Raw genomic sequence first — 115343 nt, forward strand, 5'->3', positions numbered from 1 at the left:
GCCGGCTCTCGGCATCCCCAGCCTTATCATCGAAACTTTCCTGTGGCAGGGTCGCAGGCTGAGTTGAGCCGGGATGTAACCCGTCAGCTGCGCCTGTCCGGCGTCTTTGAAGATGTTGAAAGCCTGTGGCTGACAGGCATTGCATTAACTGAGGATGAACGGGGGTGCTGGCAGCAACTTTGCGGGCTGCCGGTACAATTGCTGACACCACAGCAGGTATTCCCGTATCAGTCAGACACAGCACTGATCACTGCGTCACAAAGCCGCGGCTGGGTGAAGCCGGTTGCACTGGCCATCCGGGGGGCAATGTCATGCTGAGGGCTGTGAATCTGCTGCCTTGGCGGGCTGAGCGACAGGCGGCACACCGACGCCGTTTTGTCCGGTTGTCGGGCAGTTTCGTTACCTTGGCCATGCTGGTGGTGGGAGGGATGTACGTTTACGAAAACCAGCAGCTCCGGGAACTGCAAAGCCGGTATGCGCAGCTCCGGCAGCAGACAGCGGTGCTGGCACCCAGTCTGGCGGCTGTGGCAGAGCAGCAAGCGTTGTCGGAGTTGTACCACAAAAGGCTGCGTCAGTTTTCTGACTGGCATCATGCCCGGTTTCGGCTGATCCATCTGCTGAATGCGCTGCCGGATGTCTTTCCCGAAGCGGTTCAGTTGGAAGCGCTGAGTCTTCGTCAGGCGCAAGTCAGTCTGCGCGGGCTGACACAGGATGCATCCGCTTTGTCACTGTTGCTGGCACGGACAGGCAGCGCGGACTGGCTTCGTCACGGTCAGCTGCATTCCGTCGACAGGGTTGCGCAGCCTTTACCACGACATGTGCCGTCAGGAAGTCAGCGATTCACATTCACCCTGACACTGGCCCCGGTACATTCGGAGGCGGCCTATGACTGACTGGCGTGATCTGACGCTGGAAACTCTGCCGGACTGGCCCTTGCGGTATCAGCTGGTTGTCTGCCTGCTGGTCATGGTGGCAGTTGTGATCGCGGGGAAATGGTGGTTGCTGTCTCCGTTACAGGCTCAACAGTTGCAGCTGAGTGCTCAGGAAAGCGTGCTCAGGAGCCAGATACGCCATCAGCAAACCATCGCCGGGAGCCTGCCACAGTTGCAGGTTCAGACACAGCAGCTGCAGACCGATTACCGGCACCAGGCGATGCGCCTGCCCGGACAGGCAGCATGGACGACAGTGCTGGGGGATATTGAGCTTGAAAGCAGACGGTCTGGTGTCCGGTTGCACGGGCTGAACTGGCAACAAAATCAGCAGTATGATTGGTATGCTATGCAGCCGGTGCAGTTCGAGCTGAGCGGCAGTTATGCCGCTGTCGGACAGTTTTTCGCGCAGATGGCAGCCAAATCCTGGCTGCTGATCATGGATGAGTTAGAGATACAGCCGGATGAACAAGTGCCGGGCGAGCTCAGGGTACAGGGCACCGCTCAGTTGTACCGGGCGGCGGAAGAGGTTCAGCCGGAAAATAGCGTTCCGGACAGTGAAGGTGCAGCAGGAGATAGGCGATGACCGCACGAAAATGCATCTTGTTTATCGTGGCGTTCACGGCTGTGATTTTGCTGACCCTCAGTGCCCTGTCGTCTGCGATTCCTTTTCAGGAAGCTCCGGTGTTTTCGGCCCGTCCTGTGCGACAGCTGTTTGTGACGCCCAGTCCGGAAAGCCTGACAACTGAAGCTGTTGCTTGCTCGGAGCAATTTTCCGGCACTGCGGAGATGAAGGGGTTTCGGATGATCGGCAGTTTACGAGGTCGTACGGGGCAGTGGGCGGTGCTCAGCGATCCCTCCGGCCGTCTGTACCGGGTGGCGGAGGGGCAGACTTTTGGCCTCACGGGCAGGATCGCGGAGGTGACACCGGCTCACACCGTGATCGAATGGCCGGGCGATGCACATTGTGCCGGAAACATCATTCTTCAGTTAACGGACGGACAGTCTTAACGGCAGCTTCATCCTTTCTCCTATCAGCTCTATCAATCAGGAAGATTTACACATTATGCATCACCTCTGCATTCTATTGGCTCTGTTTTGGTGTCTGTCGGCCGGGGCGCTGGCGACTCCGCTTCAATCGGCGGATTTAGACGACCAAGAAAATACGATCTCACTCAACTTCCAGGATGTGCCTGTGCGCCAGCTGCTGCAGATGATGGCAGATCACCGGCAGGATAATCTGGTCATTTCCGATGCGGTGCAGGGCAATATCACCCTGCACCTGACCGATGTTCCCTGGTCACAGGCGATGGACAGTATTCTGACCCTGAAAGGGTTGGCCTACAGGCGGCAGGGGAACGTGATGATGGTTGCGCCCAGAGCTGAGCTGGCTGGCGGAACTGCTGGTCAGGCAGAGTCTCAGACATCACTGAAGACCCGGGTGATCCCGATTCGCTATGCCAAGGCGACGGAGCTGGCAGCGTTGCTGTCCGGTTCGGAGGGGCAGTCCAGTTTACTCACTGCACAAGGTGCTTTGCATGTGGACGACAGAACCAATGCGCTGATTGTGAAAGATGTCGCGGAGAGCCTGGAAAGTCTGCTGCTGATTATTGATCGATTGGATCAACCGGTCCGGCAGGTGCAGATTGAAGCCCGGATTGTCAGCATGAATGAGAAAGATACGGCCGATCTCGGCGTACGCTGGGGGATGCTTGAAAACAACGGCAGCGTGACTGTCGGCGGCTCAATTGACAGTAATCTGGCAGCACTGAACAGCGACGGGACACCGGATCTGAACGACTTTCTGAACGTTAATCTTGGTGCGCAGCACGGCGCCGCTCGAATTGCGTTTCAGGTTGCCCGGCTGGGGGATCAATTGTTGGATTTGGAGCTGTCTGCACTGCAGGCCGAAGAGAAAGCTGAAATTATTTCCAGCCCGCGTTTGGTCACTACCAATAAGAAAATGGCCTATATTGAGCAGGGGACTGAGATCCCCTACCTGGAGGCAGCTTCCAGCGGTGCCGTCTCGGTCTCATTCAAGAAAGCAGTGCTGAGCCTGATGGTGACCCCGCAGATTACACCGGACGATAAGCTGATTCTGGATTTGGAAGTCACCCAGAACAAACCGGGAGAAACCGTGAACACGGGGACGGGTCAGGTGGTGGCCATTGATACACAGCGGATTGGGACGCAGGTGCTGGTGGACCATGGTGAAACTATTGTTCTGGGTGGCATTTTTCAGCATCAGTCCAGTCAGTCGGTCCGCAAAGTCCCTTTGCTGGGGGATATGCCGTTGCTGGGCCGTCTGTTCCGGCAGACTCTGGAGCGGGAGGGCAGGCGCGAGTTACTCATTTTTGTGACGCCGAAAATCCTGCGTTAGTCAGGCAGGATGCCGTTGCCGGGGCGATCCCGGAACAGAGATAACGGCCTTGGGGACGACTGGCTATTGCCAAACAGCTGTCAGTCCTGAGATAATTTTCGGTCTTATCACGATTGAAATGTGAGGAAGTTGGCGCCTCGGGCTTGTAAATCAAAAGCCTGTGGGCGGTTTTGTCTATTTTTTAACCGCGCGTATATTTGCTAAACATGGCTGAAAAACGAAATATTTTCTTGGTAGGCCCAATGGGAGCCGGTAAAAGCACCATTGGTAGACACCTTGCACAGCAGTTACATATGGAGTTTCTGGACTCAGATTCTGTGATCGAAGAACGGACTGGTGCTGATATCAGCTGGGTCTTCGATGTAGAAGGCGAGGCGGGATTCCGTGCCCGTGAAGAAGCGGTCATCGATGATCTCACCCAGGAGCAGGGTATTGTGCTGGCGACCGGGGGTGGCTCGGTGAAAAGCAAAGAGAGCCGTAACCGTCTTTCTGCTCGCGGTATCGTGGTGTATCTGGAAACCACCATTGAGAAACAGCTGGCACGTACTCAGCGCGACAAGAAGCGCCCGCTGCTGCAGACGGACAACCCCCGCGAAGTACTGGAAGCGCTTGCAGAAGAGCGTAATCCATTGTATGAAGAGGTGGCAGACTACGTCGTGCGTACCGACGACCAGAGTGCAAAGGTCGTTGCCAATCAAATTATCAAAATGCTGGAAGAGCGTTAACTACGGGGACACAGAGAGCCATGGAGCGGATTACAGTTAATCTGGGTGAGAGAAGTTACGAGATTTCAATTGGCACCGGATTACTGTCCAGTCCGGATTACTTTTCCTCTGTGGCCGGTCGCCGGGTTGTGATCATCAGCAACGATACGGTTGCCCCGCTTTATGCCAGTACATTGCAGGCCACGCTTCGCCCGTTAGCGAAAGATGTGGCCCTGCTCAACCTGCCGGATGGCGAGCAGTACAAAACCCTCGATACTTTCAACCAGATTATGACCTTCCTGCTGGAAGGCAGTTATGGCCGTGACGTGGTGCTGGTGGCACTGGGTGGCGGTGTCATTGGCGATGTGGTCGGTTTTGCTGCGGCCAGCTTCCAGCGTGGTGTGGACTTTATTCAGGTGCCGACCACGCTGCTGGCACAGGTTGACTCTTCCGTCGGCGGCAAAACAGCCGTGAATCACCCGCTGGGCAAGAATATGATTGGTGCCTTTTACCAGCCGCAGGCGGTCGTGATTGATACTGATTGTCTGAAAAGTCTGCCGGCACGTGAGTTCGCTGCAGGCATGGCTGAGGTAATCAAATACGGGATTATCGTCGATCAGGAATTCTTCACTTGGCTGGAGCAGAATATTGCTCAGCTGCGTGCGCTGGACTCTGTGGCGCTGGGTCAGGCGATTGCCCGATGCTGTCAAATTAAGGCCGATGTGGTTGCCGCGGACGAGAAAGAGTCAGGTGTACGCGCGCTGCTGAATCTGGGTCACACTTTTGGTCATGCGATTGAAGCTGAGATGGGGTATGGTAATTGGCTTCACGGTGAAGCTGTGGCTGCCGGTACAGTTCAGGCAGCCCGGACAGCATGTCTGTTAGGCTTGCTGACTTCAGCACAAGCGGAAAAAATCCGTGCGCTGCTGGAACAGGCCGACTTGCCTGTACTGGCACCGGAAACCATGAACTTTGACCACTATATCAAACACATGATGCGGGATAAGAAAGTGTTGTCAGGCAAGCTCAGACTGGTACTGCCCACCGGTATAGGTCAGGCAGAAGTTGTCTCTGATGTGCCTCATGACATCCTGCGTCAGGTGATTGAACCCTGATGTTGTAATGATTGCATGACGATAGCCGCTTCTCTGACATCCCTGGATCTGGACAGCCAGATCCATCTTCTTTCCCGGGTGCAGTTCCTGACCCGATTCGGTTCTCATTTAATTCAAATCAGCGGCGACGCGGGAGCCGGCAAAACCTGGCTGGCTCAGCGCTATCTGGAGCAGTGGGCCGACGCTGACGGCAGTCAGGCCCGGCAGGCATTGCTGATGTGTCACCCGGCACAGCATGATAACCAGCGCAGAAGTATTCTGCTGAACCAGTTGATCCCGAAGGCGGTGTTCAACGACAGCGATCCTTTGCATCAATCACTGGAACGCCTGCTTGAGGGCAAGCCGGCTGAGTTGTTGCTGGTCATTGATGATGCCCATTTGCTCAGCCCGGCCCTGATCGGCGAATTGTGGGCATTGGTGATGAAAGCCCAGCAGGCTTCAGGCTGGCAGGTCAATGTACTACTCTTTAGTCAGACGGGTCAGCTAACCAAAGCATTACGTCAGGTTTCCCATGGCCAGGGGCAGTCGCCGCTGGAGCTTGAAATCCCGTCGTTGTCTGAACCTGAAGTCCAGACGTTTATGGAACTGGTGCTGGCCAGTCATTCCCTGGATGCGAACCAGCGGCGTGCGCTGAAAGCACAGGCGGCCGAGGTTGCGCCAACGCCTGGAGCACTGATGACACTGGATCACTCGGAGGTCGCAAAAATGGCATCATCATCGTCACGCACTTTTTCCCCCATGTCGTTGTTGCTGCTCCTGGTCGTGCTGATCGGGGCGGGGACTGTGTTCTGGTTCCTGCCTTCTGACGATGCGAAGGCACCTCCGCGATCAGAGGCTGAACGCAGTGAGGCTTCCCCCGCGCTGGATGAAACGCTGGCACAGTCTGACAATGAACAGCTTGTTGCGGAGACATTGCCTGAAACTGTGCCGGAAACCACGGTGACCCTTGAGGAGCCGAAGATGACGACGGAGCCGGAAACGACAACTGACCCGGCGGTGGCTGAGGTGAGTGCACCAGTAACGGAAAATACGGATGCTTTACCGGCACCGGTTCAACTGGAAGGCCTGACCGTCGGTCGTTCGAATGAGACGACCAAGCGGGTCGTTGTGCCGTCAGATGTCGTGGATGCCATGATCACGGAGCAGGAAACAGGGGGCTCCGGTGAACTGGCGATTGCATCTCAGAGCGATTTGAAAGCTGCCATCAATGAAGTACTGGCGACGGATCAGCAAAGTCGCACGGCAGAGAATTCAGAAGGAAACACCGGGGCAGCGGCCTCAGACGTTTCAGCGGCACCTGAAGGACAGTCTTCAGAGCCGTCAGCCAGCCAGGCCCCGTTGGCTGGTTTGCAGGCAGTGATGGCTGAAGATATGGACAAGCTGAAAGCTGTCAACAGCCGCCACTATGCCTTGCAGCTGGCGGCGATGCATTCGCTGGAGGCGACGCGCAGTTTCCTCAATGAGTACGGCGTGAAAGAAATGGCCCGGGTCTACCAGACCCAACGTCAGGGCGTGCGCTGGTATATTGTGGTGACGGGGAATTACGCCAGCGTTGCTGCAGCCCGCCGAGCACAGGCTCAATTGCCGGATAAAGTTCAGTCGGTTCAGCCGTGGGTGAAATCCTATACTCAAATCCATCGTGAGATAGAACGGGCACAGTAGTTGATATTGCTGGCAATGTTGGTGATTCCGCGCGCCGGGGGAGAATTGCCCCTAGGGGTAAACTGAGAAATAGGTTACAATCCGCCACCTTTGTAAACACAGTCGCTATGGGTGGTAGGTTAACCGAATGAAAAAGCAGCGTGCCTTTCTGAAATGGGCCGGAGGGAAGTTTTCTCTGGTCGAGGATATCAGACGACATCTGCCACCTGCGCGTAAACTGGTTGAGCCTTTTGTCGGGGCGGGTTCTGTGTTTCTTAACACGGATTACGACGATTATCTGCTGGCAGATATCAACCCGGATCTGATCAATCTGTACAATGTGGTGAAAACTGAACCTGAGCGTTATATCAATGATGCGCAAGGTTTTTTCACCCCGGAATACAATCAGAAAGGCGCTTATCTGGCTATCCGGGAAGCTTTTAACAAGACTCAGGATCCTTACCAGCGCTCACTGTATTTTCTCTACCTGAACCGTCATGGCTTCAACGGCCTTTGCCGCTATAACAAAAAAGGCGGGTTCAATGTGCCGTTCGGCTCTTACAAGAAGCCATATTTCCCTGAAGCAGAGATGTACTTTTTTGCGGAAAAAGCCAAAAAAGCGACCTTCATCTGCGAAGGGTACCACCATACTTTTTCCCGGGCTCGTAAAGGCAGCGTGATTTATTGCGATCCTCCTTATGCGCCTTTGTCGACCACGGCTAATTTTACCTCTTATGCCGGGAACGGATTCAGTCTGGATGATCAGGCAGCCCTGGCCGATGTGGCTGAAAGTACGGCAACCCAGCGCGGTATTCCGGTGCTGATTTCCAATCACGACACCACACTGACCCGCCGCCTGTACCACGGCGCGGATTTGTCTGTGGTGAAAGTGAAACGGACGATCAGCCGCAACGGCAGCGGCCGGAATAAAGTCGACGAGCTGCTGGCGCTATTTACCCCGCCACAAACTGACTGATACCAACCAGAACGGCCACAAAAATCACGATGACCACCAGTCCTGCCAGGATAAAAGGCAGGGCACTGGGCTGGTTGAAATCCTGACGCCGGTTGTGATCGGATTGCACACCGAGCAAGGCGGCAGCCACACTGCGAAAGACATTGTTTTTTTTTGCCGGAGGTGTCTGAGTCATGATTCTGTCCCTGTCAGTGAAACCTGCGCCTCAAGTACTCTCCTAATAGCATAGCCGGGCTGGCCAATTCCACGAGCCGACTTGGCTGAAATCGGTAAGACATCACGGTTCAGATCGGGTAGAATTTTGCCCAGTATCCGCCCCGGTGATATCCGGGGAATCAATTTGAGTACAGAGGCTGAACATGACGGATTTTCTGATCGCTCCCTCCATTTTGTCTGCCGATTTTGCCCGTTTGGGTGAAGACGTTGAAAAGGTGCTGGCTGCAGGTGCAGACGTTATCCACTTTGATGTGATGGATAACCATTACGTACCGAATCTCACCTTTGGTGCGCCCATTTGTAAAGCGCTGCGTGACTATGGCATTACCGCACCCATTGATGTGCATCTGATGGTGAAGCCGGTGGATCGCATCATTCCTGACTTTGCCAAAGCCGGCGCGACCATGATTACGATTCATGCCGAGGCGACAGAGCATCTGGATCGCAGCCTGCAGCTGATTAAAGAACATGGCTGTCAGGCGGGTGTGGTCTTTAACCCGGCAACGCCGCTGCATTACCTGGATCATGTGATGGACAAACTGGACATGATTCTGCTGATGTCGGTGAACCCGGGTTTTGGCGGACAGTCATTTATTCCGCATACCCTGGAAAAACTGCGTCAGGTGCGCGAGCGTATTCAGGCGTCGGGGCGTGAGATCCGGCTGGAAATTGATGGCGGCGTGAAAGTCGACAATATCCGTGAAATTGCCGAAGCCGGGGCAGACATGTTCGTGGCCGGTTCTGCGATTTTTGGTCAGCCTGACTACAAAGCCGTGATTGATGAGATGCGTGCTGAACTGGCGAAGGTGCAGCGCGGATGAAGATTGACGGTATTCAGTTTATTGCGTTCGATCTGGACGGCACGTTGCTCGACAGTGTGCCGGATCTGGCCGATGCTGCGGATAAAACCATGCAGGCCTTGGGCCTGCCGGGTGTGACGGAAGCACAAACCCAGACCTGGATTGGTAACGGTGCAGAAATTCTGATTGGCCGTGCGCTGAGCCAGAGCATCGATCTCGATCCGACGCTGGACCCGGCGCTGCATCAGCAGGCGCTGGTCCTGTTTAATCGTTTTTATGCCGAAGGCGGCCATAAAAAGACGGTGCTGTATGATGGCGTGAAGCACACGCTGGAGACGCTGTATCAGGCCGGGATCCCAATGGCCATTGTCACCAACAAACCGTCTCAGTTTGTCCCGCATATCCTTGAAGAATATGGCATTGCCCAATATTTTGTCGATGTGATCGGCGGCGATACTTTCCCGAAGAAAAAGCCGGATCCGTACGCACTGCACTGGCTGATGGAAAAACATTGCCTGAGTTGCAGTGAGATGTTGATGGTCGGCGACTCCCGCAACGATATTCTGGCAGCCCAGGCGGCCTCGTGCTATGTTGTCGGCCTGACTTACGGCTACAACTATGGTCTGCCAATCAGCGACAGCAACCCGGACCGGGTACTGAATCAGTTCAGTCAGCTGCTGGATGTTGTGAGCATCGCCTGACAGCCGTTCCGCATATAATTTTGGTCTCTTAGTGTTTTCAGGCAGCGGCATGGCGTCGCTGCCGGATATGTTTAGGAAAAACAGGAATATCCCATCATGAGTAAACCCATTGTATTTAGTGGCGTACAGCCTTCCGGTGAGTTAAGTATTGGTAACTACATGGGTGCGCTGCGTCAGTGGGAGCAAATGCAGGATGATTATAACTGCCACTACTGTGTGGTAGACCTGCATGCAATTACCGTTCGACAGGATCCGACAGAGCTGCGCGAAGCAACCCTGGATGCGCTGGCACTGTGTCTGGCTGTTGGCGTCAGCCCTGAAAAGAGCACGCTCTTCGTTCAGTCTCATGCACCGGAGCATGCTCAGCTGGCCTGGGTTCTGAACTGCTATACCCAGATGGGTGAACTGAACCGGATGACTCAGTTTAAGGATAAGTCTCAGCGTCATTCTGAAAACATCAACGCCGGTCTGTTTTCTTATCCGGTCCTGATGGCGGCGGATATTTTGCTGTACGGTGCGCATCAGGTGCCGGTCGGCAACGATCAGAAGCAGCACCTGGAACTGGCCCGCGACATCGCGATCCGTTTCAACAACCTGTACGGCGATACGTTTGTGGTGCCTGAACCTTATATCCCGCCGGTGGGTGCCCGGGTGATGAGCCTGCAGGATCCGCTGAAGAAAATGTCCAAGTCGGACGATAACCGCAATAACGTGATTGGTTTGCTGGAAGATCCGAAAATCATTACCAAGAAGATCAAACGTGCGGTGACTGACTCGGAAGAGCCGCCGCGTGTGCTGTTTGATGTGGACAATAAGCCGGGTGTTTCGAACCTGATGGGGATCCTGTCTGGTGTAACCGGGAAGAGCTTTGCCGACATTGAAGCCGAATACACCGGTAAGATGTACGGTCACCTGAAGAAAGATACGGCGGAAGCCGTTGTTGCGATGCTGGAACCTCTGCAGGCGCGTTACAAAGCATACCGCGAAGACCGCGCTTTCCTGGATCAGGTGATGAAGACCGGTGCAGAGAAAGCGTCGGCTCATGCCGCTCAGGTTCTGAAGAAGGTGTTCGAAGCCGTCGGCTTTGTCGGCCGTCCTTAATCGTCCATTTTATTTCAGCGAACAGATGTAAGCAGAAGGCAGTGCCTTCTGCTTTTTTTATGTCCATTCCCCGTCAACTTCATGCATTTCTTGTGAGAGAGCGATCACTAAAACAGAGATTCTGAGTGCATATCAGGCTTATTTGTAATCATTGTCACATTCATGAGATGTATCTCTGTTAAATAATGCATTCCTTTTTAGATATATCTCTCAATAAATGTAAAGGATTGCAGACATGTTGCGAACCCAACTTTTGCCTCTGGTCGCTGCGATGGGCCTGATCCCGGCGCACGCCATGGCAGACACTTTTAGCTGTGATACGCAAACCCTGACCCCGATCTATGACATTCAGGGCGACGGCCTGAAAAGTCCGATGGTTCCGGACGGCCAGTACACCAGTAATGAAGCGTACTATGTCCGGGGTGTGGTCACTGCCACGACCAAGAGCCTCTATAAGGGCTTTTTCCTGCAGGATGCCGAGGGTGATGGCAACCCGGACACCTCTGACGGTATCTTTGTTTACACCGGCAACAAGGTCGCAGCCGACGTTGAGCCGGGTATGACGGTTTGTCTGAAAGCTAAGGTTAAAGAACATTATGACCTGACCCAACTTCTGGCGGAGCAGGGAAATATCGTCGTGGAAGGGCAGGCGGCACAGCCTGCACCGGTTGCGATCAGTTTGAAAGCCGGTGAAGACCTGGCGGATGCGATGGAGCGCTACGAAGGCATGCAGGTTCGCCTGAATGCAGACAGCGCCCTGAAAGTCACCCGTAACTTTGGCTTTGACTACGACTCCTACCGCAACAACATGGTGCTGTCGCACGGCGCACCGCTGGTGAAACCGACCCAGCTCCATCCTGCCGGCAGTGAGGCTGCCACGGCACTGGCCGCGCAGAACAGCCGGAACCAGCTGTTCATTGATACCGACGCCAAGGCACCTAACGGTGTGATTCCTTACTTTCCGGGTCTGGATGCCGAGCAGGGCTACATCCGCGTCGGAGATACAGTTGTGAATCTTGAAGGTGTGATTGGTTACAGCTATGGTGAATACCGCCTGCTGCCAACTAACACGGTTTCAGCGGCAGATTTTATTCATGCGGATGACCGTACCGCGGCACCACAGGACGTTCCTGAGTCGCAGCTGAAAGTTGCCAGTTTCAACGTACTGAACTTCTTTACCAGTGACAGCGATATCGGCGGCGCGCTGAATGCGATGTGTAAAGACCAGGCCGATGCAGACTCAGAGAAAGGCTGTAACCGTGGTGCGAAAACCCTGGATGATTTCCAGCTGCAGCGCACCAAGATCGTGAATGCGCTGACGGCCATGAATGCGGATATCGTCGGCATCATGGAAATGGAAAACAACGGTTTCGGCAGCGACAGCGCTCTGGCGAATCTGGTGTCGACTCTGAACGAGCAGTTCACGGATCCGGCGGATCACTACAGCTACATCACCATTCAGGAAGCCGATCTGAACAAAGGTCAGTTCTTTGGCTCTGATGCCATTATGGTGGCGATGATTTACCGTCCGGCGAAGGTAGAACCAGCCAAAGCCGCTGAGGTGATCCGCATGCCGGAACAGCATCTGGCCGGTACCAGTCCGAAGGGTGAGGAAAAGCAACTGGACAAGTACCAGCGTGACAGCCTGATGCAGGCGTTCGTGCTGAAAGGGATTCCGGGCGCCAAACCGCTGACGGTGGTTGTGAACCACCTGAAATCCAAAGGCTCAGGCTGCTATGAAGATTGGGTGAGCGGTGAGTTTGACAGCGATCCGGCGGATATGCAGGGCCACTGTAATGCCTTCCGTGTGTCTGCGGCGATGGTGCTGTCTGACGCGCTGAAAGATGTTGAGGGCGACCTGCTGGTTCTGGGTGACATGAACGCCTACGCCAAAGAAGATCCAATCCGTGTGCTGACGGACTACGATCCGGCTGCGGCGGAGCGTAAGATCATGTCGGCGTCCGGCACCTCTGTTGCCGGGAAAGTCCTGCATGAGCAAGGTGTTGAAGCCGGAAAAGGTGCCGGTCTGGTGAATCTGGCCACCAAAGGTCATGACCAACTGGCTTATTCCTACAGCTACGACGGCGAGCTGGGCAGCCTGGACCATGCGCTGGCGAGTGCATCTCTGGCTGACAAAGTCGCGGGTATTGAAGAGTGGCACATCAACTCCGTTGAAAGCACCCTGTTTGAGTACTCAGGCAAGTACTCCGGCAATCTGGCTAAATCAGAAGGACCGTACTCCGCGTCTGACCATGATCCTGTGGTGGTGAGCTTGCGTTATCCGCAGCCGGGGAACCGTGGTTTCCAGCTGACCTTCAAGAACAAGAGTTTCCACCCGGTGTATCCGGTGTTCAACCACTGGTACTGGGACAGCACGCAGTTCTGGCTGATGCCGGGTCAGCAGCGCCGCTACCGTGAAGATAATCTGTTCCTGAACCATGTGGGCATTCGTGCCGGTGATGCGGTCAGCCTGAGTGTGCTGGCTTACGGGGTATTTGAAATTCCTTGTACTTATGCGCCACTGCGTCTGACCGGCCGTCTGAAGGCGGTTTATAACGGCGAATCTTGCCGAATGAAACATTAATCCCATCCATCTCTGCAGTAAATAAGGCAGGCAGGAGGGAATCCTGCTTGCCTTTCTCTCTCCCTGTTGCAAAATAGGGCGCCGATTTTCTCAGGGCAGGGATACTTATGCTGTTGATCATTGATAATTACGACTCTTTTACCTACAACCTTTACCAGTACTTCTGCGAACTGGGGGCCGAGGTTCAGGTGGTCCGTCATGATGAAATTGATCTGGCCGGTATTGAAGCCCTGTCTCCAACCCATCTGGTGATTTCTCCCGGCCCGTGTACACCGGATGATGCCGGTATCTCTCTGGCTGCCATTGAATACTTTGCCGGAAAACTGCCGATTCTGGGCGTTTGTCTGGGCCATCAGGCCATGGCGCAGGTTTTTGGTGCCAAAGTCGTGCGCGCCCGTCAGGTCATGCACGGAAAAACCTCACCCGTAGCGCACAACAATCACAGTGTCTTTGCCGGGCTGAACAACCCGCTGACGGTCACCCGTTATCACTCGCTGGTGGTGAAGGCCGAGACCCTGCCGGACTGCTTTGAAGTGACGGCCTGGACCGAACGCGACGGCGAGCCGGATGAGATCATGGGAATTGCTCACAAAACCCTGCCGCTGGAAGGGGTGCAGTTCCACCCGGAAAGTATTCTCACAGAGCAGGGTCACCAGTTGCTGGCTAACTTCCTGCGTCGCTGAAATTCATCTCTGATTTTCGGGTCAATTAAGGGCTCAGGCCTTGTCAAACGGGGCCTGGCTAATGACCCATTAGCCATTCTTATGCCTGTTTTTGGCCGTTTTTCGCGGTCTCACAAGCGCGATCTGTATCACTTTTCTTAACATTGACCTAAATTTTTTCATCATTGCCAGGCCGCAATCTTATGCAGTTGGCCAAATCCTGTACAGGGGCATTGATTCCTGCGGGGAAAAACACCTTCCCTCAAAATCGGCTTAATAAGTTTTCCGACTTCACGCATAAATATGTATCCGTAGCGGGGATCTTTGGCCATTGTGCCTCAGGAAAAAACATTTTCTGCTATTGGAATCGGTTAAAATTATGTAAATACTATGCGCAAAGCGATATACACAGAAGGAAAGTATGATGGCGACGGAACAAAAAGTAGGACGTCAAACCTTTGATGAGGTCATGGTACCTTGTTATGCCCCAATGCAAATCATCCCGGTGAAAGGGAAAGGTGCCCGTGTGTGGGACCAGGATGATCGTGAGTACATCGATTTCGCCGGTGGTATCGCGGTGAGCTGCTTGGGCCATTGCCATCCGGCTATGGTATCAGCGCTGAAAGAGCAGTCTGAGAAGATTTGGCACCTGAGTAACGTCATGACCAATGAGCCGGCACTGCGTCTGGCGAAAAAACTGACTGAAGTCAGCTTTGCTGAAAAAGTATTCTTTGCGAACTCCGGTGCAGAAGCGAACGAAGCTGCACTGAAACTGGCGCGTCGTTACGCGGCAGACAAATTCGGTCCTGAAAAAGACGAAATCATTGCCTTCAAACAAGGCTTCCACGGCCGTACGTTCTTCACCGTGACTGTCGGTGGTCAGGCGGCATACTCTGACGGCTTTGGTCCTAAGCCTCAGTCTGTCACTCACCTGCCTTACAACGATCTGGAATCGCTGGCTGCGCACATCTCTGACCGCACTTGTGCTGTCATGATGGAGCCGCTGCAGGGCGAAGGCGGTATCGTTTCTCCAACGAATGAATTCATTCAGGGCGTTCGCGAGCTGTGTGACAAACACAACGCGCTGCTGATCTTTGATGAAGTTCAGACGGGTAACGGTCGTACCGGTGAGTTCTACGCGTATCAGGGTCTGGGCGTTACGCCAGATATCCTGAGTACGGCGAAGTCTCTGGGCGGTGGTTTCCCGATTGGTGCCATGCTGACGACCACTGAACTGGCACAGCACCTGAAAATTGGTACACACGGTTCAACTTACGGCGGTAACCCGCTGGCATGTGCAGTAGCAGAAGCTGTGGTTGAAGAAGTGACCAAACCAGAAGTTCTGGCTGGCGTGAAAGAGCGTGAGCAGTGGTTCCGTGACGGCATTGAGAAAATCAATGCGCAATACCCAATCTTCTCTGAAGTGCGTGGTAAAGGTCTGCTGCTGGGTGCAGCGCTGAACGAAGACTGGCAGGGCCGTGCACGTGACGTGCTGCTGGCTGCCGGTGAAGAAGGCCTGATGGTTCTGGTTGCAGGCACCAACGTTGTGCGTTTCACACCATCATTGGTGATTGAGAAAGCCGATGTTGAAGAAGGGATGGCGCGTCTGGAACGTGCAATCGCGAAGCTTTACAACAAATAAGATGTATCAGGGCCGGTTGGATTGCCGGCCCTGCTTAACTGCCCCGGAAATACCGGGGCTGTTTTTAGAAGAGAAAGACAGATTTACAGTTAGCAACCTGTGTTGCTACCTGCATCAGGAGGGAGTTCGATGCTGGTTATACGTCCCATTACAAAAGCTGATTTACCTGCACTGATGACGTGCGCCGAAGAATCAGGCCACGGTTTCACATCACTGCCGGTCAATGAGGAGATCCTCAGTAAGCGGATCGCTCATTCAGTCGAAAGCTTTCATAAAGACGTGACTGAACCTGGCCCGGAAGGCTACCTCATGGTGGCGGAAGACACTGAGACAGGTGAAATCGCCGGTACCACAGCCCTGGAAGCGGCCGTCGGTCTGGACAACCCGTTCTATACTTATCACCTCAGCACACTGGTCCATAACTCACCACATCTGGACGTGCACAAAGTGCTGAAGGTTCTGACATTTGGTAATGATTACACCGGTGTGAGTGAGCTGTGCACCCTGTTCCTGCGTCCGCAGTGGCGTCAGGGGCTGAATGGCAGACTGCTGTCCAAGTGCCGTTTCCTCATGCTGGCTGAGCACCGCCAGCGCTTTGCAGACACTGTGATTGCAGAAATGCGTGGCGTGTCCGATGAAAATGGCAACTCTCCGTTCTGGGAGTGGCTCAAAGAGCACTTTTTCTCCATTGAGTTTACGGAAGCAGACTACCTGACAGGGATTGGCCGGAAGGAGTTCATTGCAGATCTGATGCCGAAACTGCCGATTTACGTCAACCTGCTGAGCAAAGAAGCGCAGGCGGTGATCGGTCAGGTGCACGACAACACTCGTCCGGCACTGAAGCTGCTGGAAGCGGAAGGCTTCGTCAACCGTGGCTATGTGGATCTCTTTGATGCCGGCCCAACGGTTGAGTGCGATCTGCGCCATATCGAATCTGTCCGTGCATCTCAGCGTTGTACGGTCGAAATTGGTGAGCACCACAGCTCTCATAACTACATCATCAGTAATACCAGTTTTGCCGGATTCCGTGCCACGGTCGGTAAAGTTGCACTGGATGGTGAACGTAATCTGGCCATCATTTCTCCGGAAATGGCCAAGGTGTTAGAAGTGAAAAACGGGGATCAGGTTCGCCTGATCGCCCAATAACTAGGGTGGAATACAAGATGACACAATGGATTGCAGGTAACTGGCAAGCCGGTCAGGGTGACGCGATGCAGTCGCTGAACCCATTCAGTGGTGAAGTGATCTGGGAAGGCAAGAGCGCAACCGCCGAGCAGGTTGAGCAGGCTGTTGCCAGCGCCCGTGAGGCTCTGACCAGCTGGCGCAAAACCAGCCTGGCTGAGCGTCAGGCCATTGTTGAGCGCTTTGCTGCCCTGGTCAAAGACAACAGCGAGCTCATTGCCCGCACGATCTCGGAAGAGACCGGTAAACCTCTGTGGGAAACCCGCACTGAAGCCGGTGCCATGGTTGGCAAGATTGCGATTTCTGTCCGTGCATATAACGAGCGGACCGGCGAGCGTGAAAAAGACGTGGCTGGTACCAAAGCGGTGCTGCGTCACCGTCCGCTGGGCGTGATGGCTGTTTTCGGTCCATACAACTTCCCGGGACACCTGCCGAACGGTCACATCGTTCCTGCACTGCTGGCCGGAAACACTGTGGTTTTCAAACCGTCTGATCTGACGCCGAAAGTAGCGGAAGAAACCATCAAACTGTGGGAACAGGCGGGTCTGCCTGCTGGTGTGATCAACCTGGTTCAGGGCGCACGCGCCACCGGTGAAGCACTGGCACAATCTGCCGGTATCGATGGCCTGCTGTTTACCGGCAGTGCGAATACCGGTCACATCCTGCATCGTCAGTTTGCCGGTCAGCCTGGCAAGATGCTGGCACTGGAAATGGGCGGGAACAACCCGATGGTGATCTCCAAAGCTTACGGCGATCTGAAATCGACGGTTTACACCATCATCCAGTCGGCGTTTATCAGTGCCGGTCAGCGTTGTACCTGTGCCCGTCGCCTGTATGTACCTGAAGGTGCTGAAGGGGATGCGCTGATTGCTGAACTGATTGCGGCAACCAAGGCCATCAAAGTTGACGGTCCGTTTGCTGAGCCACAGCCGTTTATGGGGCCGCAAATCTCTGTGGTCGCAGCCGATAACATCATTGCTGCGCAGGAACGTCTGCTGAGCATGGGTGGTGAAGCGCTGCTGAAAGCTGAGCGTGGTCAGGGTGCCATCGTGACTCCGGGTATTGTTGAAGTGAGCAAGATCGCCGAGCTGCCGGACGAAGAATATTTTGGTCCGTTGCTGCAGGTGGCACGTTATCAGGAGCTGCCTCAGGCTGTTGAGATGGCAAATGACACCCGCTATGGCCTGTCTGCCGGTCTGGTTTCGACTGACGACAGCGAGTGGCAGTACTTTATCGATCATATTCGCGCCGGTGTTGTGAACCGCAACCGTCAGCTGACGGGTGCCAGCGGTGATGCACCGTTCGGTGGTCCGGGTGCGTCCGGTAACCTGCGCCCAAGCGCTTACTACGCCGCGGACTACTGTGCGTATCCAATGGCATCCATGGAAGGAGAGGCAACCGAACTGCCTGCTCAGCTGTCTCCGGGGATCCAACTGTAACTATTGCTTAACCCGTATTGACGAGGGAACCGCAACATGGAAAGAGTGGAAAAACTGTTTGATGCCCTGTGGCAGGACTACACAACCCGTCTTTGCCCTTCGGCCGCTCAGGTGCACGATCTGCTGACAGAGGAAGAGCCTCTGCTGAACGATCACATTGCCCTGCGTACGTTCAATCTGCCGGGTGTGAGCCTGGATGTGCTGGCTGCACCATTCATTGCGATTGGTTACAAGCCGTGCGGAACGTATCACTTCGAGCAGAAGAAACTGTATGCGGAGCACTTTGAGCATCCGAACCCGGCTGCACCGAAAGTCTTTATCAGTGAACTGCTGGTCGGACAGTGCTCGGCGGATCTGCAAAATACCGTGCGTGAGCTGGTGAAGCAGATTCCTGATGGCGCAATGAAGGATGGTGCTTTCCTGTACGGTGGCCGTTTATGGGATCTCGATTACGCGACCTATGAGAAGCTGGCCGAGGAAAGTGAGTACGCGGGTTGGGTTGCTGCCCACGGTTATGGTGCGAACCATTTTACTGTCAGCGTAAATCAGCTGGAGCAGTTTGCGGAAGTTGCAGAGGTGAACAGCCTGCTGCGCCACAACGGCTTCACCATCAATGAATCGGGTGGTGAAGTGAAAGGTAGTCCGGAAGTGCTGCTGGAGCAGTCATCAACGATGGCTGATCGGGTGGAAGTCCGCTTTACCGATGGTATCCGTTCAATTCCAGGCGGTTTCTATGAGTTTGCCAAGCGGTATCTGCAGGAGAACGGGGAACTCTACCCGGGCTTTGTGGCTGCGTCGGCGGACAAGATCTTCGAAAGTACGAATATGTAAGACAGGTATCTTTGCTCTGTCATTAAACAGCGGCCTCTGGGCCGCTGTTTTTTTATCTGGGGGGGCTGAATGCCATATCTCGTGCTGTGAGAGGGCTTGTCAGTGCTGTTGATCCAGCGGTTGCATCCAGTCATCCGATTCACTTGGGGGGCTGGTCAGACACAGGTAGGCTTCCTGCTCCAGGAGCTGCCGGGGAGACTGAAAACCTGTCATTTCAACCGAGGCAGAGAGGAAACGTCCTCTGGTTACGACAGGGCGCGGGGGAAGCTGATTGTGCTGGGCATTTGGGGCAAAACGTTCGATATCCATATCTGCACATCCACATAGTACTGATACGCCAAATGTAGCAACAGAGGGATGGAAGGCAACTGAAAAAATGTGAAGTGTCCTGAGAAAACAGCTGTAATCACAGGGTATGCCCGGCAGAAATAAAAAAAGCCGCGTTTGCGGCTTTTTATTGTACTCACATTGGCTGCATCACCGGAGAGTGATCAGCGTGTTCCGTACACAACGATGGTTTTACCGTGGGCAGAAATCAGGTTCTGCTCTTCCAGCATCTTCAGAATGCGGCCAACGGTTTCACGGGAACAGCCAACAATCTGGCCGATTTCCTGACGGGTAATTTTGATCTGCATGCCGTCCGGGTGAGTCATGGCATCCGGTTGTTTTGCCAGATTCAGCAGGGTCTGGGCAATACGGCCAGTCACGTCCAGGAATGCCAGATCACCGACTTTCTGGCTGGTGACTTGCAGACGGCGTGCCATCTGTGCGGACAGACGCATCAGGATATCCGGATTAACCTGGATCAGCTGACGGAATTTCTTAAAGGAAATCTCAGCCACTTCACATGGTGTTTTCGCACGAACCCAGGCAGTACGCTCCTGGCCTTCTTCAAACAGGCCCAGTTCACCAATGAAGTCGCCCTGGTTGAGGTAAGACAGGATCATTTCCTTACCTTCTTCATCCTTGATCAGAACGGCGACGGAACCTTTGACAATGTAGTAGAGGGTCTCTGCTTTCTCGCCAGCATGGATCAGTGTACTCTTCGACGGGTACTTATGAATGTGGCAGTGAGAAAGGAACCACTCCAAAGTTGGATCTGTTTGCGGTTTACCTGGAACCATATTACTAACTTCCTCTGCAGTGTGTTGCCCAACAACGTCATTCCTTGCATTGGGGTTGGGTAGAACAATACTATTGTTTGCCAACTAGCATATTCAGTCAACGGCTGGGCTGCAAGCGCATGTGAACATTCAGACCAAGAGTTTAACTTTTTTCGTCATGCATTGCTTGATATTGCGCGGGGATAAATGAACATTTTGGACACTTTACTGTGCACATGATCACACCGTTGTGACTTAGTGATAAAATCCGGGTTTTTGTAGTAAGGAGTAACGCATGCAATCACGTGTGAAATGGGTCGAAGATTTGACTTTTATCGGCCAGTCTAACTCGGGCCACAGTGTGGTCATGGACGGGAACGGCGGCAGTAAAGCGCCCAGCCCGATGGAACTGGTCCTGATGGCTGCCGGAGGCTGCAGCTCGGTGGATGTGGTCGATGCGCTGAAAAGTGCCGGTCAGGCGATTACCGCCTGTGAGGCACAGATTGATTCCGTGCGCCGCGAACAGGCACCGCGTTATTTCACCTCGGCCAATCTGCATTTTGTCGTCACCGGTCATCATCTCGATGACGCTCAGGTTGCCAAAGCTGTCAGCGATTCACTGGAAAAGTACTGCTCCGTGTGCCTGATGCTGGGCAAAGGCGTGACCCTGACTCATTCTTACCAGATTGTCGCGGCATAAGCCGTTGTCATCTGGGTTAATCAGGTAAGTTGTATGATCATTCCCTGGCAAGATATCGATGCTGAAACGCTGACCAACCTGATTGAACACTTTGTCCTGCGCGAGGGCACCGACTACGGTGAGCAAGAGCTGAGCCTGGCGCAGAAAGTGGACAAGGTACGCCAGCAATTGGCGGCGGGAGAGGCCGTGATTATGTATTCCGAATTGCACGAAACGGTGGATATCAAACTACGTCGCTCGCTTCGCACAGAATAAAGCTGCCATACTCAGAGGTGACAGCAGAAAACGGAAGCTGGCGCCGACGGATGCGGTCGGATGCTTGACTGCATCCATTTGCCCTGTTAATAACTGATTCCGTTTGGATAAACGACAAGGTATGTCATGTCTGCAAAACACCCAATCATTGCAGTAACAGGTTCCTCCGGAGCAGGAACGTCCACCACTTCGGAAGCTTTCCGCAAGATGTTTAATATGCTGAATATCCATGCGGCATGGCTGGAAGGGGACAGTTTTCACCGTTTTACCCGTCCGGAAATGGATGTGGAGATCCGCAAAGCCAAGGAGCAGGGGCGCCACATCAGTTATTTTGGCCCGCAGGCGAATGACTTTGCGCTGCTGGAAAACTTTTTCCGTCAGTACGGCGAAGACGGCAGCGGAAAATACCGCCGCTATCTGCACACGTTTGATGAAGCCGTGCCCTATAACCAGATGCCGGGCACTTTTACGCCCTGGCAGGATCTGCCGGAAAATACCGATCTGCTGTTTTATGAAGGCCTGCACGGCGGCGTCGTGGATGGCGATGTCAATGTTGCACAGCACGTCGACCTACTGATTGGCATGGTCCCGATTGTGAACCTGGAATGGATTCAGAAAATCGTGCGGGATACCCGCGATCGCGGCCACTCCAGAGAAGCAGTGATGGAGTCCATCGTCCGTTCAATGGATGATTATCTCAATTACATTACTCCGCAGTTTTCCCGGACCCATATTAACTTCCAGCGGGTGCCGACGGTTGATACCTCCAACCCGGTCAGTGCGAAAGCCATCCCCAGTCTGGATGAGAGTTTTGTGGTGATCCGTTTCCGTGGCATCAAGAATGTTGATTTCCCGTATCTGCTGGCGATGATCCAGGGCTCGTTTATGTCGCGCCATAATACGCTGGTGGTGCCGGGCGGGAAGATGAGCTTTGCGATGGAGCTGATCATGCGGCCGCTGATCCAGCAGCTGATCGATACCGGGAAAATCGGATAACCGGGCCTCATTGAAAAAACGCCTGTGCAGGTTTGCCAGGCGTTTTTTGTTTCAGGTTAACCCCTGAGTTTTTTTTGAAACCAGGCCGGTACGGTCTGGTCCAGCCAGAACGTCGGCTCGCGCCAGCTGCCGCTGATAAAACCGACATGGCCCCCGTATTGGGTCAGGTGATACTCGATATGGGCAGGCAGCGGCTGTGTCGGGATGACTGCCGCCGTCATGAAAGGATCGTCAGCGGCATGAATCACCCGCAACGGGGTCTGTACCTGCGCCAGTTTTCCCAGTCCGCTGCAACGTTGGTAGTAGTCGGCCGCATCAGCAAAGCCATGCAGCGGCGCTGTGACGGTATCGTCAAACTGTCGCAGCGATGCGATTCCAGCAATCTGTTCGGTCTGAAAGGGCAGCAGGTCCGGTAACGCAGCCATTTTTTTCAGCATATTTTTCTTCATGGAACCGAGCAGGTAGCGCTGGTAGACCCGGGAAAACCCCTGTTCAATCCGGGACGAGCAGGCTGACAGATCCAAGGGCGGAGAAATGACCTGAGCTGCGGTCAGTCCGGATGCTTCGCCGGTTTCAGCCAGATAGTTCACCAGCATATTACCCCCCAGAGAAACTCCAACCGCCAGCAATGGATGATGCGGAAAACGTTCGCGTAACTGGTCGATGAAGTAACGTGCATCACTGGTTTCACCGGAGTGATAGCTCCGGGCCTGACGGTTAATTTCCCCGCTGCATCCGCGGAAATGCATCATCACACCCAGCCAGCCCTGCTGTCTGGCCGCAAAAAGCAGACTGTGCGCATAAGGGCTGTGGAAACTGCCTTCCAGCCCGTGAAAGAGGATCATGATTGGCATGTGTGCCGGGTGCTGCTCGGGCGCGGCCGTCCAGACCAGGTCGAGAAAATCATCGTCCGGGGTCTGAATCCGCTCCGTCAGAGGTTCGAACAGGGCCTGACGACGGAACAGTCGTGGCAGAATGGTTTGCAGGTGTGCGTTGCGCAGGCCGGTTGCGGGCTGAAAGTGCTTCATGGTGTTCTCCAGCTGTTCTGACCGTCAGAGCGGGAAATCCGGGTAAGGCGACTGAGTCAGCAGCTCAGCCAGAATCGCCAGACCCTGTTCAAGTTTATCATGACTGTGCGGCGCACTGATGGCCAGACGCACTGCCTGCTGAATTGTGCTGCCCGGCGGCGTGAACAGTTCAGCGGATTTGACCACCACATCCCGGGCTTCGGCGGCAGTAACGAAGTCACTCAGGCGCCAGTGATCAGGCAAGGTCAGCCAGGCGTGGAAGCCCGGTAACTGATACTGAACCTGATACGGCTCCAGATAGCGTTCGAGCAGTCGGGCTCGCTGCTGCATGTCTTGCCGGATCTGCTGTAATGCCCGGTCGGCATCTCCCTTACGGATCAATTCGCAGGCCAGTGCACTGAGCAGCGGGCTGATCATCAGGCAGTGATGGTGCAGCGCCGTGTTCAGTCGGGTCTGATGTTTTAACGGAACCTGGATGTAGCCAAGCCGCAGGCCGGGTGCCAGACATTTGGAGAGGCTGCCGAAGTGGATCACCTGCTCGCTGTCGAGATTGACCAGAGGCGGCGGTGTCTCTGACGGTAACAGGCCGTTGACATCGTCTTCAATGATCAGCACCTGATGACGGCGGCAGACTGCCAGTATGGCTTCACGCCGTTCCCGGCTCATGGTGGCCGCTGTCGGGTTTTGTAGGGTGGGCGTACAGTACAGCATCCGCGGCTGGTACTGACGGCAGGCTATCTCCAGACTGTCTGGGAGCAGGCCTTCTGCATCCATCTCCACGGCTTTGACATTCATCTGCATCTGTCGGGCCAGTCCGAGAAATCCGGGATAACTCACCTGTTCGGTCAGCAGGGTATCGCCGCTGCGGCAAAAAACAGACAGAACGAGCTGAATTGCATGTTGCGCCCCGGACGTGAAATGCATCCGGGCGGGATCGAGCTGGACGCCGTGTGTACTCAGCCAGTGGCTGATGACCTCACGATGCGCCGTCAGACCTTGCGGGTCCTGATACAGCATTAGATGATTGAGCAGATCCGGATGCTGACTCAGCGTCTGCATGGCGCTGGCCATCATCGCAGATCTGTCGATTGCAGGCGGAATATTATAACCGAAATTACATTCGTCCGGTGCCTGGTTCGGATAGCTGAACACCCAGTCCGGGCGGTTGCGCGGGCAGACATATGTCCCGGCGCCGACTCTGGCTTCAACCAGCCCCCGTCGTTCGGTTTCCGCGTACGCTCGGGTGATGGTGCCAACCGTCACGCCGAGACGATCGGCCAGTGCGCGGTGAGTCGGCAGTTTGCTGCCTGCAGCCAGATGTCCGGATTCGATTTGCTGCGCGATAGCCTCGGCCAGCCGGCGGTAAATCGGACGCCCGTCTTCGCTCTGCCGGAGAAAGGCTTGCTGAATTGTCTCAATTGTCATGGTGACAATAAATCCTTTGATTCCAATTTATCCCCTTGTTAGGCTGCATTTTGACCTTAATTTTGGTTGATATGCAAGCTCAACATTAAATTGTATCGATACAATAAGAATTATCTTCATGGAGTAAAACATGAACATTGAATGGCAGTTTTTGATTTCACTGATGGCATTCGCTGCGACGATGACGGGGACCCCGGGGCCGAACAATATGATGGTCACCGCTTCAGGGGCGAATTTTGGCTACTGGCGGACGATCCCGCACATCCTCGGGATCGGTTTCGGTCTGGTCAGTATGATTCTGCTGGTGGCCGCAGGGCTCGGGGTAATTTTTGTCCGTTATCCGGTTCTGCATGAGGCACTGCGCTGGCTGGGGAGCGCATACTTGTTGTATCTGGCCTGGAAAATTGCCACGGCAGGCGGAAAAGTTCAGGTGGATGACCACGATGCCCGGCCGATGTCTTTTGTCGCAGCAGCGATGTTTCAGTATGTGAATCCGAAGGCGTGGATGATGTCAGTGACTGCGATCAGCACTTTTACCTCTGCAGGTGAGGCTTTCTGCTCCTCAGCCCTGACTGTGGCGACGGTTTTTTATGTGATTGGGTTTCCCTGTGTGTCGCTCTGGGCCGGATTCGGGACGCTGATTGGTCGCTGGCTGAATCAGCCTCAGGCAAGGCAGCGTTTTAATCTGACGATGGGGACACTGACGGCGGGGTGTGTGGCAATGATTTGGTAAGGCAGATGCCTGCCTTACCCTGATTGAAGAACGGTCAGCCCCGAATCTGTAATGCCAGGTTGTCCGCTTCCAGCCGCTGACAATACTGACCCAGGTTATCGGCGGGTGGCGGCAGAGCCGCTCTGGGTTGCTGAGCCTGATGATTCAGGCAGCTAATCAGATCCTGCTGCTGGTTCTGCTCCAGCATGAGTTCAAAGTCGATCATCTGCTGATAGCCCGCAGAGTCCAGCTGGGGTTTCAGATTGCGGCGTAACTGACGATAAGCCGTCAGTTGTGTTTCGGTTGCAGCCAGAGCCTGCTCCAGCTGGCGGATTTCAGTTGCCGACAGGGCGTACTGCTGGGTATCGAGCCAGTGCAGCAGCAGCGCCAGATTGACGTTTCCCTGAAATTCGTCCTGCAGTTGCAGGCATGCCTGGCTGACGCCTTCTAAGCTGTAGTGCTGGAGGCAGAAGCGCCAGAATAAATCGGCCTGAAAGCCTTGAACCCTCGGGTGATCAGTTGCTGACATTGAATTCCTGCTCCATGCTTTCAAGTTGCTCCTGCAATTCCATCCATGCCATTTCGACGTCTTCCAGCTCATTTTTGGCCTGGCTCTGCGTCTGCAGTGCCTGATTCAGCCGCACCTTGTTTTCGGCTTCGTAAATACTGCCATCGGAGAGTGCCGCTTCAGCCTGAGCCAGAGTCTGGCTCAGTTTCTCCATCTGAGTATCCAGTTTCTCAATCTGTTTCCGCAGCGGTGCGGTCTGTTTGCGGAATTCGGCTTCCAGACGTTTTTGTTCTTTGCGGGAGGCAGCACTGTTGTCCTTGCTGGCTGATTCCGGCTTGGTGGCCTGTTGTTCCCGGCGCTCGTTACGTTGCTGTTCGGTCAGCCATTTGTGGTAATCGTTGAGGTCGCCGTCGAATGGCTCAACCTTGCGGTCATGGACCAGATACAAATCATCGGTCGTCGCCCGCAGCAGGTAACGGTCGTGACTGACGATTACCATCGCACCTTCGAAGGACTGCAATGCCAGTGTCAGTGCCTGACGCATGTCAAGATCCAGGTGGTTGGTCGGTTCGTCAAGCAGCAGCAGGTTCGGACGTTGCCAGACAATCAGTGCCAGCACCAGACGGGCTTTCTCTCCGCCGGAAAACGGGCCGACCAGGTCCAGCGCTTTGTCGCCTTTAAAACCGAAGCTGCCGAGGTAATCACGCAGCTGCTGCTCAGTGGATTCCGGGGCCAGACGACTCATATGCTGCAGCGGCGTTTCGTCCAGTCGCAGGGTTTCCAGCTGATGCTGGGCAAAATAGCCAATTTTCACGCCCTGTGAGTAGGTCAGATCACCGGCCTGAGGCGCCAGCTCGGCAGACAGCAGTTTGATCAGGGTTGATTTACCGGCACCGTTCCGGCCCAGCAGACCAATCCGGCTGCCCGGCACCAGATTGAGACGAATTTTGTCGAGGATTTGGACTTCTCCGTAACCGGCGGCCACCTGATCCATCATGATGATTGGATTGGGCAGACTGTCCGGCTCGCGGAATTCGAAGTTGAATGGGTTATCAAACTGAGCCGGCAGTACCTTTTCCATGCGCTCCAGTGCCTTAATCCGGCTCTGAGCCTGGCGGGCTTTGCTGGCTTTATACCGGAAGCGGTCGATATAGGATTGCATGTGCGCCATTTGTTTCTGCTGTTTCTGGAACATCGACTGTTGCAGGATCAGCTTTTCGGCGCGCTGGTTTTCAAACGACGAGTAGTTGCCCGTGTATTCGTTCAGGTGCTGGTTTTCGACATGGATGATCCGTCCGACCACAGGATCGAGGAAATCGCGGTCGTGGGAAATCAGAACCAGCGTCCCCCGGTAGTTCTGGAGCCATTTTTCCAGCCAGAGAACTGCATCCAGATCCAGGTGGTTGGTCGGTTCGTCGAGCAGCAGCAGATCAGAGCGGCACAGCAGGGCCTGAGCCAGGTTGAGACGCATCCGCCAGCCACCGGAGAACTGCGTCAGATTCCAGCTCATCTGCTCCTGTGAGAATCCGAGGCCATCCAGCAGTTCGGAGGCCCGGGCTTTAATGCTGTAGCCGCCAATGGCATCCAGTTGGTCGTGCAGCAGGGCAACTTTGTTGCCGTCATCGACCTGTTCGGCAGCCAGTAAGGCTTGCTCCAGCTGACGGTATTCACGATCGCCGTCGATGACATAGTCCAGGGCGGTCCGTTCCAGAGCCGGGGTTTCCTGCGCCACCCAGGCCAGTTCCCAGTGCGACGGGACGGAATGCTGACCGGCATCAACACTCAGTTCGCCTTTGATCAGGGCAAACAGGGTGGATTTACCGCAGCCATTCTTGCCAACCAGGCCGACTTTATCGCCCGGATGAATGGTGGCCGTTGCTTGATCCAGCAGGACGTTGCCGCCCCGGAGCAATTGAATATCAGAAAAAGTGATCATTGCCTGTTACTACCGGCTGTTGCCGCTCCACAACAAATAGGTGACTGGTGCGGGAGTCTATAACAATCTGCGTTGAACTGCGAACAGGTGCAGGGGGTGCCGGGAAAGGATTCATATTTTTGCCGTTGAAATCTCAGGAACAAAGCGATCCACACGGCGGCAGAATTCGGTATGATGCTTTGATGAGTCCTGTCAGTCCGGCTCATGCGGTGACTCAGGGAAATGAGGAAAAGGCCTATGGAACAAGCCCCACCACGTATTCTTCTTATTTATGCGCATCCGGATCCGGATGCTTCCGTGGCGAACAAAGCCATGCTGTCTGCCGTGGCAAATCTGCCTCACGTGACCTTTCACGACCTCTACGGCAAGTACCCAGATTTTTTTATTGATGCGGCCTGTGAACGGGAATTAGTCAGTCAGCATGACATGCTGGTTTTTCAGCACCCGCTTTATATGTATTCCTGCCCGGCTTTGCTCAAAGAGTGGATAGATGTGGTGCTGAGTAAAGGCTTTGCCCACGGAGAAGGGACGGGGACCAAAGGCAAGTACTGGCGCTCGGTGATCACCACCGGCGGAGCTGCGGAAGCTTACACACCGGATGGGTATAACCGCTGCAGCGTGGCTGAGATTTTGAAGCCTTTTGAGCTGACGGCTGAGCTGTGCCAGATGCACTGGCTCCCGCCTCTGGTGCTCCACTGGGCACGGCGCATCCCGGATGCAGAGCGTCGGGCGCATGCACAACACTACCGGGAGTGGCTGATGTTACCTCTGGCAGAAGCAAGTCAGGAGGGGAAACATGGCGTCTGATGTATTAACCAGCAGTGTTGTGTTCTTGGCGGCGGCTGTGGTTGCAGTTCCGGTGGCCCAACGACTCGGGCTGGGGTCGGTACTCGGGTATCTGCTGGCCGGGATTGGCATCGGCCCCTGGGGGCTGGGACTGATCAATGATGTCGAGGCGGTTCTGCATTTTTCAGAATTCGGTGTGGTTTTGCTGCTGTTTCTGATCGGTCTGGAACTGAACCCAGGCAAACTGTGGCAGATGCGCCAGCCGATCCTTGGTCTGGGCGGCAGTCAGGTCGTACTGACCAGCCTGGTCATTGCCACGGTTGTGCTGTTGTGTGAGCAGTTCATCGGGAATCTGGACTGGCGGGTGGCGCTGGTGATTGGGATGGGCTTGGCCCTGTCTTCAACGGCGATTGCCCTTCGGGTGATAGAAGAGCAGGGGATCGGACGTTCGGATACTGGTCAGTCCGGCTTTGCCGTGCTGCTTTTTCAGGATATTGCCGTGATCCCGATGCTGGCTTTTCTGCCCTTACTGGCGGGAAGCGAGGGCGGCAACTGGCTGGATCTGGTCGCCATGGTGGCGGGAATCGCTGTGCTGCTGGTGGGCGGCCATTTCCTGTTACGACCGCTGTTTCGCTGGGTCGTGATGTCCGGGGTTCGGGAACTGTTCACCGTGACAGCGCTGCTGCTGGTTATTGGGATCGCGCTGGGCATGGAAACGCTGGGTCTGTCGATGGCACTGGGAACTTTTCTGGCGGGCGTGCTGCTGGCTGAGAGCGAGTACCGCCATGAGCTGGAGATCGCCATAGAGCCGTTTAAGGGACTGCTGCTCGGCCTGTTTTTTATCTCAGTCGGCATGGCGGTGAATCTGGGACTGTTGCTGGATTACCCCCTGCAGATCCTGGCGGCGGTTGTCGCACTGGTAGTGGTAAAAGGACTGCTGCTGTATCTGCTTGCGCGTTTGTTTGGCATTCAGGCCAAATCCCGCAGCCAGATGGCGGCTATTCTCAGTCAGGGAGGCGAGTTTGCATTCGTGCTGTTCACGGCGGCCCAAAGTGAGGGATTGCTCAATGCAGAGCTGACCGGTTTTTTGCTGGTGGTGGTCAGCCTGTCGATGATGACCACGCCGCTGGTGCTGCGTTTACAGGACAAATGGTTCGTCCGTACCTTTCAGGCTGAGGCGGGGGATGAACCTGAATCAGATGTGATTGATCGGGAACCCAGGGTGATCATTACCGGGTTTGGCCGTTTCGGGCAGGTGGTAGGACGGCTGTTGTTCGCCAATAAAATCCGGGTGACGATTCTGGAACGGGATCCCGGTCAGATCCAGTTTCTGCGCAAGTTCGGCTATAAGGTGTATTATGGCGACGCCAGCCAGCTTGACCTGCTGCGTGCCGCCGGAGCCGAGAAAGCGGAAGCCATTATTATCTGCACCGACAGTCCGGAGGAGGTGATGCAGGTGGTGGCAATTTGCCAGCAGCACTTTCCACGTCTGAAGATTCTGGCCCGGGCCCGCAGTCGGGTGGAAGCGCACCAACTGCTTAGCCACGGTGTTGATATGTTCTCCCGGGAAACCTTTGCCGGTGCGCTGGATTTAGGTCGTCAGGCACTGGTGGCACTGGGAATGCACCCATATAAGGCCAAGCGGGCTGAGGCACATTTCCGGAAACTGGATACCACCGCTTTACGGGATTTGTTGCCGCAGCATTCGGAAGATGTGCACCTGGCAACCCGGGCAAAAGAAGCCCGCAAAGAGCTGGAAGAGATTTTTGACCGCGAGATGCGCGGTGAGCGTGAGCGGCATAACGGCTGGGACTGACCCGCCGTAAATTGAGACTATCCCAGGCAGTACAGGAAGGGAGTTATGACCAAGAAACGATTTATCGCCGGTGCGGTGTGCCCGGCCTGTCAGCAGCAGGACACGTTACGCTGGTGGCTGGAAAATGAGGTGGAGAAAGTCGAATGTGTCGCTTGTCACCACACGGATACCCGCCTGCCGAAATCTGTTGAATACAGTAAACATGTGGCCGGAACGGCTCAGGAACAAGTGATCGGGATTTTTAAGCCGGAATGAATCCCGGCCGAATGTTTCGATCAGTATTGGCGTCTGGCAGGGCAGATCCGGTATGATTACAGGTTAAATCCCCTGCTCAAATTCGGAGTAAACATGAAAGTCGCTAAAGACACCGTAGTAAGCCTGGCTTACCAAGTGAAAACCGAAGAAGGTATTGTCGTTGATCAGTCAACCACAGATGCGCCGCTGGATTACCTGCACGGCCACAACAACCTGATCATCGGTCTGGAAAAAGCTCTGGAAGGCCGTGCAGTTGGCGATAAGTTCGAAGTGACTGTGGCACCGGAAGAAGCATACGGCGAGCACCATGCAGAAATGGTTCAGCGCGTTCCGGCTGAAGTGTTCCAGGGTGTGGACGAAATTACCGTTGGCATGCGTTTCCTGGCAGATACCGATCAGGGTCCAATCCCGGTAGAAGTGACTGAAGTTGACGGCGACGAAGTTGTTGTTGATGGTAACCACATGCTGGCGGGCCAGACACTGACGTTTGATGTGGAAATTGTTGCGACTCGTGCTGCAACGGAAGAAGAAATTTCTCACGGCCATATTCATCAGGCGGGCGGTTGTGGACACGACCACGACCATGATCACGACCATGAAGGTGGTTGTTGCGGACATGACCACTAAGTCATGACGGCAAAACGGGAAGCGCAAGCTTCCCGTTTTTGTATCAACATTTTCCCCTCAGTAGTGAGGGGGTGGTGTTTCTTCGCTTTCACTGGCGATATTGGAAACCTGGCCTGACTTCACTTTGCCTACCAGATAGCGCATCTGGACCTGCATTTTATCGATCAGAAACTGCTGCTGTGTCAGCGCGTCATTGAGCTCTTCAATCGTCTGCTCCTGAAAAGCCTGTTTCATTTCCAGCTCATCTATCTGAGCCTGTAGCTTTTTTACAATGTCTGTCATGGTTGATGATCATCGGTCATTCGGGACGGTGCCAATCCTGAGCAATGCCGGCTGAGCTGCCTGAGCGGACATCGCCGAGTGGCGTAATGGCCACATCATACACCACCGCTGACCCCGGGCGCTCGTTTTCTTGTGTGGCCGCTTGCCAGTAGCCCTGTCTGTTGCCAGTCACGGTGCTCCACAGTTCAACCCGGCGGGAGGGCGTGCCGGTAGCCAGTTGCAAGCCATCATCAGAAAAGCGGGCACTGGAGAAGTTTTGTTGCCTCAGACGAATGTTCAGAGAAGCTTGTTTCTGCCCGTTCGTTAAATTCCAGATAAACGCCTCGTTGCCGCTGTCGGCTGTCATTGCCAGCTTGCCGTCTCGCTGCAGGCTCACCTGATTGACCCGCATCGTGTGTTCAAACTGATATAAAATCTGACCGGTTTGGGTATCCCAGAGAAAAGCACGTTTGTCATCACCGCCGGAGAGGGCGTAGTGGCCATTCGGCGAAATGGCTACAGAATTCACTTTTTCCCGGTGGGCGAGGAACTCCAGCCGTCTTCCGTTGCCCAAGTCGACGTACAGTGCTTTGCCGTTTGACAGGGCCAGCAGCACCTGCTTGCCGTCATTGGCGATTGTTGCATCCCGGATGATGCCGTCGGAGATCGACCAGAGTCCCTGAGCCTGTCCCCAGGCCAGATCCCAGATTGCAAAGTTCTGTGCTGTTGCGGTGATCGCGTAGCGGTGATTGTCAGAAATATCACTATTTGTCACGGTTGTGTGATGTGGATCTTGAGAACCTAAACTCGCTAACTTTTTGTTTTGCTGTAGATCCCAGAGCACGATACCTTGTTGGGCTGAATAAAATAAGGCAAAGCGGCCATCCCTGCTCAGACTGAAAGCGGTTGCGCCTTGCGGTGCCAGATCCCAGCGCTGACGTTCGGGACCTGAAATATCGCAACCTGAGACAGAGATCAGGGTCAGAATGATAATGGCTGCTATAAAAATGTGACGCATGTGCTGACTTTCCGTGTTTCGGCCGCTTTTGCCCGGTGTTGATCCCATTGAAACCCGGGTGTTATCACCAACGGCAAGAAAAAAGTTGGTATTAGTATATTGATATGGCATGGTTTTAACACAACTGTGAAAAATTATGCATAAAGTTAAGAGCTTAGCCTCTGGAAAAATGGAGAGAGAGATGAAACCAGTTCTGAAAGTGTCTTTACTGGCAGCAACCATTCTGCTGGCAGTAGGTTGTCAGGATGAGAAAACCTCGGCACCTGCAGAAAAAGCAGAGTCAGCTGCTCAGGTTGAGCAGACTGCAGCCGAAGCGACAAAAGCGTTTGAATCTGAAGATCAGAAAGCCGCTTACGCAATTGGTGCTTCGCTGGCACAGTACTTGTCTGCAAACCTGGAACAGCAAAAAGAGCTGGGCCTGGAACTGAAAAAAGAAGATGTCCTAGCTGGTGTCAGTGATGTATTCGCCGGCAACAGCCGTCTGAGCCAGGAAGAAACTCAGCAGACGTTGCAGGAACTGGACAAGCGCGTTTCTGATATGATGGCGACGAAAGCCAAAGCAGAAGCTGAAGAAAATGCCAAAACAGGCGATGACTTCCGCGCTGAGTTCGAGAAGCAGGAAGGCGTGAAGAAAACTGAGTCAGGTCTGCTGTATGCAGTAGAAACTGAAGGTCAGGGCGATAAGCCGAAAGCCACCGACACTGTGAAGGTTCACTATAAAGGTACGCTGGTTGACGGGACTGAGTTCGATAGTTCTTACAAGCGTAACCAGCCTGCAACTTTCCCGCTGAATCAGGTGATTCCGGGCTGGACTGAAGGCGTTCAGCTGATGCCTGTCGGTTCTAAGTTCAAGTTTGTGATTCCGCCTGAGCTGGCATACGGCTCTCAGGCTAACCCAAGCATTCCTGCAAACTCAACGCTGGTATTTGAAGTTGAACTGCTGGATATCGTGAAGGCCAAGAAAGACGCTGACGACGAGTAATCGTCCATTGTCTGCAATTTCCAAAAGCCCGGCTATAAGCCGGGCTTTTTTATTACTTCAGTCTGGTTTCTGTCCTGTTTTGTGCGTTGCAAATTTCATTTTGTGAAGACCTGTATTCATATTCTGATAAACTTGCAAGCAAGAATTGAATTTTTCCCCGTTTCGTTGAAATGCAGGATTGCCTGTAAAACCGGGTCACGGGAATGAGCAAGGAAGACAGGAAAGTGGTATCAGCAGATAACTTTGGCACTGAAGTCATGGTGGAAAGTGACTTAATTGAAACCCGAACGTTTACCGAACATGACTTTACCATTTTACGTTCATATGAAGCCGTCGTTGATGGCCTGGCCGCACTGATCGGCCCGTTCTGTGAAATTGTGCTGCACTCGCTGGCAGACCTGAATACTTCGGCGATCAAAATTGCCAATGGTGAAAACACCGGCCGTAAGGTGGGATCGCCCATCACGGATCTTGCCCTGCGAATGTTGCGAGATATTGAAGGGTCGGAACGTAATTTTTCCCGTGCCTATTTTACGCGTGCCAAGGGTGGGGCTCTGATGAAGTCCATCACCATCGCTATCCGTAATGCCGATGACAATATCATTGGTCTGCTGTGTATTAACGTGAATCTGGATGCGCCTTTCTCTCAGATCCTGCAATCTTTCATGCCGACCGATGAAGCTAAACAGGCGGCATCCAGTGTGAATTTTGCCAGTGATGTGGATGAGCTGGTGGATCAGACGGTTGAACGCACGATTGAAGAAATCAATGCAGACAAGAACGTGTCGAACAATGCGAAAAACCGTCAGATCGTGATGGAGCTGTACGATAAAGGTATCTTTGATATTAAAGATGCGATTAACCGTGTGGCCGATCGTCTGAATATTTCCAAACATACCGTGTATCTCTACATTCGGCAGCGTAAAACCGAGGATGGCGAAAAATGAGCCTGACTTTTGCGCTGGTGGTGGATGGCCCGGCCTACGGGACACAGAACGCCAGAAGCGCATTGCAGTTTGCACAGGCAGTGATTGCAGCCGGCCATCAGTTACAGCGGGTGTTTTTCTATCAGGACGGGGTTCACAACGGCTCTGTTCTGGTCTCACCGGCTTCGGACGAGTTTGATTTGCTGGCAGCCTGGCAGCAACTGGGCCGTGAACATGAGGTTGAACTGCAAACCTGTGTGGCTGCGGCACTTCGGCGGGGCGTTGTCAGTGAGCAGGAAGCCAGTCAAAACACGCTGCCCGGCAACAATCTTGCCGACGGCTTCGAACAGGCGGGGTTGGGTGGCCTGGCAGAAGTGCTGCTGAGTGCTGATCGCGTCATTCAGTTTTAATCAATTCGGAAATCCTTATGTCGATTGGGTTCGTTTTTCGTTCCGTCCCCCATGGCAGTAACAGCGGCCGGGAAGGGCTGGATGCTGTGCTGGCAACCTCTGCTTACAGTGAAGAAATCCAGCTATTCTTTATCGGGGATGGGGTCTGGCAATTATTAAAAGGGCAGCAGGGCGACCAGGTTCTGAGCCGTGAATACAGTGTCGCGTTCAAGATGCTGTCCCTCTATGACATTGAAGACATCTGGGTTTGCGGCGAATCGCTGTCAAAGCGCGGACTGTCGGCGGATGATTTGCTGATTGACGCTGAAGTTCTGGGCCGCGATGAATTCAGTCACAGGCTGCATCGCTGTCAGAAATTACTGAGTTATTAACCCGCAACCTGCCAACGGGGCGATTTATGCTACACATGGTCTTTTCCTCTCCTTTTCAAAATCGCGCTTTACAGCAATGTGCTGAACAGCTCCTGCCGGGCGATGATGTTTTGTTGTTGCAGGATGCGGCAGTGGCTGCCGTGTCACCGGGTCAGCTGGATCAGGTGCTGAGTCAGGGTGCGTCAGTGTATGTGCTGGAAGCGGATCTGCTGGCCCGGGGGCTGGCAGGGCGCACGTCCTCTGAAGTCGAAGTGATCGATCACAATCAATTTGTCGAGCTGACGATCAGCCATCCGAACAGCATGAAATGGGCATAGTGACGGGTGATGAAAAAGAGAACAGACCAGTGAAAAGCAGTGATTAAGAAATGATCATTGCTGTGATCGCTGTATATATCTTGACACCTTATAGTCCGACGCCTAAAATTTCGCGTCCTCCTGTTGTTGGGAGGCGGATTTTTCACCTTTACGAAAGTAAATAATCAGGAGCTATTTAATGGCAACTATTAACCAGCTGGTACGCAAACCACGTGCAAAGCAAGTTGTTAAAAGCAACGTGCCTGCGCTAGAAGCGTGTCCACAAAAGCGTGGTGTATGTACTCGTGTATACACTACTACTCCAAAAAAACCAAACTCCGCACTGCGTAAAGTATGTCGTGTACGTCTGACCAACGGTTTTGAAGTTACTTCATACATCGGTGGTGAAGGTCACAACCTGCAAGAGCACAGTGTTGTTCTGATCCGTGGTGGTCGTGTTAAAGACCTTCCGGGTGTGCGTTACCACACTGTTCGTGGTGCACTTGACTGTGCAGGCGTTAACGACCGTAAACAAGGTCGTTCTAAGTACGGTGTGAAGCGTCCTAAGTCTTAATGGAATCCGTTAAGTAAGGCCAAACACTAAATTAACTGTAATTTTGAAAAAACTGAAAAGTTTTGGATAAAACCTGAAGAAGACAACGGAGAATTTCCATGCCACGTCGTCGCGTAATTGGTCAGCGTAAGATCCTTCCAGATCCTAAATTCAAATCTGAATTGCTGGCAAAATTCGTCAACATCCTGATGGTTGACGGTAAGAAATCTACTGCAGAGAAAATTGTTTACACTGCACTGGATACTATGGCTGAGCGCTCTGGTGAAGAGCACCTGGCTATTTTTGAAAAAGCTCTTGAAAACGTTCGCCCAGCGGTAGAGGTTAAATCTCGCCGTGTAGGTGGTTCAACTTACCAGGTACCAGTAGAAGTACGTCCAGTACGTCGTAATGCTCTGGCTATGCGTTGGTTGGTTGAAGCTGCGCGTAAGCGTGGTGAAAAATCTATGGCTGCTCGTCTGGCTGCTGAAATGCTGGACGCATCCGACAACAAAGGTTCTGCTGTTAAGAAACGTGAAGACGTTCACCGTATGGCAGAAGCGAACAAAGCGTTCGCACACTACCGCTGGTAATTTCGTTATTAGCGACTGGGCGCAGCAGGCTTGGCCTGCTGCGCCCATACCATTTTCTAAGGATAACCTTAGTAAGAGGATTCAATCGTGGCTCGCAAAACTCCTATCGAGCGTTACCGTAACATCGGTATCTGTGCTCACGTAGACGCCGGGAAAACAACCACGACCGAGCGTATCCTGTTCTATACAGGTCTTTCCCACAAAATTGGTGAAGTACACGACGGTGCCGCTACCATGGACTGGATGGAGCAGGAGCAGGAGCGTGGGATTACCATCACCTCTGCTGCCACTACAACCTTCTGGCGTGGTATGGATGCTCAGTTCCCAGAGCACCGCATCAATATTATCGACACCCCAGGACACGTTGATTTCACTATCGAAGTAGAGCGTTCTCTGCGCGTACTTGATGGTGCAGTGGTTGTTTTCTGTGGTTCATCAGGTGTCGAACCGCAGTCTGAAACCGTATGGCGTCAGGCTGATAAATACGAAGTACCCCGTATGGTCTTCGTGAACAAGATGGACCGTGCAGGCGCAGACTTCCTGCGCGTGATTGATCAAATCAAACACCGTCTTGGCGCAAATCCGGTACCAATTCAATTGAACATTGGTGCGGAAGAAGAATTCAAAGGTGTGATCGACCTGATTAAAATGAAAGCGATCAACTGGAATGAAGCCGATCAGGGCATGAGCTTCTCTTATGAAGACATTCCAGCCGACATGCAGGAACTGGCCGAAGAATGGCACACAAACCTGGTTGAAGCGGCAGCTGAAGCGTCTGAAGAGCTGATGGATAAGTACCTGGAAGAAGGGAACCTGTCAGAAGATGACATCAAAGCCGGCTTGCGCCAGCGTACGCTGAATAATGAAATTGTTCTGGCGACCTGTGGTTCTGCATTTAAGAACAAAGGTGTGCAGGCTGTCCTGGATGCCGTCGTTGAATTCCTGCCATCACCGACGGAAGTCAAAGCAATCCGTGGTGAAGACATGGATGGTAACGAAGTGATCCGCCATTCCAGCGACGAAGAACCGTTTGCTGCGCTGGCATTCAAGATCGCAACGGACCCGTTTGTGGGCACCCTGACATTTATGCGTGTCTATTCCGGTGTTGTGAATTCAGGCGATACCGTCTACAACACGGTAAAAGATAAGCGTGAACGTTTCGGGCGTATCGTACAGATGCACTCGAATAAACGTGAAGAAATCAAAGAAGTTCGAGCTGGCGACATCGCGGCAGCAATCGGTCTGAAAAATGTGACGACGGGTGACACCCTGTGCGATCAGGATCATAAAGTGGTTCTGGAACGTATGGATTTCCCAGAGCCGGTTATTCAGATTGCTGTTGAACCAAGGTCGAAAGCTGACCAGGAAAAAATGGGTATTGCGCTGGGTAAGCTGGCTGCAGAAGACCCATCTTTCCGGGTGGAAACGGATGAAGAATCTGGCCAGACCCTGATCTCAGGGATGGGCGAGCTTCATCTGGATATCATCGTTGACCGTATGAAGCGTGAGTTCAGCGTTGAATGTAACGTTGGTAAACCTCAGGTTGCTTACCGTGAAACTATCCGTGGTAAGACGGAAGTTGAAGGTAAGTTCGTACGTCAATCTGGTGGTCGCGGCCAGTACGGTCACGTATGGCTGAAGATTGAACCTTCTGAGCCGAATGCCGGTTTTGTCTTCGTTGACGAAGTCGTTGGCGGTGTGATTCCGAGAGAATATATCGGAGCCGTGGCGAAAGGTATCGAAGAGCAGATGAAAAATGGTGTGCTTGCCGGTTATCCGGTACTGGACGTCAAAGCGACGCTGTTCGATGGTTCATACCACGATGTTGACTCGAGCGAAATGGCGTTTAAGATCGCCGGTTCTATGGCGTTCAGGAAGGGTGCACTTGATGCTCAACCTGTCATTCTTGAACCTATGATGAAAGTTGAAGTAACCACTCCGGAAGACTGGATGGGTGATGTTGTTGGTGACCTGAACCGTCGTCGCGGCATCATCGGTGGTATGGATGAAGGTCCGGCCGGACTGAAGATTATCCGTGCGCAAGTTCCGCTTTCAGAAATGTTTGGTTACGCAACGGATCTTCGTTCTGCTACGCAAGGCCGCGCATCCTATTCGATGGAGTTCAGCGAATATGCTGAAGTTCCGAAGAATATCGCCGACGGTATCGTCGCTGAGCGCGGTTAAACATCAGCAGAAATATTGCGTCCGCTTCGGTTGGCGCATAAAATACAACTTCTGACGCGTCCCGCCAGTCAGCGGGGCGAATCACAACTAGGAAGGAACACGATCGTGTCTAAAGAAAAATTTGAACGTACGAAACCGCACGTTAACGTTGGTACTATCGGCCACGTTGACCACGGTAAAACTACTCTGACTGCTGCAATCTGTACTGTACTGTCTAAAAAATACGGCGGTTCAGCGCGTGACTTCGCATCTATCGATAACGCGCCAGAAGAGCGTGAGCGTGGTATCACAATCTCTACTTCTCACGTAGAGTACGATACTCCGACTCGCCACTACGCGCACGTTGATTGCCCAGGACACGCCGACTACGTGAAAAACATGATCACCGGTGCTGCTCAGATGGACGGTGGTATCCTGGTTGTTGCTGCGACTGATGGCCCAATGCCACAGACTCGTGAGCACATCCTGCTGGGTCGTCAGGTTGGTATCCCTTACATTCTTGTTTTCATGAACAAGTGTGACATGGTTGATGACGAAGAGCTGCTGGAGCTGGTTGAGATGGAAGTTCGTGAACTTCTGTCTGAGTACGACTTCCCAGGCGACGACTGCCCAGTCATTATGGGTTCTGCTCTGGGCGCGCTGAATGGCGAAGCTCAGTGGGAAGAGAAAATCGTTGAGCTGGCTGAAGCACTGGATTCTTACATCCCAGAGCCAGAGCGTGCTATCGACAAGCCGTTCATCCTGCCAATCGAAGACGTATTCTCAATCCAGGGCCGTGGTACTGTTGTAACTGGTCGTGTTGAGCAAGGTATCGTTCGCGTAGGTGACGAAGTTGCTATCGTAGGTATCAAAGACACCGTCACTACTACTTGTACTGGTGTTGAGATGTTCCGTAAGCTTCTGGACGAAGGCCGTGCTGGTGAGAACGTTGGTGTTCTGCTGCGTGGTACTAAGCGTGACGAAGTTGAGCGTGGTCAAGTTCTGGCTAAGCCTGGTTCAATCACTCCACACACAACTTTCGAGTCAGAAGTATACGTTCTGTCTAAAGACGAAGGCGGCCGTCATACTCCGTTCTTCAAAGGCTACCGTCCACAGTTCTACTTCCGTACAACTGACGTGACCGGTACTATCGAACTGCCAGAAGGCGTTGAGATGGTTATGCCAGGTGACAACATCAAGATGGTTGTTACTCTGATCGCACCTATCGCAATGGACGAAGGTCTGCGCTTCGCAATCCGTGAAGGTGGCCGTACCGTTGGTGCTGGTGTTGTTGCTAAGATCGTTGCTTAATTAGCAAAGATTGAATCAACAATAAAAAGGGAGCTTCGGCTCCCTTTTTTGTATCTTGCGGGCATGTCTTACAGAGTCCGTCTTATCGTAATATCCTAACTTCTTCACTTTTATACTTATTCTTTCCAAGCATTTTTGTGCATCTTTGATAACAAATTCATCTAGCGGAGCAACGGGCTAGAAGTGGTAATGCTAACAGTTCTCGTTTATATTTGAGGCAGACTGAGATGTAGAGAGTTGTTATGTACGTTTGCCTGTGCCACGGAATTTCCGACAAAAAAATTGTCAAGCTCGTTGAAGAAGAGGGTGTTTCGGATATCCGTGGGATTAAAGCGATCACCCCGCTTGGTTCTCAATGTGGTAAATGTATCCGCCAGGCAAAAAGTATCATCCAGCATGTCGTCTTAGAGCGGGATACCTCCCAGGATATATCAGTCATTGATATCACTGAGATTGCCCTCAAAAAAGCGAGTTAGGAAAATCTGTTTCCACTCTCTTTTGACACACTTCGGATCGGTTCTAAGCTTATAGGAACCGAGAGAGGAGTGTTCGCTAATGAAAGCCGATCCCAAAATCATTCAGCACCTCAATAAGGTATTGGGGAATGAACTGGTTGCCATTAATCAATATTTTCTCCACGCCCGTATGTACAAAGATTGGGGCCTGAAGCACCTTGCTGACAAGGAATACCACGAATCAATCGATGAAATGAATCATGCAGATCACCTGATCGAGCGGATTCTGTTTTTAGAAGGTGTGCCCAATCTGCAGGATTTGGGTAAGCTGCGTATTGGTGAAGATACCAAGGAAATGCTTGAGTGTGACCTTTCCCTGGAGATGGATGCGATTCCGGATTTACGCGATGCCATTCAATATGCTGAAGAAGTGAGAGATTACGTCTCCAGAGATTTATTCCAGGACATCCTGGAAGATGAAGAGGAGCATGTTGACTGGCTTGAAACCCAGCTTGGCTTGATCGAGCGAATGGGAATTAACAATTACAATCAGGCGCAGATTGTAGACGAAGACTAATCCACGAAGACTAGTCCACACAAACACGTACGGGCCTTCAGCCGACGGACTCGGTTGAAGGCTTTTTTCATTTCATTGCTTAATTTCCCATCGCCCCCTTGCGTTTCATTTCGTGATCGGTATAATCCCCGCACTGTCTCGAGAAGACGGTTGTGAACCAATAAGCGTTGAGGAAGGAATCGGTCTTTAACTGATTCGGTAATGTATACTCTGACTTATGTTCGCAGTCATTAAATTGGCTGACAATGCGCCCAAAAGGGGTGCTACGTTCACATGAATCAATCGGCATTCTCTCGCCTTCGCGAGTCTGAGTGGCGATATTGTTTGTGTAAATTTTTTATAATTGGAGCTCTGTCTCATGCAGAACCAACGTATTCGTATCCGCCTGAAGGCGTTCGATCACCGTCTGATCGATCAGTCTACCGCGGAAATCGTTGAAACAGCTAAGCGTACTGGCGCGCAGGTTCGTGGTCCAATCCCACTGCCTACTCGTAAAGAGCGTTTCACTGTTCTTATTTCTCCACACGTAAATAAGGACGCCCGTGACCAGTACGAAATCCGTACTCACAAGCGCCTTATCGACATCGTTGAGCCAACAGATAAAACTGTTGATGCTCTGATGCGTCTGGATCTAGCTGCTGGCGTTGACGTTCAGATCAGCCTAGGTTAAGGGGAGATAAGAGAATGATTGGTCTAATCGGTCGTAAAGTGGGTATGACCCGCATCTTTACCGAAGATGGCGCTTCTATCCCAGTTACTGTGGTTGAAGTTGAAAATAACCGTGTTACTCAGGTTAAAACTGTAGACACTGATGGTTATAACGCTATCCAGGTAACTGCTGGTTCTAAGAAAGCAAGCCGCGTAAACAAAGCTGAAGCTGGTCACTATGCGAAAGCAGGTGTTGAAGCTGGCCGCGGTCTGTGGGAATTCCGCCTGGACAATGGTGAAGAGTTCGCAGTAGGCGCTGAGCTGAAAGTTGAACTGTTCAACGAAATTAAGAAAGTAGACGTTACTGGCACTTCTAAGGGTAAAGGTTTCCAAGGCGCTGTTAAGCGTTGGAACTTCCGTACTCAAGATATGAGCCACGGTAACTCCTTGTCTCACCGTGCCCCTGGTTCTATCGGTCAATGTCAGACTCCAGGTCGCGTATTTAAAGGCAAGAAAATGGCTGGTCACATGGGTGCTGAGCGTGTAACGACTCAAAACCTTGAGATCGTACGTGTTGACGCTGAGCGCAACCTGCTTCTGATCAAAGGTGCAGTACCAGGCGCAACTGGCGGCAACGTGATCGTAAAACCAGCTGTTAAAGCGTAACGTCGAGGAGTTAGTAATGGAATTGGTAGTCAAAGGCGCTGATGCGCTAACTGTCTCCGAAGCTACTTTTGGGCGTGAGTTCAACGAAGCGCTGGTACACCAAGTAGTTGTTGCTTACGCAGCAGGTGCCCGTCAAGGTACTCGTGCACAAAAGACCCGTTCTGACGTATCTGGTGGCGGTGCTAAGCCATGGCGTCAAAAGGGTACTGGTCGTGCCCGTGCCGGTACTATCCGTAGCCCACTGTGGCGTACAGGTGGTGTAACTTTCGCTGCGCGTCCTCAGGACCACAGCCAGAAAGTTAACAAGAAAATGTACCGCGGTGCGATGAAGTGCATTCTGTCTGAGCTGGTTCGTCAAGAGCGTCTGATCGTTGTTGATAACTTCTCTGTAGAAGCGCCAAAAACTAAAGAGCTGGTTGCCAAGCTGAAAGAGCTGGAACTGAATGATGTTCTGATCGTCACTGGCGAGCTGGACGAGAATCTGTTCCTGGCAGCACGTAACCTGTACAAGGTTGACGTACGTGATGCAGCTGCAATCGACCCAGTAAGCTTGATCGCATTCGACAAAGTAGTGATGACTGCTGCGGCAGTTAAGCAAGTTGAGGAGATGCTGGCATGATCACCGAAGAGCGTATCCTGAAAGTTCTACGTGCTCCGCACATCTCTGAAAAAGCGACCATGGCTGCTGAGAACGGTAACACTATCGTTTTCAAAGTAGCGATGACCGCAACTAAGCGTGAGATCAAAGCGGCAGTTGAGAAACTGTTTGAAGTTGAAGTTAAGTCTGTAAATACTCTGATTGCTAAAGGTAAAACTAAGCGTCAAGGTATGCGCCAAGGCCGTCGTAGCGACTGGAAAAAAGCGTACGTGACCCTGAAAGAAGGTCAAGACATCGACTTCGCTGGTAGTGCAGAGTAAGGCTAGGAGCAAAGAAGAATGGCTATTGTAAAATGTAAGCCGACTTCCCCAGGTCGTCGCCACGTAGTTAAAGTGGTTAACTCTGACCTGCATAAGGGTAAGCCGTACGCACCACTGCTGGAGAAAAACTCTAAGACTGGTGGTCGTAACAATAACGGTCGTATCACTGTTCGTCACATCGGTGGTGGTAACAAACAACATTACCGTCTGATCGACTTTAAGCGTAATAAAGATGGTATCCCAGCGAAAGTTGAGCGTCTGGAATACGATCCAAACCGTAGCGCAAACATCGCGCTGGTTCTGTACGCAGACGGTGAGCGTCGTTACATCATTGCACCAAAAGGCATCCAAGCTGGTGATACTATCCAGTCTGGCGCAGATGCTGCGATCAAGGTAGGTAACACCCTGCCAATGCGCAACATCCCAGTAGGTTCAACTGTACACTGTGTTGAACTGAAGCCTGGTAAAGGTGCTCAGCTGGCTCGTTCAGCTGGTACTTACGCACAAATCGTAGCTCGTGCTGGCGCATACGTAACTATTCGTCTGCGTTCTGGCGAAATGCGTAAAGTTCTTGCCGAAGGTCGTGCGACTCTGGGTGAGGTTGGTAACGGTGAGCACATGCTGCGTGAACTGGGTAAAGCCGGTGCTTCACGTTGGCGCGGTGTTCGTCCAACCGTACGTGGTGTTGTAATGAACCCAATCGACCACCCACACGGTGGTGGTGAAGGTCGTACTTCTGGTGGTCGTCACCCAGTGACGCCATGGGGTGTACCGACTAAGGGTTACAAAACTCGTAAGAACAAACGTACCGACAAGTACATCGTACGTCGTCGTAATAAGTAATTTATATCAGAGGATAAGCCATGCCACGTTCTCTCAAGAAAGGTCCTTTTATTGACCTGCACTTGCTGAAGAAGGTAGAGAAAGCGGTGGAAAGCGGTGACAAGAAGCCTGTTAAGACTTGGTCCCGTCGCTCAATGATCATCCCTCAGATGATCGGTTTGACCATCGCTGTCCATAATGGTCGTCAGCACGTACCAGTTTTCGTTTCTGAAGAAATGATCGGTCACAAGCTGGGCGAGTTTGCACCAACACGTACTTATCGCGGCCACGCTGCAGATAAGAAAGCTAAGAAGCGCTAAGAGGAGTATAGGTAATGGAAGCTATCGCTAAACATCGCTTTGCTCGCATCTCACCGCAGAAAGCTCGTTTGGTTGCAGATCAAGTGCGCGGTAAAACCGTAGCACAAGCACTGGAAATTCTGACTTTCAGCAACAAGAAAGCTGCTGATCTGGTTAAGAAGGTTCTGGAATCTGCTATCGCTAATGCTGAGCACAACGAAGGCGCAGACATCGATGATCTGAATGTTGCGAAAATCTTCGTTGATGAAGGCCCAACCATGAAGCGTATTATGCCTCGTGCTAAAGGCCGTGCCGATCGCATCTTGAAGCGTTCTAGCCACATCACTGTTGTTGTAGCGGATCGCTAAGAGAGTAGGAGACAAAGCAATGGGTCAAAAAGTACATCCTAATGGTATTCGTCTTGGCATCGTGAAGCCTTGGAATACCACTTGGTATGCTAACAGCAACGAATTCGCTGACAACCTAGACGGCGACTTCAAGGTACGTCAATTCCTGACTAAGGAATTAGCAAAAGCGTCTCTGTCTCGCATCGTTATCGAGCGTCCGGCGAAGAGCATCCGTGTGACTATTCACACTGCTCGTCCAGGCGTTGTTATCGGTAAGAAAGGCGAAGACGTAGAAAAACTGCGCGCTCGCGTTGCTAAGATCGCTGGTGTTCCAGCGCAGATCAACATCGCTGAAGTACGTAAGCCAGAGCTGGATGCACAGCTTGTTGGTGACAGCATCGCTTCTCAGCTGGAGCGTCGTGTTATGTTCCGTCGCGCGATGAAGCGTGCGGTACAGAACGCAATGCGTCTGGGTGCCAAGGGTATCAAAGTTGAAGTAAGTGGCCGTCTGGGCGGCGCTGAAATTGCACGTACTGAGTGGTACCGTGAAGGACGTGTGCCTCTGCACACTCTGCGTGCTGACATTGATTACGCGACTTCTTCGGCTCACACCCAATACGGTGTAATTGGTATCAAAACTTGGATCTTCAAAGGCGAAGTTCTGGGTGGCATGCCAGTTGCTGAGCCTAAGGCTGATAACAAGCCTAAGAAGCAACGCAAAGGCCGTAAATAAGGAGTTTATCGATGCTGCAACCTAAACGCACTAAATTCCGCAAGACTCATAAGGGTCGTAACCGCGGTCTGGCGAACGGTACTGACGTAAGCTTCGGTACTTTCGGTCTGAAAGCAGTTGGCCGTGGCCGTATTACTGCTCGTCAGATCGAGGCTGCTCGTCGTGCTATGACTCGTCATATCAAACGTCAGGGCCAAATCTGGATTCGTATCTTCCCGGACAAGCCTATTACAAGCAAGCCGTTGGAAGTTCGTCAGGGTAAGGGTAAAGGTAACGTTGAGTACTGGGTAGCCCAAATCCAACCAGGTAAAGTTCTTTATGAAATGGATGGTGTTTCAGAAGATCTTGCACGCGAAGCCTTTAAACTGGCCGCACGTAAGCTTCCTGTTAAAACCACTTTCGTAACTAAGGCGGTGATGTGATGAATGCACAAGATCTGCGCGCTAAAAGCGTTGAAGAACTGAATGCTGAGCTTGTGAACCTGCTGCGTGAGCAGTTCAACCTGCGTATGCAGGCTGCGACTGGTCAACTGCAACAGACGCACACTCTGAAAGCAGTACGTCGCGATATCGCACGTGTTAAAACCGTTCTGAATGAGAAGGCTGGCGCATAATGAGCGAGAAAATTCGTACTCAGCAGGGTCGTGTAGTTAGCGACAAGATGGACAAGTCTATTGTGGTTGCTATCGAGCGTTTCGTGAAGCACCCAATCTATGGTAAGTTCATCAAGCGTACGACTAAACTGCACGTTCACGACGAAAACAACGAGTGTGGCATCGGCGACACAGTTGAAATTCGTGAGTGCCGTCCACTGTCTAAGAACAAATCTTGGACTCTGGTACGCGTTGTTGAGAAAGCGCGCATCTAAGCGAACTTTTGCAATGACATAACTGAGCGGCCCCCCTTAAAAATGGGGCCGTTTATTTTTTATCTACCCATTCTCAAAAAATGGTGTTATTATTCGCCGCCCTTGTAAAAAAGGCGAATTCGACCCGAGATGGGTCTAGATGTTTTTGATAAGCGGAGCACTAACATGATCCAAATGCAAAGTATGCTAGATGCAGCCGATAACTCCGGCGCTCGTAGCGTAATGTGTATTAAGGTTCTGGGTGGTTCTCACCGTCGCTATGCACATATCGGTGACATCATCAAAGTTACTGTTAAGGAAGCAATTCCTCGCGGTAAAGTGAAAAAAGGTGATGTACTGAAAGCGGTGGTTGTGCGCACCCGTAAAGGCGTTCGTCGTCCAGACGGCTCTGTCATTCGCTTCGACCGTAATGCTTGCGTGCTGTTGAACAACACCAGTGAGCAACCAATCGGTACTCGTATCTTTGGCCCGGTGACTCGTGAACTTCGCTCTGCGAAATTCATGAAGATTGTATCACTAGCGCCAGAAGTACTGTAAGGAGTGACGAAAATGGCAGCTAAAATCCGTCGTAACGACGAAGTTATCGTTCTTGCCGGTAAAGATAAAGGTAAGAAAGGTAAAGTAACTAAGGTCCTGACAACTGGTAAAATCGTTGTTGAAGGCATCAACCTGGTTAAAAAGCACCAGAAGCCTGTTCCGGCTATGGGCATCCAGGGTGGCATCGTTGAAAAAGAAGCAGCAATTGACGCTTCTAACGTTGCAATCTTCAACGCGGCAACTGGTAAAGCAGACCGTGTAGGCTTCCGATTTGAAGACGGCAAAAAAGTTCGTTTCTTCAAATCTAATGGCGAAACTATCAAGTAATTTTGGAGTAGTACTATGGCGAAACTGCATGATTACTACAAAGAGACTGTTGTAAAAGAACTTGCTGACAAGTTCCAGTACAAGAGCATCATGCAAGTCCCAAGGATCGAAAAGATTACCCTGAACATGGGTGTCGGTGAAGCCTTGAACGACAAGAAGCTGTTGGAAAACGCAGCTGCTGATATGGCCGCAATTACAGGTCAAAAGCCGCTGATTACCAAAGCTCGTAAGTCTGTTGCTGGCTTTAAGATCCGTGAGGGCTACCCGATCGGCTGTAAAGTAACCCTGCGTGGCGAACGTATGTGGGACTTTTTCGAGCGTCTGATCTCAATTGCTGTTCCTCGTATCCGTGATTTTCGTGGTCTGAACCCGAAATCATTCGACGGTCGTGGTAACTACAGCATGGGCGTTCGTGAGCAGATTATCTTCCCAGAAATCGATTTCGATAAAGTAGATCGTGTACGTGGTCTGGATATCACTATCACAACTACTGCAAACTCTGACGAAGAAGCTCGTGCTCTGCTGTCTGCTTTTAACTTCCCATTCCGTAAGTAAAAGTAAGGGTTACTAATGGCTAAAGAATCTATGAAGGCACGCGAAGCAAAACGTGCCAAGCTGGTAGCTAAGTTCGCTGAAAAGCGTGCTGCGCTTAAAGCTCTAATTAGCGACGTGAATGCGTCTGAAGAAGACCGCTGGAATGCAGTGCTCAAGCTTCAGTCTCTGCCACGTGATTCAAGTCCATCTCGTCAGCGTAACCGCTGTAACCAGACTGGACGCCCACACGGCTACCTACGTAAGTTTGGTCTGTGCCGTATCAAGGTTCGTGAAGCTTGCATGAAAGGCGAGATTCCGGGTCTGCGTAAGGCTAGCTGGTAATTCATTACCAATTAAGAATCACGGAGTATTGACTTATGAGCATGCAAGATCCGATTTCGGATATGCTGACCCGCATTCGTAACGGTCAGGCAGCGAAGAAAGTTGCTGTTAAAATGCCATCTTCTAAGCTGAAAGTTGCAATCGCAGCTCTGCTGAAAGAAGAAGGTTATGTTGCTGACTACGCCGTTTCTGGCGAAGTTAAGCCTGAACTCGAAGTTACTCTGAAGTACTTCGAAGCTAAACCTGTTATCGAGCAAATCCAGCGCGTATCTCGTCCTGGCCTGCGTATCTATAAGAAGAAAGATGCGCTGCCAACTGTGATGGGTGGTCTGGGTATTGCCGTTGTGTCCACTTCCAAGGGTCTGATGACTGACCGTGCTGCTCGTAAAGCAGGTCTTGGTGGTGAGATTATCTGCTACGTAGCTTAATAGGAGTAGGAAAATGTCACGTGTTGCAAAAGCACCTGTAGTTGTTCCTGCCGGCGTAGAAGTTAAACTCAACGGTCAGGAAATCACTGTTAAAGGTGGTAAGGGTGAACTGGTTCGTGTAATCAACGAAGCAGTTGAACTAACCCAGGAAGAGAACACCATTAAGTTCGGTCCTCGCGACGGCTTCAACGATGCCTGGGCACAAGCTGGTACAGCTCGTGCGCTGGTTAACAACATGGTTGTTGGTGTTACTGAAGGCTTCACTAAGAAGCTGACCCTGAAGGGTGTAGGTTACCGTGCTGCTATCAAAGGCAACGCAGTTAGCCTGACTCTGGGCTTCTCACACCCAGTTGAGCATGAACTGCCTGCAGGTATTAAAGCTGAGTGTCCTTCTCAAACTGAAATCGTACTGACTGGTACCGATAAGCAGTTGGTTGGCCAAGTTGCTGCAGACATTCGCGCTTACCGTAGCCCTGAGCCTTACAAAGGTAAAGGTGTTCGTTACGCCGACGAAGTCGTGCGTATTAAAGAAGCTAAGAAGAAGTAAGGTAACACTATGGATAAGAAAGCATCTCGTATCCGTCGTGCGACCAGAGCACGTCGTAAGATTGCTGAACTGGGTGCAACTCGCCTGGTAGTACACCGTACTCCACGCCATGTGTACGCTCAGGTAATCGCACCAAATGGCTCCGAGGTTATCGCTGCCGCTTCTACCGTAGAAAAAGCGATCCGTGAGCAAGTGAAGAGCACCGGTAATAAAGACGCTGCTGCAGTAGTGGGTAAAATCATTGCTGAGCGCGCGATTGAAAAAGGCATCTCTAACGTTGCATTCGATCGTTCCGGTTTCCAATACCACGGCCGAGTGGCTGCACTGGCAGAAGCTGCCCGTGAAGCTGGTCTGAAATTCTAAGGTAGGCGGAAGATGGCTAACGAAAAAACTCAATCAGATCTGCAAGAAAAGCTGATCGCTGTTAACCGTGTATCTAAGACGGTTAAAGGTGGTCGTATTTTCAGCTTTACTGCCCTGACTGTTGTTGGCGACGGTAATGGTCGCGTTGGTTTCGGTTACGGCAAAGCACGTGAAGTGCCTGCTGCAATCCAGAAAGCAATGGAAAAAGCACGTCGTAACATGGTTACTGTTGCCCTGAACGAGGGTACTCTGCACCACGCTGTTAAAGGTCGCCACACTGGTTCTAAAGTGTACATGCAGCCTGCATCAGAAGGTACAGGTATCATCGCCGGTGGTGCAATGCGTGCAGTGCTGGAAGTTGCTGGCGTTCACAACGTTCTGGCAAAAGCATATGGTTCTACAAACCCAATCAATATCGTTCGCGCGACTATTGACGGTTTGAGTGGTATGAACTCTCCAGAAATGATCGCTGCTAAGCGTGGTCTTTCTGTTAAAGAAATTCTGGAGTAATCGACATGGCTAAAACAATCAAAGTAACTCAGACTCGTAGCTCAATCGGCCGTCTGCCGAAACATAAAGCTACCCTGCGTGGCTTGGGCCTACGTCGCATCAACCACACTGTTGAACTGGAAGATACACCATGTGTACGTGGTATGATCAACCAAGTTCAGTACATGGTTAAAGTAGAGGAGTAATCAGAATGCGTTTGAATACTCTGTCTCCGGCTGCGGGTTCTAAGCCTTCTGCGAAGCGCGTAGGCCGTGGTATCGGTTCAGGTCTGGGTAAAACTTGTGGCCGTGGTCACAAAGGTCAGAAATCACGTTCAGGTGGTTCTGTTCGCCCAGGTTTCGAAGGCGGTCAAATGCCTCTGAAACAGCGTCTACCAAAATTCGGTTTTACTTCTCGCAAGAGCCTGGTAACAGCTGAAGTTCGTCTGTCTGAACTGGCGAAAGTTGAAGGTGACGTAGTAAGCCTGGAAACACTGAAAGCTGCAAACGTGATCACTAAGAACATCGAAACTGTAAAAGTTGTTCTGTCTGGTGAGATCAGCCGCGCTGTTACAGTGAAAGGCGTACGCGTGACTAAAGGCGCTAAAGCTGCAATCGAAGCTGCAGGCGGTAAAATCGAGGAATAATTAACTCGAGGATGAGGTACAGATGGCTAAACAACCAGGACAAGATTTTAGTAGCGCAAAAGGTGGCCTAGCAGAGCTTAAGACTCGCCTGTTATTCGTAATAGGAGCTATCTTAATTTTCCGAGCTGGCTCTTTTGTGCCGATTCCTGGTATTGACGCTGCTGTACTAGCCGATCTGTTCGAACAGCAAAAGGGCACCATCATTGAACTATTTAACATGTTCTCTGGTGGTGCACTTGAGCGTGCTTCCATTTTGGCACTGGGCATTATGCCGTATATTTCGGCTTCAATTATTGTCCAGTTGCTAACGGTTGTTCATCCGGCTTTAGCCGAGTTGAAGAAAGAAGGTGAGTCTGGTCGCCGTAAGATCAGCCAGTATACTCGCTATGGCACGCTTGTGTTGGCAACCTTCCAAGCAATTGGTATTGCGACGGGGTTACCGAGTATGATTCCTGGTCTGGTACATAATCCGGGTCTGGGTTTCTACTTTGTTGCGGTCGTAAGTTTGGTCACCGGTACCATGTTCCTGATGTGGTTAGGTGAGCAAATTACAGAACGTGGCATTGGTAACGGTATATCTCTGATTATTTTCACAGGTATCGTTGCAGGATTGCCACCGGCTATTGGACAGACCGTAGAGCAAGCGCGTCAAGGTGAATTGCACGTACTTCTTCTACTGGCAATTGCAGTTATTTCTTTTGCTGTAATTTACTTTGTAGTGTTCATGGAGCGTGGTCAGCGTCGTATCGTTGTTAACTACGCTAAACGCCAGCAAGGCCGTCGTGTCTATGCAGGCCAGAGCACTCATCTGCCGTTGAAAATCAACATGGCAGGCGTGATTCCAGCAATTTTTGCATCTAGTATCATTTTGTTCCCTGGCACACTGGCTCAGTGGTTCGGTGGTAACGGAGAAGGTACTTTTGGTTTCCTGACGGATGTGTCTCTGGCACTGAGCCCAGGTCAGCCACTGTACGTGATGCTTTATGCGACTGCGATTATCTTCTTCTGTTTCTTCTATACGGCGTTGGTGTTTAACCCACGTGAAACAGCAGATAACTTGAAGAAATCCGGTGCGTTCATACCTGGTATTCGTCCGGGCGAGCAGACTGCGAAATACATTGATAAAGTAATGACACGCCTGACATTGGCAGGTGCACTGTACATCACCTTTATCTGTCTGATCCCCGAGTTCATGATGATTGCTTGGAACGTTCGCTTCTACTTTGGCGGTACGTCACTACTAATCGTAGTTGTGGTTATTATGGACTTCATGGCTCAAGTTCAGACACACCTGATGTCTCAACAGTATGAGTCGGTTTTGAAAAAGGCTAATCTTAAAGGCTACGGCCGATAAGTTTGGTTATCCATTTACGGAGTTTAGCAATGAAAGTTCGTGCTTCCGTTAAGAAAATCTGCCGTAACTGTAAAGTTATCAAGCGCAACGGTGTTGTGCGCGTAATTTGCAGCGAGCCAAAGCACAAGCAGCGCCAAGGCTAATCAGCAGAAATATTTCTTGCAAATTGAAGGTAGGTTGGCTACATTAGCCAACCATCTTTTGTGTGTGCAAAAGAATTGTAACACCGCTGTGTATCCTAAACGGGCTTTACAGCGGTTATTCTTGATAAGTACTAGGAGTGAATAGTGGCCCGTATTGCAGGCATTAACATTCCTGATCAAAAGCATGCTGTAATCGCACTGACTGCGATCTACGGCATCGGCAAAACTCGCTCAAAAGCCATTCTGGCTGATGTGGGTATTGCTGAAGATGTTAAGATCAGTGAACTGACTGAAGAGCAGATCGATCAACTGCGTGATGGTGTAGCTAAGTACACTGTAGAAGGTGATCTACGTCGTGAAGTTTCCATGAACATCAAGCGCCTAATGGATCTTGGTTGTTACCGTGGTCTTCGTCATCGTCGCAGTCTACCACTACGTGGACAGCGTACTAAAACCAACGCTCGTACCCGTAAGGGTCCGCGCAAGCCGATCAAAAAATAATCGGATAAGGTAGAGTACAATGGCAAAACAACCAACTCGCGCTCGTAAGCGCGTACGCAAGCAAGTTGCTGATGGCGTAGCGCACATCCACGCTTCTTTCAACAACACAATCGTTACCATTACTGACCGTCAAGGTAATGCTCTGGCTTGGGCAACTGCCGGTGGTTCTGGTTTCCGTGGTTCTCGTAAATCTACTCCGTTCGCTGCACAGGTTGCTGCTGAGCGTTGTGGTGAAATGGCCAAAGAATATGGCGTTAAGAACCTGGAAGTTATGGTTAAGGGCCCAGGTCCTGGTCGTGAGTCAACAATCCGTGCTCTGAATGCAGCGGGTTTCCGTATCACTAACATTGTTGATGCGACTCCGATCCCTCATAACGGTTGTCGTCCACCTAAGAAACGTCGCGTATAACGTTTCGTTTCTAGGAATATTGGAGAAAGAACATGGCAAGATATTTGGGTCCTAAGCTGAAGCTTAGCCGTCGTGAAGGCACTGACTTGTTCCTCAAGTCTGGTGTTCGCGCGATTGATACCAAGTGTAAAATTGATAACGCGCCGGGCCAACATGGTGCTCGTCGTGGCCGCCTGTCTGACTATGGCGTTCAGCTTCGTGAGAAGCAGAAAGTTCGTCGTACTTATGGCGTACTGGAAAAGCAATTCCGTAACTACTACAAAGAAGCTGCTCGCCTGAAAGGCAACACAGGTGAAAACCTGCTGCAACTTCTGGAAGGTCGTCTGGACAATGTTGTTTACCGTATGGGTTTTGGTGCAACTCGCGCTGAAGCACGTCAGCTGGTAAGCCACAAAGCGATCCTGGTTAACGGCAAAGTCGTAAACATCCCATCTTTCCAGGTGGCTGCAAACGACGTTGTTAGCATTCGTGAGAAAGCTAAGAACCAAGCACGCATCAAAGCAGCTCTTGAAGTTGCTACTCAGCGTGAACTGCCGACTTGGGTCGAAGTAGACAGCAACAAAATGGAAGGTACCTTCAAGCGTCTTCCAGAACGTTCTGATTTGTCTGCCGACATCAACGAACACCTGATCGTCGAGCTTTACTCTAAGTAAGGCTATAGTTAAGAGAGGACACAATGCAGGGTTCTGTAACAGAATTTCTTAAGCCGCGTCTTGTTGATATTGAACAAGTTAACACGACGCACGCAAAAGTAACTCTTGAGCCTCTGGAGCGTGGTTTTGGCCACACTCTGGGCAATGCTCTACGTCGTATTCTTCTGTCATCTATGCCTGGTTGCGCAGTGACAGAAGTAGAAATCGACGGTGTGTTACACGAGTACAGCACCAAAGAGGGAGTCCAGGAGGACGTTCTTGAAATCCTATTAAACCTGAAAGGCCTGGCCGTTAAGGTTGAAGGAAAAGACGAAGTTATCCTGACTCTCAGCAAATCTGGTGCAGGCCCTGTTGTTGCAGGTGACATCACCCATGATGGTGATGTTGAGATTGCGAACCCAGAGCACGTGATCTGCCATTTGACTGATGACAATGCTGACATCAGCATGCGCATCAAGGTAGAACGTGGTCGCGGCTATGTACCAGCTTCTGCTCGTATTCACAGTGATGAAGATGAGCGTCCAATTGGCCGTCTGTTAGTTGATGCAACTTTCAGCCCAGTTGACCGTATCGCTTACTCAGTTGAAGCAGCGCGTGTTGAACAGCGCACTGACCTTGATAAACTGGTTATCGATATGGAAACCAATGGTACTCTTGACCCTGAGGAAGCCATTCGTCGTGCAGCCACTATTCTGGCTGAACAACTGGATGCATTCGTAGATCTGCGTGATGTACGAGTTCCTGAAGAGAAAGAAGAGAAGCCGGAGTTCGATCCGATCCTACTGCGTCCTGTAGACGATCTTGAACTAACTGTTCGCTCTGCTAACTGTTTGAAAGCAGAAGCGATCCACTACATCGGTGATCTTGTTCAGCGTACCGAGGTTGAGCTACTGAAAACGCCAAACCTGGGTAAGAAGTCTTTGACAGAAATCAAAGACGTGCTGGCTTCACGTGGTCTGTCTCTGGGCATGCGCCTGGAAAACTGGCCGCCAGCCTCTATCGCTGAAGATTAATAGTTACTGATATCTAGTTAGAAGGATTAGGTCATGCGCCATCGTAAGAGTGGTCGTCAACTCAACCGCAACAGCAGTCATCGCAAAGCGATGTTCAGCAACATGGCTAGCTCTCTGGTACGTCACGAGCTTATCAAGACTACCCTGCCTAAGGCAAAAGAGCTGCGTCGCGTAATTGAGCCTTTGATTACCCTAGCTAAGACTGACAGTGTAGCTAACCGTCGTCTGGCATTCGCACGTACTCGTGATAACGAAGTCGTTGCGAAACTGTTTAACGAATTAGGTCCACGTTTCGCTCAGCGTCCAGGCGGTTACACTCGCATCATGAAATGCGGTTTCCGTGCTGGTGATAAAGCCCCTATGGCTTACATTGAGCTGGTAGACCGTCCTGAAGCACAGGAAGAAGCTGCTGCTGAATAAGCAATAGCGCGTTATAGAAAGAGCCGGGTTGAATGACCCGGCTTTTTTATATCTGAAATTTAAGAATTGCTTTACTTGGGATAAAAACAAGGTTTCAGTACTTCTCTTCTCTCCTTATATATCTGTTGAGTTTGCTCTCTCAATGAAAAAGCGCATGGGCTTCGTCGACACATGTTTTTTTAATTGAAGTTATAGATTGTGTTGCCTTTAGACAGTTCTGGTGCTGTATTGACGCTTCAAGAACAATTTCGGGAAGTGTAAACAGAATGAAATTCCTTTGATCTTCTCTGAGAGAAAGGGAGCGGCGCTTTATCTTTATTCTACTTATCTAATATTTGTTTGTTTTTCATGCGCTCGATATTTTTTTGTGTTTTTCTGCTTGTCAGGACGCTCGAACTCTCTATAATGCCGCCTCACCGACACGGAGGAACGGCAGCAAAGCGGTTCGGTACGGAAAGGTAAGCGGCAAGAAATTAAATTGAAAAAAGTGTTTGACACTGACTTTTGATTCGATAGAATGGCCGCCCGTTTCGAGAGTTGAGTCACAAGACTCAGCGAGAAACAAAGTTCTTTAACAATTTGACCATGCAATCTGTGTGGGCACTCGACAATGATACAGTCAAAAGATTTTATCAGTGAACTGAGTGACCAAATCGAAAGTTCTTTTATTAGAGCTTCGGCACAGTCAATTTATCAGTAATCACTGAGCCGCTTTTCTTCGGAAAGGCAACAAAATTCTAATTGAAGAGTTTGATCATGGCTCAGATTGAACGCTGGCGGCAGGCCTAACACATGCAAGTCGAGCGGCAACGACATGACTGAACCTTCGGGGGACGTTATGGGCGGCGAGCGGCGGACGGGTGAGTAATGCCTGGGAACATGCCTTAGTGTGGGGGATAACCATTGGAAACGATGGCTAATACCGCATAATCTCTACGGAGCAAAGCGGGGGACCTTCGGGCCTCGCGCGCTAAGATTGGCCCAGGTGGGATTAGCTAGTAGGTGGGGTAACGGCTCACCTAGGCGACGATCCCTAGCTGGTCTGAGAGGATGATCAGCCACACTGGAACTGAGACACGGTCCAGACTCCTACGGGAGGCAGCAGTGGGGAATATTGCACAATGGGGGAAACCCTGATGCAGCCATGCCGCGTGTGTGAAGAAGGCCTTCGGGTTGTAAAGCACTTTCAGCAGTGAGGAAGGGGTGAGTATTAACAGTGCTCATCCTTGACGTTAGCTGCAGAAGAAGCACCGGCTAACTCCGTGCCAGCAGCCGCGGTAATACGGAGGGTGCGAGCGTTAATCGGAATTACTGGGCGTAAAGCGCATGCAGGCGGCGTGTTAAGCCAGATGTGAAAGCCCGGGGCTCAACCTCGGAATCGCATTTGGAACTGGCATGCTAGAGTCTTGTAGAGGGGGGTAGAATTTCAGGTGTAGCGGTGAAATGCGTAGAGATCTGAAGGAATACCGGTGGCGAAGGCGGCCCCCTGGACAAAGACTGACGCTCAGATGCGAAAGCGTGGGGAGCAAACAGGATTAGATACCCTGGTAGTCCACGCCGTAAACGATGTCTACTTGGAGGTTGGTGTCTTGAACACTGGCTTTCGGAGCTAACGCGTTAAGTAGACCGCCTGGGGAGTACGGTCGCAAGATTAAAACTCAAATGAATTGACGGGGGCCCGCACAAGCGGTGGAGCATGTGGTTTAATTCGATGCAACGCGAAGAACCTTACCTACTCTTGACATCCAGAGAACTTAGCAGAGATGCTTTGGTGCCTTCGGGAACTCTGAGACAGGTGCTGCATGGCTGTCGTCAGCTCGTGTTGTGAAATGTTGGGTTAAGTCCCGCAACGAGCGCAACCCTTATCCTTGTTTGCCAGCACTTCGGGTGGGAACTCCAGGGAGACTGCCGGTGATAAACCGGAGGAAGGTGGGGACGACGTCAAGTCATCATGGCCCTTACGAGTAGGGCTACACACGTGCTACAATGGCGTATACAGAGGGCTGCCAACTAGCGATAGTGAGCGAATCCCACAAAGTACGTCGTAGTCCGGATTGGAGTCTGCAACTCGACTCCATGAAGTCGGAATCGCTAGTAATCGTGGATCAGAATGCCACGGTGAATACGTTCCCGGGCCTTGTACACACCGCCCGTCACACCATGGGAGTGGGCTGCACCAGAAGTAGATAGCTTAACCTTCGGGAGGGCGTTTACCACGGTGTGGTTCATGACTGGGGTGAAGTCGTAACAAGGTAGCCCTAGGGGAACCTGGGGCTGGATCACCTCCTTACCTAAAGACTGCGTTGTTATCGCAGTGTCCACACAGATTGCCTGGTTAAAATGTAAAGACGCATCGTGTCCCATTCGTCTAGAGGCCTAGGACACCGCCCTTTCACGGCGGTAACAGGGGTTCGACTCCCCTATGGGACGCCACTTTCTAAGTGCACTTTTGAGTGTGATTAGAAAGTGGTTTTTTCTCTCTGGAGAAAAGATGCACATGCTCTTTAACAATCTGGAAAGCTGACTAGTAAATTCAATCTTTGAGATTGAATCAAACTGTTTCGAAAGAAACAGAGTTCTCAAGCAAAACACATTCAAGTGTCTTGTGTAAGAAGAGTCCGGCGAAACAAATCAAACCTTGGTTGTTTGAACATACGAAACCTCTTGGGGTTGTATGGTTAAGTGACTAAGCGTACACGGTGGATGCCTGGGCAGTCAGAGGCGATGAAGGACGTACTAACTTGCGATAAGCGGTGATGAGGCAGTAAGAGCCACTTGAGTCACCGATTTCCGAATGGGGAAACCCAGCTGCATAAGCAGTTATCATCAGGTGAATACATAGCCTGATGAGGCGAACCGGGGGAACTGAAACATCTAAGTACCCCGAGGAAGAGAAATCAACCGAGATTCCGGCAGTAGCGGCGAGCGAAACCGGATTAGCCCTTAAGCGTTTTTTGTGTCAGGTGAAGGCTCTGGAAAGTGCCGCGATACAGGGTGACAGCCCCGTAACCGACGATACCTTAAACGTGAAAACGAGTAGGACGGGACACGTGTTATCTTGTCTGAAGATGGGGGGACCATCCTCCAAGGCTAAATACTCCTGACTGACCGATAGTGAACCAGTACCGTGAGGGAAAGGCGAAAAGAACCCCTGTGAGGGGAGTGAAAAAGAACCTGAAACCGTGTACGTACAAGCAGTAGGAGCCCTTCGGGGTGACTGCGTACCTTTTGTATAATGGGTCAGCGACTTAATTTCAGTAGCAAGGTTAACCGTATAGGGGAGCCGTAGGGAAACCGAGTCTTAACTGGGCGTGCAGTTGCTGGGATTAGACCCGAAACCAGGTGATCTAGCCATGGGCAGGTTGAAGGTGAGGTAACACTTACTGGAGGACCGAACCGACTAATGTTGAAAAATTAGCGGATGACTTGTGGCTAGGGGTGAAAGGCCAATCAAACCTGGAGATAGCTGGTTCTCCCCGAAAGCTATTTAGGTAGCGCCTCGGACGAATACTACTGGGGGTAGAGCACTGTTAAGGCTAGGGGGTCATCCCGACTTACCAACCCTTTGCAAACTCCGAATACCAGTAAGTACTATCCGGGAGACACACGGCGGGTGCTAACGTCCGTCGTGGAGAGGGAAACAACCCAGACCGCCAGCTAAGGTCCCAAAGTATCACTAAGTGGGAAACGATGTGGGAAGGCTCAGACAGCCAGGATGTTGGCTTAGAAGCAGCCATCATTTAAAGAAAGCGTAATAGCTCACTGGTCGAGTCGGCCTGCGCGGAAGATTTAACGGGGCTAAGTGATACACCGAAGCTGCGGCAATGCGATTTATCGTATTGGGTAGGGGAGCGTTCTGTAAGCGGCTGAAGGTGTGCTGTAAGGCATGCTGGACGTATCAGAAGTGCGAATGCTGACATGAGTAACGACAAGGGGGGTGAAAAACCTCCCCGCCGGAAGACCAAGGGTTCCTGTCCAACGTTAATCGGGGCAGGGTAAGTCGACCCCTAAGGCGAGGCCGAAAGGCGTAGTCGATGGGAAACGGGTTAATATTCCCGTACTTCTTACTATTGCGATGGGGGGACGGAGAAGGCTAGGTGGGCCAGGCGACGGTTGTCCTGGTTCAAGGGTGTAGGCTGATGGTTTAGGCAAATCCGGACCATCTCAAGGCTGAGACCCGATGTCGAGTCACTACGGTGATGAAGTCATTGATGCCATGCTTCCGGGAAAAGCCTCTAAGCTTCAGATAGTAAGGAATCGTACCCCAAACCGACACAGGTGGTCGGGTAGAGAATACCAAGGCGCTTGAGAGAACTCGGGTGAAGGAACTAGGCAAAATGGTACCGTAACTTCGGGAGAAGGTACGCTGCCGGCGGTGAAGAGACTTGCTCTTGGAGCTGCTGGCAGTCGCAGATACCAGGTGGCTGCAACTGTTTATTAAAAACACAGCACTGTGCAAAATCGAAAGATGACGTATACGGTGTGACGCCTGCCCGGTGCCGGAAGGTTAATTGATGGGGTTATCTTCGGAGAAGCTCTTGATCGAAGCCCCGGTAAACGGCGGCCGTAACTATAACGGTCCTAAGGTAGCGAAATTCCTTGTCGGGTAAGTTCCGACCTGCACGAATGGCGTAATGATGGCCACGCTGTCTCCACCCGAGACTCAGTGAAATTGAAATCGCAGTGAAGATGCTGCGTACCCGCGGCTAGACGGAAAGACCCCGTGAACCTTTACTACAGCTTGGCACTGAACATTGACCCTACATGTGTAGGATAGGTGGGAGGCTTCGAAGCAGGTACGCCAGTATCTGTGGAGCCGTCCTTGAAATACCACCCTTGTAGTGTTGATGTTCTAACGTCGCCCCGTTATCCGGGGTGCGGACAGTGCCTGGTGGGTAGTTTGACTGGGGCGGTCTCCTCCCAAAGCGTAACGGAGGAGCACGAAGGTGGGCTAATCACGGTCGGACATCGTGAGGTTAGTGCAATGGCATAAGCCCGCTTAACTGCGAGAATGACGGTTCGAGCAGGTGCGAAAGCAGGTCATAGTGATCCGGTGGTTCTGAATGGAAGGGCCATCGCTCAACGGATAAAAGGTACTCCGGGGATAACAGGCTGATACCGCCCAAGAGTTCATATCGACGGCGGTGTTTGGCACCTCGATGTCGGCTCATCACATCCTGGGGCTGAAGTCGGTCCCAAGGGTATGGCTGTTCGCCATTTAAAGTGGTACGCGAGCTGGGTTTAGAACGTCGTGAGACAGTTCGGTCCCTATCTGCCGTGGGCGCTGGATGATTGAAGGGAGTTGCTCCTAGTACGAGAGGACCGGAGTGAACGAACCGCTGGTGTTCGGGTTGTGTCGCCAGACGCATTGCCCGGTAGCTAAGTTCGGAACAGATAACCGCTGAAAGCATCTAAGCGGGAAGCTGGCCCTGAGATGAGTCATCCCTGAGACTTTGAGTCTCCTGAAGGGCTGTTCGAGACTAGAACGTTGATAGGCAGGGTGTGTAAGCGTTGTGAGGCGCTCAGCTAACCTGTACTAATTGCCCGTGAGGCTTAACCATACAACACCCAAGGGGTTTTAAGTACGGACTCCATGAGCACTTGAATGATGTGCTGAGAACTTTAGTCAGATTTTTCCGAGATTGTTGAACAAATTTTGCCTGGCGACCATAGCGCTGTGGAACCACCAGATCCCATGCCGAACTCAGACGTGAAACGCAGCAGCGCCGATGGTAGTGTGGGGTCTCCCCATGTGAGAGTAGGACATCGCCAGGCTTTGATTATCAATTTGTCTACTGTAGCTTGCCGCTTTTGAGTGCTGCGATGCTCATGTACTGAATGTACACTGCGCTTCTTGCATCAAAACCGCCATCGCACAGCGACAAATTAATCAAGCAAAGCTGTTAAATGTAAGACTTTGTGAGATAAAAATTTGCTGGTATAGCTCAGTTGGTAGAGCGCACCCTTGGTAAGGGTGAGGCCCCCAGTTCAAATCTGGGTACTAGCACCACAATTTGCTTAGCGACCATAGCGCTGTGGAACCACCTGATCCCATGCCGAACTCAGACGTGAAACGCAGAAGCGCCGATGGTAGTGTGGGGTCTCCCCATGTGAGAGTAGGACATCGCTAAGTCACCCTTTCAAAACCCAGCCTTCGGCTGGGTTTTTTCATTTCTGCCGCTTACGACTTCAGTTCAGGCTTACTGCTTGAAAATGAACTGTTTTCATTAGTTTTCTTCATTTATATCCCTCTATCTATAATTCTTTTAATGCGGTATTGCTTGCAGTCATGCGTGAAATTCTATAATTTTTGGGTATCTGGACGTCTAAACATCTTAGGGAGAGTGTGAACATGCCCATTAAAATTCCTGACCAGTTACCGGCTACTGATATTCTCAGGGGAGAGAATATTTTCGTCATGTCAGAAAAACGGGCAGCCAGTCAGGGAATACGTCCGCTGAAAGTGTTGTTGCTTAATCTGATGCCAAAAAAGATTGAAACAGAAACGCAGTTTTTGCGTTTGTTATCAAACAGTCCGTTGCAGGTTGATGTGGAGTTATTACGAATTGATAATCGTCCGACGAAGAATACACCCACCGAACACCTGGATACCTTTTATCGTCAGTTTGAAATGGTGAAAGACCGAAATTTCGATGGTCTGATTGTCACAGGAGCACCGCTGGGGCTGGTACAGTTTGAGGATGTTCTGTACTGGGAAGAGATCCAGACGATTCTCAATTGGGCGAAGGGACATGTCACTTCAACGATGTATGTCTGCTGGGCTGCTCAGGCCGGCCTGAAGCTGATGTATGATTTACCGAAGCGAACCCGAAAAGAAAAGCTGTCCGGCATCTACACCCATAGCATCCATCATCCGCATCATCCTTTGTTACGAGGTTTTGATGATACCTTTCTTGCACCACATTCCCGTTATGCTGATTTTTCACCTGATTTCCTCACGCAGCACACGGATTTGGATCTCTTAGCGACATCTGAGCAGGCAGGGGTTTATCTGGCAACAACGAAGGATAAGCGAAATGTCTTCGTCACAGGTCATCCAGAGTACGATGCGAAGACGTTACATCTTGAATATATGCGGGACTTGGGTGAAGGCATGGAGCCATGTTTGCCTGTGAATTATTATAAGGACGATAATCCGGACAATGAACCGGTTGCCAGCTGGCGTAGCCACGGGCATCTGCTTTTTTCGAATTGGCTCAATTACTGCGTTTACCAGCAGACACCATACGATCTGGAACATTTCTCAGAAGACAAGTTCACCAAAGACGACTGAGTGTTTCACGACAAGATGACAAACAAAAAAAGACCTGCGATTGCAGGTCTTTTTTGAAGGACGATAAACGTTAAGATTTTGGATTCGTTTCCGGCTGCTGATGTGACGCGACAGCCTGCTCGCTGTCCCCGCCATGTTTAGCTTCCCAGATTTTTGCCTTTTCAATCATTGGTGTAATGGTTGAGCCCTGGATCAGGATCGAGAACACCACAACCGCATAGGTCATCACAAGAATTAGCTCTTTAACGTCAATATTTTTTTCCGGGATAACAATGACACCAGCTGGAATCGCCATCGCCATGGCCAGTGCCAGTCCGCCACGCAGGCCACCCCAGGTTAGGATCTTCACCGACTCAGGGTTGTACTTCCGGAATCGTTTAAAGCCGACATAAGAGAGTTTGACACTCAGGTAACGGGCCAGCAGGACCAGCGGCACTGCAATGACCATCAGCGTCCAGTCTTCTTCGTGGAAGCTGAAAGACAGCATGCTCATACCGATCAACAGGAACAGCACGCCATTCAGGAATTCATCAACAAGCTCCCAGAAGTGATCCAGGTGATCCTCACTTTCTTTGGAGAAACCAATATAACGGGTCCAGTTGCCGATCATGATGCCGGAAACAACCATGGCCAGCGGGCCAGAGACATGGATGACATCAGCAAACGCATAACCGGCGGTCGGGACACCCAGAGTCAGCAGTAACTCCATGGAGTGATCGTCGGTTGAGCTGATCAGATAGTGGAAAAGCAGGCCTAAAACAAAACCGTAAGTGATTCCGCCGATGGCTTCCTGTAAGAACAGGTGGCCAACGCCCAGCACGGTTGGTGCCTCATCACCAAAAGCGATGGTGAACAGGGTGACAAAAATGACCAGACCGAAACCATCGTTGAAGAGCGACTCGCCTTCGATCTGAGTTGAAATCCGGCGAGGCGCATGCAATTTTTTAACAATTGCAAGCACAGCAATCGGGTCCGTCGGCGAAATCAGTGCACCGAACAGCAGGCAGTAGATCAGATCAAACTGGATGCCCACGGTCTGGCAAATCCACCAGAGCGCACCGCCGATAAAAAAGGTGGAAAACAGGGTAGCGCCAAGTGCCAGGATGGCAATTTCCCACTTTTGATCTTCGAGGTGAGGCAGCTTGATACCCAGACCGCCGGCGAAAAGCAGAAAGCCGAGAATCCCTTTCAGCAAGAAGCTTTCGAAGTCGATCTGTCCCAACTGCTCTGCGGCGATTTCTTCCAGGTGAAACCAGCCATTGTGACCCGCAATCACGATACCGAGCGATAAAACAATGGCGCCGGCAGTGATGGCAATGGTGGTTTGCATTTTGCCTATCTTATGATTAATAAATGCAATAGCCATCGCGGCAGCGGCGAGAAAACAGAGGGTACTGTATACCGACATCCTTGATCCTCATCTGTTGGAAAAGTGTTAAGCAAAAATTGTGACAGAATATAAATGTTCGGGCCTGTGATAGCCATAAAAACTTTGAGCTGATCGGTGAAGAATTAGTTTGCGCAAACGATGTATAGACGTCTAGATTTCCAATCAGGCTGTGATAGGATGATAGCAGCTGACAAGTTTAAGTGTAAGGAAGTAAGCAGTGTCGAAGGGAACGGAATTATTACACAAGCGATTAAATGAGCAGATCCTGATCATCGATGGCGGGATGGGCACCATGATCCAGAGTTATAAGCTGGATGAGCAGGATTACCGGGGTGAGCGTTTTGCCGACTGGCATTCAGACCTGAAAGGAAACAATGACCTGCTGGTCCTGACTCAGCCGCAGCTGATCAAGGATATTCACGCTGCTTACCTTGAGGCCGGGGCCGATATCCTCGAAACCAACACTTTCAATGCCACCACAATTGCGATGGCAGACTACGATATGGAAAGTCTGAGTGCCGAAATTAACCTGTCGGCCGCCAGGCTGGCCCGTCAGGTCGCAGATGAGTGGACCGCAAAAACACCGGACAAACCGCGTTTTGTGGCTGGTGTTCTTGGCCCGACCAACCGTACCTGCTCTATTTCTCCGGATGTGAACGATCCGGGATACCGCAATGTAAGCTTTGACCAGCTGGTTGAGGCGTACTCTGAATCGACCCGTGCTTTGATTGAGGGCGGTGCCGATATCATTCTGATTGAAACTATTTTTGACACGCTGAATGCAAAAGCCTGTGCCTTTGCGGTGGAGTCGGTATTTGAAGCGCTGGGACAAAGTCTGCCGGTGATGATTTCCGGGACGATCACCGATGCCTCCGGCCGTACCTTGTCCGGTCAAACGACCGAAGCTTTCTATAACTCACTCCGGCACGTCAAACCGATCTCTTTCGGTCTGAACTGCGCACTGGGCCCGGATGAACTGCGTCAGTATGTTGAAGAACTGTCTCGGATCTCTGAATGTGCTGTGTCAGCGCACCCGAACGCCGGTCTGCCAAACGCCTTTGGGGAATATGACCTGGAAGCAGATGAGATGGCCGAGCATATCCGGGAATGGGCGGAGTCCGGTTTCCTCAATCTGGTAGGTGGCTGCTGCGGGACCACACCTGAGCACATTCGTGAAATGGCCCGTGTGACGGCAAATATTCCGCCAAGGAAGTTGCCTGAATTACCCGTGGCCTGCCGGTTGTCTGGTCTGGAACCTCTGACCATCGAAAAAGAAACTCTGTTCGTCAATGTCGGTGAGCGTACCAATGTGACCGGTTCGGCCCGATTCCGCCGTCTGATCAAAGAAGAACTGTATGATGAGGCACTGGAAGTGGCGCGTCAGCAGGTAGAGGCTGGTGCGCAGATCATCGATATCAATATGGACGAAGGTATGCTGGATGCGGAAGCTGCCATGGTGCGGTTTCTGAACCTGTGTGCCTCTGAACCGGAAATTTCCCGCGTCCCTATTATGATTGACTCGTCTAAGTGGGAAATCCTTGAAGCGGGTCTGAAATGTGTTCAGGGTAAGCCGATTGTTAACTCAATCTCACTCAAGGAAGGCAAAGAGAAATTTGTTGAGCAGGCTAAATTAATCCGTCGCTACGGTGCGGCGGTGATCGTCATGGCGTTCGATGAGGTGGGTCAGGCGGATACCCGTGAGCGGAAGATCGAAATCTGTACCAATGCGTATCATGTGCTGGTCGATGAAGTGGGTTTCCCGCCGGAAGATATTATTTTTGACCCGAATATCTTTGCGGTCGCGACAGGAATTGAAGAGCACAATAACTACGCCGTGGATTTCATTGAAGCCGTCGGGGATATCAAGCGTACCCTGCCGCATGCCATGGTGTCAGGTGGTGTGTCGAATGTCTCGTTCTCGTTCCGTGGCAATGAGCCGGTGCGTGAAGCGATTCATGCCGTCTTCCTGTATCACTGCTTCAAGAACGGAATGGATATGGGGATCGTGAATGCCGGTCAGCTGGCGATTTACGACGACCTGCCGGACGAGCTGCGTGTGGCTGTGGAAGATGTGGTCCTCAACCGCCGTGATGATTCGACAGAGCGGCTACTGGATTTAGCAGATAAATACCGGGGCAGCGGCGAAGCTGTGGAAGATAAAACCGCAGCAGAATGGCGCAGCTGGCCGGTCGATAAGCGTCTGGCGCATGCGCTGGTCAAAGGTATTACTGAGTTTATTGTTGAAGATACGGAAGAAGCCCGCCAGCAGGCCAGCAAACCGCTGGAGGTCATTGAAGGACCGCTGATGGCAGGGATGAACGTGGTCGGTGACCTCTTCGGTGAAGGAAAAATGTTCCTGCCACAGGTTGTGAAATCTGCCCGCGTGATGAAACAGGCTGTGGCATATCTGGAGCCGTACATCAATGCCGAAAAGCAGGCTGGCAAGAGTAACGGAAAAATCTTGCTGGCAACTGTGAAAGGTGACGTGCACGACATCGGAAAGAACATTGTCGGCGTGGTGTTGCAGTGTAATAACTTCGAGATTATTGACCTCGGGGTGATGGTGCCCTGCGATAAGATTCTGAAAGTTGCCCGAGAAGAGAATGTCGATATTATCGGTCTATCCGGCCTGATCACACCATCTCTGGATGAAATGGTTCATGTGGCAAAAGAGATGGAACGTCAGGGCTTTGAGATCCCACTGCTGATTGGCGGCGCAACAACGTCTAAAGCACACACTGCCGTGAAAATCGAACAGAATTACCATGCGCCCGTGGTGTATGTGTCCAATGCATCCAGAGCCGTCGGGGTATGTGCGGCATTGTTATCTGAGACACAACGGCCTGCGTTTGTCGAACGTCTGGATCAGGAATACGAGGTGGTGCGTGAGCAGCATGCCCGTAAGCGTCCGCGCAGCGCGCCGGTCAGCCTGGAAGCTGCACGTGCCAATAAAGTGGCAATTGAATGGAACAGTTATACGCCGCCGGTTCCTAAACAACCGGGGATTCATGTATTCAAGGATTTTGATATCGCCACCTTGCGTCGTTATATCGACTGGACACCTTTCTTTATGACCTGGTCGCTGAGCGGTAAATATCCGACCATCCTTCGCCATGAAGTCGTCGGGAAAGAGGCGCAGCGGCTGTTCGATGATGCCAATCAGCTGCTGGATGAGATCGAAGCAACCGGCATGATCAAAGCCAATGGCGTGTGCGGTCTGTTCCCGGCCAATAACATTGGTGATGATATTGAGGTTTACACGGATGAAAGCCGGGCTCAGGTTCTGACGATACTGCGTGGTCTGCGGCAGCAGACGGAGAAACCGAAAGGGCCGAATTACTGTTTGTCAGATTATGTGGCCCCGAAAGACAGCGGGAAAGCTGACTGGATTGGTGCCTTTGCCGTGACTGGCGGGATTGGTGAGTACGAGATTGCCGAGCAGTTTAAAGCCAAAGGTGATGATTATAATGCCATCATGATTCAGGCGGTGGCCGATCGTCTTGCCGAAGCGTTTGCCGAATGTATGCACGAGCAGGTGCGCAAGGAAATCTGGGGTTATGCGCCGGATGAAAATCTGGAAAATGAAGATCTGATCCGTGAGAAATATCAGGGGATCCGTCCGGCACCGGGCTATCCGGCCTGTCCGGAGCACACTGAAAAAGGTGAAATCTGGAAATTGCTGGATGCGGAAGCCAACACCGGGATGCAACTGACAGAAAGCTTCGCGATGTGGCCGGGCGCGGCAGTGTCGGGCTGGTATTTCTCGCATCCGGAGTCCCGCTATTTTGCGGTTGCACAGATTCAGCGGGATCAGATGCTGAGCTATGCTGAGCGCAAAGGCTGGGATGAAGTTGAAGCCGAGAAATGGCTCGGTCCAAATCTCTGAGGCACCTCAGGTATCGGCCATCTGAATCCGGTGGCCGTATCAAAGGTTCCGAAAGATATTAACAAAGGCGCTCACAGAGCGCCTTTTTTGATCGGTCAGGTTCGGATTACTCGAAAATCTTACTGTGCAGATTCTGGGCAATCGGAAGTGCGTGTTCGGTTTTCACCAGGAAGCACAGGTTGTGCGGGCTGGCACCGTAACAAATCATCCGCAGCTTGTATTCATCCAGCGTGTTGAAGACAGTGCTGACGGAACCTGCGGTCTGGCTCATGCGGTTTCCGATCAGAGAGATCAGACACAGATCCTGTTCGATCTCAACTCGGCACAGCTCGCTGAGGGCCGCATGTGCTCCCGGAGGAAGCGTTGGCGCGCCGCCGCCAGTGTCCGTCTGATCCATGGTCAGAGAAACGCTGACTTCAGAAGTCGAAATCAGATCGACTGAAACTTTGTGTTCAGCCAGAATACGGAACACTTCCGCCAGGAAGCCGTAAGCATGAAACATGTTCAGACTGGTCAGGGTGATCAGAGTTTGATTGTTGCGCAGGGCCAGCGCACGGAACAGGGGGGCATCACTGACCGATTTACGGATCCAGGTCCCGCCTTGCTCTGGTGCTTTGGAAGAGCCCACAAACACAGGGATCTGACGGCGAACCGCCGGGATCAGTGTAGACGGGTGAAGAATTTTGGCACCAAAGTTTGCCATCTCAGAAGCTTCGCTGAAGCTGATTTCCTTGATAGGCGTCGCTTTCGGGGCAATACGCGGATCGGTGGTATACATCCCAGGGACGTCAGTCCAGATTTCCAGCGTACCGGCATCGATCGCTTCAGCCATCAGCGCGGCGCTGTAGTCGCTGCCGCCGCGGCCCAGCGTTGTGGTACGGCCCAGTTCATCACTGCCGATGAAGCCTTGAGAAACCACAATGTTATCCTGCAGCAATGGCAACAGCTTTTCTTCTGTCAGCTGACGGATCATCTCAGGTTCCGGGCTGGCTTTTCCGAAGCGGCTGTCGGTACGCATGACGTCACGGATATCATAGCGGACGGCATCGGCACCCATTTCGCACATAATTTGGGTAAACAGGTAAGTTGACAGCAGTTCGCCGTTCGCGACCAGTTGATCGGTCAGTTCAGCAGATTTCTGGACTGCGGTCTGAGTTGCAATCTCTGCAACCTGATCCAGCAGCGCCTCAATCTTTCCGGCAACGGCTTCTGGTTGCTGCAGGTCCGCCAGTACACTGTGATGGATGGCACGCAGGCGCTCCATCAGGCTGGTACGGTGCTCAGCATCAGCGACGCCGTTGGCCAGTTCGACCAGAATATTGGTCACACCGGAGCACGCACTGATTAAAACCAGCTTGGTATTCGGATTATTCATCACGATCTTGGCACTGCGGCTCATTGCTACGTAATCGGCCACACTTGTGCCGCCAAATTTTGCGACAGTAATTTCAGCGTTCTGCGCTGAAGAAAAATGTACAGGGCTCAAAATGATCTCCCACTAAACAAAGCGTAAAGTCATGGGGCAAAATTTGGGGAATCTTTCCGACTTGATGTCAGAAGAGCCGTTCGGCGAGACATGAAAAGACTGCTGCGACCAGAAGCTCTCCACCTGTGCTTGATGCTGCAGGTGACAGCCAGAAGGATTCAACCTTCAAAGCCGATACGGCAAGCCCCCTGTCTCACCGTATCTCGGCGTTGCTCCCCCTCTCTATGGTGCTTTGGGGTGGGGCCCCGCCGCATAGATACCTGGATAACGCGCCTCTTCCGTTTTCACCTGAAAAATGAGCTCTTTCAGGGTGAACAAAAATTGCCCTTATTGAATAGGAGCAGGGGGGCTTTGTCAATGCCTGAATGCATTTTTCTGTGCCGTTATTGTTACTGATCCTGCAGAAATTTGTCCCTGTCGTTTCTGCGGCGTCCGGTTCTGTTATGCTCGGTTGCGATACTGAACCGATATGACCGTTGCAAATCATATTTAAGGTGCTGATTGATAGGGATTTCAGCAACCATGCCAATGGAGGCCCCATGACAATTCAGAGTTTTTATCCGCCGCAGCGTACCCTGATGGGACCCGGCCCCTCAGATATTTATCCTCAGGTGCTGCAGGCGCTCAGTCGCCCGACTTTGGGCCATCTTGACCCATTATTCATCGGAATGATGGATGAACTGAAAGTCTTGCTTCAGTATGCATTTCAGACCACGAACCCGTTTACTATTGCCGTCTCTGCGCCGGGCAGTGCCGGGATGGAAGCGTGTTTTGTTAATCTGGTCGAGCCGGGCGATAAGGTGATTGTCTGCCGCAACGGGGTCTTTGGCGATCGGATGCGGGAAAATGTTGTTCGCTGCGGTGGTGAAGCCGTGCTGGTGGATAACGAATGGGGCGAGCCGGTTGATCCGTTGGCTGTTGAAGCGGTACTGAAAGCCCATCCGGATGCCAAGATCCTGGCCTTTGTTCATGCGGAAACCTCCACTGGAGCGCTCAGTGATGCCGAAACGTTGTCGAAACTGGCACGTGAACATGGCTGCCTGACGATTGTGGATGCGGTGACGTCACTGGGTGGTGTGCCGCTCAAAGTGGATGAATGGCAGCTCGATGCGGTGTACTCCGGCAGTCAGAAATGTCTGTCCTGTGTGCCGGGGCTGTCTCCGCTGACTTTTTCTCCCCGTGCGGTTGAGGCCATTCAGCAGCGTAAGACACCGGTACAGAGCTGGTTCCTGGACCAGAGCCTGGTTCTGGCATACTGGAGCGGCGAAGGCAAGCGGAGTTACCATCATACAGCGCCGGTGAACAGCCTGTACGCATTGCATGAAGCGCTGGTCCGTCTGCAAAATGAAGGGCTGGAAAATGCCTGGCAGCGTCACGCTGAGATGCATCAGTCGCTGCGTGAAGGCCTGGAAGCCATGGGAATTCGTTTTGTTGTTGAGGAAAAGAGCCGTTTGCCGCAACTCAACGCGGTCTACATTCCTGATGGTGTGGATGATGCTAAAGTGCGTCAGACCCTGCTGGAAAAATATAATCTGGAAATTGGCGCGGGTCTGGGGGCGCTGGCCGGAAAGGCTTGGCGTATCGGACTGATGGGGTATGCTGCCCGCAATGAAAATGTGGCGCTGTGTCTGAAAGCGTTGGAAGATGTATTGAAATAACCGGTAACGGATGGACAAACGGCTGCCGTGGCAGCCGTTTTTGTCTGGTTTAACCTTGTGTATTCCCAAGGCTGGCCTGATCGTTTTCTGTTTCCAGAGCAGGCTGAGCAAATACCGGCAATGCCTGCTCTGTGAAATCCAGCCCCGGGAACAGGTACCGGGCCTCTTCCCGTACATGTTCAGCCTGGCGGTGATTGTCCAGTGCCTGATGGGCGCGGATCAGATACTGATACAGAATCGGGCGCGGTAACTCCCGGGCCATGTGATCAGCCCAGGTGATAAATCCCTGTATCAGCTCAGGGTTGTTCTGGTGAATCCCTACTTTCAGCTGGGTCTGATAAAAATCCCATTCGAACCGGTGTCGCCAGGCCCAGGTATTGTTCACTTTCTCAAGGGCAGTCAGATCGGGCGGTGAAGTGGCTTCAAAGCGGGTCAGCATCGCCCCGGAGTAGAGTGTCGTGAGCATAAATGCGCTGATACAGGCGGGCAGCAGGATCCCCCCGACTTTGAATGGCTGGTGAAACCGCAGCGGCTGTTTGAAATACTTGGCGCTCAGCGAGTCGATCCAGTACAGCAGAAACAGAAAGACCACCCAATGAACCAGCGAGTGGTAGAACGGATACTCCAGCTGGGTGTGCAACGTGATCGGGAACAACAGGGCCACCAGTGCCAACTGGGTATTGGCCGGGGCGCGCCTTATTTTTGCCAGCACGGCGGCGGCTGCAATGAGCAGCGCCAGCAGCGGCAGGATCCCGCCTTCACTGGCCCAGAACAGCAGTTCGTTGTGCGGATGGTCCAGACCGGCCAATCCGTAAGGCTGCGCTGGATCGGCCTGATGCCATTGCGCCGTCTGCATCAGATAGGCATGTTCGAAATTGCCGTATCCGACGCCCCGCATGGGCGCATGCAGGAACATCTCTGTGACTTGTGGGTAGATCACTGTCCGGGCACTTTCCAGAGAGGCTCGGCCCGGCTGTGGAGACCATTGCAGTGTACTGGTCAGGTTCCAGGCCAGACTCAGCCCCATCATGACCATCAGTAACCACAGACGCCATTTCGCCCGGGCGGCAAACTGGGTCAGGTACGGCAGGATCAGCAATACCCCGACGACAGCTGCAAGCCAGCCGGTCCGTGAGCTGAGAACAATCAGCATGGGCACAATGGCAACCGGCGTCAGCATAAGCCCCAGCTGAGCCAGTGTCCAGCGGCGCTGATATGCGGGCTGGCGGGCCAGCAGATAGGCAGACAGGATCAGGCCGGTGGCCAGAAAACTGGCCATGACATTGGGTTGCTGAAAGATGCCGTAAGGTCGGTTGATGTCTGTGTTATACCCTATGGCATTCTCGGGAGAGATCCAGAGAAACTGATACCAGGCCAGCGCTGTTTGTAACCAGACCGCTTTGAGGATCAGCCACAGAATTTGCTGACGCTGTTTCTGGCTGAAAGCAAATTGCTGAAGTGCAACAAAAAACAGCCAGCCAGCCCAGAGCGCAAACAGTCGGTTGGCTGCTGCCTGAGGGCTCGCCTCCGGATAAAAGACCGGAAGAGTCAGCAGGAGGCAGCAGAGAAAGAGCACCAGCGTCAGGCGTGAATAGCGCAGGATTTTCTGACGGCTGATTTCCAGGAAACCAATCGCGATGGCAAAACTGAACGGAATCCAGCTGCTGACATTGAACGGGAGCTCGAGTCCGGACCCTCCCTGATTGTGCTGAAAGTAGTGCATGGTCAGCAGAAACAGGAAAGTCAGCGCCAGGATAAAGGGGCGCGTCAGGGGTTTGCTGATCGTGGCAGCAGCCAGTCGGGTGCCCCGTAATTGAATGACTGTCACGTTGTCCGGTCCCTCGACATATCGTCAAAAAATCAGGCTGGTGACCAGCCTGACAAAGATTGTTTTTATAATTAAGCCTGCTGAGCGGCCAGTGCCGGTAACAGGGGCTTGAGGAAGCGGGCTGTATGCGACCCGGCCACTTCCGCAACCTGTTCCGGTGTACCCGAGGCAATGATTTCACCACCGCCGTTGCCGCCTTCCGGTCCCAGATCAATGATCCAGTCTGCGGTTTTGATCACGTCAAGATTGTGTTCAATGACCACAATGGTGTTGCCGTGATCGCGCAGTTTATGCAGTACGCTCAGCAGTTGCTGAATGTCGTGGAAGTGCAGCCCGGTTGTTGGTTCATCCAGAATATACAGGGTCTTACCTGTATCGCGCTTGGACAGCTCACGTGCAAGTTTCACCCGTTGCGCTTCTCCGCCGGACAAGGTGGTCGCAGCCTGACCCAGACGAATATAGGATAAACCGACATCCATCAGGGTTTGCAGTTTTCGGGCAATTGCGGGGACAGGATCAAAAAATGTCCGGGCGTCTTCGACCGTCATCTCCAGAACTTCGTCAATGGCTTTGCCTTTATACTTCACTTCCAGAGTTTCCCGGTTGTAGCGCTTGCCTTTACAGCTGTCACAAGGCACATAAACATCCGGCAAGAAGTGCATCTCAACTTTGATCACCCCGTCGCCCTGGCAGGCCTCGCAGCGGCCGCCTTTCACGTTAAAACTGAAGCGGCCCGGTTTGTAACCCCGGGAACGGGATTCCTGCGTCCCTGAAAACAGCTCACGGATCGGGGTAAAGATACCGGTATAGGTCGCCGGATTAGAGCGTGGTGTCCGGCCGATCGGGCTCTGATCGATGTCGATCACCTTGTCCAGATGTTCCAGTCCCTGAATATCGTCATATGGCGCCGGTTCGCCGGAAGTGGCACCATTTAGTTCATGGTGGGCGATCCGGAAGAAGGTGTCGTTGATCAGGGTGGATTTGCCCGAGCCGGAGACACCGGTGACGCAGGTCATCAGACCAACCGGGATTGAGACATCTACCTTTTTCAGGTTGTTGCCGCGGGCACCGGTCAGCTGGACGATTTTCTCTGCATCCATCGGGGTCCGCTCAGCCGGAACTTCAATCTGTTTTTTACCGCTCAGATAGTGACCGGTCAGAGATTCCTGAGAAGACAGAATGTCCTCCAGTGTCCCCTCGGCAATGACTTGGCCGCCGTGGACGCCGGCGCCCGGACCGATATCAATAATATGATCGGCACAGCGAATCGCATCTTCATCGTGCTCGACGACCAGCACGGTGTTCCCCAAATCGCGCAGGCGGGTCAGGGTACTGAGCAGACGTTCATTATCACGCTGGTGGAGGCCAATCGAGGGTTCATCCAGCACATACATGACTCCGACCAGACCAGCACCGATCTGGCTGGCCAGACGGATCCGCTGGGCTTCGCCGCCCGACAGGGTTTCAGCACTGCGTGACAGGTTGAGGTAGTTCAGGCCGACGTTGACCAGAAAGGTCAGACGGTCATTGATTTCCTTCAGGATTTTATCGGCAATTTGTGCACGCTGGCCTTCCAGGGTCAGCTCGGTGAAGAAATCCAGTGCCTGACTGATGCTCATCTCGCTGACATGAGGCAGGTTGGTCTGCTCGATAAAGACATGACGCGCTTCTTCACGCAGGCGGGAGCCGTGACAGCTGGCACAGGGTTTGGTTGAGATATATTTGACCAGATCTTCCCGAACCGCATTGGATTCAGTTTCGCGGTATCGGCGCTCCATGTTGTTGAGGATGCCCTCAAACGGGTGGCGGCGCACCGTGACATCGCCGCGATCATTGATGTACTTGAATTCGATGTTGGTCGTACCCGACCCTTGCAGCAGGACTTTCTGTACTCTGTTCGGCAGGGTGTTAAAGGGGGCTTCGACATCGAAATCGTAATGTTCAGCCAGTGAGCTCAGCATCTGGAAATAATAATAGTTGCGCTTATCCCAGCCGCGAATTGCACCGCCAGCCAGACTCAGTTCTTTATTCTGAACGACTCGAACCGGGTCAAAGTACTGCTGTACGCCCAGTCCGTCACAGGTTCCGCAGGCACCGGCCGGGTTGTTGAAGGAGAACAGGCGTGGTTCCAGTTCACGCATGCTGTAGCCACAATGGGGACAGGCAAAGTTCGCGGAAAAGATCAGCTCTTCCATGTCACCGTCGTCCATCGGGCTGATCACGACGGTCCCGCCGGACAGTTCCAGCGCCGTTTCAAAGGATTCAGCCAGACGCTGCTGGAGATCATCGCGGACTTTAAAGCGATCCACGACAACTTCAATGGTGTGCTTTTTGTGTAATTCCAGTGTCGGCGGATCGGACAGATCGCAGACTTCCCCGTCAATCCGGGCACGGATATAGCCCTGAGCTGACAGATTGGCTAGGGTTTTCAGGTGCTCGCCTTTCCGTTCTTTCACGATTGGGGCCAGCAGCATCAGCTTACTGCCTTCCGGCAGCGTCAGCACTTTATCGACCATCTGGCTGATGGTCTGGGCGGCCAGCGGGACATCATGGGTCGGACAACGCGGCTCACCGACCCGGGCAAACAACAGACGCAGATAGTCGTAGATTTCGGTAATGGTACCAACGGTTGAACGCGGGTTGTGCGACGTTGATTTCTGCTCGATGGAAATGGCTGGTGATAGACCTTCAATGTGGTCGACATCCGGTTTTTCCATCAGTGACAGGAACTGGCGGGCATAAGCCGACAATGACTCGACATAGCGTCGCTGACCTTCGGCATACAGGGTATCGAAGGCCAGGGAAGATTTGCCGGAACCTGACAGGCCGGTAATCACAATCAGTTTATCCCGGGGGATAGTCAGGTTGATATTTTTGAGATTGTGGGTGCGGGCACCCCTGACTTCGATCTTATCCATGGTTGCAGTCATCAGCGCTGAATAAATTGGTCTGCATTATTGCATAGCCCCGAAAGGCTTAAAAGACTTGACTGTATAAAAACACAGTGCTTTGATCGTCTTTTATGCATTCGGTCTGAACATGGAATGGGTGATGTTGCCCTATGCCTGCAGGGGCCCACCATGTTAAACTCGACAATTAAGTTTAAACTTTGAATGAGAGAAGGGAGCCTGATTGGCGACCTCAACAGCGAAAACCTGGAGTGAACTATGGCCAGTCGTGGCGTGAATAAAGTTATCCTGGTAGGTAACTTAGGCAATGATCCTGAAATCCGTTATATGCCAAACGGCGGTGCAGTAGCAAATATTACCATTGCTACTTCTGAAACATGGCGTGACAAAGCGACCGGCGAGCAGCGTGAAAAAACTGAGTGGCACCGTGTTGTGCTGTTCGGCAAGCTGGCTGAAGTTGCTGGTGAGTACCTGCGGAAAGGATCTCAGGTTTATATTGAAGGTCAGCTGCAAACCCGTAAGTGGCAGGATCAGAGCGGTCAGGATCGCTTCACCACTGAAGTTGTGGTTCAGGGCTTTAACGGTGTGATGCAAATGCTGGGCGGCCGTCAGGGCGGTCAGGGTGCCCCAATGGGTGGTCAGCAGCAGGGCGGTTGGGGCCAGCCTCAGCAGCCACAACAGCAGCAACAGCAACAGCAGAGCTATGCGCCGCAGCAACAGTCTGCGCCTCAGCAGTCTCAGCCTCAGTACAATGAACCACCAATGGATTTCGACGACGATATCCCATTCTGATCAACCCTTTGGGATTGACTGAATATTTGAAGAAGGCCCCTGAGATATCAGGGGCCTTTTCTTTGCATGTGGCTGGGAGGATTGGTGCCCGCATTCTGGGCTCTATGCAGCAGTGCAGTGGAAGCCTTGTTTCCTATCCTGACGCCCCGGCTTTTTGCTTGATAAAATCAATAAACAGCTTGGTTTTGGTGTGATTGTAATTCAGCTTGGGGTAATAGGCGTAAGCAGCATTCAGAGGCTGCTTGAGCTCGGGTAAAACCGGCACCAGCAGGCCATTGCTCAGTTCGCGTCTGACGGTATTTTGACCCACCAGGATCAGACCCATACCAGCCACTGCGGCTGCCACCAGAGCTTCCGGGTTTTGTGTGGTAAAGTTGCCGCGCAATCGCAACCGGCGGTTGTTTTCAAAGATATGCTCCTGCTCATGACCATGGTTGCCGAACAGCAGGCAGTTGTGCTGCGTCAGCTGCTCCGGACTTTCAATGGCCGGTCGGTCTTCCAGGTACCCCGGCGAGGCATAGAAACCGGCCTGAAAACTGAACAGCCGGGTGGCAATATAGCTGGTGGAATTAAAGTCGGTCAGCTCCCGGCTGATAAACACATCCAGATTCAGGTCCGGCAGCTGGCCCGGCGTAACCGTGTGCAGTTCGACCTGAATATTGGGATAGGTTTGCAGAAATTCATCCAGATAGTGCACCAGCACCCGGCTGCCTGTCGCCAGCGGTGCGCCGATACGCAGTACCCCCCGGACCTCACCAAAGGTCGAGGTGGTTTCCGCCAGGATCTGCTGCCAGTCATCGAGCAGGTGAACACTGCGGCGATAGAAGACTTTGCCTGCCTCGGTCACGGTCAGGTTGCGGGTTGTCCGTTTGAGCAACTGGACGCCCAGCTGTTTCTCCAGCCAGGACAGCCGCTTGGACAGTGCTGAGCTGGATGTATTGAGTGTGCTGGCTGCCTGGGCCAGTGAACCCTGTTCCACAACAGTGACAAAACTTTTGGTGCAGGTGATCCAGTCCATGTTTCTCCAATAAGATGGGTGAGCGAGCCTGTAACCCCCGGGTAACAAATCAGCAAAGTGTCGTACCGGGCACTGACGTTCCGGACCACCAGTGGTATTTTCCTGTGGAAACAGTCGCTTTAAAATTTTTGACCAACCTGCATGAGTTGACCACAGCGCCTGTCGGTTTTGAAATGTTTTTTGAATAAAGTTGGATACTGAATGAGAAAAGCCTCAGGGATGAAGCTGACCAATCGCTTGGTCGCTTTCGTCACCCTTATTGTCATCTGCGCCATGTTTGTCATTTTTATCGGTGGTGCGATCAGCTTTCGTAAGCTGGGACAGGACTATCTGCACCATTATCTGGCCGGAGTCGTTGAGGTGATCGATCTGGAAATGATTGAACCGCAAGGCTCACAATCGCTGAACCGCTGGCTGCCTAAATTGCTCAAGGCCAGTAATGTGGTCACACTGGATGTCAGTAACGACGCCGGTTCGGTCTACCAGTTCCGGGGGCAGCAAAAAATTGATGACCCCAATATTCTCTATCGTACAGACTATCCGCTGACGCAGAACCCCGGCTATGTCGTCCGGATCCAGTCGATCCCGCCTTATACCGAGCTGACGTATTCGCTGGGGGCGATGTCGTCTATCAGTCTGGCAATTATGATCATCATTGCCGGTCTGGTGTGGGGCGTGAACTGGCTGAAACGTCAGTTGTATGGTTCTGAGCTGCTTGAAGAAAGGGGGCGGATGCTGCTGGCAGGTAAGCTGGATGATTTTGCCAAAGGCTCGGAGTTCGAGTGGCCGGATACGGCCAGTCTGGCGCTCGATAAACTGATCTCTGAACTGAAAGATGCGCGTCAGGAGCGCAGCCGGTTTGATACCTTCATCCGTACCCATACATTTTTGGATCAACTGACTGGTTCGGCAAACCGGGTGTTATTTGACAGCCGCCTGCAATCGGTGGTCCAGGATCAGGACAACCACGGTGCGGTGATCCTGATCCGCATTTCCGAGTGGGAAGAGTTGCTGCTCTCCAAAGGTAAGATTGTGGCGGATGAGCTGATCCAGGATGTCGGCATGGTGCTGTCAAATATGATCCAGCGTTACCCGGACAGCGTGTTATCCCGTTATTTTGAGGCAGAGTTTGCCATCATGCTGCTGCAGCAGCCCAGCAAGGAAATCAATCTGTTTGTAAGTCAGCTGCTTAAAGCGCTGGAACGGCTGACACCTGCCGCGCCGCTGCATCGTGATAACTGGTGCCACATAGGGGTGACCTATTTTGCCAGTGGCGAGCGACGAGGCCGGATCATGGATGAAGCTGACATGGCGCTGCGCAGTGCTCAGCTGCAGGGAACCAACAGCTGGTCCGTGTTCCAGAAAGATCCTCAGGAAGAAGATACCCGGGGCAGCGTGCGTTGGCGGACACTGCTGGACGGGGTGTTCAGTCAGGGGGGGCCGCAGCTTTACCAGCAACCGGCTTATCTGGCGGAAGGAAAAACACTGCTGCACCGGGAATTACTGGCCCGGATCCGGGACGAAAACGGCCTGGTGCTCAAAGCTTCCCGCTTTTTACCGGCGGTTGAACAGGTCGGCTTCCATGTCCGGATGGATAAACTGGTGATCAGCCAGGCTCTGGACCTGCTGAAAAACGGTCCGACGCTGGATAACTTCGCCGTCAATGTCAGTGTTGAATCCCTGCTGGACAAAGCTTTTGTGCGCTGGTTCCGGGATGAGTTACTTCAGACGCCCCGGCCCGTACTGAAACGGCTGAGCATTGAGGTGCCGGAGCGGAATCTGTCGCGTTATATTGATGCTGTCCGTACCTTTCTGAAAATGCTGACTGGTCTGGGATGCAGTCTGGGAGTCGATCAGGCCGGGAGAACCATCGTCAGTACTCACTACATCAAAGACGTGAACATCAGTTATATCAAACTGCACCGCAGTCTGATCCGGGAAATTGACCAGCGGCAGGAAAACCAGTTGTTTGTCCGCAGTATGCTGGGTGCCTGTGCCAATACCGGTGTGGCAGTGATTGCAGTTGGCGTGGAAAACGCCAGAGAGTGGCAGGTCTTGCAGCAATTGGGGATTCATGGTGGTCAGGGCCGCTTTTTCGAGCCTGAGAGAGATTTGACACAAATTGCGATGAAAAAGAGAAGATGAGGTTCTGCTGGTTAAAAAAATACCATCCTGGAGTGATTATTCTATACATGCCTGATTGCTAACAGTATCATCGGTCAAATAATTGACATAAACAGGTCAATGTTTGGCCCGGGCGAGCACAGAACCGTCCGGATAAAGATGACGGGAAACGGGTTGATAACATGCTGATCAAAAAGCTTCTGAAGCGGAAAACTGTCAGTAAGGTTGCCAGTTTTGCTGTTTTCGAAAATAAGCTGACACTTGTCAGTCAATCCGGGGATGGCACTGATTGGATCTGCGACAGCCGGGAGCTTGGTTCGCGAGACAATTGGGGCCAGGCACTGGAAAGTCTGATCGTTCAGTATCAGCTCGCAGGCAGCCGAATCCGTTTTGTCCTCGGACATGGCCTTTATCAGAGCCTGACAATTGATAAACCCGCTTTACCGCATCAGGAATTAGCCAGCGCGCTGCCTTTTCTGGTGAAGGATCTGGTGTCTGAATCCCCGGCGAATCTGGTTGCCGGCGGGTACGAAGAACCCCTGAAAAAACGTCTGCAGGTCTTTGTTGCAGAGCGAAAGCTGGTGCAGCGACTGGTTCTGGCCAGTCTGTCGCTGGGCTGTGTCACGGAAGTGATCACGGCCGATGAGGTGGTCCTGGGTGAATTGACGGATGTTCACCAGAGTCAGCTGGTGCTGCATGGCCGTCATCAATCCGGGCTTCAGCTGACTGCGTTTAAACAACAGGTGTTGTGTTTTCAGCGTCAGTTGCGAGGCTTCCGCCAGCCGTTGCTGGGAGAAGAACCGTCTTCCCTGCAAATTGACGGACTGGCGCTGGAATTGCAGCGCTCTCTCGATTTTCTCAGTGCTCAGCTGCGCGACATGCCGATTGCTCAGGTACTGGTGAGCTGTGACAGCGAAGACAATGAGTTGCTCGCGGAGGCGCTAAGACGGCGGCTGAGTGTTCCCGTGGCGGCAGTCAGCAAGTTTCCATCCGGTCTGGCAGATTATGATGCCCGGGTCGCCTGGGCGGCACTGGCACATCAACCGATCCTCAACCTGTATCATGACAGTCTGAAGCCGCAATCCCGATTGCTGACATTGCCGAATCTGGCTGCCAGCTGGGCGATCGGAGCTGTGCTGCTGGCCTCTTTCGCTGGCTGGCAAAGCTGGCAGGAGCACCGGGTTCAACAGCAACTGGCGGAGGAACAGCTTCGTCTCAGCCAGAAAAAAACAGAGCTGGATACTGCAAAAGCGGCACTGGCGCGCCATCTGCCCAGTGAACTTAAAGTGAAACTGAACGGCGAGCTGGAACAGCAGCTTGCAGCCAAACAGGCCACGCTGAAAGCCATCGCCATGCATGACAAAAGCCTGCAAGCCGGTTTTGCCTCGCTGCTCCGGCAGCTGGCACAGGCGGCGAGTCAGGAGATTTCCGTCAGCCGGATTCACCTGCAGGGTGACAAACTGGATCTGGAAGGGGTCGCCAGTTCTCCGAATGCCGTGCCCAACTGGCTTCAGAATTTTTCACGTTATCCGCAACTGACAAACCGGGGGTTTGAAGTCATGACACTGGGCAGAAATGAACAGAACGTCGTCACTTTCAAGCTGCATGCACAACGGCAAGATGAGGAGCAGCCATGAAAATCTGGTCCATGCTGGCCGAGCGTTTCGACCAGCTCAGTCGCAGAGAACAATGGCTGGTGGCAGTAACCAGCTGGATAATGCTGCTGTTGGGCGGATATCAGTTGCTGGTCGAGCCGCTTCAGAAAGTCCGGCTGTCGGCTGAGCTGCAGTATCACGCGATACAGGCGGAGTTCATCCGGAGTCATGGTGAATTGCATCAGATTCAGCGCCAGCTCAACACAGACCCGGACAAAGAGCTGGATGAGCAGATTGTCCGGCTGGAAGCAAAGAATGCCAGACTGGACAAAACGCTGAAAGAGCGGGTCGCCAGTCTGGTCACACCGGCTCAGATGGCCACTCTGATGGATCAGGTTCTGCAGCATTCTCAGCGGTTGAAATTGGTTTCTCTGGAATCCCTGCCACCCGCTCAGCTGGTTCATGGCGAGGATGCCGGGTATTACATTCACCCGGTACGTCTGACCCTGCGCGGCCGGTATTTTGACCTGGTGAATTATTTGCAGCAGCTGGAAGCCTTACCGGTGAAATATTACTGGCGAAGTCTGGAGTATCAGGTCGACATCTATCCCTGGTCTGATATAACACTTGATGTATATACCTTGGGTGAAAGTAAGGATTTCATTGGTGGTTAGAAACGCTTGTCTCGCATTCTTACTGGCAGGGATCAGTCTGCTGGCCCGGGCCGAAAGCGATCCGACAGCTCCGCTGGGCTGGCAGGCGCCGGCCGCTGCGAAAAAAACGGTGACGCGCCGGCTTCCCGAATTGCAGGGAATTGTCTGTCCGCAGCAGGAAAAATGCAGTGTGATTCTGGATAACCGGGTCGTGCAACCCGGTGAACAGATCAGCGGTTATACCCTGAAATCCGTACAGGATGATGCCGTTATCCTTCAGCGTGGTGGCCGGCAATGGCGACTGGCGCTGTTTCAAGAACAGATCAAAATACACGAATAAAGTGAGCTGACATGCGCTTATTGTTAACCGGGATCATGACTTTGTTGCTGACGGCCTGCGCTGCAAATATGGGCCATCACAAACCCGTTGAAGTGAAAGAAGCATTAAATCAGGCGGCGAATGAGGCACAGAGCCGTCCGCTGACAGATTTGCCTTCTGCTGTCAGTGCTGATCTCATGCCCAGTCTGAATCGGCAGGGATACGGGCGCAGTGGTGCTTACGAAAGGCGTTTCCGTGTGAATGCCCGCGGCGTTGAGGCCCGTGCATTTTTCTCCAGTCTTGTGCATGGCACCGCGTTTAACATGGTGATCCACCCCAATGTCAGCGGCCGTATTACGCTGTCGTTGCAGGATGTTACGCTGGATGAAGTGCTGGATGTGGTGTCAGATATGTATGGTTACAACGTCGAGCGCAAGGGCAATATCATCCAGGTTTTCCCGGCGGCCCTGCGTACGGAAGTGATCCCGGTAGATTACCTGCAGCTGCAGCGTCGCGGTATATCACTGACTTCCCTGACTACGGGCTCCATCAGTGATCCCAAGAATGACGGCAACTATCAGTCATATGATTATCGCCGGACCCGCAATAATGAAGAGGACAATAACAATCGCAGTGACAGTAGTGAGCGTACTTCGTATTCAACCGGCGGAACCCGGATTGAAACCCGCTCTGAAAGTGATTTCTGGAATCAGTTGCAGCGAGCCGTACAGGCTATGATTGGCACCGGGCAGGGGCGGAGCATTGTTGTGTCACCGCAGGCCAGTCTGCTGACCGTTAAAGCCTTCCCGAATGAATTGCGGGAAGTGCGGGAATTTCTCGGGGTTTCGAAAAAGCGTTTGCAGCGACAGGTGGTACTGGAAGCCAAGATCATGGAAGTGACCCTGAATGACAGTTATCAGCAGGGGATCAACTGGAGCAATATTACCAAGACCATTGGCGGTACCGGGATCATTTTTGGCCGGACCGGTCCGTCTGCGCTGCCGGGCGGTAATGAGATAGCCAATCTGTTGGACGGGCAGACCAATATTACGATCACGGACGGGAATTTTTCTGCCGTCCTGAGCTTCCTTCAAACCCAGGGAGACCTGAACGTGCTGTCCAGCCCCCGGGTTACCGCGGCAAATAACCAGAAAGCGGTGATCAAAGTCGGGGGAGATCAGTACTTTGTGACCGAAGTGGATGGCGGAGAAGCGATCACGGATGGCGGCGTTGCCTCACCGAATGTGGTGCTGACGCCTTTCTTCTCAGGTATTTCTCTCGATGTTACACCTCAGATTGACGATGATGGCGGCGTTTTGCTGCATGTTCACCCCACAGTGGTTGAGGTGACTGAGGAAATCAAGGATATCGCACTGGGTGATACTTTCGGCACTTACAGCCTGCCGCTGGCCAAAAGCTCGGTCCGTGAATCAGATTCGGTGATCCATGCAAACAGCGGCGATGTGGTGGTGATTGGCGGTCTGATGAAATCGTCACTGAAAGACTTGGAAACCAAGGTCCCGCTGTTGGGTGATATTCCGGGGCTGGGGTATTTGTTCCGCAATATCAACAAAGTACAGACGAAGACTGAGCTGGTGATCCTGCTGAAACCAACCGTCGTGAGCGATCAGACCTGGCAGCAGGAAATCGAGCGGTCACGCTCACTGGTTGATCAATGGTTCCCGGATGAGGGTTAAGGCCAATGTATCTGGCGCACTTTGGTTTCACACAACTGCCTTTTCGGCTGACGCCGGACACTGAATTGTTTTACGCGCTGCCGCCGCATCTGGAAGCAATCCGGATGACATTGTCGGCACTCGCGATGGGAGAAGGGTTTATCCAGATTGCCGGTGAGGTCGGGACGGGAAAAACACTGGTGTGCCGGATGCTGGTCCGGCAATTACCGCAACAGTACGAACTGGCATATCTGCCGACTCCTGCCATGAGTGGCCGGGAGCTGCGTGCGGCCCTGGCAAAAGAGCTCGGGCTTGAGCCGGAAGAGGATCATCTGACCCTGACCGAATCCCTCCACAGCGCACTGGTGGAGCGCAAGCGGGCCGGGCGTTCTGTGGTGGTATTGCTGGACGAAGCTCAGGCACTACCCGATGAGGCGCTGGAAGCCCTGCGATTATTGGGAAATCTGGAAACGGAACAGGAAAAATTGCTGCATGTCGTTTTACTGGGCCAGCCTGAACTGGATACCCGGCTGGCGACCCCGCAACTGCGTCAGTTTCATCAGAGGATTACTTTCCGTGCTGTCTTACGCCCGTTGGATCTGGCTGAGACGGCCTCTTATATCGATCACAGGCTCGGGAAAGCGGGTGCGGAACCGGGATTGATCCCGCTGACGAGGCAGAAAGAGATCTGGCATGCCAGTGGCGGGATCCCGCGTTTGATCAATCAACTGTGTCATAAGGCGTTTATTATGGCCTGCAGTGCCGGACGGGATTCTGTGGGCAAAGCTGATGTGCGTGCGGCCATTGAGGATACCCGGGCCGCCCGGCAGCCGCGCTGGTCTTTTCCGGTTTTATGGGGATGGAACTGAGCATGAGTCAGGTAAATCAGATGCTCAACAGTTTGAGCCAGAACGGCGCGTCTCAGGGCGCACCTGAATTGAAAGCCGCCCGGATCAAACCATTGCCGAAATCCCGGTGGCCGCTCTGGTTATTTTCGGGACTCATGATTGCCGGCGTGGCTGGTGCAACGGGCTGGTGGTTTGGTCAGCAGGACCGTGAACCAGTCGTGATGCATACGGATGCGGGCGAAACGATGCCTGTTTCAGACACACTGCAGGATGACGGGCATGAGAATTATCAAGTGACGCCAGTTGTTTCAGCAAAGCCTTCTCCGAAACCCGCGGAGGGGGCGGCTTTAAGCCAGCAAACTTCTGCTGAGCGTCCAACAGATCGCTCCGCTCAGAAAGACATGAAAACTCAGCCTCCCTCGGAACCGGTTGTCGGCGATTCTCCACAGCCGGATAAAGCGGTTGCTGAAATGAAAAGCCAGCGGCATATCCAGTCTGTTGTACCGGCAAAAACGCCAAGTCAGACACGGGCTCAGAATCAGGCCCAACCGCGAAAATTGGCATCTGTTGCCCCTGTATCACCGAAACCAGCCGGAGTGGCTGCGGATGATGCGGGCCCCGTGGCAGAAGAGAGCAAAGATGCCGAATTGTTGATTGAAAGCGTGGCTTTGCCGCCGAAGCAACTGGCTCAGGTGGATTACGACAAGGCGATGAAAGCGCTGAGCGAAGGTGACAGCCAGAAAGCGCTGGGATATCTCAAGTCGGTTCTGGACTATCAGCCGGACCGGGTGGAAGCCCGCCAGCAGTTGTCGGCGCTGTATTACGGTCGTGGGGATGTGCGCCGGGCGATGCTGACATTGCAGCAAGGGTTAGCGAAACAGCCGGAGCAGCAGACATTGCGCCTGACGATGGCGAAATTGCTGGCCAGTGAATCTCAGCCGGAAGTGGCGCTGGATGTGCTGAGCAAGCTGCCCCGAGAGCCCGAGAGTGAGTTTCTGGCCCTGCGGGGGGCGCTGGCACAGCAACTGAACAATCAGCCGCTGGCGCTGAGCAGCTATCAGCAGCTTATCGAAGCAGAACCTTTTGACGGCCGCTGGTGGCTGGGGTTGGGGATCGCGCTGGATCGCAGTGAGAAAACAGCCGACGCCGTGGCCGCATACAGCAAAGCCCTGAAACTGGGTCAGGTGTCCGGCGCTTCTCAGCAGTTTATCCGTCAGCGTCTCAGCACGCTAAAGGCACAGGAGGGGTGAACTGATGCAACTTCGGTTACGTAAACGTCTGGGCGATCTGCTGGTTGAGGAAGGGATCGTCAAACAGGAGCAGCTGGATCGGGCGCTGGATCAGCAGCAGAGCACCGGGCGTAAGCTCGGAGATACCCTGATCAGTATGGGCTTTCTGAGTGAGCAGCAGTTGCTGTCGTTTTTGTCCCGGCAGCTGGATATTCCCCTGATCGATCTGAACCGGGTATCGGTCGACAGCGAGGCTGTCGGTCTGCTGCCGGAAGTCCATGCCCGGCGTTTGCGGGCATTGGTGATCAGCCATAAGGTCGACACGGTGCGGGTGGCTATGAGTGATCCGGCGGATTTGGCGGCGCAGGAGGCGGTGCTGAATCAGCTCTATCAGTACCGGGTTGAGCTGGTGATCGCCCCGGAACGACAACTGATTTCTGCGTTTGACCGGTATTACCGCCGCACCAAGGAAATTGTCACTTTTGCCGAGCAGCTGAATGCTGAGCATCAGGACAACCGGGACTTCAGCTTTACGGTTGACAATTTCGACAACGAAGAAGTCACCGTCGTCAAACTGATCAACTCTCTGTTTGAAGATGCAATTCAGGTGGGCGCGTCGGATATTCATATCGAACCGGATGCCAGTGTGCTGCGGATTCGCCAGCGGATCGATGGGATACTTCACGAGACCCTGATCAATGAATCGGCGATCGTCTCGGCGCTGGTGTTGCGCCTGAAACTGATGAGCGGGCTGGATATTTCAGAAAAACGTCTGCCGCAGGACGGGCGTTTTCATGTCACAGTGCGCGGCCACTCGGTGGATGTGCGTGTCTCGACGATGCCGGTGCAGTATGGCGAGTCGGTGGTGATGCGTCTGCTTGATCAGTCGGCCGGGATCCTCAGCCTGGATGAAATCGGAATGCCGCCGGAGATTTTGTCTCGTTTTCGCCGTCAGCTGAAACGTCCCCATGGGATGATTCTGGTCACCGGGCCTACCGGATCCGGTAAAACCACCACTTTGTACGGTGCGCTCAGCGAGCTGAACAAACCGGGTAAAAAGCTGATCACCGCTGAAGATCCGGTGGAATACCGCCTGCCGCGGGTGAATCAGGTGCAGGTCAATCCCAAGATCGGTCTGACCTTTTCTTCGATCCTGCGAACTTTTCTGCGGCAGGATCCGGACATCATTCTGGTGGGGGAAATGCGGGATCAGGAAACCGTTGAAATTGGCCTGCGTTCCGCTCTGACCGGTCATCTGGTGTTATCGACCCTGCACACAAACGATGCGGTCGACAGTGCATTACGGATGATCGACATGCAAGCACCGGGGTATCTGGTGGCCAGTGCGGTCAGGGCTGTGCTCGCGCAGCGACTGGTCCGTCGGGTCTGCCAGGACTGTGCGGAAGATACTGAACCGGATACGGCGCAGCGGCAGTGGCTGAAAGCCCGTTTCCCAGAGTCAGCTGATCAGAATTTCCGGCAAGGCCGGGGCTGCCAGAGCTGTAATCTGACTGGATATAAAGGGCGAATCGGGGTGTTTGAACTGCTGGAAATGACACCGGCGATGATGGATGCCCTGCGGGCCAGTGATACTGTGACCTTTGCCCGGCTCGCACGAACAACTGAAGGTTATCAGCCCCTGATTGAGTCCGCGATGGCGCTGGCCCGGAATGGCAGGACCAGCCTGGAAGAAGTGCTGACGCTGAGCGAAGGAGACTATCTGGCCCCAGAGTTTGATACCTTGCTGGCGTCTGCCCTGGAGCATCATTGATGCCGACATTCGATTACCGGGGACGGAGCAGTCAGGGACAGTTGGAAAAAGGACAGCTGGAAGCTGCGACGGAAGAGGCAGCAGCGGAGCAGCTCATGCGGCAGGGGATCATTCCGCTGGAAATTCGGCGCGGGCACAGCCAGGGAAAACTGAATCTCGGTGAGTTGTTTCAGCGACAGGTTCCTCAGGAAGCGCTGGTGATCCTTTGCCGTCAGTTATACAGCCTGACCAAAGCCGGTGTGCCGTTGCTGCGGGCCATGAAGGGACTGGAACAAAGTACCAGTCATCCCTTATTACGTACCACGCTGGATGCAGTGACAGTCGAGCTGACCAATGGCCGGGCTCTGTCGCAGGCGATGAAATTGCATCCGAAAGTCTTTTCTGAGCTGTTTGTTTCCATGATCCACGTGGGGGAAAACACGGGGCGGCTGGAAGATGCCCTGTTACAGCTGGCGCAGTATTACGAGCAGGAACTGGAGACCCGGCGCCGGATTAAGTCGGCGATGCGTTACCCGACGTTTGTGCTGACGGCAATTGTATTGGCGATGATCGTGCTCAATACCAAAGTGATTCCGCAATTTGCCGACATGTTCAGTCGTTTTGGTGTCGAGCTGCCCTTACCGACCCGGCTTCTGATTGGTACTTCAGATTTTCTGATGAATTACTGGCCCTTGCTGCTGGGCGCTGCGCTGATGAGCTGGATTGGCGTCAAAGCCTGGCGGCAGACCGCAGAAGGCAAAGAAAAATGGGATCGCTGGCGGCTGAAAGTCCCGGTCGTTGGCGACATAGTGAACCGGGCTCAGCTGTCCCGGTTTTCCCGGACTTTTGCATTAATGATCCGGGCTGGTGTCCCCCTGAATCAGGCACTGCAGTTATCTGCCGAAGCGCTGGAAAATCAGTATCTGGAAAATCGGCTGCTGGAGATGAAAAGCGGCATCGAAGGGGGGAGCAGTATTACGCAGACTGCCATGCAGAGCGGTATTTTTACTCCATTAGTGCTGCAGATGATCGCTGTTGGTGAGGAAACGGGTCAGGTAGACGAATTGCTGCATGAAGTGTCGGATTTTTATGATCGCGAAGTTGATTACGATCTGAAAACCCTGACTGCCCGGATAGAACCATTCCTGCTGGCGGTCGTGGCCGGTATGGTGCTGATCCTGGCATTGGGCATCTTTTTACCGATGTGGAACTTACTGGATTTGGCCCGGAGCGGGCTTTGAGTCCCATCGTTTTCTGCAGAAAGTTGTTCTGGCCATTCAGTAGTAACTTTCTTGTCATTATTTTGGCGGGAAATGGGTGCTAAGTTCACGTAAATCATATGAAAAAACTGAATTATCCCCGTTATTTTTGTTGGTATTTTTTTAGGATAGTGAGAGAATGGTGATGTTTATTTTGACGTCAAATCGTCATGATTTTGGCAATGTATGAATGAGTGTCTGAACAGACAAATAGGTTTCACACTGATAGAGCTGATCATGGTGATCGTTATCGTCAGTATATTGTCTGTGGTTGCCATTCCCCGGTATATCCAGATCGCCAATGATGCCAGAGTGGCGGCACTGCAAGGCGTCGCTGGCAACTTTTCTGCCGCCGTCATTTCTGCGCGGGTGCAGTGGGAAGCCGATGGAAGGCCCCGTGAACCGTTTCCGGATGGGTTCCTCAATCAGGTTCGTTATGACGGGACGTTGTTTAACCTGACGTCGTCCGACATCAGAGGACGAGCAGGATATCCATTTTCTTTATCCGGGCAGGGAAGTGACCAGTTGTCGGCTGTTTCTGCTCAGGATTGCCTGGATCTGATGGGGGGACTTTTGCAAAGCCCGCCGTCGGCCACGCTGGATGATAAAGCGGCAGTTTCAGGACAATATCAGTATTTCGTCAGAGCTGAGGTAGTCAGCGGTCACCGGCTTTGTCGTTATTACCAGCTGGCTTCGGCCAGTGATTTTTGGACCGGTATGAAATCAATAACCGCCGGCCATTCTTTTATTTACACGCCGGCGTTGGGCCGGATTGATATGAAGATAGAACACAATAATTAGGAGTCAGTAATGAAACGTCAAGGTGGTTTTACCCTGATTGAACTGGTAGTGGTGATCGTGATTCTCGGTATTCTGGCTGTCACTGCGGCACCACGTTTTTTAGATTTACAGGATGATGCGCGGAATTCGGCCTTGCAGGGGTTGAAGGGCGCGATGGATGGGGCTGCTGGAATTGTTTACGGTAAGGCTGCGATCCGCGGGAATGAGGCGTCCTCGACAGAGGTTGCTGTTGACGGCGTGCAAACCATTTTTGGTTATCCGACTGCAGCAACAGACGGTATCGGTGCCGCGTTTGAGTCAGCGGATTGGATTGTTGCGCCAGCCAGTGTGACTGGCGGGGCTGCGTTACCGACCGGAAAGATTGGTTATACGTTCTCTGGCCGAACGGCTGATGGCTGTTACGTACAATACACTCAGGCAACTTCGGGCGCCGTTGCGACAACACAAGTGGTGACTGGTGACGGTTGTACAATGAATTAAGATTTTCTGGCTGATGAGTATGAGCCAAATGCGTTGAGCTTGAGGGGCGGACTCCTGCCCCTTTTTTCTTTTTTACAGGGCGTCTCGGGTGACAGCATGGCGTGCCAATACCGCGCTGGCCGGCAATGCGGCTTTACGTTGATTGAGCTGATTCTGGTGATCATACTGCTGGGCATCCTCGGTATGACAGCCGCTTCACGCCTGATTGGCCGCAGCAGCTTCGATGCCTATCTGACCCGCGATCAGGCTGTCAGCCTGGCACGCCAGATCCAGCTCAGAGCCATGAGCAACAATACACCTCAGGGGACACAGGATCCCTGCCTGTCACTCATCGTGCAACCCGATCGCTTTGGTCCCGCGACTTGTGCTGATACCACTTATTCCGGCCGTGCACTGACGACCCAGGAAGATGGCGTGACGGTTTCCGGGACAACTCAGGGCGAAATCCGTTTTGATCTGCTGGGTCGGCCATATCAGTCAGACAGCAGCGGCAATAAAACTCTGCTTTGCGCCAGCAATTGCAAAATCACTTTTACCTCCCGCAATGCGCTGTCTGCGTCGCTCTGTATCAACCGTGAGGGCTATATCCATGCCTGCTCGTAATACGGCCGGAAGGCAACACGGTTTTACGCTGATTGAAGGCATTCTGGCGATTGTGATCATGGCGATGGCGATGGTCATGCTGGTCAGCTTTTTATTCCCACAGACCGAACAATCGGCAGTTCCGCATTATCAGGCCCGGGCCGCAGCAATCGGGCAGGCCGCGATGAATGAAATTCTGGCACGAAAGTTCGACGAACAATCGGACCCGTTTAATGACAGCGTGATTCGTTGTGGAGAAGCCAGCTACACCTGCACCCCCCCGGCTTTGCTGGGAGGAGATGGCAGCGAACTGATCAGCAACCTGCTCAATGTCGGTGCGGCCGATGATGTGGATGACTTTACCGGATGCTGGGGGACCTCGGCCCAGTGTGCGGGCAGCGGCCTGACCCGCCTCGGCAACCTGCAGGATCTGGTCAAGGTTTCCGTGGCGGATGAGAGTGATTACCGCAATATCTGGCTGGAAGTGCAGGTCGGTTATGAACTTGATGCTTTTGATGGCGCAGCGACAACAGTCACGGCTCAAAAACGCATTCGTGTGCTGGTGAAAACCACACGATACGGAGACTATCTGTTCACTGCGTTCAGGAGTAATTACTGATGCGCCCGACGCGCGGATTTACGCTGATAGAGATGATCATGGCGATGGTGGTGCTGGCATTTATCACGCTGGGCATCGGGACCTATCTTCAGCTTGGCGCGCAGGGGTATACCGACACCATTCACCGTGAAAGGCTTCAGGCGGAGGCCCGTTTTGTGATTGAGCGGCTGACGCGTGAAATCCGTCACGCGGCCCCGAACAGCCTCAGTTTCAGCAAGGGTTGCCTGTCTTTTTATCCGGTCTATCTGGTTGCTGCTTATCGCAGTGAGCCTGATATGTCTGGGCTGCACGTTCTGGTGCCGCCCGATGCGCAGCAGATTGCGTTGTGGAATCGGGAACTGAAAGATTACCGGGCGGCGGCAGGTTTTACCGGTGCAGGGGAATATCAGGCTGCGGATGACGACAGTATGGTGATCACCGGCACCAGCAAGCAACCGACACTTGCCGATCCCACAGCCACGCTCCAGCTTTCACAATGGCTGGGAGACCGTTCTCCCGGGAAGCGCCTGTATCTGTTTTCACGGCGGGTGGCTTTCTGTCAGGAAGGTGAGCGTCTGATCCGCCGGGTGAATCAGGGGGCGGGTGAGGAACTGACCGATAAGCTGAATCGTTTTGATGTTGCGCTATCCGGCAGCGGACTCAACAGCAACGGGCTGATCCATCTGGAGATGACATTTGCCGACCCGGTCAGCCGGGAGTCCTCGGAATACACTCAGAGTGTACAGGTGATCAATGTCTTATAGCAGGCGGAACTCTCCCAGACGGCAACAGGGCAGCGCACTGGTGGTTGCGATTTTCGTGATTGTGGTGATGGCTGCCATTGCCGCGGCCATGTTGCGGGTCAGTGGTTCCAGCCAAGACATGACAACCCGTGAGGTCCTGTCGACTCGCGCCTGGCTGACAGCACACTCTGCGAATGAAGTGATCATGAACCGGCTTTTTCCTGTGGCGGGCAGCGGTTCGTCGCTGACGGTTTGCGACAGCCTCAATCCGGCGACCGGAGCTCCTTATCGTTTTGCTCCGTCCGGGAATGGCGGATGCGGTGCAACAGTGACGTGTGAGTCATCAACGAACGAGTCAGTGAATACTTACTATTTGGTCAGCAAGGCAAGCTGTGGCAGTGGTCCCCATATGGTTACCCGGACGCAGGTACTTTGGGCAAAGGATTTGGCACATGAATAATGGTTGGCAATGGATGATGTTTACCTTACTGCTGTTTTGTCAGCAGGCCTGGGCGTCGGCCGAGCAGTGTAATGATATCCGGACCGACAGCAGGTTTAATGTGGCTTATCAGATTCATAATGCCCAGTTGAAAGAAACCATTTATGCGACCAAGAAGAACGACACGCGGCCTTTGGCACTCTGGAGTAATGATGCGTCCATCTCGCCAATTATCTCAGATACAGAGATGGTGGCTGGCGGCGACTATTACATCTGGCTGAAATATGAGCAGCTTGGGAATAAGCAAGGACGGCTGACTTACTATCTGTATGAATCGGGGTCTGTCCCGGTCGTGTGGCGAGCGGTGACAACAGTCTTTGCCGATTTATCTCCAATCAAGAGTGTTCCGATCAAGGTGGACGGGGTTGCGGTTGAGGGCATGTCCTGCACCATTGATGATTCCGCGCCAGATTTACCGGTTTCCACCGATGTGTGTGAACTTTTCCCCGGACCGGTGCAGACCTGGGTCGGAAATCAGAATCATTTGTTCACTTCCGATGCTGGGACTCAAATATCGAACACCAAAAATAATCGCGTTGGATTTGATAATTCTATCGTCGAGAAGCTTTATGACCCTGATTTCAGACCAGAAGGAAGTGTCGATGGATTGTGCGATGGAATTCAATGTGCGCTTGGTGGGATGATGGCTGAAAAGAAAACGTTGAATTGGAATGTGCCTGGTACAGATATAGCCAAAGATCATGTTGTTATGGCTGATGAAACAGCAATTCCTGGTCGTTACTATATGGCTGAACGTTTTAATTTTGGTCTTTCCGTTGAACCAACAGGAAATTTAACGTTTCCGTCTGGAGAGTATTGGATAGATCGCGCTGATATCAGAGGCGAAATTACTGTAAATGGTGAAGTGATATTACATGTGCTTGATTTGTTCAGAATCAGCAACGCAGGTGTAGTGAACACGACGAGTCCCTCTGACAATTTGACAATATATGCATACAATAATGGCGATGAATGCCCATTACCGCTTAATTATCCCCATTATCAACCTCAGGTGAATACAAAGTATTCAGTGAATATTAGTTCTTCTGGTTTATTTAACGGTCGTATTTATTCTCAAGGGCCAGTTGTGTTGTCGAATCAGTCGAGCTTAATTGGTGCGGTGACAGCCTGTCAGTTGCAGATGAGTAACAGTGCCCGGATTGTCGGGAACAGCCAGTGCTTTCAACCGCCGGAGACGAATTACCAGCTCATTGTCAGCCCGTCCCGGGCATTGAGTCTGATGTGTGAGCGTCAGCTGGTGGAATTTCAGGTGCTGGATAAAACCGGTGCGCTGGCAACAGGTTTTCAGGGCAGTATAGATGTGACTACAAACCTGACTGTCAGCGGGCAGGCAAGCTGGTATGAACAGGCCAGCGACGGTACAGGACAAGATGTCAGCCAAAGCCAGCGCTTTGCTGTGGTGAACGGGATCACCCGGCTCTGGCTGAAAAGTGAAGTGATTGAAACCATTCAGGTGAGTGGCCGTCTGGTTTCGGATGGTTATCCGACAGCGAATGGTCAGTACAGTTTTGTTCCTTTCAGACTGCAGCTTCAGGATCAGGCCCTGAAAATGGTGGCCGGGAAGCCTGAGTCTGTTGCGGTGTCGGCCATGAGCTGCGATGCCAGCCAGAGCACACCGGAAGTCGCGAAAGATTACAGCGGCGATCGCCTGCTCAATATGAGCACCGCTTACACCCTGCCGGACAACGGGACGAAGGCGATTGAACTGAAAGACAAGGCGGGGGACTGGCAGACATCTCGTGTAACGCTGACGTTTGCAGAAGGCGTGGCGAGTACTTTTCTTCGTTATCTCGATGCCGGGCAGGCACAATTGAAGCTGGTGGATCCGAACTGTACCAAATCCGGGGGATGCAGCATCCGTGGTGACGGACAGCCGCTGGATGATCTGGCACTCGGCGACTGGACGCAACTGGAAGGGACGCAGACCGTGTGGGCCCGTCCATATACTTTTGCACTGTGCGGGATTACCGCCAGCAACGGCAAGACGGATTTTTCTGGTACTGCCAGCAGCGGCCCCGGTTTTTCTGCGGCAGGGGAAAGTTTTTCCGCAATCCTGAAACCTGTGATCTGGACCGATGAAATGGCAGCCCCCGTACAGGATTTATCCGGAGATGGTCGCCATGATGTCGAAACAACAGTGTACGCCCGCGCTGACTGGTGTCGCGTGGCAACCACACCGAATTATTACTCTGTTGCATCTGTGAGTGCGCCGTTTGCGCTGTCAATTCCGGCCAAACCGGCTTCACCGGATGAGCCGGATGCTGCGGGAGGGATACTTGGCGGAACGCTGAGCGGGACGTTTACCGCAGCGCAGGCTGCTCAAGGTCTCACCCTCAGTCACCTGAACTGGAGTGAAGTCGGCAGTGTGTGGCTTCAGGCGGATGCAGATTATCTGGGCATGACTGTGGATCAGGGCGTTGGGGAAATCGGACGCTTTTATCCGCATCATTTCGTGATCAAAGACAGCCTGGTCCTGGATGCCAACGGTGACAGCTTTACCTACATGGAACAGCCTTTCTCGGTTGAGGCCACGATAGAAGCACAGAACAAGCAAAGCGGAGCCACACAAAATTACGGCAACTTTGCCGGGCAGTATCAGGAAGCTGTGTTGCTGCGAGCCGTCAATGATGATGCTTCTGGATCGGCGGCGAACGAGCTGACGGAGAGATTATCGGAGCACACGGTCTATCAGAGCTGGTCAAAGGCATTCCAGGAGATTCGTGCAGACAGCATTACTTTTCTGCGTGTTGTCAGCAGTGTCAGTCCGAGAGTGACACTGCCAGACGGGCCTTATCCGGTTAGTCTGGGACTGGTTGTGCGAGACAGGACAGATTGCGGTTCGAATGGCTGTACCGATTTTCAGACAAAATCGCAGGAAATCCGGGTTCTGGATGGTGCCACGCCGGAGAGGGCTGCAGCACTGAGTGGGGACATTCATGCGCGTTATGGCCGGATGCGGCTCGAAGACAGCGTCGGCCGGGAAGGTGAAAACGTTAATATGCCGGTGATTCTGGAATACTGGGCGCAAGGTCAGTTTGTCACGAATGGGGATGATTCATTTTCTCGCTTTGACGGACAGCATGCTTTCCGGCAGGGCCTCACGAATCCAGAGAGTCCGGCAATCACGGTTTCTGGCGGAGAAAAGACGGTTGTCAGTGGATCCTCACAATCTGGTGATCTGTATGCCACTGGCACTGCTGTCAGGGAGCAAGTCCGCTTCTGGCAAAAACTGGTGTCAGATATCCCGGCACCGATAGCCGGCGAAAATGAAATCAAAGATTCTGCTGCTGGCACACAGGTTGGGGCTGTGCCTCAGCGCTGGCTGCTGTACGATTGGCGCGGCCTCGGGGATGAAAACCCGTCAGCGGTCGTGACTTTCGGACTTTATCGCGGCAATGATCGCATCATTTACCGCGGTGAAATGAATATCAATCAGGCCCTGAATGAATAGGGAAGTGTGGGCTTACATCGTTTCTAACCGCAGTTCGCTGCCGGAAAAGCAAACACAAAAGGCTGACAACTCCTAAAAATGAGGATCTGTGGCAGGTTTGACAAAGCTTATCTTGTCTCGCTACCGACCCCTTGATACATTTAGGCGCAATTTTTACGAATTTTGAGCTTGCAGGATTAGCCGAAAACTATGTTTAAAAAACTTCGTGGCATGTTTTCTAATGACCTGTCTATTGACCTGGGTACTGCCAATACCCTGATTTATGTCAAAGGACAGGGGATCGTTCTCGATGAACCATCAGTGGTCGCCATTCGCCAGGATCGCGCCGGAGCAACCAAGAGTGTCGCGGCCGTTGGCCACGAAGCCAAACAGATGCTTGGTCGTACGCCGGGCAATATCGCGGCAATTCGTCCGATGAAAGACGGTGTGATCGCCGACTTTTACGTCACAGAGAAGATGCTTCAGCACTTTATCAAGCAAGTTCACGACAATAGTGTTTTGCGTCCGAGTCCGCGTGTACTGGTCGCCGTTCCTTGCGGTTCAACGCAGGTTGAACGTCGTGCTATCCGTGAATCTGCACAGGGTGCGGGTGCCCGTGAAGTTTACCTGATCGACGAGCCGATGGCGGCAGCGATCGGTGCGGGCCTGCCTGTTTCTGAAGCGACAGGTTCGATGGTGATCGATATCGGTGGTGGTACGACTGAAGTTGCCGTGATCTCCCTGAACGGTGTGGTTTATTCGTCTTCTGTGCGCATCGGTGGTGACCGTTTCGACGAAGCGATTATCAACTATGTTCGCCGTAACTACGGCAGCCTGATCGGTGAAGCAACCGCTGAACGTATCAAGCACGAAATCGGTTCTGCATATCCGGGTGATGAAGTTCGTGAAATCGAAGTTCGCGGTCGTAACCTGGCTGAAGGTGTGCCACGCAGCTTCACCCTGAACTCGAATGAAATTCTGGAAGCGCTGCAAGAGCCGCTGACCGGTATTGTCTCTGCAGTCATGGTAGCCCTGGAGCAGTGTCCGCCAGAATTGGCTTCTGATATCTCTGAGCGTGGTATGGTTCTGACCGGCGGTGGTGCACTGCTGCGTGATTTGGACCGTCTGCTGACGGAAGAAACCGGTATTCCTGTTGTTGTTGCTGAAGACCCACTGACCTGTGTTGCTCGTGGGGGCGGTAAAGCGCTGGAAATGATCGATATGCATGGTGGCGATCTATTCAGCGAAGACTAATGTCTACCCCGGCAAATATCCAGACAGGTCATAGTGTTACATGAAACCTATCTTTGGCAGAGGTCCTTCTCTGCAATGGCGCCTGTTTCTTGCCTTGTTACTGTCGGTCGGCCTGATGTTTGCCGACCGTCGTCTTGATGCTTTCGCTCAGGTTCGTTATGTCCTGAACTCGGCGGTTGCGCCACTGCAATACGCTGCAAATCTTCCTCGCGAAATTCTGGACGGACTTTCCAGTCAGCTGAGCTCTCATCAGCGGTTACTGGCAGAAAACAAAGCGCTTAAGCGTGATTTACTGGTGCTGCAGAGCGATGTGCTTTTGCTGGACCAGCTGCAACAGGAAAACCAGCGACTCCGTGAACTGCTGGGTTCGCCTTTCGTGCGTGATGAACGCAAGATGGTGGCCGAAGTCATGGCCGTCGACTCCGATCCGTACAGTCATCAGGTGATGATCGATAAAGGCCATGTCGATGGGGTTTATGAAGGTCAGCCTGTGATTAACGACAAAGGGATTGTGGGTCAGGTGTCTTATGTCGGTGCCCATAACAGCCGGGTACTGCTGTTGATTGACCCGACGCATGCGATCCCGGTGCAGGTGGTGCGGAACGACATTCGTGTGATTGCTTCCGGCAGCGGTGAACAGGACCAGATTCAGCTGGAACATGTGCCAAGCAGCACCGATATTAAGGTCGGCGATCTGTTGGTGACTTCTGGTCTGGGCGGTCGTTATCCTGAAGGTTATCCGGTTGCACGGGTCACTGAGTTCTCGTTCGACAATAAACGGCCTTTTGCACAAATTAAAGCGATGCCGACCGTGCAGTTCGATCGATTGCGCTATCTGCTGCTGGTCTGGCCGACCGACAGAGAAAGACAAGTCATAACCAAAGGAGAATCGGTCGATGGCTAATACTCGAGCCAATGGCATTCTGCTGATTTGGCTGTCGTTTGTGGTTGCGCTGATTTTACAGGCAGCCCCGTGGCCGGGACAGTTTGAGGCCTTCCGGCCTTCCTGGGTGATGCTGGTGGCATTTTACTGGGTGCTGGCCCTGCCGCATCGGGTCAATGTGGGGACCGCGCTGGTGCTGGGGCTGATCTGGGATTTGCTGCTCGGCTCAACCCTGGGAATCCGCGGCATGATGATGTCCGTGGTGTGCTATATTGTCGCGCTGAATTTTCAGGTGATGCGTAACCTGTCATTGTGGCAACAGGCGATGATCGTGGCTTTGTTATCACTGGCGGGCAAACTGGTCGAATTCTGGGCGGAATATCTGATCGTCGAAATCGAGTTCGATCCAAACCGGCTGTGGGCTGTGTTACTTAATTTCCTGCTCTGGCCGTGGCTGTTTCTGTTTTTGCGCCGTATTCGCCGTAAGTTTTCAATTCGTTAAGGGGCTTTCGCCCCTTTTTTGACAGTGCCGTTTGAGGCTGACCTGAAAGTGCCCTCAGGGTTCTGTCGTATTTCAAGGTAGAATCAAGATGACACAACTGTATCTGGCATCCGGCTCACCACGTCGTAAAGAATTACTGTCCCAACTCGGATATCCTTTCGAGATTCTTTCCCTGGATGTGGAAGAGTGCCATCAGGCCGGGGAAACACCGGCAGAATATGTGCAGCGCCTGTCACTGGATAAAGCGATGGCCGGTGTCCGTGCTACCGATGGAAATATCCCGGTCGTCGGCTCAGACACGATCGTGGTTGTTGATGAGCAGATTCTTGAAAAACCGAGGGATTTTGCGCACAGCTACGAGATGCTCATGTTATTATCCGGACGAAGTCATCAGGTCATGACAGCGGTGTCTGTCGCGACGCAGACACGCCAGGTCACCAGGCTTGTGGTGACTGAGGTCTGGTTCCGGCCACTGACCGAGCAGGATATCCGGGATTACTGGCAAAGCGGTGAACCCCGGGATAAAGCCGGCAGTTATGCCATTCAGGGGATTGGCGGGAAATTTATTCCCCGTATCGAAGGAAGCTACCATGCTGTAGTTGGCCTGCCGTTGGTGGAAACTGATGCGCTGATCCGTGATTTTATAGCCCACTAAAATAAAGACAGAGGCATCCATGAGTACCGAGCTGCTGATCAATGTGACACCCAGTGAAACCCGTGTGGCCATGATCGAGGGGGGAAACCTCCAGGAAATTCATATTGAGCGTGAATCGAAGCGTGGCATTGTCGGTAATATTTACAAAGGCAAGGTCAGTCGGGTTCTGCCGGGCATGCAGGCCGCTTTTGTGGATATCGGTCTGGATAAAGCCGCGTTTTTACATGCATCCGATATTGTGCCGCATACTGAGTGTGTCGCGGAAAATGAAAAACAGCAGTTTCAGGTGCGGGATATTTCAGAGCTGGTCCGTCAGGGGCAGGATCTGGTGGTGCAGGTAGTGAAAGATCCGCTGGGGACTAAAGGTGCCCGGCTGACCACAGATGTCACTCTGCCGTCACGCTATCTGGTGTTTATGCCGGGAGCCAGCCATGTCGGTGTCTCACAGCGAATTGAAAGTGAAACTGAACGTGAGCGGCTCAAAGCGCTGGTCATGCCGCATTGTGACGAGTTGGGCGGATTTATCATCCGGACTGCGGCAGAGGGTGCGACGACTGAAGAAATGGCTCAGGATGCGGCATTCCTGAAACATTTGTGGCGAAAAGTACTGGAACGTCGCAGAAAGTATAAAAGTAAGTCCATGCTGTACGGCGAACTGGGATTAGCCCAGCGTATATTGCGGGATTTTGTCGGGACGGAGCTGGACTCCATTTATGTCGATTCCCGCCTCGCTTTTGAAAATTTAATGGAATTTACCGACGAGTTCGTGCCAGAAATCAGCAGTAAACTGGTGCATTACACCGGCGAGCAGCCCATTTTTGATTTGTACGATACCGAGAATGAAATTCAGCGCGCACTGGATCGTAAAGTTGAGCTGAAATCGGGCGGATATCTGATCATTGATCAGACGGAAGCCATGACCACGATCGATATTAATACCGGTGCATTTGTTGGTCGCCGTAATCTGGAAGAAACGATCTTCAACACCAACATCGAGGCGACCAAAGCCATTGCCCGTCAGCTGCGTTTGCGAAATTTAGGGGGCATTATCATTATCGATTTCATCGATATGGCCTCGGAAGAACATCGCCGCAGGGTACTGACTGCACTGGAGCACGCCCTGTCTTATGACAGAGTGAAAACCAATATTAATGGCTTTACGCAACTGGGGCTGGTTGAAATGACCCGGAAGCGTACCCGGGAAAGTATTGAACATGTACTGTGCGGGACTTGTCCAACTTGTGAAGGTCGCGGCACGGTGAAAACGGTCGACAGTGTCTGCTATGAGATCCTGCGTGAAATTACCCGGGTAAACCGGGCGTATGATGCCGACCGTTTTGTGGTTTATGTCTCGCCTGCTGTGGCCGAAACCCTGGCCGGAGAGGAATACCATGCGCTGGCCGAACTGGAAGTCTTTATCGGCAAACAGGTCGAAGTGAAAATTGAGCCTTTGTATAACCAAGAACAATTTGATGTTGTCATGATGTAACCCCTGATTCGAGAGTGGAAATGCTGTGCTGATAAAATTGACCCGCGTCCTGAAGTGGACGTTGCTGACACTGCTGGTCATCGGCGCGGTGCTGATTACATCTCTGCGTCTGCTGCTGCCTCAGCTGAACAATTACCGTGCGCCGATCACTGCCTGGCTTTCTGAGGAAACCAGCCTGCAGATCGGGGTCGCACAGGTGGAAGGGCGCTGGCATAACCTCGGTCCGGTCATGGCATTGCATGGTGTTCGTCTGGGCCAGAACAGCCACGACATGATCCAGGCCCGGGAAATCGATCTGGAACTCGACCTGTGGCAATCCCTCCTCAATTTGAAACCTGTGTTCCGGGACGTGCAAATCTACGGCCTGTCTCTGGATTTCACACAATTACCTGCCAGTAACGACGCCACGGACAGTGCCAGACAACTGGATCTGGCCCGGATTGAACAGGTGCTGTTCGTACAGCTGGGGACATTTTCACTCCGTGATGCAACGCTGGTGGTGACCTCCCCGGCAGGCCATCGTCAACCCGTGACGCTGAAAGAGCTGAAGTGGGACCGGCGGGGCGGGATGCATCTGGCTGAAGGTGTCGTCAGTATTCCGGGGACGGACCTGAATCAGCTGAATGTCGTTGCAAACCTGTCTGCAAAAAATGGCCTGCCCAGTTTGTCCGGTACCGTCTATATCCGGACCCGAAACCTTTCTTTCACACCCTGGCTCAATCAGGCCATTCTGGGGGGGGAGAAGATCACGGACAGCCAGATCAATACTGAAGTCTGGCTGACGCTGGAGAATGGCCGGCTGAGTCACAGTAAGGTTCGCTTCCAGGACTCTTTTGTCCGCTGGCAGGAAAAAGGCGTGAAGCACGAACTGGCTCTGCTGCGCGGCATGCTGTCCCTTTCATCGGTCACACAAAATGGTGCGCCGGGATGGCGGCTGGACAGCCATAAGCTGGTGCTGGCAACGGATGAGAAGGCCTGGCCGCGTCTGGATTTTGCTGCCCAATGGCTGGCTGCGAACGGGCATGGGCAGGCATTGGCTGCGGACTTGCCGTTGATGGGCACCATTCGTCAGGGAAGCTGGCAACTGGCGGTCAGCAACATTGAGCTGGCGCGGCTGCACCCGCTGAGTACTTTATTACCCGATGAAAATGCGGCCCGTCAGGCTATTCAGACACTTCAGCCAGCCGGTTTGTTGAAAGATCTGCGCTTTGCCGGACAGGGACTGGCTGTCCCGCGTTTTTCCCTGACACTGGACAGTGTCTCCAACAAGCAATGGATGTACCTGCCGGCTTTTCAAAACCTGAATGCGACTGTGGCGGGTGATGCGCATCAGGGACAAATCATGCTGGATGTTGCTCAGCAAACGCTGGATTACGATAAAGTATTCCAGGCGCCGATGAAGATCGATCAGGCGGATGTGCGGGCTTTCTGGCAGCAGGATGAACAGGGCTGGCGGATCTGGAGCGACGCACTGTCGGTCAGTACCCCGCACCTGAAGGCCAGCGGGCAGTTCAGACTGGATTTTCCGGCCAACGCTCCTTCCTGGCTGTCATTTTACGGGGAAACAGAACTGAAAGATGCCGGGGCTGCCTGGCGTTATCTGCCCAGACCGGCTCTGGGTCAGCAACTGACGGATTATTTGTCTGCAGCGATCCGCGGCGGTCAGTCTGAGCATGCTCAGTTATTGTGGTACGGCGATCTGCCGGCTTTTCCTTACGCACATCATGACGGTAATTTTGAGGTTCATGTACCGCTTCAGTCGGGGCGGTTTAGTTTTGACACGGCCTGGCCGGAACTGACGGATTTGGATCTGGATCTGGTGTTTCGCAATGATCGGATGCTGATCGATGCGCGTCATGCCAAAACCAAAGGCGCAATTGCACAGCGGGTGACCGGGGATGCCTGGCTACACCCCGATGGTCATCTCAAGCTGGATATGGAAGTGGGCGCTCAAGGGGAGCTGGTGCGCGACTACATGATGGCGACCCCGCTGGTTGACTCCGTCGGCGCTGCATTGACAGCTGTGCAGGTCGAAGGCCCGGTCAATGCCCGGTTGTTGCTGGATATTCCGTTCAGCGGTGAGCTGGTGCACGCGAAAGGGGAAGCGATACTGGATAATAACGACGTGACGATTGAGAGTCTGGCGTTACCGCTGTCGCAGGTCAAAGGAAAAATTGAGTTCAGCGACGATCAGATCACAGCTCAGAACATGACGGCTTACTGGTTGGGTCAGCCGCTGACGGTGAGTTTTGATGGTGCCAGCGCGGCATCGGGGTATCAGGTCAGTGTCGATCTGGATGGCGTGTGGCAGATCCCGTCTCTGCAGCAACGGTTGCAGGATCCTTTGTTGGCCCAAATGACGGGCAACAGCCGGTGGCACGGCAACGTGGGTGTGGTGCTGCACGATACCGGACTGGATTATCAGGTTTCGATACAGGCGCCTCTGAAAGGGATCCGCAGTCAGCTGCCGTATCCGCTCACACTGGTGCCCGGTAATTCGGGCAAAGCTTTGCTGACCGCTGCGGGCAATACCTCACGACTGGAAGCCAGCCTGACGGTCCCGGATGCACAATATAAAGCCGAGATCCTTCTGTCACCGACGCCGGAAATCGTGCGCAGCGGACTGAGTATTGGATTGTCTGAACGTCGCAGCTTGCCGAAGAAAGGCCATGACATCCGGATTCAGGCTAACCGTGTGGATGCGGATGCCTGGGAAGCTCTGGTTCAGGCTATCATGGCCAAAAAGCAACATCAGTCCGGACCTGCGCTGATCGAACTGCCTTTACCGACCCGGGTGAATGCCCGTATTCAGCAATTGAAACTGGCGGGGCTGAACTGGCACGATCTGGAACTGGCGGTGCGTAAACAGCCGTCCCAGTGGCATGCGGTGTTAGGCAGCCGGGAAGTGAGTGGTGAACTGTTCTGGCCGGATAAACAGCCACTGAAGATTAACCTTGAGCAGTTCCATCTGAATCTGCCGGAAGGAAAAAAACCGTTGGAGCCAATTGCTTCCAAACGTAAATATGTGCCGCAAGTCAGTATCCCGCCGGTCACTGACTTTGACCGGAGCATGATGACTTATCTGCCGGAAATGGATGTGAAGGTGAAAGATTTGTGGTTGCAGGGCTATCGCCTGGGGGCGCTGAGCGGGCGTCTGCGCCGCGAGGATCAGACGCTGATTCTGGAGGAGCTGCAGCTGGATTCGGGGACCACGTCGCTGAGTCTGGATGGCCACTGGACCATGAGTCAGTATCAGAATGAAACTCAGATTGCTTTTGATATTTCCGGTGAAGACAGTTCTGAACTGATGGGACGTTTAGGCGTTTCCGGCGGTATTCAGGATGCCAGCTTTAAGAGTTATGCCTCTATTCAGTGGCAGGGTGCGCCCTGGTCCATGCACCGTGAAACCCTGACCGGTGAACTCAAAACAGAAACCGGGAAAGGGGTGATCCGGGATGTGGGCGGTGCCGGGCGGATTCTGGGGCTGTTCAGTCTGGACTCGATTATTCGTAAGATGCAGCTCGATTTCACTGGCGTGTTTGATGATGGCATGGCTTTTGACTACATCAAAGGCTCCGGGCGAATTGAAAATGGCCTTTTCCGCACCGATGATGTCGAAATGAAGGCACTGGCCGGGGATATGTATATTCAGGGAAGTGCTAATCTGGTAGATGAAACGGTGAATGCGCGGGTGAAATTTATTCCGGATCTGACTTCAGGGATTCCGGTGCTGACGGCATTTGCCGTGGCGCCTCAGACGGCGATTGTCGTGTTTGCGATTTCGACGGCACTGTCGCCGGTTGTGGACGTCTTTACCCAGATAAACTATGTGGTGAGCGGACCGATTGAGTCACCGATCGTGACCGAGCAGTCCCGCTTTACCGGGGAATTCAAGGTTCCGGAATCGCTGAAACAACAAGCGACCCCTTAAACCGACTGCGAAAGGACATGCCCGACTTTACCTGAAAGGAAAGTTGAGGTCATAATGATAAGAGAATCAATTCATAATGGAGTATGTGATGGCCAAAGTGGGTGTTGTACAGATGAATTCCGGGCCGGATCCTGAGGTGAATCTGGCGCAGTTGAAGAAGAAGCTGAAAGGGTTACAGCTCCAGGGCGCCAAGCTCGTTGTGACCCCGGAAAACTGCCTGGTCTTTGGGACGCGTCAGGATTATGAACGTCATGCGGAGCCTCTGGGCAACGGACCTTTACAATCTGAACTGGCGGCAATCTCGAAGCAGCTGGGGATCTGGCTGCTCATTGGCTCGATGCCGGTTCGTCGCGATGATGGTGCTATGACGACCACAGCGCTGCTGTTCAATGATCAGGGAGAGCTGGAGGCGCATTACGACAAACTGCATATGTTTGATGTGGAGGTGGCCGATCGTCACCACAGCTATCGGGAGTCGGATACCTTCCGGCCGGGTGGTGCGGTTCGGGTTGTGAAAACACCTTTCGGCAACATCGGACTGTCAATCTGTTATGATGTGCGTTTTCCGCAGCTCTACAGTGCGCTGCGGGCTCAGGGCGCAGACATTATCGTTGTCCCCGCGGCCTTCACGAAAGTCACTGGTAAGGCGCACTGGGATATCCTGCTGCGCGCCAGAGCGATCGAAACGCAGTGCTGGATTGTGGCAGCCGCGCAGTGGGGCGAGCATAACCAGGGCCGGGAAACCTGGGGTCACTCCATGATTGTGGATCCCTGGGGACAGGTGGTTGCCTGCCAGGAGCAGGGAACGGGGGTTGTCGCCGCGGAGATCGATCTGGGCCTGAGTGAGCAGATTCGAACCAATATGCCATTGCTGCAACACACCCGATTTCAGGTGCAGCAGTGCAACACAGAAGAGTAAAGGCAATGATGCTGGAAACCGTAGAACAGACCATGCTGGCCCAGTCCGGACTTGAGCGTAAAGATCTCAGCCAGATTCTGGCCCTGATGACCGCCCGTAATGTGGATTATGGCGACATCTATTTTCAGTCCAGCTGGCATGAGTCACTGGTCCTGGAAGACAGCATTATCAAGGATGGTTCATTCAATATTGACCGGGGTGTCGGGGTTCGTGCGGTCTCCGGTGAAAAAACGGGATTTGCCTATTCGGATCAAATCAGCAAGCTGGCTCTGACGCAAAGTGCGAAAGCAGCACGCGGGATTGCGCGCAGCGGCGGAGAAGGGAAAGTCAAAACACTGGCAGCTTCTCCGGTGCCTGCGGTCTACGCACCGGTCAATCCGCTGGAAAGTATGGAACGGCAGGATAAAATCGCCCTCCTGAAGGAAGTGGATGCTTACATTCGTGCCAAAGAACCACTGGTGAAAGAAGTTTCCGTCAGCATCAACGGTGTCTATGAACAGGTGCTGGTGGCTGCTATTGATGGCACTTACGCCGCAGACATCCGTCCGCTGGTCCGTTTTTCGGTCAGTGTGCTGATCGAAAAAAATGGCAAGCGGGAAAGCGGCAGTGCGGGTGGTGGCGGCCGGTTCGGCTACCAGTACTTTAAGACGGAAACGGATGGTAAATCTGTTGCCCTTCAGTATGCCGATGAAGCCCTGCGTCAGGCATTGATTAATGTAGATGCGGATCCGGCACCTGCCGGAACCATGCCGGTGGTCCTTGGGGCCGGATGGCCTGGTGTATTGCTGCATGAAGCTGTGGGCCATGGCCTGGAAGGCGACTTTAACCGAAAAGGCTCTTCCATGTTCTCCGGTCAGATGGGTCAGCAGGTGACGTCCAGCCTGTGTACCATTGTGGATGACGGCACTCTGGCAGATCGCCGGGGCTCGCTGAATATCGATGATGAAGGCACACCGGGTCAGTACAATGTGCTGGTGGAAGGCGGTAAGCTGAAAGGCTACATGCAGGATAAACTGAATGCGCGTCTGATGGGGGTAAACCCGACGGGGAACGGTCGCCGTGAATCCTATGCGCATCTGCCGATGCCACGCATGACCAATACTTATATGCTGCCGGGCGAGCATACCCCGGAAGAAATTATTGCCAGTGTCTCGAAAGGTATTTACGCGCCGAATTTTGGCGGTGGTCAGGTCGATATTACTTCAGGCAAGTTTGTATTCTCCGCGTCTGAAGCGTATTTGATTGAAAACGGTAAAATTACGCGTCCGATTAAAGGTGCGACGCTTATCGGCAGCGGTATTGAAGCCATGCAGAAAGTGTCGATGGTCGGTAATGATCTGGAGATTGACCGCGGGGTTGGCGTCTGCGGCAAAGCGGGTCAGAGTGTTCCGGTTGGCGTCGGTCAGCCGACGCTGAAACTGGAATCGATGACTGTGGGTGGTACACAGTAAATTCTGTAGTATTGCGACCAAAAACAAGCATAAAAAAATGCCAGCGAAATGCTGGCATTTTTATTCGCAGCAAAGCGTATCGGATACATCAGTCAGTGATGTACAGACCTTTCAGGATCTGGAAGATCTCGCGATAGGCTTTGGCGGGTTTGTTCTGTGCTTTTTCTTTGTTAGCCATGCGAACAAGCTGACGCAGTTGCTGACGATCAGCTTCCGGGTGAGCATCCATCACTTCATTGATGACGCTGTCGCCGTCGTCAATCATGCGATCCCGCAGGGTTTCCAGCTTGTGCAGTTGTGCAGTGACCTGAGCATGTTTGTTGTTCAGTTTATCCAGTGCAGTCTGAATCGGCTCAATGTCTTCATTTCGCATGAGTTTGCCAATCAACTGTAACTGGCGGCGGTAAGCTTCCTGCTTGAACCGGTGCGCATCTTTAATGGCACGCAGCAGGTCTTCGCTGACCGGTACTTTTGCCAGGGCATTTGGCTTGAGCTTGACCAGCTCTTCGCCCATTTTCTGCAGGGCTTCCATGTCACGTTTCATCTCGGATTTACTGACCCAGATGATTTCCTCTTCCTCTTCCCAGGGGGCTCTCTTGTTTTTACGACTCATAACAGGCTCATGACTGACTTCAATGTCTCTATTTTATCAGTTTCAGGTTGAATTTGGGCGCATTTTAATTCCCTTGAGTGTTATCCTTAGGAAAACAGTACAGATTAAATGATGGCTATGGATGTGAAACAACAAGTCGCTCAGCAACGCCGCGAGTTGGAACAGGCAGTCGCCCGAGCTTTGGAACTGGCTGGTCAGCAGGCAGATGCTGCCGAAGTGGCGATTAACAAGTCAACAGGGATCAGTGTCTCGACGCACCTGTGTGAGGTTGAAAACGTCGAGTTCAACAGTGATGGTGCCATGGGGATTACCGTGTACCGCGGCCAGAAAAAAGGCAGCGCCTCGACTTCTGATCTCAGCGAAGCCGCGATAGCTCAGACTGTGGCTGCGGCGCTGGAAATTGCCCGCCATACCTCGGAAGATCCTTATGCTGGTCCCGGCCCTGCGGAACTGATGGCCCGGAATATTCCGGATCTGGATCTTTTCCATCCGGATGAACCCGAGCCGGATCATGCCGCTTCTATCGCAATTGCTGCCGAACAGGCTGCGCTGGATGCTGACAGCCGGATCAAACAAAGTGACGGTGCCAGTTATGACAGCCACTACGGCGTTCGGGTTTACGGTAACAGCCATGGCATGCTGGCCAGTTATGCGAGCAGTCGCCACAGCATCAGTTGCAGCGTAATTGCGGAAGGCAAAAACGGGGATATGGAGCGAGATTACAGCTACACGCTGGCGCGACGTACTTCTGATTTGTGGTCGCCGGAGCAGGTCGGGCGGCATGCTGCTGAGCGTACCGTCAGCCGTATTGATCCACAGAAACTGACCACCCGTCAGGCGCCAGTGATGTTTGCATCGGATATTGCGACCGGGCTGTTTGGTCATCTTGTGATGGGGATCAGCGGTGCAAACCTGTACCGGAAATCGACCTTTTTGCTGGACATGCTGGATGAGCAGATTTTTCCGTCCTGGCTCAATATCAGTGAGCGGCCGCACCTGCTGCGCGGATTGGCCAGTACGCCGTTCGACAGTGAAGGTCTGGCAACCCATGACCGGGTAATCATTCAGGACGGGGTTTTGAAAACCTACCTGATGACCAGCTACGCAGCCCGGAAACTGGGGCGTCAGCCAACGGGACATGCCGGTGGTATTCACAACTGGTTGGTGTCCAGTACCGGTGAAGATTTTCAGGCGATGCTGCGCAAGCTGGATACAGGCTTCCTGGTGACCGAGCTGATGGGGCAGGGCGTGAACATTGTGACCGGTGATTATTCCCGTGGTGCAGCCGGTTTCTGGGTCGAGCGGGGCGAAATCCAGTTCCCGGTCAGTGAAGTCACGATCGCTGGCAATCTGAAAGACATGATGACCAACATTGTGGCGATCGGCACAGATACGGAAACCCGCAGCCAGATCCAGACTGGATCGGTCTTGCTCGAATCAATGAAGATCGCGGGCGAATAACAGCGTTTAGTGTATAAAATTGTCGTATAAAAAAGGTCTGGCAGTGCCAGACCTTTTTTGTTTCTGTGCTGTCACTTGTCAGGTGATAAAGACGGTTGCAAGGCCGAGGAAGACCGACAATCCGACAATGTCGGTAATGGTGGTCAGTGCCATGCCGCCTGCCAGCGCGGGGTCAATGTCCAGTTTCTTGAGAATAATGGGGACACCGACACCAGCCACCCCGGCAACCAGCAGATTAGTCATCATGGCCCCGGCAATAATACCGCCTAGCATCACATTGCCTTTCCACAACATGACCACACCGCCAATGATACAGGCCCAGAGAATCCCGTTGATCAGGCCGACCCGGGCTTCTTTACTCAGCAGCCAGCGGGTATTGGAATCCCCGATATGGCCCACGGCAAGACCACGGATCACCAGGGCGACGGTCTGGTTACCGGCCACACCGCCCATGGAAGGCACAATCGTCATCAGGACGGCAATGGCTGCCATTTTGTCCAGTGTGTCTTCGAACATATTGGAAACCGATGCCGCAGCCAGGGCTGCCAGAACATTCACACCCAGCCAGATACTGCGGCGACGGGCTGATTTCATCACGGGGGCAAAGGTGTCTTCGTCGTCATCCATACCCGCCATACTCATCATGGAGTGTTCGGCATCTTCACGGATGATATCAACCACATCATCAATGGTGATCCGGCCGACCAGTTGATTATTGGCATCAACGACCGGGGCTGACAGCCAGTTCCGGCGCTCGAACAGATTCGCGACTTCGCTGTCGTCCATGTCGACATTGATGGCTTCATCCGGGTCGTCCATCACTTCGCTGATTTGTACATCAGGCTGGGTCGTGATCAGAGTGGCGAGTGAGAGGTGACCAATCAGCACATTCTGTTCGTCAACTACGTACAGGGCGTCGGTCGCTTCCGGCAGTTCGCCTTTCATCCGCAGGTAACGCAGCACCACATCTGCGGTTACATCGCCGCGAATTGTGACGAAGTCGGTACTCATCATACCGCCGGCGCTTTCTTCCGGATAGGCCAGCGCCAGTTCGATCCGGTGTCGATCGGCGGCATCCATTTGCGCCAGAACTTCCTGGAACCGCCGATCCGGCAGGCTACGCAGGACGTAAGCGACGTCATCGCTTTCCATACCTTCAGCAACGGCCGCCAGCTTTTCCGGGGCCATCATGGCGACGATGCCGTCTTTGACATCTTCAGACAGTTCGTCGAGGATCTCGCCCTGTTCTTCCGGATCAGTCAGTTGCCAGAGCACCTGGCGCTCTTTCGGCGGACAGGCTTCAAGCAGGTGAGCAATGTCTTCCGGCTCCATATCCTGCAGCATTCGCCTGACGTGCACGAACATCCCTCGTTCCAGGGCCTGGTTGACTTGTTGCAGCGTCTGGTGGGTCTGATCTTGTTCGAAAACGTCCGCCATGAGAACTACCTTGCTTCGTGAATATGTCCGGCGCTCAAATGAAAGCGGACGGAAAATGGCGCAATAAGCTGAATATTAACGCAATAATGTGTCCTTTGTCTCATTGGATCTGAAATCTTACTGAGATTTCACCAGATGGCGGGACAATTCCGGAAGAGTCTGAAAAGCGGTAGAGTATTGTCAGAAAGGTTCATATTGCCGAAATTCAAAGCGATTTCAGCACAATTCGCGGTAAATGATTTGTTCACAAAGAAACGGGACAGCGGTCAGCTATCTTCATCAAAGCCGTTTTCAATCAGGGAAGTGACGGCTTCCAGCGCGGCACTGGCATCACTGCCTTCGGCGCTGACGGTGATTTTCTGTCCCTGCGCCGACTCCAGCATCAATAGCCCCATCACACTGTCCGCGGTCGCAGACTTGTCTGCGTTGGTGACGGTGACGGTCGATTCAAAGCTCTGGGCCAGTTCGACCAGTTTGATTGCAGCTCTGGCGTGCAGGCCCAGGCGATTTTTGATGAATAGTTCTCGGCTGACTGTACTCATGCTCAATGCTTCTGTTTTGTCTGTTGTTCCAGGGTCCGGTGCCGGATCTGAACCTGCTGGCCCTGATGCCGGAAATACTCTGCCAGTTGCTGGGCGACATACACCGACCGATGCTGACCACCGGTGCAGCCAATGGCAACTGTGACATAGCTGCGGTTGTTTTTCTCCAGCATCGGCAGCCAGTTCTCCAGGAAGTTACGGATCTGATAGATCAGCTGGGAAACTTCATGGTGGCTGGCGAGGTAATCCTGAACAGCACTATCAAGGCCCGTCTGCGGTTTCAGTTCCGGAACCCAGTGCGGATTAGGCAGGAAACGAACATCAAAGACGAAATCTGCATCGGTCGGCAGACCGTGTTTGAAGCCGAAGGATTCAAAGACCATCACCAGTTCACGGGATTCACGTCCCAGTACCCGGGCACGCACGGTCTCACTCAGATCATGAATCGACAGCTGTGTGGTATCCAGCACCAGATCAGCCTGTTCCTTGAGATTGGCCAACCAGGCGCTTTCTGCCTGAATGGCTTCTTCCAGGCTCATATTCTGGCGGGATAATGGATGCAGACGCCGGGTTTCACTGTAGCGCTTCACCAGGGTTTTATCGTCTGCATCGAGAAACAGCAGGCTGACATCTGCCTGCTGACGTACATCGTGCAGAACGCCACTGGTAATATCGTGATCGGCCGGCATATTGCGCACATCAACGCTGACAGCGACATTCTGGGTGAGCGGGTCCAGTGTTTTGATCAGATCGGAAAGCAGGTGAACCGGCAGGTTATCGACACAATAGTATCCGAGGTCTTCCAGTACCCGCAGGGCAACTGATTTTCCTGAGCCTGAGCGGCCACTGACTATCATCAATTTCATGACGGGCTTTCCTTGTGCCGGTTAAGAGGGCTCTGTGGTCATGATCTGGTAAAGCTCTTCGTCGCTTTTCGCGGCCCGTAGCTGTTTCAGGATGGTTTTATCACTGAGTTTTTCGGCCATACTGGACAAAGTTTTCAGGTGCTCTTTGCATTGAGCATCCGGAACCAGCAGTGCAAACAACAGATCGACTGGTTGATTGTCGATGGCATCAAACTGAATGGGTTGCTGGCATTGGATCAGAACAGCAATGGCTTGCTCACTGTCGCTGATGCGGCCATGGGGTATCGCGATGCCGTTACCGATCCCGGTGCTGCCCATTTTTTCCCGGTTCAGCATGCACTCAAACAGTGGCTGAGGGTTTTGGTTTAAATGTTGGCCGGCGATTTCGCTGATAATTTCCAGCGCGCGTTTTTTGCTGGAGCAGTGGACTGCACTCTTGGTGCAGTCCAGGCTTAATACTCGACTCAGTTGCATGTTAATGACTATTGAGTTTGTCTTTGTGTTTGTTTAGTTGACGGACCAGTTTATCAGTTAATTGGTCAATTGCAGCATACATATTTTCAGAATCTGCTCTCGCATGGATTTCACCGGCGTTAATGTGAAGGGTCGCCTCGGCGATTTGCTGCAATTTCTCCACATTCAGGACCACATGCACGTTGTTAATCTTATCGAAAAAGCGCTCCAGCTTATCGAACTTGGTTGTCACATATTCACGCAGCGAAGGGGTGATTTCAATGTGGTGACCAGTGAGATTAATTTGCATAGACATCTTCCTCCTTTTGCTGCCTCTCTCCTCAGAGCAGGCGCTTTCTTTGGCTTGAAGGCGGGATACCAAGCGATTCACGGTATTTGGCAATAGTACGTCGGGCCACCATGATGCCTTGATCCGCCAGTAATGTCGCTATTTTGCTATCACTCAAAGGTTTGGCCTGATTCTCAGCCGCAACCAATTTCTTCACCAGTGCTCGGATCGCGGTGGAAGAACATTCGCCCCCGTTATCCGTACTGACATGGCTGGAAAAGAAGAATTTCAACTCAAAGATACCCCGGGGAGTATGCATATATTTCTGCGTTGTGACCCGGGAAATGGTGGATTCGTGCATATCGACGGCCAGTGCGATGTCGTTCAGAACCATCGGCTTCATGGCTTCTTCGCCGTATTCGAAAAAGTCCTGCTGGTGCTCCACGATGCAGCGGGCAACTTTGAGCAGGGTTTCATTCCGGCTTTCCAGACTTTTGATCAGCCACTTGGCATCCTGCAGGTGACTGCGAATAAACTGGCTGTCTGCGCTGTTTCGCGTGTGTTTACTCAGCGCTGCATATTGCTCATTCACCCGCAGGCGAGGCACGCTGTCGGGGTTGATGGTGACCACCCACTTGCCTTTGTCCTTGAAGACGGACACGTCCGGAACAACATATTCGGTCTCAGAGGCGACGACCCGGTTTCCGGGACGCGGATCCAGCGAGTGGATCAGGGACATCACGTTTTTCAGCTCGTCTTCCTTGAGCTTGGTATCGCGCATCAGCTGGCGGTAATCACGGTTTGCCAGCAAGTCGAGGTGTTGAGTCAGAATCGTTTTGGCTTCATTCAGCCACGGAGTGTCTTCCGGATAGGTTGCCAGCTGAAGTAACAGGCATTCTTGAAGGCTGCGCGAGGCAACACCGAGCGGGTCAAACTGCTGAACCCGTTTCAGCACGGCTTCGACTTCATCAAGCTCGACGTTTTCATCGCCCATACTCTCAAGAATGTCTTCACAACTGCAGGTGAGATAGCCCTTGTCATCAATGGCATCAATGATGGCGAAGGCGATGGCACGGTCGGTATCGCTGAACGGGGTCAGCTCCAGCTGCCACATCAGGTAATCTTGCAGGGTTTCCGTGGTTTCCCCCTGATAGACCGGCATATCATCATCGGGGGCAATTCCGGTGCTGCCGGTGCCCGCGCTGTAGACGTCGTCCCAGGTGGTATCAACGGGTAAATCGGAAGGCATTTCCCGCTGTTCAATGACTTCAGAGGTGTCAAAGCTGTCACTACTGATCTCGTCGTATTGTTCGACTGAATCATCCTTGCCGTTTGCGCTTTCCGCACGGATTTCATCATTATCTGAGGATGTGGTGTCGTTGTCATGACTCTCGTCGAGCTCCAGCAAAGGGTTGGCATCTAAGGCTTCCTGGATTTCCTGTTGCAGGTCCAGTGTCGACAGTTGCAACAAGCGAATGGCTTGTTGCAGTTGCGGCGTCATTGCCAATTGTTGACCTAGCTTAAGCTGGAGCGAAGTTTTCATGTGTGTACAGACACCTTGTGATTATTGTATGAATCGCTTGTGGGTCAGCTTACCTCTCTTGTGCCCTTTTATCTATAACTATAGACGGAACTGGTCTCCCAGATAGACACGTTTCACATGCTCATCATTCAGCACTTCAGCGGGCGTTCCATGGGCGATGAGCTGCCCCTGACTGACAATGTAAGCATGCTCACAAACGTCCAGCGTCTCCCTGACATTATGGTCCGTGATCAGGACGCCGAGGCCGCGATCTCGCAGGTGTTCAATGATCTTCTTGATATCGATCACAGAGATAGGATCGACCCCGGCAAAGGGTTCATCCAGCAGGATGAATTTCGGGTTCGCCGCCAGAGCACGGGCGATTTCAACCCGGCGGCGCTCACCACCGGACAGCGCCATGCCCTGACTGTTACGGATGTGCTGAATGTTGAATTCGTCCAGCAGTTCTTCCAGCTTGTCCTGACGTTCGGCTTTAGAGAGCTCAGAGCGGGTCTGCAGCACGGCCATCAGATTGTCATGGACGGTCAGGCGACGGAAGATCGATGCTTCCTGCGGCAGATATCCGATCCCCATCCGGGCTCGGTTATGCATGGGCTGCAGGCTGATGTCATGATCGTCAATGGTGATTGAGCCGGCATCGCGGGCGACCAGGCCCACAATCATATAAAACGATGTGGTTTTGCCAGCCCCGTTCGGGCCGAGCAGACCGACAATCTTGCCGGACTCCACTTCCAGGCTGACATCGGATACGACTTTGCGCCCGTTGTAACTTTTTGCCAGATGGGTTGCGGTTAACTTTGACATTCGTTCTCTTTATTTATGGTTTTTGCTTGAGCTGATTTGGCTGCAAAATCGTGATCACCCGCTGCTGACCGCCGCTGGTGGCAACCAGTTTCTGCTCATCAATCTTATAGCTGATGGTTTTGCCCTTAATTTCACTGCCTTCCTGAACCAGCACGGCTTTATCCGTCATTTTCAGGAACTCGGTGGCGGTCTCGTAGCGCATTTGCATCGCGGAACCATTGATTGGCTTGCCATCATCCATTTTCTGGAAAAATGTGGCGGGTGAGCCATAAGCATCAATGGTTTGCTGATCACCGTTCTGAGTCTGGCGGGTGACGACAATTTTGTCCGCGCGAATATCAATACTGCCCTGACGCAGCGTGACATTGCCGGTGAACGTCACCACATTTTTCTGGATGTCCAGTTCCTGACTAT

General features: G+C 52.8%; 117 protein-coding genes, 2 tRNA genes, 4 rRNA genes and 1 riboswitch (2 of these 124 running past the window's edge). Of the genes, 100 read left to right on the forward strand and 23 right to left on the reverse strand.

What is annotated here, in order from left to right:
• From pilM to dam, 9 genes are all read left to right on the forward strand, one after another.
• Positions 1-318, forward strand: partial view of a type IV pilus biogenesis protein PilM gene (pilM, locus tag L4174_RS01225; protein WP_248144417.1) — the 3' end only. It extends 630 nt beyond the left edge of the window; the window shows 318 of its 948 coding nt (coding positions 631-948); its start codon lies off the left edge, out of view; it ends in the stop codon at positions 316-318.
• Complete coding sequence (locus L4174_RS01230; RefSeq protein ID WP_248144416.1) at positions 312-893, forward strand: PilN domain-containing protein; 582 nt, start codon at positions 312-314, stop codon at positions 891-893. Before pilM ends, L4174_RS01230 begins: the two co-directional genes overlap by 7 nt.
• Complete coding sequence (locus L4174_RS01235; protein ID WP_248144415.1) at positions 886-1515, forward strand: type 4a pilus biogenesis protein PilO; 630 nt, start codon at positions 886-888, stop codon at positions 1513-1515. The genes L4174_RS01230 and L4174_RS01235 overlap by 8 nt, the downstream gene beginning before the upstream one ends.
• On the forward strand, positions 1512-1940 hold the full coding sequence (locus L4174_RS01240; protein ID WP_248144414.1) for a pilus assembly protein PilP: 429 nt from the start codon (positions 1512-1514) through the stop codon (positions 1938-1940). The genes L4174_RS01235 and L4174_RS01240 overlap by 4 nt, the downstream gene beginning before the upstream one ends.
• 55 nt (positions 1941-1995) lie before the next feature.
• A complete protein-coding gene (locus tag L4174_RS01245) occupies positions 1996-3309 on the forward strand; it encodes a type IV pilus secretin PilQ (RefSeq protein ID WP_248144413.1) in 1314 nt (437 codons plus the stop codon).
• Positions 3310-3515: 206 nt separating this feature from the next.
• Positions 3516-4034 (forward strand): shikimate kinase AroK, encoded by a 519-nt coding sequence (aroK, locus tag L4174_RS01250; RefSeq protein ID WP_248144412.1) that lies wholly within the window; start codon positions 3516-3518, stop codon positions 4032-4034.
• Between the two features lie 20 nt (positions 4035-4054).
• Entirely contained in the window at positions 4055-5128 is a 1074-nt protein-coding gene (aroB, locus tag L4174_RS01255; RefSeq protein ID WP_248144411.1) for a 3-dehydroquinate synthase, read from the forward strand.
• 15 nt (positions 5129-5143) lie between these two features.
• Positions 5144-6790 carry an AAA family ATPase gene (locus L4174_RS01260; RefSeq protein ID WP_248144410.1) on the forward strand — a complete coding sequence of 549 codons (1647 nt, stop codon included), beginning with the start codon at positions 5144-5146 and terminating at the stop codon, positions 6788-6790.
• 127 nt (positions 6791-6917) lie between these two features.
• Entirely contained in the window at positions 6918-7745 is an 828-nt protein-coding gene (gene dam, locus L4174_RS01265) for an adenine-specific DNA-methyltransferase (protein ID WP_248144409.1), read from the forward strand.
• Here the strand turns inward: dam and L4174_RS01270 are convergent.
• Positions 7723-7920, reverse strand: a complete 198-nt coding sequence (locus L4174_RS01270) for a DUF2970 domain-containing protein (protein WP_248144408.1) — start codon at positions 7918-7920, stop codon at positions 7723-7725. The genes dam and L4174_RS01270 overlap by 23 nt on opposite strands.
• A gap of 184 nt (positions 7921-8104) precedes the next feature.
• Here L4174_RS01270 and rpe point away from each other — a divergent pair, with 184 nt between their 5' ends.
• The 9 genes from rpe (at position 8105) to L4174_RS01315 (ending at position 18903) form a co-directional block, all read left to right on the forward strand.
• Positions 8105-8782 (forward strand): ribulose-phosphate 3-epimerase, encoded by a 678-nt coding sequence (rpe, locus tag L4174_RS01275; protein WP_248144407.1) that lies wholly within the window; start codon positions 8105-8107, stop codon positions 8780-8782.
• Positions 8779-9462 carry a phosphoglycolate phosphatase gene (locus L4174_RS01280; protein WP_248144406.1) on the forward strand — a complete coding sequence of 228 codons (684 nt, stop codon included), beginning with the start codon at positions 8779-8781 and terminating at the stop codon, positions 9460-9462. Before rpe ends, L4174_RS01280 begins: the two co-directional genes overlap by 4 nt.
• Positions 9463-9558: 96 nt before the next feature.
• Positions 9559-10563, forward strand: coding sequence for a tryptophan--tRNA ligase (gene trpS / locus L4174_RS01285; protein ID WP_248144405.1), 1005 nt, complete (start codon positions 9559-9561; stop codon positions 10561-10563).
• A 235-nt stretch (positions 10564-10798) separates the two neighbouring features.
• Positions 10799-13147, forward strand: a complete 2349-nt coding sequence (locus L4174_RS01290; protein ID WP_248144404.1) for an ExeM/NucH family extracellular endonuclease — start codon at positions 10799-10801, stop codon at positions 13145-13147.
• A 107-nt stretch (positions 13148-13254) separates the two neighbouring features.
• Positions 13255-13830, forward strand: coding sequence for an aminodeoxychorismate/anthranilate synthase component II (locus L4174_RS01295; protein WP_248144403.1), 576 nt, complete (start codon positions 13255-13257; stop codon positions 13828-13830).
• A 403-nt stretch (positions 13831-14233) separates the two neighbouring features.
• Positions 14234-15451, forward strand: coding sequence for an aspartate aminotransferase family protein (locus L4174_RS01300; RefSeq protein WP_248144402.1), 1218 nt, complete (start codon positions 14234-14236; stop codon positions 15449-15451).
• Between the two features lie 129 nt (positions 15452-15580).
• Positions 15581-16597 (forward strand): arginine N-succinyltransferase, encoded by a 1017-nt coding sequence (astA, locus tag L4174_RS01305; protein WP_248144401.1) that lies wholly within the window; start codon positions 15581-15583, stop codon positions 16595-16597.
• A gap of 17 nt (positions 16598-16614) precedes the next feature.
• Positions 16615-18072: a succinylglutamate-semialdehyde dehydrogenase gene (astD, locus tag L4174_RS01310; RefSeq protein ID WP_248144400.1), complete on the forward strand. Its 1458-nt coding sequence runs from the start codon at positions 16615-16617 to the stop codon at positions 18070-18072.
• Positions 18073-18108: 36 nt separating this feature from the next.
• A complete protein-coding gene (locus L4174_RS01315) occupies positions 18109-18903 on the forward strand; it encodes a DUF1338 domain-containing protein (RefSeq protein WP_248144399.1) in 795 nt (264 codons plus the stop codon).
• Positions 18904-19002: 99 nt separating this feature from the next.
• Here the strand turns inward: L4174_RS01315 and L4174_RS01320 are convergent, their stop codons facing one another.
• Entirely contained in the window at positions 19003-19212 is a 210-nt protein-coding gene (locus L4174_RS01320) for a hypothetical protein (protein WP_248144398.1), read from the reverse strand.
• A 182-nt stretch (positions 19213-19394) separates the two neighbouring features.
• Complete coding sequence (gene crp / locus L4174_RS01325; RefSeq protein ID WP_027250650.1) at positions 19395-20027, reverse strand: cAMP-activated global transcriptional regulator CRP; 633 nt, start codon at positions 20025-20027, stop codon at positions 19395-19397.
• A gap of 274 nt (positions 20028-20301) precedes the next feature.
• On the opposite strand from crp, the gene L4174_RS01330 reads away from it, so the two are divergent.
• The 3 genes from L4174_RS01330 to L4174_RS01340 all read left to right on the forward strand — a co-directional run bounded on the left by L4174_RS01330 (position 20302) and on the right by L4174_RS01340 (position 21957).
• A complete protein-coding gene (locus tag L4174_RS01330; protein ID WP_248144397.1) occupies positions 20302-20706 on the forward strand; it encodes an OsmC family protein in 405 nt (134 codons plus the stop codon).
• A 33-nt stretch (positions 20707-20739) separates the two neighbouring features.
• Complete coding sequence (locus L4174_RS01335; RefSeq protein ID WP_248144396.1) at positions 20740-20961, forward strand: YheU family protein; 222 nt, start codon at positions 20740-20742, stop codon at positions 20959-20961.
• A gap of 126 nt (positions 20962-21087) precedes the next feature.
• Positions 21088-21957 (forward strand): phosphoribulokinase, encoded by an 870-nt coding sequence (locus L4174_RS01340; protein WP_036754574.1) that lies wholly within the window; start codon positions 21088-21090, stop codon positions 21955-21957.
• Between the two features lie 56 nt (positions 21958-22013).
• On the opposite strand, the gene L4174_RS01345 is transcribed toward L4174_RS01340, so the two are convergent.
• Complete coding sequence (locus L4174_RS01345) at positions 22014-22985, reverse strand: hydrolase (protein WP_248144395.1); 972 nt, start codon at positions 22983-22985, stop codon at positions 22014-22016.
• Between the two features lie 24 nt (positions 22986-23009).
• Positions 23010-24410 (reverse strand): PLP-dependent aminotransferase family protein, encoded by a 1401-nt coding sequence (locus L4174_RS01350; RefSeq protein WP_248144394.1) that lies wholly within the window; start codon positions 24408-24410, stop codon positions 23010-23012.
• Positions 24411-24540: 130 nt separating this feature from the next.
• Here L4174_RS01350 and L4174_RS01355 point away from each other — a divergent pair, with 130 nt between their 5' ends.
• A complete protein-coding gene (locus tag L4174_RS01355; RefSeq protein ID WP_248144393.1) occupies positions 24541-25143 on the forward strand; it encodes a LysE family translocator in 603 nt (200 codons plus the stop codon).
• A gap of 34 nt (positions 25144-25177) precedes the next feature.
• Here L4174_RS01355 and L4174_RS01360 read toward each other — a convergent pair whose 3' ends face one another.
• Both L4174_RS01360 and L4174_RS01365 read right to left on the reverse strand, forming a co-directional pair.
• Complete coding sequence (locus L4174_RS01360; RefSeq protein ID WP_248144392.1) at positions 25178-25651, reverse strand: TIGR02444 family protein; 474 nt, start codon at positions 25649-25651, stop codon at positions 25178-25180.
• On the reverse strand, positions 25638-27566 hold the full coding sequence (locus L4174_RS01365) for an ABC transporter ATP-binding protein (protein ID WP_248144391.1): 1929 nt from the start codon (positions 27564-27566) through the stop codon (positions 25638-25640). The genes L4174_RS01360 and L4174_RS01365 overlap by 14 nt, the downstream gene beginning before the upstream one ends.
• Before the next feature lie 237 nt (positions 27567-27803).
• Here L4174_RS01365 and kefG point away from each other — a divergent pair, with 237 nt between their 5' ends.
• The 4 genes from kefG (at position 27804) to slyD (ending at position 31050) form a co-directional block, all read left to right on the forward strand.
• Positions 27804-28373 carry a glutathione-regulated potassium-efflux system ancillary protein KefG gene (gene kefG, locus L4174_RS01370; protein WP_248144390.1) on the forward strand — a complete coding sequence of 190 codons (570 nt, stop codon included), beginning with the start codon at positions 27804-27806 and terminating at the stop codon, positions 28371-28373.
• Entirely contained in the window at positions 28363-30168 is a 1806-nt protein-coding gene (gene kefB / locus L4174_RS01375) for a glutathione-regulated potassium-efflux system protein KefB (protein ID WP_248144389.1), read from the forward strand. The genes kefG and kefB overlap by 11 nt, the downstream gene beginning before the upstream one ends.
• A 45-nt stretch (positions 30169-30213) precedes the next feature.
• Positions 30214-30423 carry a YheV family putative zinc ribbon protein gene (locus tag L4174_RS01380; protein ID WP_248144388.1) on the forward strand — a complete coding sequence of 70 codons (210 nt, stop codon included), beginning with the start codon at positions 30214-30216 and terminating at the stop codon, positions 30421-30423.
• A 93-nt stretch (positions 30424-30516) separates the two neighbouring features.
• Entirely contained in the window at positions 30517-31050 is a 534-nt protein-coding gene (gene slyD, locus L4174_RS01385) for a peptidylprolyl isomerase (protein ID WP_248144387.1), read from the forward strand.
• Positions 31051-31107: 57 nt separating this feature from the next.
• Here the strand turns inward: slyD and L4174_RS01390 are convergent, their stop codons facing one another.
• Both L4174_RS01390 and L4174_RS01395 read right to left on the reverse strand, forming a co-directional pair.
• The gene (locus tag L4174_RS01390; protein WP_248144386.1) at positions 31108-31332 is read right to left on the reverse strand and encodes a SlyX family protein; all 225 of its coding nucleotides are present in this window, start codon (positions 31330-31332) and stop codon (positions 31108-31110) included.
• A 16-nt stretch (positions 31333-31348) separates the two neighbouring features.
• A complete protein-coding gene (locus L4174_RS01395) occupies positions 31349-32329 on the reverse strand; it encodes a WD40 repeat domain-containing protein (RefSeq protein WP_248144385.1) in 981 nt (326 codons plus the stop codon).
• 181 nt (positions 32330-32510) lie between these two features.
• On the opposite strand from L4174_RS01395, the gene fkpA reads away from it, so the two are divergent.
• From fkpA to metA, 46 genes are all read left to right on the forward strand, one after another.
• Positions 32511-33311, forward strand: a complete 801-nt coding sequence (fkpA, locus tag L4174_RS01400; RefSeq protein ID WP_248144384.1) for an FKBP-type peptidyl-prolyl cis-trans isomerase — start codon at positions 32511-32513, stop codon at positions 33309-33311.
• Positions 33312-33568: 257 nt separating this feature from the next.
• Positions 33569-34258: a transcriptional regulator gene (locus L4174_RS01405; RefSeq protein ID WP_371929389.1), complete on the forward strand. Its 690-nt coding sequence runs from the start codon at positions 33569-33571 to the stop codon at positions 34256-34258.
• Positions 34255-34647, forward strand: coding sequence for a sulfurtransferase complex subunit TusD (tusD, locus tag L4174_RS01410; RefSeq protein WP_248144382.1), 393 nt, complete (start codon positions 34255-34257; stop codon positions 34645-34647). The genes L4174_RS01405 and tusD overlap by 4 nt, the downstream gene beginning before the upstream one ends.
• Before the next feature lie 17 nt (positions 34648-34664).
• The gene (gene tusC / locus L4174_RS01415) at positions 34665-35018 is read left to right on the forward strand and encodes a sulfurtransferase complex subunit TusC (RefSeq protein WP_248144381.1); all 354 of its coding nucleotides are present in this window, start codon (positions 34665-34667) and stop codon (positions 35016-35018) included.
• A gap of 26 nt (positions 35019-35044) precedes the next feature.
• Positions 35045-35335: a sulfurtransferase complex subunit TusB gene (tusB, locus tag L4174_RS01420; RefSeq protein WP_248144380.1), complete on the forward strand. Its 291-nt coding sequence runs from the start codon at positions 35045-35047 to the stop codon at positions 35333-35335.
• Between the two features lie 178 nt (positions 35336-35513).
• Positions 35514-35888, forward strand: coding sequence for a 30S ribosomal protein S12 (gene rpsL, locus L4174_RS01425; protein WP_004399892.1), 375 nt, complete (start codon positions 35514-35516; stop codon positions 35886-35888).
• A 98-nt stretch (positions 35889-35986) separates the two neighbouring features.
• Positions 35987-36457 carry a 30S ribosomal protein S7 gene (gene rpsG / locus L4174_RS01430; RefSeq protein WP_036754546.1) on the forward strand — a complete coding sequence of 157 codons (471 nt, stop codon included), beginning with the start codon at positions 35987-35989 and terminating at the stop codon, positions 36455-36457.
• An 87-nt stretch (positions 36458-36544) separates the two neighbouring features.
• The gene (gene fusA, locus L4174_RS01435) at positions 36545-38641 is read left to right on the forward strand and encodes an elongation factor G (RefSeq protein ID WP_248144379.1); all 2097 of its coding nucleotides are present in this window, start codon (positions 36545-36547) and stop codon (positions 38639-38641) included.
• A gap of 105 nt (positions 38642-38746) precedes the next feature.
• The gene (gene tuf / locus L4174_RS01440; RefSeq protein WP_254589112.1) at positions 38747-39931 is read left to right on the forward strand and encodes an elongation factor Tu; all 1185 of its coding nucleotides are present in this window, start codon (positions 38747-38749) and stop codon (positions 39929-39931) included.
• A 242-nt stretch (positions 39932-40173) separates the two neighbouring features.
• On the forward strand, positions 40174-40407 hold the full coding sequence (locus L4174_RS01445) for a (2Fe-2S)-binding protein (protein ID WP_248144377.1): 234 nt from the start codon (positions 40174-40176) through the stop codon (positions 40405-40407).
• A 79-nt stretch (positions 40408-40486) separates the two neighbouring features.
• Positions 40487-40963 (forward strand): bacterioferritin, encoded by a 477-nt coding sequence (gene bfr, locus L4174_RS01450; protein WP_036751150.1) that lies wholly within the window; start codon positions 40487-40489, stop codon positions 40961-40963.
• Positions 40964-41321: 358 nt separating this feature from the next.
• Entirely contained in the window at positions 41322-41633 is a 312-nt protein-coding gene (rpsJ, locus tag L4174_RS01455; protein ID WP_005501283.1) for a 30S ribosomal protein S10, read from the forward strand.
• Positions 41634-41647: 14 nt separating this feature from the next.
• Complete coding sequence (gene rplC, locus L4174_RS01460) at positions 41648-42277, forward strand: 50S ribosomal protein L3 (RefSeq protein ID WP_248144376.1); 630 nt, start codon at positions 41648-41650, stop codon at positions 42275-42277.
• Between the two features lie 16 nt (positions 42278-42293).
• On the forward strand, positions 42294-42896 hold the full coding sequence (gene rplD / locus L4174_RS01465) for a 50S ribosomal protein L4 (RefSeq protein WP_036751143.1): 603 nt from the start codon (positions 42294-42296) through the stop codon (positions 42894-42896).
• Complete coding sequence (gene rplW, locus L4174_RS01470; RefSeq protein ID WP_036751141.1) at positions 42893-43195, forward strand: 50S ribosomal protein L23; 303 nt, start codon at positions 42893-42895, stop codon at positions 43193-43195. Before rplD ends, rplW begins: the two co-directional genes overlap by 4 nt.
• A gap of 18 nt (positions 43196-43213) precedes the next feature.
• Positions 43214-44038, forward strand: a complete 825-nt coding sequence (gene rplB, locus L4174_RS01475; RefSeq protein WP_211646415.1) for a 50S ribosomal protein L2 — start codon at positions 43214-43216, stop codon at positions 44036-44038.
• Between the two features lie 20 nt (positions 44039-44058).
• Complete coding sequence (rpsS, locus tag L4174_RS01480) at positions 44059-44337, forward strand: 30S ribosomal protein S19 (RefSeq protein ID WP_007469141.1); 279 nt, start codon at positions 44059-44061, stop codon at positions 44335-44337.
• A gap of 14 nt (positions 44338-44351) precedes the next feature.
• Positions 44352-44684 (forward strand): 50S ribosomal protein L22, encoded by a 333-nt coding sequence (gene rplV / locus L4174_RS01485; protein ID WP_027251944.1) that lies wholly within the window; start codon positions 44352-44354, stop codon positions 44682-44684.
• A 19-nt stretch (positions 44685-44703) separates the two neighbouring features.
• On the forward strand, positions 44704-45396 hold the full coding sequence (rpsC, locus tag L4174_RS01490; protein ID WP_036751135.1) for a 30S ribosomal protein S3: 693 nt from the start codon (positions 44704-44706) through the stop codon (positions 45394-45396).
• An 11-nt stretch (positions 45397-45407) separates the two neighbouring features.
• Positions 45408-45818, forward strand: a complete 411-nt coding sequence (rplP, locus tag L4174_RS01495; RefSeq protein ID WP_027251946.1) for a 50S ribosomal protein L16 — start codon at positions 45408-45410, stop codon at positions 45816-45818.
• Positions 45818-46009 carry a 50S ribosomal protein L29 gene (gene rpmC / locus L4174_RS01500; RefSeq protein ID WP_027251947.1) on the forward strand — a complete coding sequence of 64 codons (192 nt, stop codon included), beginning with the start codon at positions 45818-45820 and terminating at the stop codon, positions 46007-46009. The genes rplP and rpmC overlap by 1 nt, the downstream gene beginning before the upstream one ends.
• Positions 46009-46263, forward strand: coding sequence for a 30S ribosomal protein S17 (rpsQ, locus tag L4174_RS01505; RefSeq protein ID WP_036751132.1), 255 nt, complete (start codon positions 46009-46011; stop codon positions 46261-46263). Before rpmC ends, rpsQ begins: the two co-directional genes overlap by 1 nt.
• Positions 46264-46428: 165 nt before the next feature.
• Positions 46429-46800 carry a 50S ribosomal protein L14 gene (gene rplN / locus L4174_RS01510; RefSeq protein ID WP_036751130.1) on the forward strand — a complete coding sequence of 124 codons (372 nt, stop codon included), beginning with the start codon at positions 46429-46431 and terminating at the stop codon, positions 46798-46800.
• A 12-nt stretch (positions 46801-46812) separates the two neighbouring features.
• The gene (gene rplX / locus L4174_RS01515; RefSeq protein WP_248144375.1) at positions 46813-47127 is read left to right on the forward strand and encodes a 50S ribosomal protein L24; all 315 of its coding nucleotides are present in this window, start codon (positions 46813-46815) and stop codon (positions 47125-47127) included.
• Between the two features lie 15 nt (positions 47128-47142).
• Positions 47143-47682 carry a 50S ribosomal protein L5 gene (gene rplE, locus L4174_RS01520; RefSeq protein ID WP_248144374.1) on the forward strand — a complete coding sequence of 180 codons (540 nt, stop codon included), beginning with the start codon at positions 47143-47145 and terminating at the stop codon, positions 47680-47682.
• Between the two features lie 15 nt (positions 47683-47697).
• Positions 47698-48003, forward strand: a complete 306-nt coding sequence (gene rpsN, locus L4174_RS01525) for a 30S ribosomal protein S14 (RefSeq protein ID WP_036751122.1) — start codon at positions 47698-47700, stop codon at positions 48001-48003.
• A 35-nt stretch (positions 48004-48038) separates the two neighbouring features.
• Positions 48039-48431: a 30S ribosomal protein S8 gene (gene rpsH / locus L4174_RS01530; RefSeq protein ID WP_248144373.1), complete on the forward strand. Its 393-nt coding sequence runs from the start codon at positions 48039-48041 to the stop codon at positions 48429-48431.
• A gap of 13 nt (positions 48432-48444) precedes the next feature.
• On the forward strand, positions 48445-48978 hold the full coding sequence (gene rplF, locus L4174_RS01535; protein WP_036751116.1) for a 50S ribosomal protein L6: 534 nt from the start codon (positions 48445-48447) through the stop codon (positions 48976-48978).
• A 9-nt stretch (positions 48979-48987) separates the two neighbouring features.
• On the forward strand, positions 48988-49341 hold the full coding sequence (gene rplR, locus L4174_RS01540; RefSeq protein ID WP_027251955.1) for a 50S ribosomal protein L18: 354 nt from the start codon (positions 48988-48990) through the stop codon (positions 49339-49341).
• Positions 49342-49353: 12 nt separating this feature from the next.
• A complete protein-coding gene (gene rpsE, locus L4174_RS01545; protein WP_036751114.1) occupies positions 49354-49851 on the forward strand; it encodes a 30S ribosomal protein S5 in 498 nt (165 codons plus the stop codon).
• 5 nt (positions 49852-49856) lie between these two features.
• On the forward strand, positions 49857-50036 hold the full coding sequence (gene rpmD, locus L4174_RS01550; protein WP_248144372.1) for a 50S ribosomal protein L30: 180 nt from the start codon (positions 49857-49859) through the stop codon (positions 50034-50036).
• Positions 50037-50041: 5 nt separating this feature from the next.
• Entirely contained in the window at positions 50042-50476 is a 435-nt protein-coding gene (rplO, locus tag L4174_RS01555; protein WP_036751108.1) for a 50S ribosomal protein L15, read from the forward strand.
• A gap of 22 nt (positions 50477-50498) precedes the next feature.
• Positions 50499-51830, forward strand: a complete 1332-nt coding sequence (gene secY / locus L4174_RS01560; protein ID WP_036751106.1) for a preprotein translocase subunit SecY — start codon at positions 50499-50501, stop codon at positions 51828-51830.
• A gap of 29 nt (positions 51831-51859) precedes the next feature.
• A complete protein-coding gene (rpmJ, locus tag L4174_RS01565) occupies positions 51860-51973 on the forward strand; it encodes a 50S ribosomal protein L36 (protein ID WP_000868186.1) in 114 nt (37 codons plus the stop codon).
• Between the two features lie 144 nt (positions 51974-52117).
• Positions 52118-52474, forward strand: a complete 357-nt coding sequence (rpsM, locus tag L4174_RS01570; protein ID WP_011078812.1) for a 30S ribosomal protein S13 — start codon at positions 52118-52120, stop codon at positions 52472-52474.
• A 19-nt stretch (positions 52475-52493) separates the two neighbouring features.
• Entirely contained in the window at positions 52494-52883 is a 390-nt protein-coding gene (rpsK, locus tag L4174_RS01575) for a 30S ribosomal protein S11 (RefSeq protein ID WP_027251961.1), read from the forward strand.
• A 32-nt stretch (positions 52884-52915) separates the two neighbouring features.
• A complete protein-coding gene (gene rpsD / locus L4174_RS01580) occupies positions 52916-53536 on the forward strand; it encodes a 30S ribosomal protein S4 (RefSeq protein WP_036751101.1) in 621 nt (206 codons plus the stop codon).
• Positions 53537-53559: 23 nt separating this feature from the next.
• Positions 53560-54549, forward strand: a complete 990-nt coding sequence (rpoA, locus tag L4174_RS01585) for a DNA-directed RNA polymerase subunit alpha (RefSeq protein WP_036751098.1) — start codon at positions 53560-53562, stop codon at positions 54547-54549.
• A gap of 33 nt (positions 54550-54582) precedes the next feature.
• On the forward strand, positions 54583-54969 hold the full coding sequence (rplQ, locus tag L4174_RS01590) for a 50S ribosomal protein L17 (RefSeq protein WP_027251964.1): 387 nt from the start codon (positions 54583-54585) through the stop codon (positions 54967-54969).
• A gap of 738 nt (positions 54970-55707) precedes the next feature.
• Positions 55708-57259: ribosomal RNA gene (locus L4174_RS01595) — 16S ribosomal RNA — on the forward strand.
• A 67-nt stretch (positions 57260-57326) separates the two neighbouring features.
• Positions 57327-57402: transfer RNA gene (locus tag L4174_RS01600), tRNA-Glu, on the forward strand.
• 243 nt (positions 57403-57645) lie between these two features.
• Positions 57646-60530, forward strand: a 23S ribosomal RNA gene (locus L4174_RS01605).
• A gap of 98 nt (positions 60531-60628) precedes the next feature.
• A 5S ribosomal RNA gene (rrf, locus tag L4174_RS01610) occupies positions 60629-60744 on the forward strand.
• A gap of 159 nt (positions 60745-60903) precedes the next feature.
• Positions 60904-60979 (forward strand) — tRNA-Thr (locus tag L4174_RS01615).
• Positions 60980-60986: 7 nt separating this feature from the next.
• Positions 60987-61102: ribosomal RNA gene (gene rrf, locus L4174_RS01620) — 5S ribosomal RNA — on the forward strand.
• The 16S, 23S and 5S rRNA genes sit together here with 2 tRNA genes alongside, the layout of an rRNA operon.
• A 219-nt stretch (positions 61103-61321) precedes the next feature.
• On the forward strand, positions 61322-62263 hold the full coding sequence (gene metA / locus L4174_RS01625; protein WP_248143850.1) for a homoserine O-succinyltransferase: 942 nt from the start codon (positions 61322-61324) through the stop codon (positions 62261-62263).
• A gap of 70 nt (positions 62264-62333) precedes the next feature.
• On the opposite strand, the gene L4174_RS01630 is transcribed toward metA, so the two are convergent.
• The gene (locus L4174_RS01630; RefSeq protein WP_248143851.1) at positions 62334-63671 is read right to left on the reverse strand and encodes a sodium:proton antiporter; all 1338 of its coding nucleotides are present in this window, start codon (positions 63669-63671) and stop codon (positions 62334-62336) included.
• A 199-nt stretch (positions 63672-63870) separates the two neighbouring features.
• On the opposite strand from L4174_RS01630, the gene metH reads away from it, so the two are divergent.
• Positions 63871-67539, forward strand: coding sequence for a methionine synthase (metH, locus tag L4174_RS01635; RefSeq protein WP_248143852.1), 3669 nt, complete (start codon positions 63871-63873; stop codon positions 67537-67539).
• Between the two features lie 106 nt (positions 67540-67645).
• On the opposite strand, the gene lysC is transcribed toward metH, so the two are convergent.
• Positions 67646-69025 carry a lysine-sensitive aspartokinase 3 gene (gene lysC / locus L4174_RS01640; RefSeq protein ID WP_256549365.1) on the reverse strand — a complete coding sequence of 460 codons (1380 nt, stop codon included), beginning with the start codon at positions 69023-69025 and terminating at the stop codon, positions 67646-67648.
• A gap of 104 nt (positions 69026-69129) precedes the next feature.
• Positions 69130-69311, reverse strand: a riboswitch (Lysine riboswitch).
• 253 nt (positions 69312-69564) lie between these two features.
• Between lysC and L4174_RS01645 the strand changes: the two genes are divergently transcribed.
• Positions 69565-70683, forward strand: a complete 1119-nt coding sequence (locus L4174_RS01645; RefSeq protein WP_248143853.1) for an alanine--glyoxylate aminotransferase family protein — start codon at positions 69565-69567, stop codon at positions 70681-70683.
• A gap of 49 nt (positions 70684-70732) precedes the next feature.
• Here L4174_RS01645 and L4174_RS01650 read toward each other — a convergent pair whose 3' ends face one another.
• Together L4174_RS01650 and uvrA are read right to left on the reverse strand one after the other, a co-directional pair.
• Positions 70733-72511 carry a PglL family O-oligosaccharyltransferase gene (locus tag L4174_RS01650; protein ID WP_248143854.1) on the reverse strand — a complete coding sequence of 593 codons (1779 nt, stop codon included), beginning with the start codon at positions 72509-72511 and terminating at the stop codon, positions 70733-70735.
• A 71-nt stretch (positions 72512-72582) separates the two neighbouring features.
• Positions 72583-75429, reverse strand: a complete 2847-nt coding sequence (gene uvrA, locus L4174_RS01655; protein ID WP_248143855.1) for an excinuclease ABC subunit UvrA — start codon at positions 75427-75429, stop codon at positions 72583-72585.
• 249 nt (positions 75430-75678) lie between these two features.
• Between uvrA and L4174_RS01660 the strand changes: the two genes are divergently transcribed.
• A complete protein-coding gene (locus L4174_RS01660; RefSeq protein WP_248143856.1) occupies positions 75679-76212 on the forward strand; it encodes a single-stranded DNA-binding protein in 534 nt (177 codons plus the stop codon).
• A 133-nt stretch (positions 76213-76345) separates the two neighbouring features.
• Here the strand turns inward: L4174_RS01660 and L4174_RS01665 are convergent, their stop codons facing one another.
• Positions 76346-77230, reverse strand: a complete 885-nt coding sequence (locus tag L4174_RS01665; RefSeq protein WP_248143857.1) for a LysR family transcriptional regulator — start codon at positions 77228-77230, stop codon at positions 76346-76348.
• 201 nt (positions 77231-77431) lie between these two features.
• Here L4174_RS01665 and csrD point away from each other — a divergent pair, with 201 nt between their 5' ends.
• The 24 genes from csrD to tldD all read left to right on the forward strand — a co-directional run bounded on the left by csrD (position 77432) and on the right by tldD (position 106921).
• Complete coding sequence (csrD, locus tag L4174_RS01670) at positions 77432-79375, forward strand: RNase E specificity factor CsrD (protein WP_248143858.1); 1944 nt, start codon at positions 77432-77434, stop codon at positions 79373-79375.
• Positions 79376-79536: 161 nt separating this feature from the next.
• The gene (locus L4174_RS01675) at positions 79537-80991 is read left to right on the forward strand and encodes a PilN domain-containing protein (protein ID WP_248143859.1); all 1455 of its coding nucleotides are present in this window, start codon (positions 79537-79539) and stop codon (positions 80989-80991) included.
• Positions 80988-81623: a type II secretion system protein GspM gene (gene gspM / locus L4174_RS01680; protein ID WP_248143860.1), complete on the forward strand. Its 636-nt coding sequence runs from the start codon at positions 80988-80990 to the stop codon at positions 81621-81623. Before L4174_RS01675 ends, gspM begins: the two co-directional genes overlap by 4 nt.
• Positions 81616-81942 (forward strand): MSHA biogenesis protein MshK, encoded by a 327-nt coding sequence (locus L4174_RS01685; protein ID WP_248143861.1) that lies wholly within the window; start codon positions 81616-81618, stop codon positions 81940-81942. The genes gspM and L4174_RS01685 overlap by 8 nt, the downstream gene beginning before the upstream one ends.
• An 11-nt stretch (positions 81943-81953) precedes the next feature.
• Complete coding sequence (mshL, locus tag L4174_RS01690) at positions 81954-83618, forward strand: pilus (MSHA type) biogenesis protein MshL (RefSeq protein ID WP_248143862.1); 1665 nt, start codon at positions 81954-81956, stop codon at positions 83616-83618.
• Between the two features lie 5 nt (positions 83619-83623).
• Positions 83624-84466, forward strand: a complete 843-nt coding sequence (locus L4174_RS01695) for an ExeA family protein (RefSeq protein ID WP_248143863.1) — start codon at positions 83624-83626, stop codon at positions 84464-84466.
• 2 nt (positions 84467-84468) lie between these two features.
• A complete protein-coding gene (locus L4174_RS01700) occupies positions 84469-85695 on the forward strand; it encodes a lipopolysaccharide assembly protein LapB (protein WP_248143864.1) in 1227 nt (408 codons plus the stop codon).
• A 4-nt stretch (positions 85696-85699) separates the two neighbouring features.
• Entirely contained in the window at positions 85700-87445 is a 1746-nt protein-coding gene (locus L4174_RS01705; protein WP_305885151.1) for a GspE/PulE family protein, read from the forward strand.
• Positions 87445-88665 carry a type II secretion system F family protein gene (locus L4174_RS01710; RefSeq protein WP_248143865.1) on the forward strand — a complete coding sequence of 407 codons (1221 nt, stop codon included), beginning with the start codon at positions 87445-87447 and terminating at the stop codon, positions 88663-88665. The genes L4174_RS01705 and L4174_RS01710 overlap by 1 nt, the downstream gene beginning before the upstream one ends.
• A 204-nt stretch (positions 88666-88869) precedes the next feature.
• The gene (locus L4174_RS01715) at positions 88870-89484 is read left to right on the forward strand and encodes a type II secretion system protein (RefSeq protein WP_248143866.1); all 615 of its coding nucleotides are present in this window, start codon (positions 88870-88872) and stop codon (positions 89482-89484) included.
• Positions 89485-89493: 9 nt separating this feature from the next.
• Complete coding sequence (locus L4174_RS01720; protein WP_248143867.1) at positions 89494-89964, forward strand: type II secretion system protein; 471 nt, start codon at positions 89494-89496, stop codon at positions 89962-89964.
• Between the two features lie 96 nt (positions 89965-90060).
• Positions 90061-90567: a prepilin-type N-terminal cleavage/methylation domain-containing protein gene (locus L4174_RS01725; protein WP_248143868.1), complete on the forward strand. Its 507-nt coding sequence runs from the start codon at positions 90061-90063 to the stop codon at positions 90565-90567.
• Positions 90554-91165 (forward strand): prepilin-type N-terminal cleavage/methylation domain-containing protein, encoded by a 612-nt coding sequence (locus L4174_RS01730; protein ID WP_248143869.1) that lies wholly within the window; start codon positions 90554-90556, stop codon positions 91163-91165. Before L4174_RS01725 ends, L4174_RS01730 begins: the two co-directional genes overlap by 14 nt.
• Entirely contained in the window at positions 91165-91908 is a 744-nt protein-coding gene (locus tag L4174_RS01735; RefSeq protein ID WP_248143870.1) for a PilW family protein, read from the forward strand. The genes L4174_RS01730 and L4174_RS01735 overlap by 1 nt, the downstream gene beginning before the upstream one ends.
• Entirely contained in the window at positions 91898-92347 is a 450-nt protein-coding gene (locus L4174_RS01740; protein ID WP_248143871.1) for an MSHA biogenesis protein MshP, read from the forward strand. The genes L4174_RS01735 and L4174_RS01740 overlap by 11 nt, the downstream gene beginning before the upstream one ends.
• Complete coding sequence (locus L4174_RS01745) at positions 92340-95858, forward strand: polymer-forming cytoskeletal protein (RefSeq protein ID WP_248143872.1); 3519 nt, start codon at positions 92340-92342, stop codon at positions 95856-95858. Before L4174_RS01740 ends, L4174_RS01745 begins: the two co-directional genes overlap by 8 nt.
• A 189-nt stretch (positions 95859-96047) precedes the next feature.
• A complete protein-coding gene (mreB, locus tag L4174_RS01750) occupies positions 96048-97091 on the forward strand; it encodes a rod shape-determining protein MreB (RefSeq protein WP_036749742.1) in 1044 nt (347 codons plus the stop codon).
• A gap of 40 nt (positions 97092-97131) precedes the next feature.
• Positions 97132-97995, forward strand: a complete 864-nt coding sequence (gene mreC / locus L4174_RS01755; RefSeq protein ID WP_248143873.1) for a rod shape-determining protein MreC — start codon at positions 97132-97134, stop codon at positions 97993-97995.
• Positions 97988-98476, forward strand: coding sequence for a rod shape-determining protein MreD (gene mreD / locus L4174_RS01760; protein ID WP_248143874.1), 489 nt, complete (start codon positions 97988-97990; stop codon positions 98474-98476). Before mreC ends, mreD begins: the two co-directional genes overlap by 8 nt.
• Positions 98477-98564: 88 nt before the next feature.
• Positions 98565-99131, forward strand: a complete 567-nt coding sequence (locus L4174_RS01765) for a nucleoside triphosphate pyrophosphatase (protein ID WP_248143875.1) — start codon at positions 98565-98567, stop codon at positions 99129-99131.
• 19 nt (positions 99132-99150) lie between these two features.
• On the forward strand, positions 99151-100620 hold the full coding sequence (gene rng, locus L4174_RS01770) for a ribonuclease G (protein ID WP_248143876.1): 1470 nt from the start codon (positions 99151-99153) through the stop codon (positions 100618-100620).
• 25 nt (positions 100621-100645) lie between these two features.
• Complete coding sequence (locus L4174_RS01775; RefSeq protein WP_248143877.1) at positions 100646-104551, forward strand: YhdP family protein; 3906 nt, start codon at positions 100646-100648, stop codon at positions 104549-104551.
• Between the two features lie 88 nt (positions 104552-104639).
• Positions 104640-105470, forward strand: a complete 831-nt coding sequence (locus L4174_RS01780) for a carbon-nitrogen hydrolase family protein (RefSeq protein ID WP_248143878.1) — start codon at positions 104640-104642, stop codon at positions 105468-105470.
• Between the two features lie 5 nt (positions 105471-105475).
• Positions 105476-106921, forward strand: coding sequence for a metalloprotease TldD (tldD, locus tag L4174_RS01785; RefSeq protein ID WP_248144200.1), 1446 nt, complete (start codon positions 105476-105478; stop codon positions 106919-106921).
• An 88-nt stretch (positions 106922-107009) separates the two neighbouring features.
• On the opposite strand, the gene yjgA is transcribed toward tldD, so the two are convergent.
• On the reverse strand, positions 107010-107534 hold the full coding sequence (yjgA, locus tag L4174_RS01790; RefSeq protein ID WP_248143879.1) for a ribosome biogenesis factor YjgA: 525 nt from the start codon (positions 107532-107534) through the stop codon (positions 107010-107012).
• Positions 107535-107651: 117 nt separating this feature from the next.
• On the opposite strand from yjgA, the gene pmbA reads away from it, so the two are divergent.
• Positions 107652-108995 (forward strand): metalloprotease PmbA, encoded by a 1344-nt coding sequence (pmbA, locus tag L4174_RS01795; RefSeq protein WP_248144202.1) that lies wholly within the window; start codon positions 107652-107654, stop codon positions 108993-108995.
• A gap of 78 nt (positions 108996-109073) precedes the next feature.
• Here pmbA and mgtE read toward each other — a convergent pair whose 3' ends face one another.
• The 8 genes from mgtE to lptA all read right to left on the reverse strand — a co-directional run.
• Positions 109074-110432, reverse strand: a complete 1359-nt coding sequence (gene mgtE, locus L4174_RS01800; protein WP_248143880.1) for a magnesium transporter — start codon at positions 110430-110432, stop codon at positions 109074-109076.
• A 266-nt stretch (positions 110433-110698) separates the two neighbouring features.
• Positions 110699-110974: an HPr family phosphocarrier protein gene (locus tag L4174_RS01805; protein WP_248143881.1), complete on the reverse strand. Its 276-nt coding sequence runs from the start codon at positions 110972-110974 to the stop codon at positions 110699-110701.
• 2 nt (positions 110975-110976) lie between these two features.
• Positions 110977-111840 (reverse strand): RNase adapter RapZ, encoded by an 864-nt coding sequence (gene rapZ / locus L4174_RS01810; protein ID WP_248143882.1) that lies wholly within the window; start codon positions 111838-111840, stop codon positions 110977-110979.
• A 21-nt stretch (positions 111841-111861) separates the two neighbouring features.
• On the reverse strand, positions 111862-112314 hold the full coding sequence (gene ptsN, locus L4174_RS01815) for a PTS IIA-like nitrogen regulatory protein PtsN (protein ID WP_248143883.1): 453 nt from the start codon (positions 112312-112314) through the stop codon (positions 111862-111864).
• 1 nt (position 112315) lies between these two features.
• On the reverse strand, positions 112316-112603 hold the full coding sequence (gene hpf, locus L4174_RS01820; RefSeq protein ID WP_036749710.1) for a ribosome hibernation promoting factor: 288 nt from the start codon (positions 112601-112603) through the stop codon (positions 112316-112318).
• Between the two features lie 31 nt (positions 112604-112634).
• Positions 112635-114125 carry an RNA polymerase factor sigma-54 gene (locus L4174_RS01825; RefSeq protein ID WP_248143884.1) on the reverse strand — a complete coding sequence of 497 codons (1491 nt, stop codon included), beginning with the start codon at positions 114123-114125 and terminating at the stop codon, positions 112635-112637.
• A 78-nt stretch (positions 114126-114203) separates the two neighbouring features.
• On the reverse strand, positions 114204-114929 hold the full coding sequence (gene lptB, locus L4174_RS01830) for an LPS export ABC transporter ATP-binding protein (protein WP_036749704.1): 726 nt from the start codon (positions 114927-114929) through the stop codon (positions 114204-114206).
• Positions 114930-114942: 13 nt separating this feature from the next.
• A protein-coding gene (gene lptA, locus L4174_RS01835) for a lipopolysaccharide transport periplasmic protein LptA (RefSeq protein WP_248143885.1) crosses the window boundary here: on the reverse strand, positions 114943-115343 show its 3' portion. 100 nt of this gene lie beyond the right edge of the window; 401 of the gene's 501 nt are visible here — the last part of the coding sequence; its start codon lies beyond the right edge, outside the window; it ends in the stop codon at positions 114943-114945.

The sequence above is a fragment of the Photobacterium sp. CCB-ST2H9 genome (assembly GCF_023151555.2).
Taxonomy (GTDB): Bacteria; Pseudomonadota; Gammaproteobacteria; order Enterobacterales; family Vibrionaceae; genus Photobacterium.

Bases quoted from the DNA above. Each gene is read 5' to 3' on its own strand.
- L4174_RS01230 (WP_248144416.1), top strand. From the start codon at position 312: ATGCTGAGGGCTGTGAATCTGCTGCCTTGGCGGGCTGAGCGACAGGCG.
- L4174_RS01235 (WP_248144415.1), top strand. From the start codon at position 886: ATGACTGACTGGCGTGATCTGACGCTGGAAACTCTGCCGGACTGGCCC.
- L4174_RS01240 (WP_248144414.1), top strand. From the start codon at position 1,512: ATGACCGCACGAAAATGCATCTTGTTTATCGTGGCGTTCACGGCTGTG.
- L4174_RS01245 (WP_248144413.1), top strand. From the start codon at position 1,996: ATGCATCACCTCTGCATTCTATTGGCTCTGTTTTGGTGTCTGTCGGCC.
- aroK (WP_248144412.1), top strand. From the start codon at position 3,516: ATGGCTGAAAAACGAAATATTTTCTTGGTAGGCCCAATGGGAGCCGGT.
- aroB (WP_248144411.1), top strand. From the start codon at position 4,055: ATGGAGCGGATTACAGTTAATCTGGGTGAGAGAAGTTACGAGATTTCA.
- L4174_RS01260 (WP_248144410.1), top strand. From the start codon at position 5,144: ATGACGATAGCCGCTTCTCTGACATCCCTGGATCTGGACAGCCAGATC.
- dam (WP_248144409.1), top strand. From the start codon at position 6,918: ATGAAAAAGCAGCGTGCCTTTCTGAAATGGGCCGGAGGGAAGTTTTCT.
- L4174_RS01270 (WP_248144408.1), bottom strand. From the start codon at position 7,920: ATGACTCAGACACCTCCGGCAAAAAAAAACAATGTCTTTCGCAGTGTG.
- rpe (WP_248144407.1), top strand. From the start codon at position 8,105: ATGACGGATTTTCTGATCGCTCCCTCCATTTTGTCTGCCGATTTTGCC.
- L4174_RS01280 (WP_248144406.1), top strand. From the start codon at position 8,779: ATGAAGATTGACGGTATTCAGTTTATTGCGTTCGATCTGGACGGCACG.
- trpS (WP_248144405.1), top strand. From the start codon at position 9,559: ATGAGTAAACCCATTGTATTTAGTGGCGTACAGCCTTCCGGTGAGTTA.
- L4174_RS01290 (WP_248144404.1), top strand. From the start codon at position 10,799: ATGTTGCGAACCCAACTTTTGCCTCTGGTCGCTGCGATGGGCCTGATC.
- L4174_RS01295 (WP_248144403.1), top strand. From the start codon at position 13,255: ATGCTGTTGATCATTGATAATTACGACTCTTTTACCTACAACCTTTAC.
- L4174_RS01300 (WP_248144402.1), top strand. From the start codon at position 14,234: ATGGCGACGGAACAAAAAGTAGGACGTCAAACCTTTGATGAGGTCATG.
- astA (WP_248144401.1), top strand. From the start codon at position 15,581: ATGCTGGTTATACGTCCCATTACAAAAGCTGATTTACCTGCACTGATG.
- astD (WP_248144400.1), top strand. From the start codon at position 16,615: ATGACACAATGGATTGCAGGTAACTGGCAAGCCGGTCAGGGTGACGCG.
- L4174_RS01315 (WP_248144399.1), top strand. From the start codon at position 18,109: ATGGAAAGAGTGGAAAAACTGTTTGATGCCCTGTGGCAGGACTACACA.
- L4174_RS01320 (WP_248144398.1), bottom strand. From the start codon at position 19,212: ATGGATATCGAACGTTTTGCCCCAAATGCCCAGCACAATCAGCTTCCC.
- crp (WP_027250650.1), bottom strand. From the start codon at position 20,027: ATGGTTCCAGGTAAACCGCAAACAGATCCAACTTTGGAGTGGTTCCTT.
- L4174_RS01330 (WP_248144397.1), top strand. From the start codon at position 20,302: ATGCAATCACGTGTGAAATGGGTCGAAGATTTGACTTTTATCGGCCAG.
- L4174_RS01335 (WP_248144396.1), top strand. From the start codon at position 20,740: ATGATCATTCCCTGGCAAGATATCGATGCTGAAACGCTGACCAACCTG.
- L4174_RS01340 (WP_036754574.1), top strand. From the start codon at position 21,088: ATGTCTGCAAAACACCCAATCATTGCAGTAACAGGTTCCTCCGGAGCA.
- L4174_RS01345 (WP_248144395.1), bottom strand. From the start codon at position 22,985: ATGAAGCACTTTCAGCCCGCAACCGGCCTGCGCAACGCACACCTGCAA.
- L4174_RS01350 (WP_248144394.1), bottom strand. From the start codon at position 24,410: ATGACAATTGAGACAATTCAGCAAGCCTTTCTCCGGCAGAGCGAAGAC.
- L4174_RS01355 (WP_248144393.1), top strand. From the start codon at position 24,541: ATGAACATTGAATGGCAGTTTTTGATTTCACTGATGGCATTCGCTGCG.
- L4174_RS01360 (WP_248144392.1), bottom strand. From the start codon at position 25,651: ATGTCAGCAACTGATCACCCGAGGGTTCAAGGCTTTCAGGCCGATTTA.
- L4174_RS01365 (WP_248144391.1), bottom strand. From the start codon at position 27,566: ATGATCACTTTTTCTGATATTCAATTGCTCCGGGGCGGCAACGTCCTG.
- kefG (WP_248144390.1), top strand. From the start codon at position 27,804: ATGGAACAAGCCCCACCACGTATTCTTCTTATTTATGCGCATCCGGAT.
- kefB (WP_248144389.1), top strand. From the start codon at position 28,363: ATGGCGTCTGATGTATTAACCAGCAGTGTTGTGTTCTTGGCGGCGGCT.
- L4174_RS01380 (WP_248144388.1), top strand. From the start codon at position 30,214: ATGACCAAGAAACGATTTATCGCCGGTGCGGTGTGCCCGGCCTGTCAG.
- slyD (WP_248144387.1), top strand. From the start codon at position 30,517: ATGAAAGTCGCTAAAGACACCGTAGTAAGCCTGGCTTACCAAGTGAAA.
- L4174_RS01390 (WP_248144386.1), bottom strand. From the start codon at position 31,332: ATGACAGACATTGTAAAAAAGCTACAGGCTCAGATAGATGAGCTGGAA.
- L4174_RS01395 (WP_248144385.1), bottom strand. From the start codon at position 32,329: ATGCGTCACATTTTTATAGCAGCCATTATCATTCTGACCCTGATCTCT.
- fkpA (WP_248144384.1), top strand. From the start codon at position 32,511: ATGAAACCAGTTCTGAAAGTGTCTTTACTGGCAGCAACCATTCTGCTG.
- L4174_RS01405 (WP_371929389.1), top strand. From the start codon at position 33,569: ATGGTGGAAAGTGACTTAATTGAAACCCGAACGTTTACCGAACATGAC.
- tusD (WP_248144382.1), top strand. From the start codon at position 34,255: ATGAGCCTGACTTTTGCGCTGGTGGTGGATGGCCCGGCCTACGGGACA.
- tusC (WP_248144381.1), top strand. From the start codon at position 34,665: ATGTCGATTGGGTTCGTTTTTCGTTCCGTCCCCCATGGCAGTAACAGC.
- tusB (WP_248144380.1), top strand. From the start codon at position 35,045: ATGCTACACATGGTCTTTTCCTCTCCTTTTCAAAATCGCGCTTTACAG.
- rpsL (WP_004399892.1), top strand. From the start codon at position 35,514: ATGGCAACTATTAACCAGCTGGTACGCAAACCACGTGCAAAGCAAGTT.
- rpsG (WP_036754546.1), top strand. From the start codon at position 35,987: ATGCCACGTCGTCGCGTAATTGGTCAGCGTAAGATCCTTCCAGATCCT.
- L4174_RS01445 (WP_248144377.1), top strand. From the start codon at position 40,174: ATGTACGTTTGCCTGTGCCACGGAATTTCCGACAAAAAAATTGTCAAG.
- bfr (WP_036751150.1), top strand. From the start codon at position 40,487: ATGAAAGCCGATCCCAAAATCATTCAGCACCTCAATAAGGTATTGGGG.
- rpsJ (WP_005501283.1), top strand. From the start codon at position 41,322: ATGCAGAACCAACGTATTCGTATCCGCCTGAAGGCGTTCGATCACCGT.
- rplC (WP_248144376.1), top strand. From the start codon at position 41,648: ATGATTGGTCTAATCGGTCGTAAAGTGGGTATGACCCGCATCTTTACC.
- rplD (WP_036751143.1), top strand. From the start codon at position 42,294: ATGGAATTGGTAGTCAAAGGCGCTGATGCGCTAACTGTCTCCGAAGCT.
- rplW (WP_036751141.1), top strand. From the start codon at position 42,893: ATGATCACCGAAGAGCGTATCCTGAAAGTTCTACGTGCTCCGCACATC.
- rplB (WP_211646415.1), top strand. From the start codon at position 43,214: ATGGCTATTGTAAAATGTAAGCCGACTTCCCCAGGTCGTCGCCACGTA.
- rpsS (WP_007469141.1), top strand. From the start codon at position 44,059: ATGCCACGTTCTCTCAAGAAAGGTCCTTTTATTGACCTGCACTTGCTG.
- rplV (WP_027251944.1), top strand. From the start codon at position 44,352: ATGGAAGCTATCGCTAAACATCGCTTTGCTCGCATCTCACCGCAGAAA.
- rpsC (WP_036751135.1), top strand. From the start codon at position 44,704: ATGGGTCAAAAAGTACATCCTAATGGTATTCGTCTTGGCATCGTGAAG.
- rplP (WP_027251946.1), top strand. From the start codon at position 45,408: ATGCTGCAACCTAAACGCACTAAATTCCGCAAGACTCATAAGGGTCGT.
- rpmC (WP_027251947.1), top strand. From the start codon at position 45,818: ATGAATGCACAAGATCTGCGCGCTAAAAGCGTTGAAGAACTGAATGCT.
- rpsQ (WP_036751132.1), top strand. From the start codon at position 46,009: ATGAGCGAGAAAATTCGTACTCAGCAGGGTCGTGTAGTTAGCGACAAG.
- rplN (WP_036751130.1), top strand. From the start codon at position 46,429: ATGATCCAAATGCAAAGTATGCTAGATGCAGCCGATAACTCCGGCGCT.
- rplX (WP_248144375.1), top strand. From the start codon at position 46,813: ATGGCAGCTAAAATCCGTCGTAACGACGAAGTTATCGTTCTTGCCGGT.
- rplE (WP_248144374.1), top strand. From the start codon at position 47,143: ATGGCGAAACTGCATGATTACTACAAAGAGACTGTTGTAAAAGAACTT.
- rpsN (WP_036751122.1), top strand. From the start codon at position 47,698: ATGGCTAAAGAATCTATGAAGGCACGCGAAGCAAAACGTGCCAAGCTG.
- rpsH (WP_248144373.1), top strand. From the start codon at position 48,039: ATGAGCATGCAAGATCCGATTTCGGATATGCTGACCCGCATTCGTAAC.
- rplF (WP_036751116.1), top strand. From the start codon at position 48,445: ATGTCACGTGTTGCAAAAGCACCTGTAGTTGTTCCTGCCGGCGTAGAA.
- rplR (WP_027251955.1), top strand. From the start codon at position 48,988: ATGGATAAGAAAGCATCTCGTATCCGTCGTGCGACCAGAGCACGTCGT.
- rpsE (WP_036751114.1), top strand. From the start codon at position 49,354: ATGGCTAACGAAAAAACTCAATCAGATCTGCAAGAAAAGCTGATCGCT.
- rpmD (WP_248144372.1), top strand. From the start codon at position 49,857: ATGGCTAAAACAATCAAAGTAACTCAGACTCGTAGCTCAATCGGCCGT.
- rplO (WP_036751108.1), top strand. From the start codon at position 50,042: ATGCGTTTGAATACTCTGTCTCCGGCTGCGGGTTCTAAGCCTTCTGCG.
- secY (WP_036751106.1), top strand. From the start codon at position 50,499: ATGGCTAAACAACCAGGACAAGATTTTAGTAGCGCAAAAGGTGGCCTA.
- rpmJ (WP_000868186.1), top strand. From the start codon at position 51,860: ATGAAAGTTCGTGCTTCCGTTAAGAAAATCTGCCGTAACTGTAAAGTT.
- rpsK (WP_027251961.1), top strand. From the start codon at position 52,494: ATGGCAAAACAACCAACTCGCGCTCGTAAGCGCGTACGCAAGCAAGTT.
- rpsD (WP_036751101.1), top strand. From the start codon at position 52,916: ATGGCAAGATATTTGGGTCCTAAGCTGAAGCTTAGCCGTCGTGAAGGC.
- rpoA (WP_036751098.1), top strand. From the start codon at position 53,560: ATGCAGGGTTCTGTAACAGAATTTCTTAAGCCGCGTCTTGTTGATATT.
- rplQ (WP_027251964.1), top strand. From the start codon at position 54,583: ATGCGCCATCGTAAGAGTGGTCGTCAACTCAACCGCAACAGCAGTCAT.
- metA (WP_248143850.1), top strand. From the start codon at position 61,322: ATGCCCATTAAAATTCCTGACCAGTTACCGGCTACTGATATTCTCAGG.
- L4174_RS01630 (WP_248143851.1), bottom strand. From the start codon at position 63,671: ATGTCGGTATACAGTACCCTCTGTTTTCTCGCCGCTGCCGCGATGGCT.
- L4174_RS01645 (WP_248143853.1), top strand. From the start codon at position 69,565: ATGACAATTCAGAGTTTTTATCCGCCGCAGCGTACCCTGATGGGACCC.
- uvrA (WP_248143855.1), bottom strand. From the start codon at position 75,429: ATGGATAAGATCGAAGTCAGGGGTGCCCGCACCCACAATCTCAAAAAT.
- L4174_RS01660 (WP_248143856.1), top strand. From the start codon at position 75,679: ATGGCCAGTCGTGGCGTGAATAAAGTTATCCTGGTAGGTAACTTAGGC.
- L4174_RS01665 (WP_248143857.1), bottom strand. From the start codon at position 77,230: ATGGACTGGATCACCTGCACCAAAAGTTTTGTCACTGTTGTGGAACAG.
- csrD (WP_248143858.1), top strand. From the start codon at position 77,432: ATGAGAAAAGCCTCAGGGATGAAGCTGACCAATCGCTTGGTCGCTTTC.
- L4174_RS01675 (WP_248143859.1), top strand. From the start codon at position 79,537: ATGCTGATCAAAAAGCTTCTGAAGCGGAAAACTGTCAGTAAGGTTGCC.
- gspM (WP_248143860.1), top strand. From the start codon at position 80,988: ATGAAAATCTGGTCCATGCTGGCCGAGCGTTTCGACCAGCTCAGTCGC.
- mshL (WP_248143862.1), top strand. From the start codon at position 81,954: ATGCGCTTATTGTTAACCGGGATCATGACTTTGTTGCTGACGGCCTGC.
- L4174_RS01695 (WP_248143863.1), top strand. From the start codon at position 83,624: ATGTATCTGGCGCACTTTGGTTTCACACAACTGCCTTTTCGGCTGACG.
- L4174_RS01700 (WP_248143864.1), top strand. From the start codon at position 84,469: ATGAGTCAGGTAAATCAGATGCTCAACAGTTTGAGCCAGAACGGCGCG.
- L4174_RS01705 (WP_305885151.1), top strand. From the start codon at position 85,700: ATGCAACTTCGGTTACGTAAACGTCTGGGCGATCTGCTGGTTGAGGAA.
- L4174_RS01710 (WP_248143865.1), top strand. From the start codon at position 87,445: ATGCCGACATTCGATTACCGGGGACGGAGCAGTCAGGGACAGTTGGAA.
- L4174_RS01715 (WP_248143866.1), top strand. From the start codon at position 88,870: ATGAATGAGTGTCTGAACAGACAAATAGGTTTCACACTGATAGAGCTG.
- L4174_RS01720 (WP_248143867.1), top strand. From the start codon at position 89,494: ATGAAACGTCAAGGTGGTTTTACCCTGATTGAACTGGTAGTGGTGATC.
- L4174_RS01725 (WP_248143868.1), top strand. From the start codon at position 90,061: ATGGCGTGCCAATACCGCGCTGGCCGGCAATGCGGCTTTACGTTGATT.
- L4174_RS01730 (WP_248143869.1), top strand. From the start codon at position 90,554: ATGCCTGCTCGTAATACGGCCGGAAGGCAACACGGTTTTACGCTGATT.
- L4174_RS01735 (WP_248143870.1), top strand. From the start codon at position 91,165: ATGCGCCCGACGCGCGGATTTACGCTGATAGAGATGATCATGGCGATG.
- L4174_RS01740 (WP_248143871.1), top strand. From the start codon at position 91,898: ATGTCTTATAGCAGGCGGAACTCTCCCAGACGGCAACAGGGCAGCGCA.
- L4174_RS01745 (WP_248143872.1), top strand. From the start codon at position 92,340: ATGAATAATGGTTGGCAATGGATGATGTTTACCTTACTGCTGTTTTGT.
- mreB (WP_036749742.1), top strand. From the start codon at position 96,048: ATGTTTAAAAAACTTCGTGGCATGTTTTCTAATGACCTGTCTATTGAC.
- mreC (WP_248143873.1), top strand. From the start codon at position 97,132: ATGAAACCTATCTTTGGCAGAGGTCCTTCTCTGCAATGGCGCCTGTTT.
- mreD (WP_248143874.1), top strand. From the start codon at position 97,988: ATGGCTAATACTCGAGCCAATGGCATTCTGCTGATTTGGCTGTCGTTT.
- L4174_RS01765 (WP_248143875.1), top strand. From the start codon at position 98,565: ATGACACAACTGTATCTGGCATCCGGCTCACCACGTCGTAAAGAATTA.
- rng (WP_248143876.1), top strand. From the start codon at position 99,151: ATGAGTACCGAGCTGCTGATCAATGTGACACCCAGTGAAACCCGTGTG.
- L4174_RS01780 (WP_248143878.1), top strand. From the start codon at position 104,640: ATGGCCAAAGTGGGTGTTGTACAGATGAATTCCGGGCCGGATCCTGAG.
- tldD (WP_248144200.1), top strand. From the start codon at position 105,476: ATGATGCTGGAAACCGTAGAACAGACCATGCTGGCCCAGTCCGGACTT.
- yjgA (WP_248143879.1), bottom strand. From the start codon at position 107,534: ATGAGTCGTAAAAACAAGAGAGCCCCCTGGGAAGAGGAAGAGGAAATC.
- pmbA (WP_248144202.1), top strand. From the start codon at position 107,652: ATGGATGTGAAACAACAAGTCGCTCAGCAACGCCGCGAGTTGGAACAG.
- mgtE (WP_248143880.1), bottom strand. From the start codon at position 110,432: ATGGCGGACGTTTTCGAACAAGATCAGACCCACCAGACGCTGCAACAA.
- L4174_RS01805 (WP_248143881.1), bottom strand. From the start codon at position 110,974: ATGAGTACAGTCAGCCGAGAACTATTCATCAAAAATCGCCTGGGCCTG.
- rapZ (WP_248143882.1), bottom strand. From the start codon at position 111,840: ATGAAATTGATGATAGTCAGTGGCCGCTCAGGCTCAGGAAAATCAGTT.
- ptsN (WP_248143883.1), bottom strand. From the start codon at position 112,314: ATGCAACTGAGTCGAGTATTAAGCCTGGACTGCACCAAGAGTGCAGTC.
- hpf (WP_036749710.1), bottom strand. From the start codon at position 112,603: ATGCAAATTAATCTCACTGGTCACCACATTGAAATCACCCCTTCGCTG.
- L4174_RS01825 (WP_248143884.1), bottom strand. From the start codon at position 114,125: ATGAAAACTTCGCTCCAGCTTAAGCTAGGTCAACAATTGGCAATGACG.
- lptB (WP_036749704.1), bottom strand. From the start codon at position 114,929: ATGTCAAAGTTAACCGCAACCCATCTGGCAAAAAGTTACAACGGGCGC.